This window comes from Streptomyces sp. NRRL WC-3742, assembly GCF_000720635.1.
In the GTDB taxonomy this organism is placed as follows: Bacteria; Actinomycetota; Actinomycetes; order Streptomycetales; family Streptomycetaceae; genus Kitasatospora.
In genome coordinates, this window is the sequence record NZ_JOCF01000061.1 from 1 (window position 1) to 108030 (window position 108030).

At 73.7% G+C, this 108030-nt stretch carries 61 protein-coding genes and 5 pseudogenes; 40 read left to right on the plus strand and 26 right to left on the minus strand.

All coding sequences use genetic code 11. From position 1 onward, the window contains the following. Window positions 1-18: 18 nt before the first annotated feature. From IH61_RS0129050 to IH61_RS0129080, 7 genes are read right to left on the minus strand one after another with little or no spacing between them, the layout of a single operon-like run. Window positions 19-1332: an MFS transporter gene (locus IH61_RS0129050; RefSeq protein WP_031075171.1), complete on the minus strand. Its 1314-nt coding sequence runs from the start codon at window positions 1330-1332 to the stop codon at window positions 19-21. Further along, window positions 1332-2405: an SAM-dependent methyltransferase gene (locus IH61_RS0129055; protein ID WP_051838280.1), complete on the minus strand. Its 1074-nt coding sequence runs from the start codon at window positions 2403-2405 to the stop codon at window positions 1332-1334. The genes IH61_RS0129050 and IH61_RS0129055 overlap by 1 nt, the downstream gene beginning before the upstream one ends. Window positions 2406-2438: 33 nt before the next feature. Beyond that, on the minus strand, window positions 2439-3653 hold the full coding sequence (locus IH61_RS0129060) for a hypothetical protein (protein ID WP_031075181.1): 1215 nt from the start codon (window positions 3651-3653) through the stop codon (window positions 2439-2441). 7 nt (window positions 3654-3660) lie between these two features. Then, complete coding sequence (locus IH61_RS41625) at window positions 3661-8025, minus strand: non-ribosomal peptide synthetase (protein WP_037973509.1); 4365 nt, start codon at window positions 8023-8025, stop codon at window positions 3661-3663. Next, window positions 8022-8321: an acyl carrier protein gene (locus IH61_RS0129070; protein WP_031075184.1), complete on the minus strand. Its 300-nt coding sequence runs from the start codon at window positions 8319-8321 to the stop codon at window positions 8022-8024. The genes IH61_RS41625 and IH61_RS0129070 overlap by 4 nt, the downstream gene beginning before the upstream one ends. Before the next feature lie 56 nt (window positions 8322-8377). Next, complete coding sequence (locus IH61_RS0129075) at window positions 8378-9229, minus strand: hypothetical protein (protein ID WP_158845388.1); 852 nt, start codon at window positions 9227-9229, stop codon at window positions 8378-8380. A gap of 58 nt (window positions 9230-9287) precedes the next feature. Next, window positions 9288-10559 carry a hypothetical protein gene (locus tag IH61_RS0129080; protein ID WP_051838283.1) on the minus strand — a complete coding sequence of 424 codons (1272 nt, stop codon included), beginning with the start codon at window positions 10557-10559 and terminating at the stop codon, window positions 9288-9290. A gap of 512 nt (window positions 10560-11071) precedes the next feature. On the opposite strand from IH61_RS0129080, the gene IH61_RS0129085 reads away from it, so the two are divergent. From IH61_RS0129085 to IH61_RS0129100, 4 genes are all read left to right on the plus strand, one after another. Next, window positions 11072-14215, plus strand: a complete 3144-nt coding sequence (locus tag IH61_RS0129085; RefSeq protein ID WP_051838286.1) for an AfsR/SARP family transcriptional regulator — start codon at window positions 11072-11074, stop codon at window positions 14213-14215. A gap of 91 nt (window positions 14216-14306) precedes the next feature. After that, window positions 14307-15146 carry an RNA methyltransferase gene (locus IH61_RS0129090; RefSeq protein WP_031075193.1) on the plus strand — a complete coding sequence of 280 codons (840 nt, stop codon included), beginning with the start codon at window positions 14307-14309 and terminating at the stop codon, window positions 15144-15146. Between the two features lie 372 nt (window positions 15147-15518). Continuing rightward, window positions 15519-15659 carry a hypothetical protein gene (locus IH61_RS47260; protein ID WP_158845391.1) on the plus strand — a complete coding sequence of 47 codons (141 nt, stop codon included), beginning with the start codon at window positions 15519-15521 and terminating at the stop codon, window positions 15657-15659. Between the two features lie 10 nt (window positions 15660-15669). Continuing rightward, entirely contained in the window at window positions 15670-16512 is an 843-nt protein-coding gene (locus tag IH61_RS0129100) for a phytanoyl-CoA dioxygenase family protein (RefSeq protein WP_107057259.1), read from the plus strand. Here IH61_RS0129100 and IH61_RS0129105 read toward each other — a convergent pair. Then, the gene (locus tag IH61_RS0129105; RefSeq protein ID WP_031075197.1) at window positions 16509-17117 is read right to left on the minus strand and encodes a TetR/AcrR family transcriptional regulator; all 609 of its coding nucleotides are present in this window, start codon (window positions 17115-17117) and stop codon (window positions 16509-16511) included. The two genes, IH61_RS0129100 and IH61_RS0129105, sit on opposite strands and share 4 nt — an antisense overlap. 127 nt (window positions 17118-17244) lie before the next feature. Here IH61_RS0129105 and IH61_RS0129110 point away from each other — a divergent pair, with 127 nt between their 5' ends. From IH61_RS0129110 to IH61_RS0129230, 26 genes and pseudogenes are all read left to right on the plus strand, one after another. Next, window positions 17245-17748: a hypothetical protein gene (locus tag IH61_RS0129110; protein ID WP_031075199.1), complete on the plus strand. Its 504-nt coding sequence runs from the start codon at window positions 17245-17247 to the stop codon at window positions 17746-17748. 443 nt (window positions 17749-18191) lie between these two features. Next, entirely contained in the window at window positions 18192-19106 is a 915-nt protein-coding gene (locus IH61_RS0129120) for a hypothetical protein (protein WP_031075201.1), read from the plus strand. Continuing rightward, the gene (locus IH61_RS47265) at window positions 19091-19750 is read left to right on the plus strand and encodes a hypothetical protein (protein ID WP_158845394.1); all 660 of its coding nucleotides are present in this window, start codon (window positions 19091-19093) and stop codon (window positions 19748-19750) included. The genes IH61_RS0129120 and IH61_RS47265 overlap by 16 nt, the downstream gene beginning before the upstream one ends. After that, on the plus strand, window positions 19747-19872 hold the full coding sequence (locus IH61_RS49740; protein WP_267884074.1) for a hypothetical protein: 126 nt from the start codon (window positions 19747-19749) through the stop codon (window positions 19870-19872). The genes IH61_RS47265 and IH61_RS49740 overlap by 4 nt, the downstream gene beginning before the upstream one ends. Window positions 19873-20112: 240 nt before the next feature. Then, complete coding sequence (locus IH61_RS43295) at window positions 20113-22230, plus strand: FkbM family methyltransferase (RefSeq protein ID WP_051838291.1); 2118 nt, start codon at window positions 20113-20115, stop codon at window positions 22228-22230. Between the two features lie 11 nt (window positions 22231-22241). After that, entirely contained in the window at window positions 22242-23093 is an 852-nt protein-coding gene (locus IH61_RS0129140) for a 3-hydroxyacyl-CoA dehydrogenase family protein (RefSeq protein WP_031075207.1), read from the plus strand. Between the two features lie 47 nt (window positions 23094-23140). Continuing rightward, the gene (locus IH61_RS0129145; protein ID WP_031075209.1) at window positions 23141-23398 is read left to right on the plus strand and encodes an acyl carrier protein; all 258 of its coding nucleotides are present in this window, start codon (window positions 23141-23143) and stop codon (window positions 23396-23398) included. Continuing rightward, the gene (locus IH61_RS0129150) at window positions 23395-24564 is read left to right on the plus strand and encodes an acyl-CoA dehydrogenase family protein (RefSeq protein ID WP_234327381.1); all 1170 of its coding nucleotides are present in this window, start codon (window positions 23395-23397) and stop codon (window positions 24562-24564) included. The genes IH61_RS0129145 and IH61_RS0129150 overlap by 4 nt, the downstream gene beginning before the upstream one ends. Window positions 24565-24602: 38 nt before the next feature. After that, a complete protein-coding gene (locus IH61_RS0129155; RefSeq protein ID WP_037973511.1) occupies window positions 24603-25634 on the plus strand; it encodes an HAD-IIIC family phosphatase in 1032 nt (343 codons plus the stop codon). 73 nt (window positions 25635-25707) lie between these two features. Beyond that, the gene (locus IH61_RS0129160) at window positions 25708-37344 is read left to right on the plus strand and encodes a hybrid non-ribosomal peptide synthetase/type I polyketide synthase (RefSeq protein WP_031075213.1); all 11637 of its coding nucleotides are present in this window, start codon (window positions 25708-25710) and stop codon (window positions 37342-37344) included. Between the two features lie 16 nt (window positions 37345-37360). Beyond that, on the plus strand, window positions 37361-38197 hold the full coding sequence (locus tag IH61_RS0129165; protein WP_031075214.1) for an alpha/beta hydrolase: 837 nt from the start codon (window positions 37361-37363) through the stop codon (window positions 38195-38197). A 16-nt stretch (window positions 38198-38213) separates the two neighbouring features. Beyond that, window positions 38214-39533: a cytochrome P450 gene (locus IH61_RS0129170; protein WP_051838293.1), complete on the plus strand. Its 1320-nt coding sequence runs from the start codon at window positions 38214-38216 to the stop codon at window positions 39531-39533. 33 nt (window positions 39534-39566) lie between these two features. Beyond that, the gene (locus IH61_RS0129175) at window positions 39567-40076 is read left to right on the plus strand and encodes an antibiotic biosynthesis monooxygenase family protein (RefSeq protein WP_031075219.1); all 510 of its coding nucleotides are present in this window, start codon (window positions 39567-39569) and stop codon (window positions 40074-40076) included. Between the two features lie 33 nt (window positions 40077-40109). Next, on the plus strand, window positions 40110-40622 hold the full coding sequence (locus tag IH61_RS0129180; protein ID WP_031075221.1) for a DinB family protein: 513 nt from the start codon (window positions 40110-40112) through the stop codon (window positions 40620-40622). Window positions 40623-40654: 32 nt separating this feature from the next. Further along, window positions 40655-41839: a macrolide family glycosyltransferase gene (locus IH61_RS0129185; protein WP_031075223.1), complete on the plus strand. Its 1185-nt coding sequence runs from the start codon at window positions 40655-40657 to the stop codon at window positions 41837-41839. Window positions 41840-41917: 78 nt separating this feature from the next. Next, window positions 41918-43609 carry a glycoside hydrolase family 1 protein gene (locus IH61_RS0129190; RefSeq protein ID WP_078911478.1) on the plus strand — a complete coding sequence of 564 codons (1692 nt, stop codon included), beginning with the start codon at window positions 41918-41920 and terminating at the stop codon, window positions 43607-43609. 115 nt (window positions 43610-43724) lie between these two features. Further along, entirely contained in the window at window positions 43725-47612 is a 3888-nt protein-coding gene (locus IH61_RS0129195; protein WP_051838295.1) for a type I polyketide synthase, read from the plus strand. 56 nt (window positions 47613-47668) lie between these two features. Further along, window positions 47669-55066: a type I polyketide synthase gene (locus IH61_RS0129200; protein WP_267884076.1), complete on the plus strand. Its 7398-nt coding sequence runs from the start codon at window positions 47669-47671 to the stop codon at window positions 55064-55066. A gap of 141 nt (window positions 55067-55207) precedes the next feature. Continuing rightward, window positions 55208-65494, plus strand: a pseudogene (locus IH61_RS46330) (beta-ketoacyl synthase N-terminal-like domain-containing protein); the annotation flags it as partial. Window positions 65495-65550: 56 nt separating this feature from the next. Then, window positions 65551-66959, plus strand: a pseudogene (locus tag IH61_RS45065) (type I polyketide synthase); the annotation flags it as partial. Window positions 66960-67106: 147 nt separating this feature from the next. After that, window positions 67107-69977 (plus strand): annotated as a pseudogene (locus tag IH61_RS50405) (SDR family NAD(P)-dependent oxidoreductase); the annotation flags it as partial. Window positions 69978-70412: 435 nt separating this feature from the next. Then, window positions 70413-72629 (plus strand): annotated as a pseudogene (locus tag IH61_RS50410) (type I polyketide synthase); the annotation flags it as partial. Then, the gene (locus tag IH61_RS43310) at window positions 72625-76614 is read left to right on the plus strand and encodes an SDR family NAD(P)-dependent oxidoreductase (protein WP_078911481.1); all 3990 of its coding nucleotides are present in this window, start codon (window positions 72625-72627) and stop codon (window positions 76612-76614) included. The pseudogene IH61_RS50410 and the gene IH61_RS43310, both read left to right, overlap by 5 nt. A gap of 145 nt (window positions 76615-76759) precedes the next feature. Further along, window positions 76760-78370: an MFS transporter gene (locus IH61_RS0129220; protein WP_199823405.1), complete on the plus strand. Its 1611-nt coding sequence runs from the start codon at window positions 76760-76762 to the stop codon at window positions 78368-78370. Then, window positions 78367-78654, plus strand: coding sequence for a DUF5302 domain-containing protein (locus tag IH61_RS0129225; RefSeq protein WP_031075238.1), 288 nt, complete (start codon window positions 78367-78369; stop codon window positions 78652-78654). Before IH61_RS0129220 ends, IH61_RS0129225 begins: the two co-directional genes overlap by 4 nt. Window positions 78655-78793: 139 nt before the next feature. After that, complete coding sequence (locus tag IH61_RS0129230; protein WP_063763294.1) at window positions 78794-79558, plus strand: 4'-phosphopantetheinyl transferase family protein; 765 nt, start codon at window positions 78794-78796, stop codon at window positions 79556-79558. On the opposite strand, the gene IH61_RS0129235 is transcribed toward IH61_RS0129230, so the two are convergent. From IH61_RS0129235 to IH61_RS0129245, 3 genes are all read right to left on the minus strand, one after another. Continuing rightward, window positions 79540-80325 (minus strand): thioesterase II family protein, encoded by a 786-nt coding sequence (locus IH61_RS0129235; RefSeq protein ID WP_031075244.1) that lies wholly within the window; start codon window positions 80323-80325, stop codon window positions 79540-79542. The two genes, IH61_RS0129230 and IH61_RS0129235, sit on opposite strands and share 19 nt — an antisense overlap. A 69-nt stretch (window positions 80326-80394) precedes the next feature. After that, window positions 80395-81744 (minus strand): crotonyl-CoA carboxylase/reductase, encoded by a 1350-nt coding sequence (gene ccrA / locus IH61_RS0129240; RefSeq protein ID WP_031075247.1) that lies wholly within the window; start codon window positions 81742-81744, stop codon window positions 80395-80397. Window positions 81745-81791: 47 nt separating this feature from the next. Next, window positions 81792-81995: a hypothetical protein gene (locus IH61_RS0129245; RefSeq protein ID WP_031075249.1), complete on the minus strand. Its 204-nt coding sequence runs from the start codon at window positions 81993-81995 to the stop codon at window positions 81792-81794. Window positions 81996-82269: 274 nt separating this feature from the next. Between IH61_RS0129245 and IH61_RS0129250 the strand changes: the two genes are divergently transcribed. Next, window positions 82270-83343 (plus strand): Gfo/Idh/MocA family protein, encoded by a 1074-nt coding sequence (locus IH61_RS0129250; protein WP_031075253.1) that lies wholly within the window; start codon window positions 82270-82272, stop codon window positions 83341-83343. Between the two features lie 31 nt (window positions 83344-83374). Here the strand turns inward: IH61_RS0129250 and IH61_RS0129255 are convergent, their stop codons facing one another. Beyond that, window positions 83375-84202, minus strand: a complete 828-nt coding sequence (locus IH61_RS0129255; RefSeq protein ID WP_031075255.1) for a class I SAM-dependent methyltransferase — start codon at window positions 84200-84202, stop codon at window positions 83375-83377. Window positions 84203-84315: 113 nt separating this feature from the next. Between IH61_RS0129255 and IH61_RS49745 the strand changes: the two genes are divergently transcribed. Further along, complete coding sequence (locus IH61_RS49745) at window positions 84316-84861, plus strand: TetR/AcrR family transcriptional regulator (protein WP_267884075.1); 546 nt, start codon at window positions 84316-84318, stop codon at window positions 84859-84861. A gap of 58 nt (window positions 84862-84919) precedes the next feature. On the opposite strand, the gene IH61_RS0129265 is transcribed toward IH61_RS49745, so the two are convergent. Both IH61_RS0129265 and IH61_RS0129270 read right to left on the minus strand, forming a co-directional pair. After that, a complete protein-coding gene (locus tag IH61_RS0129265; RefSeq protein WP_031075259.1) occupies window positions 84920-85807 on the minus strand; it encodes an LLM class flavin-dependent oxidoreductase in 888 nt (295 codons plus the stop codon). 10 nt (window positions 85808-85817) lie between these two features. Then, entirely contained in the window at window positions 85818-87149 is a 1332-nt protein-coding gene (locus tag IH61_RS0129270; protein ID WP_078911484.1) for an alpha/beta hydrolase fold domain-containing protein, read from the minus strand. Window positions 87150-87374: 225 nt separating this feature from the next. On the opposite strand from IH61_RS0129270, the gene IH61_RS0129275 reads away from it, so the two are divergent. The 6 genes and pseudogenes from IH61_RS0129275 to IH61_RS0129300 all read left to right on the plus strand — a co-directional run bounded on the left by IH61_RS0129275 (window position 87375) and on the right by IH61_RS0129300 (window position 93357). Beyond that, the gene (locus tag IH61_RS0129275; protein ID WP_051838306.1) at window positions 87375-88367 is read left to right on the plus strand and encodes an SMP-30/gluconolactonase/LRE family protein; all 993 of its coding nucleotides are present in this window, start codon (window positions 87375-87377) and stop codon (window positions 88365-88367) included. Window positions 88368-88481: 114 nt separating this feature from the next. Next, window positions 88482-89537, plus strand: coding sequence for an aldo/keto reductase (locus tag IH61_RS0129280; RefSeq protein WP_031075265.1), 1056 nt, complete (start codon window positions 88482-88484; stop codon window positions 89535-89537). Window positions 89538-89767: 230 nt separating this feature from the next. After that, a complete protein-coding gene (locus tag IH61_RS0129285; RefSeq protein WP_051838308.1) occupies window positions 89768-90766 on the plus strand; it encodes an ABC transporter ATP-binding protein in 999 nt (332 codons plus the stop codon). Beyond that, window positions 90750-91646, plus strand: coding sequence for an ABC transporter permease (locus IH61_RS0129290; RefSeq protein ID WP_031075270.1), 897 nt, complete (start codon window positions 90750-90752; stop codon window positions 91644-91646). The genes IH61_RS0129285 and IH61_RS0129290 overlap by 17 nt, the downstream gene beginning before the upstream one ends. 75 nt (window positions 91647-91721) lie before the next feature. Then, a pseudogene (locus IH61_RS0129295) lies at window positions 91722-92573 on the plus strand (ABC transporter ATP-binding protein); the annotation flags it as partial. A 61-nt stretch (window positions 92574-92634) separates the two neighbouring features. Further along, window positions 92635-93357 (plus strand): ABC transporter permease, encoded by a 723-nt coding sequence (locus IH61_RS0129300; RefSeq protein ID WP_031075274.1) that lies wholly within the window; start codon window positions 92635-92637, stop codon window positions 93355-93357. A 62-nt stretch (window positions 93358-93419) separates the two neighbouring features. Here the strand turns inward: IH61_RS0129300 and IH61_RS0129305 are convergent, their stop codons facing one another. The 3 genes from IH61_RS0129305 to IH61_RS0129315 all read right to left on the minus strand — a co-directional run bounded on the left by IH61_RS0129305 (window position 93420) and on the right by IH61_RS0129315 (window position 96103). Beyond that, the gene (locus IH61_RS0129305; RefSeq protein WP_031075276.1) at window positions 93420-94667 is read right to left on the minus strand and encodes a CynX/NimT family MFS transporter; all 1248 of its coding nucleotides are present in this window, start codon (window positions 94665-94667) and stop codon (window positions 93420-93422) included. Between the two features lie 66 nt (window positions 94668-94733). After that, window positions 94734-95459 (minus strand): FadR/GntR family transcriptional regulator, encoded by a 726-nt coding sequence (locus IH61_RS0129310; RefSeq protein WP_031075279.1) that lies wholly within the window; start codon window positions 95457-95459, stop codon window positions 94734-94736. 92 nt (window positions 95460-95551) lie between these two features. Beyond that, a complete protein-coding gene (locus IH61_RS0129315) occupies window positions 95552-96103 on the minus strand; it encodes a nuclear transport factor 2 family protein (protein ID WP_234327382.1) in 552 nt (183 codons plus the stop codon). A gap of 98 nt (window positions 96104-96201) precedes the next feature. On the opposite strand from IH61_RS0129315, the gene IH61_RS0129320 reads away from it, so the two are divergent. After that, window positions 96202-97113, plus strand: coding sequence for a LysR family transcriptional regulator (locus IH61_RS0129320; RefSeq protein WP_031075282.1), 912 nt, complete (start codon window positions 96202-96204; stop codon window positions 97111-97113). 36 nt (window positions 97114-97149) lie between these two features. On the opposite strand, the gene IH61_RS0129325 is transcribed toward IH61_RS0129320, so the two are convergent. The 9 genes from IH61_RS0129325 to IH61_RS0129365 all read right to left on the minus strand — a co-directional run bounded on the left by IH61_RS0129325 (window position 97150) and on the right by IH61_RS0129365 (window position 107450). After that, a complete protein-coding gene (locus IH61_RS0129325; protein WP_031075285.1) occupies window positions 97150-98004 on the minus strand; it encodes an HAD family hydrolase in 855 nt (284 codons plus the stop codon). 67 nt (window positions 98005-98071) lie between these two features. After that, window positions 98072-99346, minus strand: coding sequence for a serine--tRNA ligase (gene serS, locus IH61_RS0129330; RefSeq protein ID WP_078911482.1), 1275 nt, complete (start codon window positions 99344-99346; stop codon window positions 98072-98074). 578 nt (window positions 99347-99924) lie between these two features. Further along, a complete protein-coding gene (pheA, locus tag IH61_RS0129335) occupies window positions 99925-100866 on the minus strand; it encodes a prephenate dehydratase (RefSeq protein WP_031075289.1) in 942 nt (313 codons plus the stop codon). A gap of 230 nt (window positions 100867-101096) precedes the next feature. Continuing rightward, window positions 101097-102365 carry an iron uptake transporter deferrochelatase/peroxidase subunit gene (gene efeB, locus IH61_RS0129340; protein WP_031075291.1) on the minus strand — a complete coding sequence of 423 codons (1269 nt, stop codon included), beginning with the start codon at window positions 102363-102365 and terminating at the stop codon, window positions 101097-101099. 5 nt (window positions 102366-102370) lie between these two features. Further along, a complete protein-coding gene (locus tag IH61_RS0129345; protein ID WP_031075294.1) occupies window positions 102371-104413 on the minus strand; it encodes a copper resistance protein CopC in 2043 nt (680 codons plus the stop codon). Between the two features lie 47 nt (window positions 104414-104460). Further along, window positions 104461-104967: a copper chaperone PCu(A)C gene (locus tag IH61_RS0129350; protein WP_037973513.1), complete on the minus strand. Its 507-nt coding sequence runs from the start codon at window positions 104965-104967 to the stop codon at window positions 104461-104463. Continuing rightward, window positions 104964-105635: an SCO family protein gene (locus IH61_RS0129355; RefSeq protein ID WP_031075303.1), complete on the minus strand. Its 672-nt coding sequence runs from the start codon at window positions 105633-105635 to the stop codon at window positions 104964-104966. The genes IH61_RS0129350 and IH61_RS0129355 overlap by 4 nt, the downstream gene beginning before the upstream one ends. Window positions 105636-105707: 72 nt before the next feature. Next, window positions 105708-106472: a YcnI family protein gene (locus IH61_RS0129360; protein WP_037973514.1), complete on the minus strand. Its 765-nt coding sequence runs from the start codon at window positions 106470-106472 to the stop codon at window positions 105708-105710. A gap of 147 nt (window positions 106473-106619) precedes the next feature. After that, window positions 106620-107450: a hypothetical protein gene (locus tag IH61_RS0129365; protein WP_051838309.1), complete on the minus strand. Its 831-nt coding sequence runs from the start codon at window positions 107448-107450 to the stop codon at window positions 106620-106622. Between the two features lie 229 nt (window positions 107451-107679). Here IH61_RS0129365 and IH61_RS0129370 point away from each other — a divergent pair. Continuing rightward, window positions 107680-108030, plus strand: a 351-nt coding sequence (locus tag IH61_RS0129370; protein ID WP_031075311.1) for an ATP-binding protein, incomplete at its 3' end; no start/stop codon positions are given.

The following is a 108030-nucleotide window of genomic DNA, read 5'->3' on the forward strand; positions in this document are numbered from 1 at the left end:
GTCGTGGGGTGTCGGGGGTCAGCTCGCGGTCGCGAGGAGGGCGGGGTCGGCGGCGGACTCCTCGGCGGCGGGCTCCTCGGCGGCGGGCCGGTCGAGGGCCGGGCTCAGGGTGGCGCGCAGCCGTACGGAGACCACCGCGACGGCCAGGCAGCCCACGATCAGCACGGCCATCAGCGGCAGCCCCCGGGCCCAGGGCAGGGTGGCGCCGGCCAGGGCCGGGCCCGCCACCGAGCCGGTGGAGACGGCGACGGACAGCAGGGCGTTGACCCGGCCGCGGACCTCGTCGGCGGCGAGGTCGTTGAGCAGGGCGGTCAGCACCGGGAAGACCAGCGCCTCGCCGAGGGAGAGCATGACCACCCCGGCCAGTGCGGCGGTCAGCGCGCCGCCGCCGTGCCCGATCCCGGCCACCGCGACCAGCGCCCAGGCGACGGCCCAGCAGGCGCCGCTGAGGGCCACCACGGTGCTGCGCCGCAGCCGCTGGACCTGCTCGCCGAGCAGCACCTGGGCGAGCACGGCGACGACGATGTTCAGCGCGAAGGCGCCGGAGAGGCCCTCGGGCCCGATCGCGCCGTGCCCGGTGAGGTAGCCGGGCAGGCCCGAGCGGAACTGGCCGTAGCTGACCAGCGAGCACATCGTCAGGGTGGCCAGCAGCACGCCGAGGTGGCGGGCGCGGAACACCGCGCGGTAGCCGCCGGAGGGCTTGGCCTCCCCGTCACCGCCCTCCTCGGAGCCCGCCCTGGGCAGCAGCAGCCGCAGGGCTCCGGCGGCGACGAGGAAGGTCAGGCCGTCGAGCAGGTACAGGGCGGTGAAGCGCCCGGCGCCGCCGCCGGCCGCGACCAGGCCGCCGACCAGCACGCCGAGGCCCGTCATCGCGTTGAAGACGGCGTAGTCGGCGGAGAAGGCCAGCCCGCGCTCGCGGGCCGAGGCCGCGCCGGCGTACAGGAAGCGCAGCACGGTGCCGACGCCGCTGATGCCGAGGCCGTAGACCACGGCGGCGGCCAGCGCGCTCACGGCGCCGGTGGCGAAGGCGTACAGGGCGGTGCCCAGGCCCGCGATCACCATCACCAGGAAGACCACGGTGCGCTGGACGAGCCGGTCCAGCAGCGCACCCCAGGCCAGGCCACCGACCACGGCGGTGGCGGCCTGGACGGCGAGGGTGACGGCCGGGACCCAGGCGGGCAGGCCGCGGACCTGCTGGAGGTAGATCCACAGGAAGGGCAGGACCAGCCCGCCGCCGAAGGAGTTCACGGCGTTGACGGCGAGCACGGCCCGGGTGCGGGGGGAGAACTCCCGGTAGAGGGCGAGGGGGTTGGAGATCCCGGCGTTGGACATCACACCGCCTCCAGCACGTACAGCCACGAGTGGGGGGTGCCGAACGGGACGATCTTGCGCGGGCGCAGGTCGGCCGCGGCGAACAGCTCCTCGTACGTCTCCTTGGTGTGCAGCGGGACGCCCATCAGGGCGTGCGCCAGCTCGAAGCCCAGGGAGAAGACCGGCAGCGTGGTGGAGTGCTCGGCGTCCGGGCGCAGCATGGTGTCGCCGAGGACGAAGGTGCGGGCGGAGGGGAACGCCTCGCGCAGGCGGGTGAAGATCTGCGGGCGGGTGGTCTCGTCGGCCAGCAGGTCGTGCAGCAGGAAGAAGCTCATCACGGTGTCGACCTCGGCGAGGGCCTCGCGGTGGGCCTCGCGGTGGCAGACGTCCAGCACGTCGGTGCGGACGGCCTGGACGCGGTCGGTCAGGCCCGCGTCGGCGATGGTGCGCTGGGCGAGGTCGGTGGCCGGGCCGCTGATGTCCAGGCCCAGGCCCCGGGTGCCCGGGCGCTGGCCGACGACGCGGCTGACGCGGGCGGAGATGCCCGAGCCCAGGTCGGCGATGGTGCCGAAGTCGACCTCGGCGAGGACGTCGTCGAGGGTGCCGGCCATGAAGTTGCGGTCGTTCTGGCCGGAGCCGAGGGCGACCATCGCCTCGTCGCGCAGCACGTCGACGCCGAAGGTGCCCTCGCCGTTGGCCAGCAGGTGGGCGCGGCCGATGATGTCGTGGTAGCCGCCGACGCCCCAGGTGAAGTAGCCGCGCATCCGCGCGATCTCCTCACCGGCCGGGGTGAGGACGACGGTGTCGCCGCCGTTCAGCAGCCGCACCCAGCCGCAGGTGGCGGCGGCGCGCAGCACCTCGCGGATGACCCGCTCGCGGGCGCCCGGCCCGGCGGCGCGGACGAAGGCGGGGACGTCCAGGGCGGTGTCGGCGAGCAGCCGGTCGAAGGCGCCGAGGCGGTCGAGGGCGTTGACGATGCCCGCGGCGACGAAGCCGTTGAACGCCTGGTCGACGCCGATCGGGGCGGGGGCGGCGCCGTGCCAGTCGGCCGGGATCTCGGCGGCCGTGGTCAGGTGGTCCTGGATGGCGGTCATGTCTCGTGTCCTCTCGGTGGGTTCAGGCGGGTTTCAGGCGGCGACGGGGGTGGGTGCGCCGCACAGGTCGAGCAGTTCGGTGAGCAGCGCCTCGACGGCCTCCGGGCCGGCGACCGGCTCGTACGCGGCGAGCGCGAGCGTCCAGGAGCCGTCGGGGGCGGGGTCGAGCACGCAGCGCACCAACGGGGCGTCGCGCAGCTCGAACGGCGCGGCGGCCACCGCCTCGGCGGTGCGGGACGGGTCCGGCGCGGTGACGGCCGCCGGGGTCGGGGCGGTGCGGGCGAACCAGCGGCCGCCCTGCTGGGTGAAGGCGGTGCGCAGCTCCGGGTGGCGCTGCTGGAGGGTGCTGAACGCCTCGGCGACGGTGGAGGGTCGGGGCGCCGGGCCCGGGCGTACGGCGCTGGCGCGGGTGTTGTGCTCGGCGGAGCTGGAGGAGCGCACCAGGTCGTGGAAGAGCCAGCGCTGCTCGTGCGGGGTGAGCGGGCGCAGGCCCCGGGCGGCGGAGCTCGTGGGCCCGTCGGCGGAGCGGCGGAACGGGTAGCCGGGCAGGCGCACCCGGCGGCCGGGGCGGCCGAGGGTGGTGTCGACGTCCAGTCCGCTGCGCCACAGGTGGGCGAGCAGGTGGGCGCCGTCGCCGAGGGGCAGCCGTTCGGTGGCTCCGGTGACGGGGTCGGTGAGTTCGACGGTCAGGGGGGTGCGGTCCGGGGCTTCGACGGCCGGGGGCTGGGCGCGCAGGGCGTCGGCGAGGGCGGTGCGGCCGAGCAGGGCGTCGGCGGCGAGCGCTCCCGTACCGGTGCCGTGGATCTCGCGGGGCACCACGCCCCGGGCGATCAGCCAGGCGGCCAGGCCGTACTGGAGGGCGACGGCCCGTCCGGCGGGGCCCGCGCCGAGGCTGTCGGCGAGGGCCAACGCCTCGGTGACCTGCGGGAGTTCTGGCGCTGCGGCCTCGGCCAGTGCCCCGAGGTGCAGCTCGACGGCCGGTGCCGTCCCGGGCGTGGCCGACGGGGTCTCGGCCGGGGTCTCGGCGCGCAGGGCGGCGGCGAGTTCGGCGGTGGTGCGCCCGACGGCGGCGTGCCGGGCGGCGAAGCGCTCCCGGCCCAGGTGCAGGGTGGCGGCCACGTCGTCCGGGTCGAGGGCGCCTTCGCGCTCCAGGTGGTCGGCGAGGCGGTGGCGGGCCTCGGCGAGGGCGCGGCCGTCGCGGGCGGAGAGGGCGAGCACGCGGGGTGCGTCGGTCATGGGGGTGGTCATGGGGGTGTCACACCCTTTCCGGTGCGGGCTGGTGGCGGCTGACCACCACGTGGGCGTTGGTGCCGCCGACGCCGAAGGAGCTGACCCCGGCGGTGCGCGGCAGGCCCTCGGGCCAGGGGCGGCCCTCGGTGAGCAGGGAGAAGCGGTCGCCGTGCCGGGTGAGCTCCTCGATCGGCTCGGTGACGCCCGGGGTCGCGGGCAGGTAGCCGTGGTGGACGGCGAGGACGGCCTTGATCAGGCCGGCGATCCCGGCGGCGGTGTTGCAGTGCCCGATGGACGCCTTGACGGAGCCGATCGCGACCTGCGGCCCGGTGGTGCCGAGGGCCTCGCCGAGGGCGGTGGCCTCGATGGCGTCGCCCAGGCGGGTGCCGGTGCCGTGCGCCTCCAGGTACCCGAGGTCGGTTCCGGTGAGCCCGGCGGCGGCGAGGGCCTCGCGGATCACCCGGGCCTGGCCCTCCACCCCGGGGGCGGAGTAACCGACCCTGGCCACACCGTCGTTGTTGACGGCGCTGCCGGGGATCACCGCGTACACCGGGTCCCCGTCGCGCTCGGCGTCGGCGAGGCGGCGCAGCAGGACGGCGCCGGCGCCGAAGCCGCCGACGGTGCCGGTGGCCCGGCGGTCGAAGGGCCGGCAGTGGCCGTCCTCGGCGTACAGGAAGCCGGGGCGGTAGCGGTAGGTGCCGTCCGACTCGGCGAGGGAGACGGCCCCGGCCAGGGCGTAGTCGCTCTCGCCGCGCAGCAGGGAGCGGGCGGCGAGGTGGACGGCGTACAGGCCCGTGGAGCAGGCGGTGTCCAGCAGGAGGGCCTCGCCCCACAGGTCGTGCAGGTAGGCGAAGCGGGAGGCGACGAACGTCGGGTCGGAGTTGACCACGTCGTCGACGCGGGCCTCGCCGTCGTTCTGGACGAAGCGCGGGCAGCCGACGTACAGGCTGGTGCCGTGGGCGATGTCGCTCAGCCGCAGCGAGGCGTCCTCGACGGCGGACCAGAGCACCTCGTGCAGGACGCCCTGCTGGGGGTCGCCGTGGGCGACGTCCTCGGGGGCGAAGCCGAGCAGGTCGGCGTCGAAGCCGAGGCCGTCCGCCATCAGGCCCAGCCGGGCCACCGTGCGGGTGCCGTCGGGGAGTTCGGTGACGACGGGGCCCTCGCCCTGGGTGAAGCAGTCGCGGCCGGCGCGCAGGTTCTCCCAGTAGGCGGCGAGGTCGGGGGCTCCGGCGAACCGGGCGCCCATGCCGATGACGGCGATGGCGTCCTCGTCCGTCGCCCTGCGGCGTGCCCGGGTGGGGGCCGACTGCGTGGTGGTCTCGCCGCCGAGGAGGCGGGCCTGGGCGCGGGGGGTGGTGTGGCGCAGCAGGTCGGCGACGCCGGGCTTGACGCCGGTGGCGCGGTGGAGGCCGTCGCGGAGCTTGACCAGGATCAGCGAGTGGCCGCCGACGTCGAAGAAGTTGCTGTCGGGGCCGAACGGGCGGCCGTCCAGCAGCTCCTGCCAGACGCGGGTGACGGCGGCGAGGGCGTCGCCGTCCTGCGCCGCCTCCTGGTTCGCGCGGGCGACGGGGGCAGGTGCGGCGGCCGGGGCGGTGGTGCCCGGGGCGGTGGTGCCCGGGACGGGCAGCCTGCGGCGGTCGATCTTGCCGTTCGGGGTGAGCGGCAGCTCGTCCAGCAGCAGCAGGTGGGAGGGGACGGCGAAGCGGGGCAGCACGGAGGCGAGGCGTCCGAGCAACTCCTCGACGGTGGCGGGGCGTTCGAGCACCGCGTAGCCGACGATCTCCTTCTCGCCGCGCCCGTTGATCCGGGCCGTGACGAACCCGGCGCGCACCTCGGGCTGGGCGCGCAGCGCGGCCTCGACCTCGCCCAGCTCGACCCGCTGGCTGCGGATCTTCACCTGGTTGTCGGCGCGGCCGATGAACTCCAGCTGGCCGTCGGCCGCCCAGCGCACCCGGTCGCCGGTGCGGTACAGGCGGCCGCCCGGCTCGCCGCCGAACGGGTCCGGGACGAAGCGCTCGGCGGTGCGCAGCGGGTCGCCCAGGTAGCCGCGGGCCACCCCGGCGCCGCCGAGCAGCAGCTCGCCCGGCACGTACGGCGGGGCGGGGGTGAGGGTGCCCTCCAGCACCACGTGCAGCCGGGTGTGCGGCACCGGGCCGCCGATGGGCAGGGTGCGGGCGCCCTCGGGGACCTCCTCGATCGGGTACCAGGAGGAGGTGAAGGAGTTCTCGGTGGGCCCGTAGCTGTGCAGCAGGGTGCCGGGGCGGCACCAGCGCAGCGCCTTGCGGATGTGGGGGACGGAGATCAGCTCGCCGCCGAAGTACACCCGGCGCAGGGACTGCAGCAGGTCCGGCGCGTCCTCGATGACGCGGTTGAGCAGCGGGGTGGTGACCAGCAGCGTGGTGACGGAGAACTCCCGTACGGCCGCGCGCAGTTCGGTCGGGGCGAGGACGAGTTCCTTGTCCAGGACGACGAGCCGGGCGCCGTGGGTGAGCGCGCCCCAGATCTCGTAGGTGGCGCCGTCGAAGTTGAGCGGCGACAGGTGCGAGACGGTGTCGTCCGGGCCCATCGGCACGAACTCGGGCCGGTGCATCATCCGCAGCACACCGCCGTGGTGCAGCAGCACGCCCTTGGGCTTGCCGGTGGAGCCGGAGGTGTACAGGACGTTGAACAGGGTGTCCGGTCCGGCCGAGGTGACGGGCGGCGCGGCGGGCAGGCAGCGGGCGGCGCGGACGGCCTCCGGCAGGGCGTGCACGGGGCGTCCGGCGGCGCGCACCCGCTCCTGCTCGCCGTCCTCGGTGAGCACCAGCGCCGGGCGGGCGTCGTCGAGGACGAGGGCGAGCTGGGCGTCCGGGTAGGCCGGGTCCAGCGGCAGGTAGGCGGCGCCGGCCATGGCGACGGCGAGCATCGCGGTGACGGTGGGGATGCCGGGGCGCAGCAGCAGGGCGACGAGGTCGTCGGTGCGCACGCCCTGGACACGCAGCCAGTGCGCCAACCGGGCGGCGTTCTCGGTGAGTTGGCGGTAGGTGAGCTGTTCGCCGTTGTGCAGGACGGCGATCGCCTCGGGGGCGCGCTCGGCCTGCGCGAGGACGAGGGCGGGGACGGTGGTTCCGGCCTTCTCGAGGGCCCGGGTCTCCGCCGGCGCCGGGGCCAGGCCCGCGAGCAGGTCGAGGCAGGGCGCGTCGGCGCGGCAGGCGGCGGCGAGCAGCGCGTCCAGCTGGTCGAGCATCAGGGCGGCGGTGGCCGGGGTGTACAGCCCGCAGTCGTGGTCGATGCGCAGCAGCAGCTCCTCGCCCGCGCCCTCGTCCAGCTCGACGGCGGCGAGGCCGAGGTCGTACTTGGCGGAGCCGCCCTCCAGGTCGAACTGACGGACCGTCACACCGGCGACGCGCCACTCGCGGCGGCCCGCCGGGTGGTGCAGGAAGACGGTGGCGTAGCCGGGCCCGCCGGCGGGGGCGCCGTGGTCCGCCAGGGCTTCCATCGAGCCGAGCACCTGCTCGCGCAGCAGCGCCGCCTGGGCGTCGAAACCGCGCTCGGGCCGGTAGTCGCTGCGCACGGGAAGGACGCGGGTGAACAGGCCCACGGCGTGCTCGGCGCCGTGCTCGTCGCGCCCGGCGAAGGGCATGCCGAGGACGCCCTCGGACTCGCCGGACCAGGCGTGCAGCAGCAGGCTCCACGCGGTGAGCAGCACCGTCGCGCTGGAGGTGCCGGTGCGTACGGCGAGTTCGCGTACGGCGGCGAGGCGCTCGGCGGGCAGCCTGCGCTCGATCCAGCCGGGCGCGCCGGCCGTGCCGCCGTCCGGGCGGACGAGGTCGGGCAGCGGCGCGAGGACGACCGGGTCGTCGCCGATCAGGGCGTCCCAGTGCGGGCAGGGCCCGTCGGCGGGGGCGGTCGGGGCGGCGAGGGCCGGCTCGGGCGGCAGGGCGGTGCCGGCCAGGTGGGCGCGGTAGGAGGCGAGCAGGTCCTCGGTGAGGACGCCGATCGAGTCGCCGTCCGCGACGATGTGGTGGACCGTCAGCACCAGCAGGGCGCCGTCCGGGTGGGCGAGCAGGTCGGCGCGCAGCAGCGGGGCGGTGCCCGGGTCGAGCGGACGGGCGGCCGAGGCGGCGCCCTCCCGTAGCGCCGCCTCGCGCTCGTACGGACCGGGGCGGGCGATGACGCCCAGCGGCACGGCGGCGCCCGGCTCGGGCACCTGGCACAGCTCGCCGCCGAGGGCCTCGAAGCGGGTGGCCAGGGCGGGGTGGCGGCGCAGCAGGTCGGTCAGCGCGCCGCGCAGGGCGGCGGCGTCGACCGGGCCGTCGAACTCCAGGGCCAGGGGGATGTTGTACCGGCCGGAGTCCGGCTCGACCTGATCGGCGAGCCAGATCTCCAGCTGGGCGACGGAGGCGGTCATGCCCGGGCCGTCTCGATGGTCGGGGCGGTCCCGGTCGCCGGGGCGGTCTCGGTGGTCTGCGGCGCCTCGGTCCCGGCGATCGCCTTGGCCTGGCCGCGGACGGTCGGGTGGGCGAAGAGCAGCTTGATCGGGACGGGCCGGCCCAGCTCGGTGCGCAGGATCTTGCTGATCCGCAGCGCGGCGCCGGAGTGGCCGCCGACGCGGTTGAAGTTCTCGTCGTCGCCGAAGTCCCGGTGGCCGAGGACGGTGGCCCAGGCGTCGCGGACGGCGCCGAGCGGGGCGGTGGTCGGGGTCATGAGCGGGTGGGTTCCTTCCGCACGGGTCAGGTCGAGGGGGAGCGGTCGCCAGGGGTTCACCAGGAGGTCCCTCCCACCGGCACGGCCCTGCGGTACGTGGCGTCGACGGAGTCCCACAGCGAGGGGAAGAGCGTGCGCTCGGCCATGGCGCGCAGGGCGGTGATGGACTGGCCGCGCAGGCTGGTCGGCATGCCGGGGCACTCGGCCTCGTCGATGCCGTGGCGGGACTCGGGGTGGCCGCCGAGCTGGCTCCACACCATCCGCAGATGGCGCTGCTTCCAGTAGACGACGGCGCCGTCCAGGCGGAGCATCGCCTTGCGGACCAGGGCGAGTTCGGCCGCCGGGCGCTCCTTCTCGGAGGGGGTGTCGAGACGGCCCTGGGACTCGACGAGGTCCTCGGCGGTGAGGCCGAGCCGGTGCAGGGCGTCCATGAACTCCTGCCACAGCGGCACGGCGGCGCGGCGCAGGTTGCGGGCGCCGGGGGAGTCCAGGCCCGTGGTGTTCTCCGGGAAGGTCGCCCGCATCATCAGCAGGCTGCGCTGCGGGAGGTGCTCGACCAGCACGGTGAGCACGGTCAGCGGGATGTCGCCGACGTCGGCGGCCCGCTCCAGCACCTGGGCGGCCATCAGGTGGTCGCCGGCGCGCAGCAGGTCGATGGCGCGGCGCATCTCGAAGTGCATCTCGCACCAGGCGTACTCGGTGATCAGGTGCACGGTCTGGAAGAGCCGCTGGTCCGGGTGGACGAGCTGGTCCTCGGGCAGCAGGGCGGACAGGGCGGTGGTGAGGCGGGTGTCCTCCTCGTAGTTGCTGCCGCGGTCGTACTCGTAGACGAGCAGCCGCTCGTCCTCCTCCGGGTTCATGGACTGCCGGGCGGCTCCGGGCCGTCCCGTCGCTGATCGCTTGCTCATCGGTTCGGGGTCTCCGTCGTGGTGGGTTGGGCCTGCCGCGCGCTCGGGCGGCGCGCGTTCAGGCGGCGGTGGTCTCGCGGACCAGCGAGGGGAACAGCCGGTTGGCGATGACCGCCTCCAGGTACGGCACGCCGTCCGTGGAGCCCGTACCGGTGCGCTCGCCGATCATGCGGACGGCCAGCCGGTAGTGGGTCTGCTTCCAGCGCTGGTGCACCGACTCCAGCTGGGTGGCGGCCGCCCGTACGGCGGTGGCGTCGGCCTCCTTGAGCCAGCCGGAGGCGGCCACGTCGTGCCAGGTGCCCTGCACCGTCTCCCGTCCCTCCAGTACGGCGGCGCGCACCCGGGGCACGGAGGTGAAGGCGGCGGAGTCCAGGCGGGCCCGCAGCGGGGTGGAGCAGAGCGACTCGAAGGTCTTGTAGCCCTCGGACTGGATGGCGCTGGCGCCGTCCGTGAACTGGCGGAAGATCCGGAAGGACTCCGGCTGCATCGTGGCCAGCAGCGAGAACAGCGGCAGCGACTCCTTGAGCACGTCCGCCACCGCCGCGACGGCCGGGGCCGCCTCGCCGGGCTCCTCGCCGTGCAACTGCCGTACGGCGAAGGCGAGCGCGCCGGACATGAAGGTGAACGTCGCCTCGAAGGACTGCAGCACCCGCAGGAACAGGTACTCGTCGTGCAGCACGTACACCGGCTGGAGGCTGGCGCTCAGCAGCAGCCGCTCGTCCCCGGTCAGCGTGGACCGGACGGCGTCGGCGAGCGCGCCCGGGCAGGTGCGCCCGGGGGTGGCGGCCACGGCGCCGGGGTCGACGGTGCCCGGGGCGAGCACCCGCAGGGCCGGCGGCTCCATGACGCGGACGGCCAGGCGGCGGCGCTTGTCCAGCACCCTGGCGTCCGGGAGCATCTCGGCCGGGTCCTCGGGGTGGCCCTCCAGGGCCTTGCGCTCGAAGTCGACCAGGTCGGCGAGGAGCAGCAGGACGAGTCGGTCGCGGCGGTGGCGCAGCTTGCGCCAGTCGCCGCTGGGCGGGCGGCGCAGCAGTTCCAGGGCGGTGTAGCTGGGGTAGTCGTAGCGGTCGTCGTACTTGTCGAGCACGACGTCCAGGAAGCGGCTCAGGAAGCCGCTCATGCCGTCCGTGCCGTTCGTGCCGTCCTCGGCCGGGAGGCGACGGGTGCGGCAGGCGGCGAGGCGCTCCAGCAGGGCGGGTTCGAGGAAGTGCTTGCCCACGGTGCGCAGGTGGGCGAGCAGGGCGGGGTACGGGAAGGTCCGCTCGGTGCCGGTGAGGCACCACTGCGCGAGTTCGTCGTCGAGCGTGGCCTCCCGTGTGAGGGTGCTCACTGCCAGCCGGTGTCGCCGGACACCACGGGACGGGTCGGGCAGCTGGGGTTCGGGGCGATCGGTCGGGCTGCGATGGGCATGGGCAACTCGGCTTTCGGGTTCGGGGCATGGCGACATACCGGCGGTCGCGGGGGTGGGTGCCGATCGGCTGATGCCTGGAACTCTGCTGGTCCGGACGAACCCGGGGCCATCGGTGGCCGTTGTCAGCAAACTGCACGGCAGCAAGTGCGCGTCGGGTGGCGCGTCGGGCGCGTGCCGGGCGCGGGTCGGGTGCGCGCCGGTTCGCCGGTCCGTCCGGCCCCGTGGCCTGGCGGTCTCGCGCAGTGTCACCGGTCGCTCACGGTCCGGACGGCCGGTGCCGGAAGTCGGGGAGTTCGTAAACCCCCCACCCGTACTGGCCAGTTGTGAGCCAGATCACAAATGCACGACGCCTTACCGGAGAGTGACGAGGTCATGCGGATAATGGCCGTCGGGTTGTTGCGGCGCAACTTTCGACGTGACGGGGGAATAGCATGGAAATTCGGCTGCTCGGGCCGCTGGAGATCGTCGACGGCGATCAGCAGCTGTCCATCGGTGGGCCGCGCCAGCAGGTGGTTCTCGCGATGCTGGCGCTGAATGCCAACCGGGTCACGCCGAATGACCAACTCGTCGACGCCGTCTGGGGCGAGCTGCCGCCCGCCACCGCCCGCTCCCAGATCCAGATCTGCATCTCCGCGCTGCGCCGGGTCCTCGCCGACGCCGGCCGCGCCGACCTCATCGTCACCCGACCCTCCGGCTACCTGCTGGCCGCCGCCGCGGGTGAGCTGGACCTCGACCGCTTCGCCAGGCTCGGCGAAGCCGCCCGGATGCACGCCGACCAGGGCCGTACCACCGAGGCCGCCCGGGGCTTCGCCGAGGCGCTCGACCTGTGGCGCGGCCCCGCCCTCATGGGCATCCCCAGCGACCTCGCCCAGCGCGCGGCCACCGTGCTCAACGAGCAGCGGCTCGCGCTCACCGAGGAGTCCTACCGGCTCGAGCTGGAACTCGGCCGGCACGACAAGATCATCGGCCCGCTGTTCGAACTGGTCGCCCAGGAGCCGCTGCGCGAGCGGCTGTACGGCTCGCTGATGCTCGCCCTCTACCGCGCGGGCCGGCAGGCGGACGCCCTGGACGTCTTCCGCCGCATGCGATCCGTCCTGGTCAGCGAGCTGGGCATCGAGCCCGGCCGTGAACTCCAGGAACTCGAAATGGCGATTCTCAACGGCGATCCCCGGCTGGAGGCGCCCGCCGCCGCGCCTTCCGCCGCGGTGGCCGTACGGCCCTCGGAGGACCGGTCCGCGGGCGAGGAGACCGAACTGCCGCCCGCCGAGGCGGCGGTTCCGCCGCCTCACCAATTGCCCACCGACACAGCTGATTTCACGGGTCGTGAGGAACACGTCGAGGAGATCCGCGACTACCTCCAGACGCCCGTCCAGGAGAACTCCGGCGCCTGCCCGGTGCGCGTCGTCGGCATTACCGGCAAGGGGGGGATCGGAAAGTCCAGCCTGGCGATTCGTGCTGCCCACGAATTGCACGCGGTATTTCCCGACGGGCAGCTCTACGCCGACCTCCACGGCGCCGGCGGCGACGGCGCCGCCCACGTCCTCGCCCGCTTCCTGCGGGCCCTCGGCGTCGCCAGCCACTCCGTCCCCGACGACCTCGAGGAGCGCAAGGCCCTCTACCGCAGCCGGCTCGCCGGACAGCGGGTGCTCGTCGTGCTCGACGACGTCCCGGACGAGCCGCTGCTGCGCGACCTCATGCCCGGCAGCGGCAGCTGCGCGGTGATCGTCACCAGCCGCTCCAGACTCAGCGGCCTGCCCGGCATCCGCCGCGTCAACCTGGACCTCTTCACCGAGGAACTGTCCGTCGAACTGCTCTCGCGCATCGCCGGGCGCGAACGCGTCGCCAAGGAACTGCCCGCCGCCGTCGAACTCGCCAACTTCTGCGCGGGCCTGCCCCTCGCCCTGCGCATCGCCGGCGCCCGCCTCGCCTGCCGCCCCCACTGGCGGATCAACCGGCTCGTCCAGCGGCTGCGCTCCGAAGCCGGCCGCCTCGACGAACTCGCCCACGGCGGCCTGGAGTTGCGCTCCAACATCGCCCTCGCCTACGGCGCCCTCGGCCCCGACGCCCAACGCCTCTTCCGGCTCTTCGCCCTGCCCCGCGCCAGCGACTTCGCCGGCTGGACCGCCGCCGCCCTCCTCGACGTCGACCTTCCCGCCGCCGAGGACATCGTCGAGGAACTCGTCGACGCCCAACTCCTCGACGTGCTCACCTTCCCCGGCGAGGACGCCCCGCGCTACCGCTTCCACGACCTCATCAAGATCTACGCCCGCGAACGCCTCGCCGAGGCCGACCACGACTTCGACCCCGGTTCCGCGGACTCCGGCGACGCCGCGCTCCGCCGGGTCCTCGCCGCCTGGATGACCCTCGCCGAGGAGTGCCACCGGCGCGAGTACGGCGGCGACTACACCGTCCTGCACGGCACCGGCGAACGCTGGCACCTGCCCGAGGACGAACTCGCCGAACTGCTCAGGAACCCCATGTCCTGGTGGGAGACCGAACGCCGCGCCCTCGTCGCCGCCGTCCACCAGGCCGCCGACCTCGGCCTCGACGACCTCTGCTGGGACCTCGCGCTCACCTCCGTCACCCTCTTCGAGACCAAGGGCTACTTCGACGACTGGCGCGAGACCTCCGAGACCGCCCTCGCCCTCGTCGAACGCACCGGCAACATCCGCGGCCAGGCCGCCATGCGCTACTCCCTCGGCACCCTGCACATGTTCCAGAAGCGCCTCGCCGAAGCCGACGGCTGCTTCCTGCCCGCCCTCGACGCCTTCACCCGGGACGGCGAACGCCACGGCGCCGCCCTCGTCCTGCGCAACATGGCCTTCGTCGACCGGCTGCGCGGCGACCACGAGGCCATGATGGACAAGTACACCGCCGTCCTCGCCGACCTGCGCGAACTCGGCGACAAGATCGGCGAGGCACACGTCCTGTGCAGCATCGCCAAGATCCGCATGGACGCCGCCGAGTACGACACCGCCCGCGAGATGCTCAACTCCGCCCTCGCCATCTGCCGCGAGACCGGCTGCCTGCGCGTCGAGGCCCAGGTCATCTACCGCCTCGGCGAGCTCTACCTCAAGACCGACACCCTCGAACTCGCCAACCAGGCGTTCAACTGGGTCCTGCGCCTCGTCCGCAAGTCCAACGACCGCATCGGCGAATCCCACGCCCTCTACGGCCTCGGCCTCGTCCACTGGGGCGAAGGCCGCACCACCCAGGCCGAAGCCGTCTTCCTCCAGGCCGTCACCCTCGCCAAGCAGGTCGGCGAACGCACCGTCGAAGCCCAGTCCCTCTACTCCCTCGGCTCCATCGCCCTCGCCGCCGGCACCCACTCCGCCGCCCGCACCCAACTCGAGGCCGCCGCCGCCATCTTCTCCGACCTCGGCTCCGCCCTCTGGCACGGCAAGACCCGCTTCGCCCTCGCCGACGTCCACGGCGCCACCGGCGACCCCACCGCCGCCCTCGCCGAACTCGCCGTCGCCCAACACCTCCTGGCCGACATCGCCGCCCCCGAGGCCGACCGCCTCAAGGACGAACTCTTCGGCCGCCGCATCATGCTCCACGGCGAACCCGCCTGATCCTGTGGGGTGTAGTGTCTCGAGACGGGCAAGTGCGGACCTCGTCGGGGACGGGACGCACGGCAGAGGGCGGTCGACTTCGGGGGGTCAGGTGCCGGCGGTTCGGCGGATCATGTCGCGCAACGCGCGTTTCCAGCAGTGGGAATCGCTGCTCGGCAACCGCAACAAGCGGACGCGGGCGGCCGAGTTCCTGGTGCAGGGAGTACGTCCGATCTCGTTGGCGGTCCAACACGGCTGGCCCGTACGGGCGTTGATATTCGACGCCGAGCGGAAGCTGTCGCGGTGGGCGCAGGAACTGCTGCGGACGGTCGACGCCGAGCAGATCGCCATGGCACCCGAGATGCTGGCGGATCTGGGGGAGAAGAACGAGAGCGCGCCGGAGATGGTCGCCGTGGTGGGGATGCCGGCCGACGATCTGGGCCGGCTGCAAGGGGCCGGGAGCAACTTCCTGGGCGTCCTGTTCGACCGGCCGACCAGCCCCGGCAACATCGGCAGCATCATCAGGTCCGCGGACGCCTTCGGCGCGCACGGGCTGATCGTCTCGGGCCATGCCGCCGACGTGTACGACCCCAGGTCCGTGAGGGCCAGTACGGGTTCCCTGTTCGCGCTGCCCGCCGTGCGCGTGCCGTCGCCCGACGACGTGATGGCCTGGGTCGGAAGGCAGCGGGCGGCCGGGCAGCCGATCGCCTTGGTCGGCACCGACGAGAAGGGTGACTGCGACGTCTTCGACTTCGACTTCACCCGGCCGGTGCTGCTGCTGATCGGCAACGAGACGTCAGGACTGAGCAACGCCTGGCGGGAGTTGTGCGACCACACGGTCAGCATCCCGATGAGCGGCTCGGCCAGCTCTCTGAACGCGGCGAACGCCGCGACCGCCGTGCTGTACGAGGCTTCGCGCCAGCGGCTCGCCGCCGTGAGGCGCCCGGCCTGACCTACACCCGTCCCGTCCCCTTCGACCCGACCGAAGCTCGCCCCGAAAGGTCGGGCTGACCCACAGTCACTCCTTCTAGCGTCGGTCCTACGACCTGTGCCGCCCCGGTGTGTCCGAGGCGCGGGTTCGGTCGAACCAGCCGCCTGAGGAGGAGGAGATGACAGTGGGCGACCCTGGCACCAGAGGGGCCGACACCGGCCTGCCGCCGCCCGACAGCGCGTTGGCCGACTTCGTCGAGGCCACCACGACCGGGCTCGGGCTCCCCGGTGTCGGCGTGGGGGTGTGGGCGAACGGCCGGGAGACCTTCGCCTGCCACGGTGTGACGAGCGTCGAGAACCCCCTTCCGGTCACCCGGTACACGACTTCGCCGTCGTGTCCGCCGCCAACGCCGGGCCGCACGGCACCCCCGGCGACCGTGCCGTCGTCCGGTTCGCGCTCGAGCACCACCTGGGCCTGGTCGACCGGTCGGACAGCCACCCGGCCCCCGGGCTCGACTCCATTGATGGCGATTGAAGGTAGCGACATGCGAGATGTTCTGACGCCGGATCAGATCGACCGGTTCGTTTCCGACGGCTTCGTCCACCTCGAAGAGGCGTTCCCCCGGTCGCTGGCCGATGAGTGCCGGGCGTTCCTGTGGCGTGAGACCGGTTGCGATCCGGACGATCCCGCCACCTGGACCGAGCCGGTGGTCAGGCTGTGGGGATACGCGGAGGCTCCGTTCCAGCGCGCCGCCACCACCGAGCGGCTGCACGGCGCGTTCGACCAACTGGTCGGCCCGGGGCGCTGGTTGCCGCGTCTCGGCCTGGGAACGTTTCCCATTCGCTTTCCGCACGCCGACGACCCCGGCGACACCGGATGGCACATGGATGCCAGCTACACACCGGAGGGGGAGACCGGCTACTGGCTCAACCTCCGCTCCCGTGAGCGGGCGTTGCTGATGCTCTTCCTGTTCTCGGACGTCGACGCCGACCACGGGCCGACCCGGATCAAGGTCGGCTCGCACCTGGACGTCCCCGCCTTCCTCGAGCCGGTGGGCGAACGCGGCATCGACGGCATGGAACTCTGCCGGGCCATGGACACCGCAGGCAGGCTCGATGCCCCTGAGCGTCCGCTGGCGCTGGCCACCGGGCGGGCCGGAGACGTCTACCTCTGCCACCCGTTCCTGATCCACGCCGCCCAGCCCAACCACGGCACCCGGCCCAGGTTCCTCGCCCAGCCCCCGCTGCACTCGGCCGCCCCCCTCGACCTCGACCGCCCCGACGGCACCTACACCCCGGTCGAGCGCGCCGTCCGCCTCGGCCTGAGCCACGCCGGCCGGGTGAGCCAGTACTCCAGCAGGACGTCTCCAAACCCGCGGGAGTTCTAGGCTGTGGCCTGGTCCGGTTGCACGGATCGCCAGATCCGGTCGGGCAGGATCCGTGCGGCCTGGGCGAGGTCCATGTCGTAGGTGCTGGCCAGCCAGCGGTGTGCGGCCTCGGCAACCGGCCCCATGACCAGCACCTCGATCAGGGGCCCGGGCAGGGGTGCGATCTCGCCCGCTTCGACCCTCGGCAGCAGCCAGTCCGCGATCACGGTCAGCTTGGCGGCCTTGGCCGCGCGGATCCGGTCCGCATGCGCCGAGAGGTAGCCGGAGTAGGCGGAGCCGTGGAGGAACAGGGCCGCGTCCCGACGCTGTTCGGTGAAGCGGAGGTAGGCCGTGACGAGTGCGCGCACGCCGGTCCGGGCGGTCCGGGCCCGGCTCAGGGCGGCGATCATCTCGTCGAACAGCTGCTCCATGCAGCGGGTGTACAGGGCGGCGGCGAGGCCGTCGAAGCTGCCGAAGTGGTGGTAGAGGCTGCCCAGGCTGACACCGCTGGCCGTGGTGACGGCGTTGACCGTGAATCCCGATTGGCCGGACGAGGCATACACCTGAAGCGCGGCGGTCAGGAGTCGGTCGACGGTGTCCTCGCCGCGCTGCTGCTTAGGAGACATGGTCCGTGATGCTGTTTGCCATGGTAGACAGCTTACTGCGGCCAGGACTAGAACGATTTTCTAGAAAAATGCTTCACATCGATGATGCGGCGAACCATACTTGGCACGACAACGTCAGGAGTGGAACATGGACATCGCCCTTGATCCGTCGAGGCTCGGCCTCGGGCACGTCATCGGTGTGAGCACCGAGTCGAAGCACTCCACCGTGAAAGTCACCACCAGCTTCGTTCTCTCTCCGCTGGAGTCGTACCGGCCGGAGTCCGGCGTCGAGACCGTCGGGGTGGTCTGCGGTCGCTGTGGAACGAAGGTCGAGGTCAGCGTCGCCAGCCCGGAAGTCGCCTTCGGCAGGCGGCGACGGAGAATCATGGCTTTGCGGGCGGGTCTCATGGCGACGGTTGGGGGGTTCGTGCTCGCGGCTGCCATCGGCGGCACAGGCGACAGCCCCGTCGCAGGCTGGATCGGCACCTTCAGCCTGTTGTCCCTGCTCCACACGTTTGTGCACCTCGTACCCATGGTCAAGTACGAGTTCGGAGTCTGGTTGTCCGGCAGCCAGCCTGTTGCCGTGCGGGAAGCTCACCTGATCAGCGTCCTGCCGGCGAACCACCCCTCATTTTCGGGCCGACGCGAGTAAAGGCTCTACCTGAGCAACCTTCCCTCGAGCCAGCTGACATCGGCCGCTCTCCGGGCCCGCCGCGAACCTTCGCGGCGGGCCCGTTTGTTCACGTGGTCAGGTGGTCGAACTCGTCTGCCTCGGCACCGCACAGGAGGCCGCGAAGCATGTCGGGCGTGGTGGTGATGCATTGACGGGCGGATGCGGATGACCCTCGCGTCGCCCGAGCGCGTACTTCGGCTCTTCGCAGGGCAGCCCGGGCTCACTGCGCGGCTGGTCTGGCTCGCGCAGCCGGGTGCTGCCGTGCTGGGCCAGGCGGAAGCCGCGTAATACAGCTCTCTCTCGGGGCGCCATCGTTTCGCTATCGGTCCCTTCTCCTCCTGTCCGATAGGCCCCGGATAGGTCGCCCGGCCATCGTGTGTCCTGCGGAGGGAACCGGCACATGGCGAGGGAGGGCACGTCCGATGGGCTACGCGACGGTGGAGATCGACGAGCGCGACTGTCTCGTCGCATTCGGCGACGCGGATCTGGTGGCACTCGCTTCGGAGGCGCTGCGGCGCAGCGTCCTCGGGGCTGAGAGTCCGGATCTGCGGCGGGGGAGCACGTTGACTCCAGCGGATCGGCCGGATCGGGTGATGTTGCAGGACGAGCGGGTCGGCGGGGTTTGTGTGATGCCTCGCACGGTGCTTCGCTCGTTGGCGGTGGCGGCCCTGACGGCGCTGGCGGCGCGGGAGTTGCTGGCGGCGCGGGTGGCTACGGCGACGATCATTGGATCCGGGGCTCCGGTGGCCGGGGTGCTGACCGCACTCGTGAACCACGTGGTCAACCTCGGTGAGGTGGCCCTCTGGCCCGGGGAGGGCGAGCAGGGCTGGCCGACGCCGAAGTTGGCGGCGCACGCGGCTGAGCGGGGGCTGATGCTCTCCCGGCCGGTCGAGTTGGACCGGGCGTTGCTCGGGACGGATCTGGTGGTGCTGGCCCCGGGGGTCGAGGCCGTGCACCGGCAGGTTGATCTGGGGATGCTCGCGCGCGGCGCGGTGGTGGTGAATGCCAGTGGCGAGGCGCCGACCGAGGAGCTGACGCGGGCGGTCGGCCACGTGATCACGGACGTTCCGCGTCCGGTCGCTGTCGCCGAGCCCGTGCGGGCCGGCCGGGCCTCGCGGCCCGCGCCGGGGCCGGTGGCGCTCGGCGAGTTGCTGCGGCGCCCGCGTGCCGGGTGGGAGTTCGCGGGGGAGAGCGTGCTGGTCGACCTCCAGGGTGTGCCCGGGCTGGAGGTGGCGCTCGCCAGCCGACTGTACGAGATCGCGTTGGTCCGGGGCCTCGGTGTCGTCCGGCACGGGCTGCTCGGCTCGGAAAGGGGACAGCTGTGCGCACCGAAGTAACCACCTGTGTGGCGGTCGGCTGCGGTCGCGACCCGGAGGGCGGCGAGGCGCAGCCCCGCCCGGCCGACCCGGGCTCGCTGCTCTGCCGCCCCTGCCGGAACGGGGTGCACCATCGCCTCGGCCGGCTGCCCCAGCTGTACCGGGCCAGCGACGGCCTGCTGAACGCACAGGCGAAGCAGGTGGAGCGCGTTTCCGGCGGGCGGAACATCGGAATTCCGCTGAATAGCAGCGCCGTCGAGGCGCGGGCCAATGTCCGGGGATTCCTGGCGGCCTGGTCGCAATTGGTCGTCGACGAGCGCGACGTTTCTGCGCCGGACCGCACGGTGCCCGCGATGGCCGAATTCCTGCTGCGTCACCGGAACTGGCTCGACCGGCATCCGGCGGTCGGTGAATTCGCGAATGAACTGTTCCGGGCGTTCTCCCGGATGCAGCGACTGGAAACCGCCGTGCCGACCCGTCGCATCACCGTCTCGCGTTGTCCGGAGGACGACTGTCCGGGTGAGCTCGAAGCCGTCCTGCGTCCGGAGGACGCCCGCGCCGGCTCGCTGATCCGCTGCACTCACACCAAGGAGCACACATGGCCCACGGAACGCTGGAGCAGCTTGCGCCCGCAGAGGAGGGCTTCCGCGTCTCTGACATCGTGACGCTCTGGAAGGTCCCCAGCGGCACCGTCTACTGGCTCGCGAACAAGCACTCCTGGCGCCGCTACAAGGTCTGCGGACGCGTCCACTACCACCCGCAGGATGTTCTCGACACTCTCGGGTGAATTCAACAAGAACCTCTGGCCGATCGTTTCCGAAGGAATTCGGAGATGGTCGGCTAGAGGTGTTTCCGAAATGGCGGGAGAACGTCCGAGAAATCCGGGCTTGACAAATTCCCGCTGAGCCAAGAAGCTGTTTCCAGGGTTGGTGAACTGTGCCCAACCGGGGCTCCGGAACTTCTTTTCGAGCCGAGCGATCCGCTTCCGCGTCGATCGCACTTCTAGCTTCCTTGTCCAAGGAGTGGCATGACCGTCTTCATGTTCCCCGGCCTCGGTGACCATTACCTCGACATGGGCCGGGACCTCTACCGCGACCACCCGGTGTTCCGCGCCGAGCTGGACCGCTGTGCCGACCTGCTGGAGCCCGAGCTCGGGCTCGACCTGCGGACTGTCCTCTTCAGCGAGGAACAGCAGGAGAACGCCCCCGAGCTGGACCTGCGCCGCATGCTCGGCCGCGACACGCAGCCCGAGGAGAGCGAGCAGGAGCGCCGGCTGAACCGTACGGAGGTGGCGCAGCCCGCGCTGTTCGCCGTCGAGTACGCGCTGGCGAAGCTGTGGGCCTCCTGGGGTGTCGAGCCCGAGGCGATGATCGGGTACAGCCTCGGCGAGTACGTGGCCGCCTGTCTGGCCGGGGTGCTGTCCCTGGAGGACTCGCTGACGCTGGTCGCCCGCCGCGCGAAGCTGATCGAGGCCGCGCCGACGGGCCGGATGCTCGCCGTGATGCTGTCGGAGGAGAAGCTGAGCGGCCTGCTCGGCGAGAGCCTGTCGCTGTCGGCCGTCAACGGCCCGGAGTTCTGCGTCGTCGCAGGGCCCGCCGAGGACATCCAGGAGCTGCAGGAGCGCCTGCGCGCCGAGGGCGTCGTCGTACGCCCCGTCCGCTCGACCCACGCCTTCCACTCGGCGATGATGCGCCCGCTGGTCGAGCAGGTCACCGCGCTCGCCGCCGGGCTGACGCTCAACGCGCCGAAGATCCCGTACGTCTCCAACGTGACCGGCACCTGGATCACCGACGCCCAGGCCACCGACCCCGGCTACTTCGCCCAGCACCTGGTCAGCCCGGTCCGTTTCTCGGACGGGCTGCGCGAGCTCGGCACGGAGAGGACCCTGCTGGAGGCCGGCCCGGGCCAGACGCTGAGCAGCCTGGCCACCGGCGCCCGGGGCACCGGCGCCGGGGTGGTCGCGTCCATGCGGCACCCGCTGGAGCGCCGGGACGACACCGAGGTGCTGCGCGAGGCGCTGGCGAAGCTGAACGGTGAGAAGAGCGACAGCAGCGACGCCGAGCTCAGCGACACCGAGCGCGCGCTGGCCGAGCTGTGGGTGAAGCTGCTGCCCGTCGACGAGATCCCCGTCGACGTGAGCTTCTTCGAGATCGGCGGCAACTCGCTGCTCGCCACCCGCCTGATGCTGCGCGTCTCCCGCGCGTTCGGGGTGGATCTGACGCTGCGGCAGGTGTACGAGACCCCGACCGTCGCCAAGATGGCCGCCGTCATCGACGCGCTGCGCAGCGGCCAGGAGGTGGTCAAGGAGGCGGCGACGTCCGAGACGGGCAGCGCCGAGCGCCCGCGCTTCCAGCTGCCGAACGGACTCTGGGTCACCCACCAGAACGAGGCGGAGACGAAGCACTTCTACGAGGACATCTTCGACCACCGCACCTACGCCAAGCACGGCATCACCATCGAGGACGGCGCGACGGTCGTCGACGTCGGTGGCAACATCGGCCTGTTCACGCTGTTCGCGCACTACGAGGCCAAGGACGTGAAGGTCTTCACCTTCGAGCCGGCCCCGCCGATGTTCGAGCTGCTCAGCCGCAACGTCGCCGACCACGGGGTGAACGCCACCCTGATCCACGCGGGCGCCTCCGACGCCGAGGGGACGGCGGAGTTCACGTTCTACCCGCGCTCCTCGGGGATGTCCTCCTTCCACCCGGACGAGGCGGAGGAGAAGCACAACCTGCGCACGATCATCGCCAACCAGCGCGAGGCGGGCGACGAGTCGGACGCCGAGGAGTTCGAGGAGCTGGCCGCGCACGCCGAGGAGTTGATGGACGTCCGCTTCGAGGCGATCCCGTTCACGGCGACGCTGCGCCCGCTGAGCGCGGTGATCCGGGAGCAGGGGATCGAGCGGATCGACCTGATCAAGATCGACGTGCAGAAGAGCGAACAGCAGGTCATCGACGGCATCGCCGACGAGGACTGGCCGAAGATCCGGCAGATGGTGCTGGAGGCGCACGACGGCGACGGCCGGGTGGCGCACCTGACCGAGCTGCTGCGCGGCCACGGCTTCACGGTGCTGGCGGAGCAGGACGAGCTGTACCGCGGCACGGACATCTTCAACATCTACGCCACGCGTAACGAAGCCAAGTAGGGGGAGCGGGCATGGAATTCGCAACGATCGGCGTGGTCGGCGCCGGAGTCATGGGCGTCGGCGTCGCGCAGAACCTCGCGCAGACCGGTCACCGGGTGATCCTGGTGGACGTCTCCGAGGACGTCCTGACCCAGGCGCAGCGCGAACTGCGCACCAGCCTGCGGGCGTTCCGCCTGCTGAACCCGGGCAGTGACGTGGACCCGGCCGAGGTGATGGGCCGGATCGAGTTCACGCTGGACTACGAGCGGCTCGTGGACGCGGACTTCGTGGTGGAGAACACCACCGAGGACTGGGGGATCAAGGAGGAGGTCTACCGCCGCCTGGACGCGATCTGCCGCTCGGAGGTGGTGTTCGCGGTGAACACCTCGGCGATCTCCATCACCCGGGTCGGCTCCGTCACGGGCCGTCCGCAGCAGGTCGTGGGCATGCACTTCATGAACCCGGTGCCGATGAAGCCGATGGTCGAGGTGATCCGCGGCTACCACACCACGCCGGAGACCATCGACGCCGCGCGCCGGTTCCTGGCCGGTATGGGCAAGGAGTGCATCGTCGTCGAGGACGTACCGGGCTTCGTCTCCAACCGCGTGCTGATGCTGACGATCAACGAGGCCGTCTTCCTCGTCCAGGACGGCGTGGCGAACGCCGAGGACATCGACCGGATCTTCCGCACCTGCTTCGACCACAGGATGGGCCCGCTGGCCACGGCGGACCTGATCGGCCTGGACACGATCCTCAAGTCCGTCGAGGTGCTCTACGAGAGCTTCAACGACGACAAGTACCGGCCCGCGCCGCTGCTCAAGAAGATGGTCGCCGCGGGCCTTCTCGGCCGTAAGAGCGGCCAGGGCTTCCACAGCTACCACTGAACAGCACTGACCCCTCCACGAAGACGAAAAGGACAGGACCCGCAACCATGGCCAACGACCCCAAGGCCCGGATCGCCCACTACCTCTCCGGCTTCTTCCCGGTGACGGACCTCAAGGACGACGACGACCTCTTCAAGCTGGGCTTCGTCAGCTCGATGTTCGCGATGCAGCTGGTCACCTTCGTCGAGCACGAGTTCGGCGTGACCGTCGAGAACGAGGACCTGGAGCTGGACAACTTCCGTTCGATCGGCGCCCTGGAGGCGTTCGTCGGCCGCAAGCTGGCCGCCGCACCCGCCGCCTCGTGAACAGCGCGGGATATCTGACGGGGAGCCAGGAAAGAGCCCTGGAGCAGTTCCGGGCCTTCGCCGATGCCGAAGTCGCCCCGTACGCCGACGGGTTCCACCGCGAGCAGTACACCCCGCCCGCGGTGGTCAAGGCGCTGGCCGACACCGGCTGGATGGGCCTGGCGATCCCCGTCGAGTACGGGGGCCTGGGCCGCGACGCCGTCCAACTCGGCCTGCTGGCGGGCGAACTGGGCCGCGCCTGCTCCTCCGTGCGCAGCCTGCTCACCGTCCACACCATGGTGGCCCACGCCATCGGGCGCTGGGGCAGCCGGGAGCAGCGCGAGCGCTGGCTGCCCCGGCTGGCCACCGGCGAGGTGACGGCCGCGCTGGCGGTCTCCGAGCCGGGGGCGGGCAGCGACGCCGCCGCCGTCACCACCGCGCTGACCCGTACGGAGAGCGGCCTGCGACTGGACGGGCACAAGCGCTGGATCACGTACGGCGAGACGGCCGACCTCTTCCTGGTGGTCGGCCGCACCGCCGAGGGCCCCACCGCCGTGCTCGTCGAGCGCGGCACCCCGGGGCTGCGGACGGGCCTGATCACCGGGCTGATCGGCATCCGCGCCTCGATGACCGCCGACGTGTGGTTCGACGGCTGCGAGGTGCCCGAGGAGAACCTGCTGGGCCGCCCGGGCCTGGGCGTCTCGCACGTGGCCGGCGCCGCCTTGGACCTCGGCCGCTACACCGTCGCCTGGGGCTCGGTCGGCATCCTGGACGCCGCGCTCGCCGCGAGCGTGGACTACGCCGGGCAGCGGGAGACCTTCGGGGCGCCGATCCGGGACCACCAGCTGGTGCGCCGCATGATCAGCGCGATGTACGCGGACCGGCAGGCGGCCAGGCTGCTCTGCCTGGAGGCCGGACGGCTGCGCGACGCCCGCGACCCGGGGGCGCTGGCGGCCGCCTCCACGGCCAAGTACTTCGCCGCCACCGCCGCCGTGCGGGCCGCCTCCGACGCGGTGCAGATCCACGGCGCCAACGGCTGCGGCCCGGACTACCCGGTTCAGCGGCTGCTCGGCGACGCCAGGGTCATGGAGGTCATCGAGGGCAGCACCCAGCTCCACCAGGTGGGCCTGGCCGAGTACGCGTTCCAGGAGTCCGCCCGGGCCCGCCGCCCGGTGCGGGCCGCCTGACGAGCGACCAGCGACGAGTGACGAGTGAGGAGAGACCGATGACGGTGAAATGCGTGGTGTGGGACCTCGACGACACCCTGTGGGACGGGGTGCTGCTGGAGGACGGCGAGGTCGGGCTGCGCCCGGCCGTGCTGGACGCGATCCGCACCCTCGACGAGCGCGGCATCCTGCACTCGGTCGCCAGCCGCAACGACCACGACACCGCGATGGCCAAACTGGCCGAACTCGGCGTCGCCGAGTACTTCCTGCACCCGCAGATCGGCTGGGGCCGCAAGTCCGAGGCGGTGGCGGAGATCGCCCGCCGCCTCAACATCGGCATCGACACCCTGGCCTTCGTCGACGACCAGCCCTTCGAGCGGGACGAGGTCGCCTTCGCCCACCCGCAGGTGCTCTGCGTGGACGCCGCCGAGGCCGCGTCGATCACCGAACTGCCCCGGATGAACCCGCGGTTCGTGACCACCGACTCCCGCGCCCGGCGCGAGCTGTACCGGGCCGACGAGCAGCGCAAGCAGGCCGAGGAGGGCCACCAGGGCACCTCGGAGGAGTTCCTCGCCCAGCTCGCCATGCGCTTCACCATCGCGCCGGCCCGGGAGGAGGACCTCCAGCGGGCCGAGGAGCTGACGGTTCGCACCAACCAGCTCAACGCCACCGGATACACCTACTCCTACGAGGAGTTGGACGCCTTCCGCACCTCGGACGACCACGAGCTCCTGGTCGCCGAGCTGGAGGACGTCTACGGCGGCTACGGCACCATCGGCCTCGCCCTGGTGGAGCGCGGCGAAACGGTCTGGACGGTCAAGCTGCTGCTGATGTCCTGCCGGGTGATGGCCCGCGGCGTCGGGTCCGTACTGCTCAACCACCTGATCCGGAAGGCCAGTTCGGCCGGGGTTCGGCTGCGCGCCGAGTTCGTCCCGACCGACCGCAACCGGACGATGTACATCACCTACAAGTTCTCCGGATTCCGCGAGGTCGAGCGGGCGGAGCAGCGCGACGGCGTGTCCGTGCTGGAGAACGACTTCTCGCGGGTCCAGGACGACCCGCCGTACATGACGGTCCAGGTCCTGGACTGACGCCGCCCCGGAACGACGAGACGGGGGACCGGCGCACGCGCTCGGCTTGGGAGACGAGACGGATGGCTCAGAGATGAACGAGAACGCGAACGAGGACCGGCTCCGCCGCGCCATGGCGGCCGTCCTGCAACTTCAGCAGCGCAACCAGGAGTTGGAGCACAGCCGGACCGAGCCGATCGCGATCGTCTCGATGGCCTGCCGGCTCCCCGGCGGCGCCGCCACCCCCGAGCGGTACTGGGAGGTGCTGGCCGCCGGGGAGGACCTGATCGGCCCGCTGCCCGAGCGCTGGGCGCACCTCGACCTGTTCGACCCGGACCCGGAGGCGGCCGGCAAGAGCTACGCCGACCAGGGCGGATTCCTCGACGGCATCGAGGAGTTCGACGCCGAGCTGTTCGGCGTCTCCCCGCGCGAGGCCCTCGCGATGGAACCGCAGCAGCGCCTCGCCCTGGAGACGGCCTGGGAGGCCCTGGAGCGGGCCGGGCAGCGCCCCGGCCCGCTGGGCACCAGCCGCACCGGCGTCTACCTGGGCGCGATGCGCTCGGACTACGCCACCACCCAGGCCACCCTGGAGAGCCTCGACGGATACCAGGGCACCGGCATCTCCAGCAGCGTCATCTCCGGGCGCGTCTCGTACACCCTGGGCCTCCAGGGCCCGGCCGTCACCGTCGACACCGCCTGCTCCTCCTCGCTGGTGGCCATCCACCTGGCCTGCGCCGCGCTGCGCAGCGGCGAGTGCGACCAGGCGCTGGCCGGCGGCGTCACCGTGATGAACACCCCCGTGCTGTTCGTCGAGTCCAGCCGGCTGCGCGCCATGTCCCCGGACGGGCGCAGCAAGAGCTTCTCCGCCGACGCGGACGGCGGCGGCTGGGCCGAGGGCTGCGGCATGGTGCTGCTCAAGACCCTCTCCGCCGCCCGCCGCGACGGCGACCGCGTGCTCGCCGTCATCCGCGGCTCCGCCACCAACCAGGACGGCCGCAGCCAGGGCCTCACCGCCCCCAACGGGCCCGCCCAGCAGCGCGTCATCCGCGAGGCGCTGGCCGCCGCCCGGCTCACCCCCGCCGACATCGACGCCATCGAGGCGCACGGTACCGGCACCCGCCTGGGCGACCCGATCGAGGCTGGTGCGCTGGCCGAGGTGTTCGGCCCCGGCCGGGCCGCCGGGCAGCCGCTGCGCCTGGGCTCGGGCAAGTCCAACATCGGCCACTCCCAGGCCGCGGCCGGTGTGCTCGGCGTGATCAAGATGGTGCTCGCGCTCCAGCACGAGCGACTGCCGCAGACCCTGCACGTCGAGCAGCCCAGCCCGCACATCGCCTGGGACGGCAGCGGCATCGAGCTGCTCGCCGAGGCCGCCGACTGGCCGCGCGGCGAGCGTCCGCGCCGGGCCGGGGTCTCCTCCTTCGGGATCAGCGGCACCAACGCCCACCTGGTGCTGGAGGAGGCGCCCCAGGCGGAGGAGGTGCCCGTCCTCGAGGAGGGCACCGAGCAGCCGCAGGCCGTCCCCTCGGACGGCTACCCGGTGCTGCTCTCCGCCCAGACCCCGCAGGCCCTGCGCGCCCAGGCCGCCCGCTGGGCCGACTGGCTGGACGCCCACCCCGGCACGGGCCTGCTCGACCTGGCCCGCACCGCCGCCCTGCACCGCACCCACCTGGAGCACCGCGCCGCCGTCACCGCCGCCTCCACCGCCGAGGCGGCGCTGGGCCTGCGCGCCCTCGCCGAGGGCGCCGCCCCGCGCGAGCTCGTCCAGGGCCGCTCGGCCCCGCGCGGCCAGGCCGTGTTCGTCTTCCCCGGCCAGGGCAGCCAGTGGCCCGAGATGGGCCGCGCCCTGCTCGCCGAGTCCGCCGTCTTCCGGGCCGCGATCGAGGAGTGCGACGCCGCGCTTCTCCCGCACACCGGCTGGTCGGTGCGCGCGCTGCTGGCGGGAGAGGGCGACGACCTGCCCGACTTCGAGCGCATCGACGTCCTGCAGCCCGCCCTGTTCGCCGTGATGATCGGCCTGGCCGCCGTCTGGCGCTCCCTCGGCGTGGAGCCCGCCGCCGTCGTCGGCAGCAGCCAGGGCGAGGTGCCCGCCGCCGTCGTCGCCGGGGCGCTGTCGCTGCGGGACGGCGCCAAGCTGGTCGCCCTGCGCAGCCGGGCGCTGCTGCGCGAGTGCAGCGGCAAGGGCGGCATGGCGCTGGTCGAGCTGCCCGCCGAGCAGGCGGCCGCGCTGATCGCGCCGTACGAGGGCGCGCTGTCCGTCGCCGTCATCAACACCGAAACCTCCACCGTGGTCTCCGGCGACGCCGAGGCGATCGAGGACCTGCTCGCCGCGATGGCCGACGGCGAGGTGTACTGCCGCCGCATCCCCTCCGACGCGGCCGGCCACAGCCGCCACATGGACCCGATCCTGCCGGGCCTGGCCGCTTCGCTCGCCGACCTGGCCCCGCGCGCCGCCGAGGTGCCGTTCCACTCGACCGTCACCGGCACGGTGCTGCCCGGGGAGAGCCTGGACGCCGCGTACTGGTGCCGCAACCTGCGCGAGACCGTCCGCCTGGACCTCGCCCTGCGCTCGCTGACGGCCGCCGGCTTCGGCGTGTTCGTCGAGGTCAGCCCGCACCCGGTGCTCGGCATCCCGCTGACCGGCGCCACCGCCGCCAACAACGGCGTGGTCGTCGGCACCCTCCAGCGCGGGCGCGGCGGCACGGCCCAGCTGCTCCAGCAGCTCGCCGCCCTGCACGGCCACGGCCACCCGGTGGACTGGGCCCGGGTGCTCGGCCACCGCCCGGCCGGCCAGGCCCTCGAGCTGCCCACCTACGCCTTCCAGCGCCGCCGCTACTGGGTGGACGCCCAGGCCCCGGCCGGCGTCCTGAACAGCTCGGCCCCCGCCGTGGAGCAGGTGCCGGTGGACGGGCTGCGCGCCCGGCTGGCCGCGCTGCCCGCCGAGGAGCGGGCCCACCTGCTGGAGGAGACGGTGCGCCGCGAGGTGGCCGCCCTCCTCGGCACCGACGAGCCCGTGGACGCCGACCGCCGCTTCCGCGACCTCGGCATGGACTCGCTGATGGCGCTGCGGATGCGCAACCGCCTGACCGAGCTCACCGGCGCCACCCTGCCCGCCAACCTGACCCTGCACCACCCCACCGCCCGGGCCGTCACCGGCTACCTGCTGGAGCACGCCCTCGGCGAGCTGCCCGCCGCCCCGGCCGGCGCCCGGCTGGAGCGAAGCGCCCGGCGCGAGGTCCACCCGGCCACCGAGGGCCAGCGCCGCCTCTGGTTCCTGGAGCAGCTGCGCCCCGGCACCGCCCAGTACCACGTAGCGCTGAAGCTCTCGGTCGAAGGCGGGCTGGACCGGACGGCCTTCGGCCGGGCCCTCGCCCACCTGGCCGCGCGGCACGAGGCGCTGCGCACCGGCCTGGCCCTGCGCGGGGGCGAACTCGTGCAGGTGGTGGGGGAGTCGGCCACGATCCCGCTGGAGTGGGCCGAGACCGAGGACCTGGACGCCGCCGCCCGGGCCGAGGAACTGACCCCCTTCGACCTCGGCGGCCCCTCGCTCGCCCGCTGCACGGTGCTCACCGCGCCCGGCGGCGAGCAGCTGATCTGCCTCACCCTGCACCACGCCGTCGTCGACGGCTGGTCGCTGACCCTGCTGCTGCACGAACTCCACGCCTCCTACCGGGCGTTCGCCACCGGCGCTGAGCCCGAGGCGGCTCCCGTCGAGCACCACCTGGGCGACCTCGCCGCCTGGGAGCGCGCCGCCGCCCTGGAGGGCCGCTTCGAGGAGGGGCTGCGCCACTTCACCGCCGAACTGGCCGGTGCGCCCCGGCTGGAGTTCCCGCCCGGCCCCCCGCAGGCGGAGGGGAACGGTGGGGACACGCAGAACGGTGGGGACACCCACTACTTCACCCTCCCGGCCGCCCTGCGCGCCGAGGTCGAGGCGCTGGCCGCCCGCACCTCCGTCACCCCGTACACCGTGCTGGTCAGCGCCTTCGCCGCGCTGCTCGCCCGCACCTGCGACCAGGCCGACTTCACCCTCGGAACCGTCTGGGCCAACCGCCAACTGCCGGGCTCCGAAGGTGTGGTGGGCTTCCTGGTCAACACCCTGCCGCTGCGCTGCGACCTGACCGGCGAGCCCACCGTGAGCGGCCTGCTGGCCGCCATGGGCGAGAAGGTCAACGCCGTCGCCGAGCACCAGGGCGTGCCGCTGAGCCGGCTCGTCCAGGCCGCCGGAGTCGAGCGCAACGGCGAGGAGAACCCGCTGTTCCGCGCGGTGTTCAACTACGGCAGCGCCGAACTGCCCACCGTGGGCGAGGGAGCGGACGCCTGGCGGCTGCCGGTCACCGGCAGCCCGGCGGGCAATGTGCGCGGGGCCTCCAAGTTCGAGCTGGGCCTGACCCTCGCGCCCAGCGGGGACGCCCTGCGCGCCGAACTGGAGTACCTGCCGCAGGTGCTGGACGCGGAGGGCGCCGAGCGCCTCGCGGCCGGCTTCGAGCGGCTGCTCACCGAGTTCGTCCGCCGCCCCGAGGCGGCGCTCACGGACCTGGACGTGCTGGGGGCGGCCGAGCTGGCCTGGCTGGAGGAGCGGGCCGGCAGCGTCGAGCCCAGCGACGTCGACCGGCCGACCGCGTACGAGCTGATCCTGGCGCAGGCTTCCCGCACCCCGGAGGCCGTCGCGGTCACCGACGGCGACGTGGAGCTGAGCTACGCCGAACTGCTCGGCAGGGCAGGAGGGTTGGCCTCGAAGCTGCGCGCCGCGGGCATCGGCCCGGGCACCCCGGTCGGGGTGCACCTGCCGCGCGGCACCGACCTGGTCGTCGCCGTCCTGGCCGTCTGGACGGCCGGCGGGGCGTACCTGTCGCTCGACCCCAACTACCCCGCCGCGCACCTGGACCACATGGTGCAGGACAGCGGCCTGACCGTCGTGATCTCCGGCACCGCCGTGGAGCGCTGGGGCCACCTGGCCGTCATCGCGCCCGAAACCACCGAGGAGACGGGCGAGTTCGACGCCCCGGCGCCCGAGGACCTCGCCTACCTGATCTACACCTCAGGCTCCACCGGCCGCCCCAAGGGCGTACGGATCGAGCACTCCCAGTTCGCCAACTTCTGCCGCGCCATGGACGCCCGGATCGGCGGCGGCCCCGGCGACACGTGGCTGGCCGTCACCAGCCTCTCCTTCGACATCTCCACCCTCGAACTGCTGTGGACCCTCACCCGGGGCTACCGCGTCGTGGTCGCCGCCGGCAGCACCGCCGACTGGGCCGCCCACCGCCGCCTCGGCCCCACCCACCTGCAGTGCACCCCCTCCTACGCCCGGATGCTGCTCGCCGACGCCGAGGGCCGCGCCCTCATCGGCGGGCTGCGCCGGATGCTCGTCGGCGGCGAGGCCCTCGACCGGGGCCTGGCCCGCAAACTGGCCGCGCTCTGCCCGGGCGAGGTCCTCAACATGTACGGCCCGACCGAGACCACCGTCTGGTCCGCGACCTGGACGCTGGAGGCCGGCGCCCTGGAACGCGGCGAGGTCTCGCTGGGCACGCCCGTCCTCAACACCCTCTTCCACGTGCTCGACCGGCACGGCCGCCGGGTGCCGCGCGGCACCCGGGGCGAGCTGTGGATCGGGGGCCTCGGCGTCGCCCGCGGCTACCACGAGCGGCCCGAGCTGACCGCCGAGCGCTTCACCGAGGACCCGTACGCCGGCCACGAGGGCGCTCGGATGTACCGCACCGGCGACCTGGTGCGTCACCGCGCCGACGGCAGCCTGGAGTTCTGCGGCCGCATCGACGCCCAGGTCAAGCTGCGCGGCCACCGGATCGAGCTCGGCGAGGTCGACACCGTCGCCGGTGAGCACCCGGCCGTGGTCGAGTGCAGCGCCGTGGTGCGCGAGGACACCGAGAACGACCCGAGGCTCACCCTCTACTGGGTGCCCGCCCCGCAGGCCGACGAGGCGGCGCTCGCCGCGCACCTGGCCGAGCGGCTGCCCGCCCACGCGGTGCCCGGCCGGCTCGTCCGGATGCCCGAGCTGCCGCACACCCCCAACGGCAAGGTGGACCGGGGCGCCCTGCTGCGCCTGCCGGCTCCCACGGCCGCCGCCCCCGCCCCCGCGCGGGAGGAGACCGGTCAGGACGTCCAGGCGCTGGTCGCCGCGGCCTGGGCCCGGGCGCTGAACGTCGTCGAGGTCGACCCCGACCGGGGCTTCTTCGAGCTCGGCGGCACCTCCATGACCGCCCTCCAGGCCCACCGCGAGCTGTGCGCGGAGCTCGGCCGGGAGTTCCCGCTGTCCACCGTCTTCCACCACCCGACGGTGCGCCGCCTCGCCGCCCACCTGAGCGGCGAGACCACCGCCACGGCCCCCACGGCCCGTGCCACCGTCCGCCCGGAGGAGGACGCGATCGCCGTGGTCGGCCTGTCCTGCCGACTGCCCGGCGCCCCCGACCTGGCCGCCTTCTGGGCCAACCTGCGCGGCGGCGTCGAGTCGATCAGCCACTTCACCGAGCAGGAGCTGCGCGAGGCCGGCGTCCCCGAGGCGTTGCTCGCCCGCCCCGACTACGTCCGCGCCAAGGGCCACGTCGAGGACGCCGACCTGTTCGACGCCGGGTTCTTCGACTGCTCCCCGGCCGAGGCCGAGGCGATGGACCCCCAGCACCGGCTGTTCCTGGAGTGCGCCTGGGAGGCGCTGGAGCACGCGGGCCTGGTGCCGCGCGGCTTCGACGGCCGCATCGCCGTCTTCGGCGGCTCCGGCTACGGCGGGTACCAGGGCGCAGACCCGGAGGACATGTCCGCCTTCTACCGGGCGATGATCGGCGGCAAGAACGACTACCTGGCCACCCGCGTCGCCCACAAGCTGGACCTGCGCGGCCCGGCCCTGACCGTGCAGACCGCCTGCTCCACGGGCCTGGTCGCCGCCCACCTGGCACGCGAGAGCCTGCTGCGCGGCGAGTCCGACGCCGCCCTGGTCGGCGCCGCCTCGCTGACCTTCCCGCTGAAGTCCGGCTACCTCTACCAGCCGGGCCTGGTCGCCTCCCCGGACGGCGCCTGCCGCGCCTTCGACGCCGAGGGCGGCGGCACCGTCCCCGGCAACGGCGTCGGCGTGCTGGTGCTGCGCCGCCTCTCCGACGCCGTCGCCGACGGCGACACCGTGTACGCGGTGATCCGCGGCAGCGCCGTCAACAACGACGGCGCCGACAAGGTCGGCTTCACCGCCCCCAGCGTCGCCGGCCAGGCTTCCGTCATCGCCGAGGCCCAGGCGGCCGCCGGAGTCACCCCGGACACCATCGGCTACGTCGAGGCGCACGGCACCGCCACCGCCCTCGGCGACCCGATCGAGGTGCAGGCGCTCCAGCAGGTCTTCGGCGCGGCCGGGCGCACCGCGCCCTGCGCACTCGGCTCGGTCAAGAGCAACATCGGCCACGCCGACGCCACCGCGGGCATCGCGGGCCTCATCAAGGCCGTGCTGATGCTCCACCACGGCGAGTTCGTGCCGAGCCTGCACTACACCCGGCCCAACCCCGAACTCGGCCTGGACACGGGCCTGTTCGAGGTCGCCACCGAGCTGCGGCCGTGGACGGGCGAGGGCCCGCGCCGCGCCGGGGTCTCCTCCTTCGGCATCGGCGGCACCAACGCCCACCTGGTGCTGGAGCAGGGCCCCGCCGGGCCCGCCGCCCCCGCCGAGGGCGTACGCCCCGTCGTCCTCTCGGCACGGGACGAGACCGCGCTGCGCGCCCAGGCCCGCCGCTGGGCCGCCCACCTGGCCGAGCGCCCGCAGCTCACCCCCGCCGCCGTGGCCGGCCCCGCCGCCACCCGCCGTACCCACTTCGCCGCCCGGGCCGCCGTCCTGGCCGGTACGAACGCCGAACTCGTCGACGGGCTCACGGCGCTGGCCGAAGGCCGTCCGCACCGGCTGCTCAGCCAGGGCGAGGCGCGCCGGCTCGGCAAGGCCGTGTTCGTCTTCCCCGGCCAGGGCAGCCAGTGGCCCGCCATGGGCCGCGACCTGCTCGACGAGAGCCCGGCCTTCCGGGCCGCCGTCGCCGACTGCGACCGGGCGTTCGCGCCGTACCTGGACTGGACGGTCTCCGAGCTGCTCGCGGGCTCCGGCTCCACGGCCGACCTGCCGCTGGACCGGCTCGACGTGGTGCAGCCCGCGATGTTCGCGATGTACCTGGGCCTGGCCGCCGCCTGGCGCGAGCGCGGGCTGGAGCCGGCCGCCGTGGTCGGCCACAGCCAGGGCGAGGTCGCCGCGGCCGTGGTCGCCGGGGCGCTCACCGTCGAGGAGGGCGCCAGGATCGTCGCGCTGCGCAGCCGGGCCCTGCTGGGCTGCGCCGGGCGCGGGGAGATGGCCGTCGTCGAACTGCCCGTGGACGAGGTGCTCGTCCACCTCGCCCGCCACGGGGGCCGGATCTCGCTGGCCGCCGTCAACACCGCCGGTTCGACGGCCGTCTCGGGCGACGTCGACGCGATCAACGACCTGCTCTTCGACCTCGACGACCAGGACGTGATCTGCGGCAAGCTCAACGCCGCCGTCGCCTCGCACAGCGCCCAGATGGACGCCATCCTGCCGGGCCTCGCCGCCGAACTGGCCGACCTGGACCCGAGGCCCGCCGCCGTGCCGTTCTACTCCACCGTCACCGGCGCACTGCTGGACGGCCGGGAGCTGAACGCCGCGTACTGGTGCCGCAACCTGCGCGAGCCCGTCCGGCTGGACCTCGCCCAGCGCGAACTGCTGCGCACCGGGCACCAGGTGTTCGTCGAGGTCAGCCCGCACCCGGTGCTGGCCGGTCCGCTCACCGACAACGGGCTCGCCGAGGGCGCCGTCGTCGTCGACACCCTGCGCCGCCGCCACGGGGGCCTCGACCAGCTGCACCGCACCCTTGGCGCGCTGCACGTCCAGGGCCACCCGGTGGACTGGGCGGCCGCGTTCGGCGGCACCGGGCCGCAGGTCGAACTGCCCGGGTACGCCTTCCAGCGCTCCCGGCACTGGGCCGAGCCCAAGGCTTCCCAGCCCGCACCGAGCGCGGTGGACGGCGAGTTCTGGCAGGCCGTCACCGGCGGCGAGGCCGGAAGGATCGCCGAACTCCTCGACGCACCCGAGCAGTTGAAGGAGGGCCTGGAGGAGCTGCTGCCCCTGCTCGCCGCCTGGCACGAGGGCCGGCAGGCCGACGCGAACACGGCCGACTGGCTGTACACCGAGCGCCGCGAGCCGGTCGGGACGCCCACCCCGGCGGCCCTGACGGGCCACTGGGCACTGGTCGGGCCGGACGAGGGCCTCACCGAAGCGCTCACCGAGGCGCTCACCGTCGCCGGGGCCACCGTCCACCGGCTGCCGGCCTCCGAGGACCGCACCGCGCTCGCGGCCGCCCTCGGCGCCCTGCCGCCGCTCACGGGCCTGCTCGCCACCCCCGGCGAGGGCGCCGACGAGCGCGGTTTCCACCGGCTGCTCGCCCTCGTCCAGGCGGTCGGCGACACCGGCCGCCCGGTCCCCGTCCGGGCCGTCACCCGGGGCGCCACCGCCCTCGACGGGGAGAACGGCGGGAACGGCGAGAACGGCGAGGACGTCCCGAACCACCCGCAGGCGCTGGTCACGGGCCTCGGCCGGGTCCTCACCCTGGAGGCCCCCGACCGCTGGGGCGGCACGATCGACCTGCCCGCCGAGCCGTACGAGGGCTGGCAGAAGGCCCTCGTCGAGGCGCTGGCGGCCGGGGACGGCGAGGACGAGGTGACACTGCGGCCCCAGGGCCGGTACGTGCGCCGACTCCACCGCGCCCGCCTCACCGCGGGCGCCGCCTGGCGGACCACCGGCACCGCGCTGATCACCGGCGGCACCGGCGCGCTCGGCCGCCACCTCGCCCGCTGGCTGGCCGCCCGCGGCACCCGCCGCGTCGTCCTCGCCACCCGCACCGCCCGCCCCGCCCCCGAGCTGGACGCCCTGCGCGAGGACCTCGCCGCCCTGGGCGCGAGCCTCGACCTCGCGGTCTGCGACCTCGCCGACCGCGCGGCCGCAGGGCGGCTGCTCGCCGCGCTCGACACCCACGCCGAGCCGCTGCGCGTCGTCGCCCACCTCGCCGGCGTCTCCCGGATGACCGCCGTCGACGACCTCACCCCCGAGGCCGCCGACGAGGAACTCGCCGCAAAGGCCCACGGCGCCCGCCACCTGCACGACCTGCTCGCCGACCGCCCCCTGGACGCCTTCCTGCTGTACGGCAGCGGGGCGAGCCTGTGGGGCGGAGCGGGCCAGGCCGCGTACGGCGCCGCCAACACCGCCCTGGACGCCCTCGCCCGCCACCGGCACGCCCGGGGTCTGGCCGCCACGGTGGTGCACTGGGGCGGCTGGGCCGGCGGCGGCATGATGAGCGCCGAGGCCGAGCGGACGTACCGTTCGCGCGGCCACCGGCCCATCGCCGCGGACCGCGCCCTGCACGCCCTCGGCCAGGTGCTGGCCGCGGGCCTGCCCTCGGCGGGCGTCGCGGACATCGACTGGGCGGTCTTCGCCCCGCTCTACGCCGCCGCCCGCCCCCGCCCGCTGGTCGACACCGTCCCGCAGGCCCGCGCGGCCCTCGCACCCGCCGAGCCCGCCGCCGACGACACCGCCGGACGCGACCTGCGCCGACGGCTCGCGGACGGCGACCGGGACCAGGCACTGGCCCTGCTCACCGAACTGGTCACCGCCGAGACGGCCCCCGTCCTCGGCCTCGCACCGCAGGCCGTCCCGGCCGAGCAGCCGCTCCAGCAGCTCGGCCTGGACTCCCTGATGGCCGTCACCCTGCGCGGCCAGCTCGCCCGCCGCACCGGCGTCGCGTTCACCACCGACACCATCGTGCGGGCCGGCGACTGCGCGGGCCTGGCCCGGTTCCTGCTGGAGAAGCTGCTGCCCTCCGACGGCGAAGCGGCCGCGCGGACACCGCTGACACCGCGGACAGCGCAGACACCGGAGAACGGCTGGCTGCGGGTGCTCAAGCCCGCCGCGAACCCGCGCGCCCGGGTCTTCGCCATGGCGGGCATGGGCGGCACCACCGCCGGACACATCCCGCTGGCCCGGCACCTGCCCGACGACGTCGAACTCGTCGCCGTCCAGCTGCCCGGCCGCGACGGCCGCGCCGACGAGCAGCCCGTCACCGACATGATGGTGCTCGCCGACCACGTCGCCGCCGCCGTCAGCGCCCGCCTGGACGCCCCCGCCGTGCTCTACGGGCACAGCCAGGGCTCCTGGCTCGCCTGGGAGCTGGCCCACCGGCTCGCCGGGCAGCCCGCCACCCCGCCGCTCGCCCTCGTCGCCGCCTGCGGCATCCCGCCGCAGGCCGAACCCACCGAGGGCCTGCGCCGGCTCACCGACTCGGCCGCCGTCCTGGACACGCTGCCGACCGGCGAGGCGGCCGCCCTGTTCGCCGGGCTGCTGCCCGAACAGGTCCTGGGCAGCGAGGAGTTGCTCGCCGAGTACCTCGTGAGGCTGCGTACCGACGTCACCCTGGCGGAGAACCACCGGGCCGCGCTGCGCCACCTCGACCGCGCCCCGCTGCGCATCCCGGTCCGCGCCGTGGCCGGCACCGACGACCCGGTGCTTCCCGAGCAGGCCCTGGACGCCTGGCGGGCGCTCACCGAAGGCCCGTACACCCGCAGCGGCGTGCTCGGCACCCACGCCGCCCCGATCGAGAACCCCGCGGCCCTGGCCGCCGAACTCACCGAGACGATCGCGGCCCTGACCGCGCCGGCTCTGTCCCACACGCAGGCCCGGCCCGCCGCCGTCGCCCACTGACCCGTAGGAGAGACCGATGCCCGAGATCCTGCGCCCGGACGGGGCGCGCATCCACTACCAGGTGCACGGCGAGGGATTCCCCGTGCTGCTGCTCGCCCCCGGCGGGGTCAGCAGCGAGGCTTCCTCCTGGGACACCCACCCGTACCACCCGGTCCGCGAACTCGCCCCGCACTTCCGGGTGATCGTGATGGACCAGCGCCACGCGGGCGCCAGCCACGCCCCCGCGCTGCCCTTCGACTACGCCCAGACCTCGGCCGACCAGCTCGCCGTCCTGGACGAGCTGGGCATCGAGCAGGCCCACCTGGTCGCCGCCGGCAGCGGCTGCGTCCACGCCTGGCGCCTGGCCCACGACGCACCGGAGCGGGTGCGCTCGGTGGTCGCCGAGCGTCCCGTCGGCCGCGACGGGTCCAACACCCTGGGCACCTACTTCCACCCGTTCGACGAGGCCATGCGCCACCCCCGCGCCGAGGGCGTCGCCGGCGTCCTCGCCGCGGCCGAGGAGAACGGCCGCTTCGCCGACAACCCGGCCGCCGGGCCGTTCGCCCAACGCCTGCACGACGACGAGGAGTTCCGCGCCGAGATCGGCGCCGTCCGCCGCGAGAACTACATCACCCTGCTCGTCCGCTTCCGCGACGGCCTCTGGCCGGACGGCTCCGCGTACTTCTCCGTCCCCGAGCCGTGGATGGCCGAGTTCCCCGCCCCGCTGCTGGTCCTGCCCGGCGACGACGCCGAGCACCCCGAGGGCCTCGCCAAGCGGATCGTCCACGAGGCCCCGCAGGCCGTCCTGCCGGAGGCTGCCGAGCCCCGGACCGACTCGATCCTGGCCTTCCTGCGCCAGCACACCCCCCGATAGAGCGGAGGAAGCCACCGTGCTCTCCCTGGACACCCCCACCCCGGACACCCTCTCCCTGGACACCCTCGACATCACCAGTGAGAAGGCGTACGCCGAACGCGGCTACCCCTACGAGGAGTTCGACCTGCTGCGCCGCGAGGCGCCGGTCTTCTGGTACCAGCGCCCCGGCTTCGAGCCGTTCTGGGTCCTGACCCGCCACGAGGACATCGCCTGGGTCTCGCGCAACCCGCAGATCTTCTCCAGCGCCCAGCGCGTCACCGTCGACACCCCCGACGCCGTCGACATGTTCGAGCGCCAACTCGAGGAGCGGGCCGCGATGTTCGGCCACAGCCCGGACGACCCGCCGGCGCTCAGCTGGATGGACCCGCCGCGCCACCGCCAGTTCCGCCAGATCATGACGCCCTGCTTCACCCCCAAGGCGATGGCCGCCCTGGAGGCCCGCTTCGACGAGCTGGCCACCGGCTACGTCAAGCAGTTCATGGACCGCCTCGACGGCTTCGGCGAGGCCGACGTCGCCAAGCACCTGTCCGCCCGGCTGCCCGTCGCCGCGATCTGCGAGATGGTCGGCGCCCCGCACGACGACTGGGACGACGTCTTCAACTGGACGGAGGGCACGGTCGGTTCGGCCGACCCGGACTACCAGCTGGAGGGCGAGGACGCCGAGGCCGCGTTCGTCCGCAACATCTCCGCGCTCAACCAGTACGTCGCCACCCTCGTCCAGGAGCGCATGGCCGCCTCCGACGGCACCGGCACCGACGTGCTCAGCCGCCTGGTCGCCGCCCGCATCAACGGCGAGCCGCTGAAGTTCCACGAGATCCTCTACACCGTCTTCAACCTGCTCGTCGCCGGCAACGGCACCACCCGCAACGCCACCGCCGGCGGCATCCAGGCCCTCCTGGAGCACCCGGAGGAGCTCGCCAAGCTGCGGGCCAACCCGGCGCTGGTGGACAGCGCGGTGGAGGAGATCCTGCGCTGGACCTCCATCGCCATCCACTTCGCCCGCACCTGCACCCAGGACACCGAGATCCGCGGCCAGGTCATCCGCAAGGGCGAGACCGTGGTCATGTGGTACCCGGCGGCCAACCGCGACGGCGACGCCTTCCCCGACCCGTACCGCTTCGACATCACCCGCACCGCCAACCCGCACTTCTCCTTCGGCGGTTACGGCGAGCACATCTGCCTGGGCGCCAACCTCGCCCGGCTGCAGCTGCGGGCCATCCTGCGCGCGGTGCTGCCCGTCCTCGGCGACCTCGAACTGATCGGCACCCCCGAGATGGCGGCCCAGCACCTCCAGGTCGCCGAGATCAAGAAGCTGATCGTCCGCCGCAAGGGCTGAACTCCGCTATTCAGAAAGGACGGTGAGCCCGCGATGACCGAGCGGCGCCCCCTCCCCACCTCGCTGCACGGCTTCGCCGCCGGCGACGAGTCCGACATGAACGTGGTGGCCCCCTGGGCCGGCCCGGTCATCGACGAGACCACCGGACTCCTCAAGGAGCCCATCCGGGGCAAGCACCTGATCGCGACCTCCGTCGGCTGGCCCAAGCCCGGCCACGAGCCGGCCGCGATCGAGCTGAACCAGGCGATCCTCGCCGAACTCTACGTCCGGCCCGGCCTGTTGGCCGTGACCCTGGCGATCTCCGAGGAGTCCTGGAACAGCACCCGCTCCCTCTCCATCTGGCAGGACGAGGAGGCCCTGCTGGGCTTCCTCACCTCCACCCCGCACCTCGCGGCGGCCCGCCGGGTGAAGGAGCTGATGTACGACTGGGAGGGCACCAACTGGGAGGTCGAGGAGACCTCGGTGCTCCCCACCTTCGACGAGGCCAGGGCCCGCCTGGACGCCGTCCGCGGCCCGGTCAGCCCGTACGAATCCCTCGACTGAGCACCAGCCGACGGACAGAGCCAAGGAGCACAGATGACCATCGCCACCGCGACCAGATCCACCTCGCTGACCGACCACCTCCTCCACCACTACGACCTGGCGCACGAGATGGTGCTCCAGCTCGCCGAGGACTTCGACGACGAGACCGCCCGTCTCGCCCCCGCCCCGCACAAGCCGCTGGTCTGGTTCCTCGGCCACCTCACCTGCGCCACCGACTACTTCTCCACCCTCCACCAGGGCACCGAGTCCCTGGTGACGGAGGAGTTCTCGCTGTTCTTCGCCGGCAACGACAACCAGGACTGGTCGCTGAGCCCGTCCCTGGACGAGATGGTCGCCAAGTACAAGGCCGTGCACGCCCGCATGCGCGACTTCGTCGAGACCCTCACCGACGCCGACCTCGACCGCGAGTCCCCGCTGGAGCCGGTCGGCGACGACCGCCTCAAGAACCTCGGCAAGGCGCTCTCGATCATCCAGATGCACGACGCGTACCACTGCGGCCAGATCGGCTGCCTGCGCGTGGCCCTCGGCAAGCACGTGCCGTTCTAGGCACACCCCACGTTCCACGGAAGGACAGTCACTTGTCTTCTCACATCGCCGTCTTCAACATCCCCGCCGTCGGACACATCAACCCGACCCTGTCCGTGGTCGAGGAGCTCGTCCGCCGCGGCAACCGCGTCACGTACACCGTCACCGAGCACTTCCGTGCCTCGGTCGAGGCGTCCGGCGCCGAACCGGTCGTCTACACCTCGGTGTTCGGCGACTACTACACCCACCCGTACACCCCGGAGGCGCTGCCCGCCGAGGGCCTGCGCTTCTTCAACGAGGCCGTCGAGACCCTCAAGCACTTCGAGGCGGTCTACGAGAACGACCGCCCCGACGTCATCCTGTACGACCAGATGGCCTGGGCCGCCCGCTTCCTCGGCGCCAAGTGGAACATCCCCACCGTGCGCCTGCACCCCTCGTACGGCTCCAACGAGGTCTTCTCGATCCAGTCCCGCTTCCCGCTGGCCTCCGAGGTCGCCCCCGAGGTCATCGAGATGATGGGCCAGCTGGCGGCCTTCCTGCCCAGCGTCGGCCTGGAGGGCGTCGGCCCGGTCGAGTTCTTCACCAAGATCGAGGACCTGGCGCTGATCTTCCTGCCGCGCGAGTTCCACTACGACGGCGACACCTTCGACGAGCGCTTCGTCTTCACCGGCCCCTGCCTCGGCGACCGCTCCGCCTTCCAGGGCAGCTGGACCAACCCGGGCGGCAAGCCCGTGCTGTTCATCTCCCTGGGCACCGCCTTCACCGGCTCCGCCGAGTTCTTCCCGGCCGCCATCGAGGCGTTCGCCGACAGCGAGTACCGCGTCGTCCTCGCCATCGGCAACCACGCCGACCCGGCGGCCCTGGGCGAGCTGCCCGCCAACATCGAGGTGCACCAGCACGTCAACCAGCTCGACGTGCTCTCCCAGGCCGCCCTGTTCGTCACCCACGGCGGCATGAACAGCGCCATGGAGGCCCTCGCCCACGGCGTGCCGATGGTCGTCGTCCCGCAGATGAGCGAGCAGCAGGCCACCGCCGAGCGCGTCGAGGAGCTCGGTCTCGGCGCGTACCTGCCGAGCGAGAAGGCCACCGCCGCGAGCCTGCGCGAGGCCGTCGAGACCGTCCTCGGCAACCCGGCCACCGCGGAGAAGCTCGGCGCCCTGCGCGACGCCATCCGCGGCACCGACGGCCCGGTCGTCGCCGCCGACGCCGTCGAGGGCTACCTCAAGCGCCTCGGCTGACGCCTTCACCGTAGCCGCGAGGCCCGTACCCCTTCGGCGGGTGCGGGCCTCGCGGCCGTCCGTCCTCCGCAACTCCCCATGGAAGAGACCGTGATCCGCCCCAAGAGACTCACGATCGCCGCCCTCACCGCCGCCCTGCTCGCCCCCGCCATGGTGGCGGAGGCCGACAGCGCCGAGGCCCGGTCGCCCCACTCGATCAGGTTCGCGCACTTCGGACCCGCCTCCGGCCCCGACGGCCGGCACTCCTTCCGCTTCGGCGTCTCCAGCTCGGCCACCCAGATCGAGGACCAGGACACCAACACCGACTGGTACCACTGGACCCGGCCGAAGACCGACGGGGGCCTCGGCCGCGGCCAGTTCGTCGGCGACGCCGTCGGCGGCTACACCAAGGCCCTCGAGGACGTCGACCTCATCAAGGACATGAACCTCGACTCGTACCGGCTCAACATCGAGTGGGCCCGGGTCGAGCCCAAGCGGGGCCAGTTCGACGAGGCCGCCCTCCAGCACTACAGCGACCTCCTCGACAAGCTGCGCGCCCAGGGCATCCACCCGATGGTGACGCTGCACCACTTCGCCAACCCCGTCTGGGTCGACAACCCCGACGACCCCGGCTGCGCCAACGGCCCGAGCGACACCAACCTGTGCGGCCTCGACAGCCCGACCGGCGGCCCGCTCGTCGTCCAGGCCATGGCCGAGTACGCCAAGGTGCTCGCCCAGCGCTTCGGCGACCGCGTCGACGACTGGGCCACGCTCAACGAGCCCATGGTCTACATGCTGTTCTCGCACGCCTTCGGCGCCGGCCCGCCCGGCAAGGCCGAACTCGCCGGCCACTACCAGGACAGGTTCCAGGTCTCGCTGCGCACCTACATCAGCGCGCACGCCGCGATGTACAAGGCGATCAAGCAGTACGACACCGTCTCCGCCGACGCCACCGGCCCGGCCGCCAACGTCGGCCTGACCATCAGCGCCAAGCAGTACGTCCCGGTGCGTAACGGCAAGGTCAGCACCGACCCCGCCGACATCGCCGCCGCCGACCGCTTCCGCCGGTTCTTCGAGCTCAACTTCGTCGACGCCATCCGCCAGGGCGGCTTCTCCACCAAGGACGACGGCGTCTACGACGAGCCGCACCCCGAGTGGAAGAACACCATGGACTGGCTCGGCGTCCAGCTCTACGACCGCACCGGCGTCTCCGACCCCGGCGCCACCCCCGGCCCGACCACCCTGCCGGTCGTCAACGTCGACGTCTGCGGCCTCGCCCCCTGCCTGCCGCCGCTCGACCCGTCGTACGTCATCCCCACCATGGGCTACGCGACCGACCCGACGGGCCTCTACCCGGTGCTCAAGGACTTCTCCGGCCGCTACCCGGGTCTGCCGCTGATCGTCACCGAGAACGGCATCGCCACCGACTCCGGTGACCGCCGCTCCCAGATCATCGTCCGCGCCCTCGAGTCCATCGACAAGGCCAGGGCCGAGGGCGTCGACGTCCGCGGCTACTACCACTGGAGCCTGATGGACAACTTCGAGTGGCTCCAGGGCTACGGCCCCCACTTCGGCCTCTACTCCGTCGACCGCACCACCATGGCGCGCACCCCCACCGCCGCCGCCGCCGTCTACGGCGACATCGCCGCCCACCGCGGCCTCACCCCCGCCCTGCGCCGCACCTACGGCGGCAACGGGCCGCTCAGCCCCGAACCCACCCCCGGCCAGACGCCGACCGGCACCCCCAGGCTCGCCGCCGGCGTCCCGGCCGCCTCGGGGCGCCGGGACTGAGCCCCCGCCCACCCGCTCACCCGTCGAGGGGCGCCCACCGCGGCGTCCCTCGGTGGGTGTCCCCCCACCGCGCGAACAGCAAGGCAGCCGGCCCGACAACCGCCAAGGATGAATGATGAGCATCGCCAAGGGACAGCACGACGCACAGGGCGTCGGGCCCCTCACCGACCTGCTGCGCACCACCCTGGCCGAGGAGCTGGCCGTCCCGGCTTCGGCGGTGGCCGACGGGCTCACCTTCCACGACCTCGGGCTCCGGTCCGTCCAGGCGCTGGCGCTGGTCACCCGGCTCGGCAAGCTGCTCGGGCGGACGGTCCCGGTGTACGCGCTGTGGCAGCACCCGACGGTGCCGGCGTTCGCGCGGTACCTGGCGGGGGAGGCGGTCGCTCCTGTCGCTTCCGTTCCTGCTTCTGTTTCCGGTGATGTTTCCGCTGAGCCCATCGCCATCGTCGGGCTCGGCTGCCGGCTGCCCGGCGGGGTCGAGGACGGCGACGCGCTCTGGCAGGCCCTCCTCGACGGCCTCGACGCCGTCCGCGAGGTCCCCGCCAACCGCTGGGACGCCGACGCCTGGCTCGACGCCGACCCCGCCGCCCCCGGCACCATGACCACCCGCTGGGGCGGCTTCCTCGACGACGTCCACGGCTTCGACGCCGACCTCTTCCGCATCTCGCCCGCCGAAGCCGCCCACCTCGACCCGCAGCAGCGGCTCGCCCTCGAAGTCGCCTGGTCGGCCCTCGAGGACGCCCGGATCGTGCCCGGCGCGCTCGCCGGAACCCGTACCGGCGTCTTCCTCGGCACCATGGCGCAGGAGTACCACCTCGCCACCGGCGCCGACGCCGACACCATCAGCGCCCACTCCGCCACCGGCTGGGACAGCTCCGTCACCGCCGCCCGCATCGCCTACGCCCTCGGCCTCCAGGGCCCCGCCATGGCCGTCGCCACCGCGTGCAGCTCCTCCCTCACCGCCACCCACCTCGCCGTCCAGAGCCTGCGCAGCGGCGAATCCGACCTCGCCCTCGCCGGCGGCGTCAACGTGATGCTGCACCCGCACACCACCGTCGCCATGACCAAGCTCGGCGCGATGAGCCCCGACGGCCACTGCCGCGCCTTCTCCGCCGACGCCAACGGCTACGTGCGCGGCGAGGGCTGCGGCCTCGTCGTCCTGCGCCGCCTCTCCGACGCCCTGCGCGACGGCGACCGCGTCTACGCCGTCATCCGCGGCACCGCCGTCAACAACGACGGCGCCTCCAACGGCCTCACCGCCCCCAACCCCCAGGCCCAGGTCGACGTCGTCCGCGAAGCCTGGCACAACGCGGGCGTACGCACGCAGGACGTCGACTACATCGAGGCCCACGGCACGGGGACCCCCCTCGGCGACCCGATCGAGGCCGAATCGCTCGGCGCCGTCTTCGCCGAGGGGCGCGAGGAGCCGCTGCGGATCGGCTCCGCCAAGACCAACTTCGGCCACCTGGAGCCCGCTGCGGGCGTGCTGGGCCTGCTGAAGGCCGCCCTCGCCCTCCACCACGGCGAGCTGCCGGGCAACCTGCACTACACCGCGCCCAACCCGCACATCGACTTCGACCGGAACCGGCTGTCGGTCGTCACCGAGCGCTCGCCCTGGCCCGCCGGTTCGGCGGCGCGCCGCCGCCACGCGGGCGTCAGCGCCTTCGGCTTCGGCGGGACGAACGCCCACGTGGCGCTGGAGGAGGCGCCGGGCGGGCGCGGCCGGCTCTCGGTGGCGCTGGCGGCGGAGGGGGAGACCGAACTCGCCCAGGTCGCAGGAGTGCTGGCCGAGCGGCTCGTGGCGGGTGAGCTCGCACCGGTCGTGATCGAGGGTGAGGGCGAGCACCGCCTGTTCGTCGCCGCTGAGCACCAGCGCGAGCTCGTCGCCGCCCTGCGCGAGGCGGCTGCCCAGCAGCCCGCCTCCACCTCGACGTCCTCCGGCGGGCGGCCGCGTGTCGTCCTCGCGTTCTCCGGGCACGGGGCGCAGTGGCTCGGGATGGGGCGTGACCTCCTCGCCGAGCCGGAGTTCCGGGCCGGGGTCGAGGCGGCCGACCGGGCGTTGCGTCCTGTCACGGGGTGGTCGTTGCTGGAGGAGCTGACCGCCGATCCGGCCGTCAGCCGACTGGGCCGTACCGAGGTTCTCCAGCCGGTGCTGTTCGGGCTGCAGACCGCGCTGGTGCGGCTGCTGCGCGCCCGGGGTGTGCGCCCGGACGCCGTGGTCGGGCAGAGCATCGGGGAGGTGGCCGCCGCCGTCACCGCCGGGGCGCTGAGCCTCGACGAGGGTGCACGCGTCATCGGCGCCTGGTCCGGGCTGGTCGCCGCGCAGGCGTCCGGCCGGGGCGCCATGGTGGTCTGCGAGCTGGACCTCGCCGCCGCCGGGCAGCTGCTCGCCGGGCGGGAGGGCCTGAGCCTGGCCGGGCACCTGGCGCCCGGGCAGGTGTCGGTGTCCGGGACGGTCGAGGCCGTGGCCGCGCTGGAGCGGGAACTGTCGGAGGCCGGGGTGCGGGTGCACCGGGTGGCCATCGACTACGCCGCGCACAGCACCGAACTCACGCCGCTCGTCCCGGAGCTGCTGCGCAGCCTGGACGGCCTGCGGGGCCGCGCCGGGCAGCTGCCGCTGTGGTCCACGGTGACCGCCGGCCTGCTGGACGGCACCGAACTGGACGCCGCGTACTGGGCCCGCAACATGTGCGAACCGATGCGGCTGGCCGAGACCGTGGCCGCGCTGGCGGCCGACGGGGAGCCGCTGTGCGTGGTCGAGGTCGGCCCGCACCCGGTGATCGGGCACTCGCTGCGCCGCGCGCTCCCGGACGGCGCCGTGGTCGCCCCGACCTGCCGCCGTGACCGCCCCGCCCTGGACACCCTCACCGACCTCACCGGCGTTCTCTGGACCGCCGGTTACCGGCTCGTCCAGCCGGTCGAGGTGCGGCCGATGCCGGTCGCGCTGCCCGTCTCCGGCCGGACCGAGGCCGCCCTCGCGGGGAACGCCGCCCGCCTCGCCGACCACCTGGAGGCCCGGCCCACCGCTCTCGCGGGCGCGGCGCTGACGGCCGCCCGGTACCGGACCCGGTTCGAGCACCGTGCCGTGGTCGTCGCCGGGACGGCGGCCGAGGCGGTCGAGGGCCTGCGGGCCGTCGCCGAGGGGCGTGCGGGTGCGGGCGTGGTGTCGGGCCGTCCGGTCGAGGGCGGCCTCGCGGTGCTGTTCACCGGGCAGGGGAGCCAGCGCCTGGGGATGGGGCGTGGGTTGTACGAGTCCAGCGCCGCGTTCCGCGTGGCGTTCGACGAGGTCGTGGAGGCGCTCGACCGTTACGCGGCACGGCCGTTGAAGGAGGTCGTGTTCGGGGCGGACGCGGCGGTGCTGGACCGCACGGAGTTCACCCAGTCGGCGCTGTTCGCCGTCGAGGTGGCGTTGTTCCGTCTGTGGGAGTCCTGGGGTGTCGTTCCGGCGGCTGTGGCCGGGCATTCGGTGGGTGAGCTCGCTGCCGCCCATGTCGCGGGGGTCCTGTCCCTGGACGATGCGGCGCGTCTGGTCGTGGCGCGCGGGAGGCTGATGCAGTCCTGCGAGAGCGGCGGCGCGATGGCGTCGATCGAGGCGGGAGAGGAGGAGGTCCTCGCCGCTCTCGAGGGCCGTGTCGCGGTCGCGGGTGTCAACTCCCCGACGCAGACCGTGGTCAGTGGTGACGCGGATGCGGTCGAGTATCCCGCTGGTCAGCACCCTCGACGGCACCCGCATGACCACCGACCTCGCCCCCGGCGAGGGCATGCGCAACCCCGCCTACTGGGCCAGCCAGGCCCGCCAGGCCGTCCGCTTCCTCGACGCGGTGCGGGAGTTGAGGTCCTCCGGCATCCACCGCTTCCTGGAGTGCGGCCCCTCCGGCGTCCTCTCCGCCATGGGCGCCGCCTGCCTGGACGACGCGGTCTTCGCCGCCTCCCTGCGCGCCACCGAGGACGAGCCGACCGCCCTGCTCACCGCCGCCCTTCCAGCGCGAGCCCCACCGCCTGACCGCCGCCCCGGCCGCCGCCCGTCCGAAGGCGGCGCAGGGTGTCGGCGAGCAGCGGCTGTGGCAGGCCGTGGAGCGCGGCGAGGCCGACCAGGTGGCCGAACTGATCGGCGTGTCTGAGCAGTTGCGCCCGACCGTGGCCCCGCTGCTGCCGTACCTGAAGACCTGGCGGGCCCGCAGCGAGGAGAGCGCGGAGATCGCCGACTGGCTGTACCGGGAGGACTGGCAGCCCCTGGACACCCCGAAGGGCGGGCACGAGCCCGCCAAGGGGCACTGGCTGCTGGTCGACGCGCCGGAAGCCTTCGCCGCCGCCCTGGAAGCTGCCGGCGGCACCGTTCACCTGGTCCCGTCCGGCACCGAACTGCCCGACAGCATCGCCGAGTTCGCCGCGCGGGCATCGGACGGTGCGGTGCGCGGCATCCTCGCGTTCACCGCCGAGGACGTCACCGCCGACCCCGAGCACCCGTCCGTCACCCGGGGCGCCGTCCGCACCCTGGCGCTGATCCAGGCCCTGGTCACCGCGTACGGCGGGGGCACTCTCCGCGCCCCGCTGTGGATCGTCACCTCCGGCGCCGTCCGCGCCGACGCGCGCGACGCCGCGCCCGAGCCGCGCCGGGCCTCCGCCTGGGGCCTCGGCCGGGTCGTCGCGCTCGAACACCCGCTGCTGTGGGGCGGGTTGATCGACCTGCCCGCCCAGGACCCGAACGCCGTCGCCGCCCAGCTGATCGCCACCCTGACCGCCACCGACGGCGAGCAGGAGGTCGCCCTGCGCCCGGCCGGCCGCCGCGCCCGCCGCCTGGTGCGCCACACCCCCGAGCCGGGCCTGCCCACCTGGCGGGCGCGGGGCACCGCCCTGGTCACCGGCGGCAGCGGCGCCCTGGCCGCGCACGTCGCCCGCCGGCTGGCCGCGCACGGGGTGGAGCACCTGGTGCTCGCCTCCCGTCGCGGGGACGGGGCCGAGGGTGCGGCGCAGCTGCGGGCCGAACTGGAGGCCCTGGGCGTCCGGGTCGACCAGCCCGCCTGTGACGTCACCGACCGCGCCCAACTCGCCGGACTGATCGGCACGTTCGGAGCGGAGCTGCGCGTCGTCGTGCACACCGCCGGAGTCCTCGACGACCGCCTGATCGACCACCTCGACCCGGCCGCCCTGGCCGCCGTCGCCGCGCCCAAGGCGCAGGCCGCGTTCCACCTGGACGAGCTGACGCGCGAACTGGACCTCGACGCGTTCGTGCTGTTCTCCTCCGTCGTCGGCACCCTCGGCAACGTCGGCCAGGCCAACTACGCCATGGCCAACGCCACGCTCGACGCCCTCGCCGAGCGCCGCCGCGCCGCCGGACTGCCCGCCACCGCCGTCGCCTGGGGCCCCTGGGCCACCGCGGGCATGGCGGACGGCCGGATCGGTGCCCACCTGGAGGGCCTGGGCCTCGTCCCGATGCCCGCCGAGCGCGCCCTCGCCTGCCTGGACACCGCCCTGGCCGGCGGCCGCTCCCTGGTCGCCGCCCGGATCGACTGGGAGCGCGCCGCCGCCACGTACGAGGGCCCGGCGCTGCGCGGCGTCCCGGAGGCGTCGGCCGTGCGGGCCTCGGGCAGTACGGCCGAGGCCGGATCGTACGAGCTGCCCGGGCAGGACCCGCTGGGCCACCTGCGCGAGCTGCTGGCCGAGGAGGCCGCGGCCGTCCTGGGCATCAAGAACGCCCGCTCACTGGACGCCGACCGGGGGTTCAAGGACCTCGGCTTCGACTCGATGATGGCGATCGACCTGAGCCGCCGGATCGAGCGGCGCACGGGCGTCAGCACGCCGAAGACCCTGGTCTACGACCAGCCGAACCTCAACGCGGCGGCGTCCTGGCTGCTCGGACGTCTCGCCCCGGCCTCGCAGGCCCCGGGCGTTCAGACCCTGGGCGCTCAGGCCCCGGGTGTTCAGGCCCCGGTGGCGGGTGGCCGCTCGGAGGAGCCGATCGCCATCGTCGGCGTCGGCCTGCGGATGCCCGGCGACGCCCACGACCTCGACAGCCTGTGGACCGTCCTCGCCGAGGGCCGGGACACCCTGCGGACCGTCCCCGCCGACCGCTTCGACATCGACGCCGCCTACGACCCCGACCCCGAGGCCGAGGGCCGCACCTACGTGCGCCAGGCGTCCCTCCTCGGCGACGTCGCCTCCTTCGACGCCGCCTTCTTCGGCATCAGCCCGCGCGAGGCCGAACCGATGGACCCGCAGCACCGGCTGCTGCTGGAGACCGCCTGGAACGCCCTGGAGAACGCCGGCATCCGCCCCAGGGACCTGCGCGACTCGGCGACCGGCGTCTTCATCGGCGCCGGCGCCAGCGAGTACGGCGACCACCGGCTCGGCGCCGACCGCGACACCTACGCCCTCACCGGCCGGCTCCAGAGCTTCCACGCCGGCCGGATCGCCTACCACCTCGGCCTCCAGGGCCCCGCCCTGGCCGTCGACACCGCCTGCTCCTCCTCCCTGGTCGCCCTGCACCTCGCCTGCGAAGCCCTGCGCGCGGGCAGCTGCGAACTCGCCCTCGCCGGCGGCGTCCAGGTCCTCGCCGACCCCGGCGCCTTCGTCGCCCTCAGCCGCTCCCGCGCCCTCGCGCCCGACGGCCGCAGCAAGACCTTCTCCGCAGCGGCGGACGGCTACGGGCGCGGCGAGGGCGTCGGCGTGGTCGCCGTGATGCGGCTCTCGGACGCCCTCGCCCAGGGCCGCGAGGTCCTCGGCGTCGTCCGTGCCACCGCCGTCAACCACGACGGCGCCAGCAGCGGCATCACCGCCCCCAACGGCTCCTCCCAGCAGAAGGTGCTGCGCGCCGCCCTCACCGCCGCCGGGCTCGCCCCGGCCGACGTCGACTACGTCGAGTGCCACGGCACCGGCACCTCGCTCGGCGACCCGATCGAGGTCCAGGCCCTCGCCGCCGTCTACGGCGAAGGCCGCGACGGCGACCGGCCGCTCGGACTCGGCTCGGCCAAGGCCGTCATCGGCCACCTGGAGTCGGCCGCCGGCATCGCGGGCGTCTGCAAGGTGCTCGCCTCCCTCCGGCACCGGAAGCTGCCCGCCGCCGTCCACAGCACGCCGCGCAACCCGAACATCGCGTGGGACGAGCTGCCGGTGCGGGTCGTCGACGAGGCGACGCCGTGGGAGCGGGGCGACCGCGTCCGCCGGGCGGGCGTCTCCGCCTTCGGGCTGAGCGGGACGAACGCGCACGTGATCCTGGAGGAGGCGCCGGTGGCGGCCGCTCCGGTACTGGTCCCCGGTCGGGACGAGGCCCTGACCGTCGCTCCCGCCCCGCAGCGGCCGCAGCCGAGTGCTGTCCCGCTGCTGGTCTCCGGCCGCGACGAGGCCGCCGTCCGTGAGCAGGCTGCCCGCTGGGCCGACTGGCTGGAGGCCCACCCGGCCGCCCTGCTCGCCGGTGTGGCCGCCACCGCCGCCCGCCACCGGACCCACTTCGACCACCGTGCCGCCGTCGTCGCCACCTCGGTCGTCGAGGCCGTCGCGGGGCTGCGTGGGGTGGCTACCGGTGAGCCGGTGGGTGTCGCTGGGGCTCCTGGTGAGGTCGTGTTCGTGTACCCGGGGCAGGGGAGTCAGTGGCTCGGTATGGGCGCGGCGCTGCTGGAGCAGTCGCCGGTGTTCCGGGATGCGGTCGTCGCCTGTGACGAGGCGCTGCGCCCGCTGACCGGCTGGTCCGTGCGGGAGGTTCTGGCCGGTGGCGGTGGGGACCACCCCCCGGTGGACCGGGTGGATGTGGTCCAGCCGGCGCTGTTCGCGATGGGCATCGCCCTCTCCGCCCTGTGGCGTTCGTGGGGTGTGGAGCCCACGGCGGTGGTCGGCCACAGTCAGGGTGAGGTCGTTGCGGCTGTCGTCTCGGGCGCGTTGTCGCTGGAGCAGGGGGCGAAGGTCGTCGCGGTGCGGTCGGCTGCCGTCCGGGCGGTGACGGGCTTCGGCGGCATGGCGCTGGTCGAACGCCCGGTGGCCGCCGTCGAGGAGCTGATCGCCGCGTACGACGGCAGGCTCTCCATCGCCGCCGTCAACACGCCCGGTTCGACCGTGGTCAGCGGTGAGAGCGCCGCGATCGACGCGCTGGTGGCCGAGCTTCAGCAGCAGGACGTGTTCTGCCGCCGGGTGAACGTCGACTACGCCTCCCACAGCGCCCAGATGGACCAGCTCCTGCCCGAACTAGCCGAGGCGTTCGCTGACTTGAAGCCATCGAAGGCCGTCGTCCCGTTCTACTCGACGGTCCTCGGCCGTGTCCTGGACGGTCCGGAGCTGGACGGCGCGTACTGGTGCCGGAACCTGCGCGAGCCCGTCCGCTTCGATCAGGCGCTTGAGCAGCTCCTCGCCGACGGCCGGAACGTGTTCGTTGAGGTCAGCGCCCACCCCGTGCTCTCCATGCCACTGACGGACGGCAGCGCCGAGCACAATGGCGTCGTCGTCGGCTCCCTCGCCCGAGGCGAGGGCGGCACCGGCCAACTCCTCCGCTCCCTCGGGCAGTTGCACGTCCAGGGCGTCCCCGTGGACTGGTCGAAGCTCCTCGAGGGCGAGTTCGTCGCCGACCTGCCGACCTACGCCTTCCAGCGCGAGCACTACTGGGCCGAGGCCGCCACCACCGCCGACGCAGGCGCCATGGGCCTGGAGCCGAACACCCACCCCTGGCTCGGCGCCGCCACCGCCCTCGCCGAGGGCGAAGGGCACCTGTTCACGGGCCGCCTGACCCCCAACGCCCAGCCGTGGCTGCGTGATCACGCCGCCTTCGGCACGGTCCTCGTCCCCGGCACGGGCCTGCTCGAGCTCGCCTGGGCCGCCGCCGACTCCCTCGGCGCCGCCCGCGTCGCCGAGCTGACCCTGTCGGAGCCGCTGGTCCTCGAGGGCCCGGTCCGGCTGCAGATCACGGTCGGCGCCCCGGCCGCCGACGGCCGCCGTCCGATCGCGATCCACGGCCGTCCCGAGGACGGCACCGACGCCTGGACCCTCCACGCCAGCGGCCAACTGGCCGACGACCAGGGCGAGTCGGACGACTTCCCGGCTCTCCGCCGCTGGCCGGTGGCGGGCGCCGAACAGGTCGACCTGGACGGCTTCTACGACCGCTTCGCCGCCCGTGGCCTCGACTACGGCCCGGCCTTCCGGGGCCTGACCGAACTGTGGCGCGACGGCGACACCGCGTACGGCACCGTCCGCCTTCCCGAGGGGCTGGAGGCCGGCGGCTACGGCGTGCACCCGGCTCTCCTGGACGCCGCGCTGCACGTGCTGCAGGCGGTGGTCGCCGACCGGACCCCGGCCGGGACGGCCCTGCTCCCCTTCGAGTGGAGCGACGCCGAGCTCCAGCTGACCGGCTGCACCGAACTCCGGGTCCGGATCGACGCGGTGGAGGTGACGGGCGGTCTCCAGATCGAGTTCTGGGCCGCCGACCCCACCGGCCGACCGGTAGCCCACATCGGCGGCCTCAACCTGCGGGAGGCGACGGCCGAGCAACTGGCCGCCGTCAGGGGTGGCGGGGACCTGTACCGGGTGGAGTTCCAGCCGGTCACCCTGCCCTCCGCACCTTCGGCGGTCGGCGGGGCCGTCGTCCTCGGCGGTGACGGCGCGCTCGCCGCCCGCCTCGGCGCCGAGCACCTGGCCGACCTCGCGGCGCTGGCCGACCGCCTCGGCGGCGCGAAGCCCGTCCCGTCCACCGTGGTCGTCGACGCGACCGCGGACGCCGGACCCGACCGGGCCGACCCGCTGACGGCGGCCGCACTGCGGACCCTCCAACAGCTGCTCGCCGAGCCCGGGTTGGGCACCGCCGAGCTGGTGTGGGTGACCTCCGGCAGCACGGCGGCCGCCGAGGGCGATGCCCTGCCGGGCCTGGCCCACGCCCCGCTGTGGGGCCTGCTGCGCACCGCCCGCACCGAGCACCCGGAGCGGACGATCCGCCTGCTGGACCTCGACGGGCGGACGGAGACGGTGCCCGCCGAGGCGCCGGCCGCAGCCCTTGCCGCCGCCCTTGTCGCCGCCCTGGCCGTCGCCGACGAACCGGAGCTGGCCCTGCGCGGCGGACGCGCGCTGGCGCCGCGCCTGGTGCGCGTCCCGGCTGCGACCGCCGAGCCGGTGATCCGCCCGGACGGAACCGTCCTGATCACCGGCGGCACCGGCGAGTTGGGCCGCCAGGTCGCCGCCGAACTGGTCCGCCGGCACGGCGTGCGGCGACTGGTACTGACCTCCCGGCAGGGCCTCGACGCCCCCGGGGCGACCGATACGGCGCAGGCCCTGCTGACGGCCGGCGCGGAGAGTGTGCAGGTGGTGGCGTGTGATGTCGCTCGGCGGGATGACGTGGAGAAGGTTCTCGCTCTGGCGGGTCCGGATGCTCCGTGGACTGCGGTCCTCCACCTGGCAGGTGTCCTGGACGACGGCCTGCTGGTGGGCCAGGACGAGGAGCGACTGGCTCGGGTGATGGCCCCCAAGGCCACCGGCGCACTCCACCTGGACGAGCTGACAAGGGAGTTGAACCTCGACGCCTTTGTTCTCTTCGCCTCGGCCGCCGGCGTCCTGGGCACCGCGGGCCAGGGCGTCTACGCCGCCGCCAACTCCTTCCTCGACGCGCTCGCCGCCCGCCGCCGCGCCGAGGGCCTTCCCGGCAGCAGCCTGGCCTGGGGCCTGTGGGAACAGGCGGGCGTCGGCATGACCTCCCACCTGGGCGGCGCCGAACTCGCCCGCATGCGGCGCCAGGGCATCGCGCCCCTGCCCGTCGACCAGGGCTTGCGCCTGCTCGGCGCCGCGCTCGGCCGCCCGGCGGAGAACCTGGTGCCCGTCCGCCTCGACCTGGCCTCCGCCCGCCGGGCCGCCGCCGAGGGCGGCCGCCTCGCCGCGGTGCTCAAGGCCCTCGCGCCCGCACCCCGGCGCCGCGCCGCCGCCTCCGCCCGTACGGCCGCCGAGCCGGCCGGGCTGCGGGAACGCCTGACCGCCCTGCCCGAGGCGGAACGGCGCGAGGCGCTGCTCGGGACGGTCCTGCGCGAGATCGCAGCCGTCCTCGGCGGCAAGGGCGGCGGGACCCTGTCCCCTCGGCAGGTGCTCAAGGAACTCGGCCTCGACTCGCTCATGGCCGTCGAACTGCGCCGCCGCCTCGCCGCCGAAACCGGGCTCACCCTGCCCGCCACGCTCGCCTTCGACTACCCGACGCCCGAGGCCATCGCCTCACTGCTGCTCGACCGTCTCGGCCTCACGGGCCCGGCGGCCGTCACCGCCACCGAGGACGAGCAGCCCCCGGCGGAGGCGCTCGCCTGGGCGCTGGAACGGCTCTCCGCCGACCAGATCCAGCGAGCCGGGCTCCTCGACCGGCTCCTCGACCTGGTGCGACAGGAGGAGGCCGCCGGCCCGTCCGTCGCCCTGTCCGTCGCCCCGGCCCCGGCCGGCGAACGGTCGGTCGACGACCTCAACGCCGAACTGGACGCCCTCCTCGGCGGCGTCGGGCTCGACCTGCTCTGACCCCGCACCACTTCCCACTCTCCCGCTCACCCCCGGAAAGGACGTCCGATGACGACCTCAGCCCAGGACCGCATGGAACAGGCGCTGCCCGCCATCCGGGCCCTGCAGAAGCGCGCGGCCGAGCTGGAGGCCCAGCGCTCCGAGCCGATCGCCGTGGTCTCGATGGCCTGCCGCCTGCCCGGCGGGATCGACACCCCGGAGGGTTTCTGGGAGCTGCTGGCCTCGGGCGGCGATGCGATCGGCGGCTTCCCGGAGCGCTGGCAGGGCCTGGACCTGTTCGACCCGGACCCGGAGGCCGTCGGCAAGAGCTACGCCCGGGAGGGTGGGTTCCTCGACGGTGTCGAGCGCTTCGACGCCGCGTTCTTCGGCATCAGCCCGCGCGAGGCGCTGTCGATGGACCCGCAGCAGCGGCTCGTCCTGGAGACGGCCTGGGAGGCCCTGGAGCGTGCGGGCGTTCGCCCGGAGGCGCTGGAGGGCAGCCGGACGGGCGTCTACCTCGGCACCATGAGCACCGACTACGGCAGCCTCGGCCAGGACCTCGACGCGCTCGACGGGTACGTGAGCACCGGCAAGGCGAGCAGCGTGGTTTCGGGTCGCGTCTCGTACGCGCTGGGGCTGCAGGGCCCGGCCGTGACGGTCGACACCGCGTGCTCGTCCTCGCTGGTCGCGACGCACCTCGCGGTGTCGGCGCTGCGGCAGGGCGAGTGCGAGATGGCGCTCGTGGGCGGTGTGACGGTGATGAGCAACCCGTCGCTGTTCGTCGAGTTCAGCCGGCTGCGGGGGATGGCGGCGGACGGGCGCTGCAAGAGCTTCTCGGCGGATGCGGACGGCGCCGGGTGGGCGGAGGGTTGCGGCGTTCTTGTCCTGAAGCGGCTGTCCGCCGCTGAGCGGGACGGGGACCGCGTCCTCGCCGTCATTCGTGGCAGTGCCATCAACCAGGACGGCCGCAGCCAGGGGCTGACCGCGCCGAACGGGCCGTCGCAGCAGCGCGTCATCCAGGACGCCCTGGCCGCTGCCCGGCTGGCCCCGGCGGACATCGACGCGATCGAGGCGCACGGGACGGGGACGTCGCTGGGCGACCCGATCGAGGCGGGCGCGCTGGCCGAGGTCTTCGGGCCGGACCGCCCCACCGATCGCCCGCTCCTGCTGGGCTCGTCGAAGTCGAACATCGGGCACGCCCAGGCCGCCGCCGGTGTCATCGGCGTGATCAAGATGGTGCTGGCGCTGGAGCACGGGATGCTGCCGCGCACCCTGCACGCGGAGGCGCCCAGCCCGCACGTCGAGTGGGACGGCAGCGGGCTCGCGCTGGTGCAGGACGCCACGCCGTGGGAGCGGGGCGAGCGTGCCCGGCGGGCGGGTGTGTCCTCGTTCGGGCTGAGCGGGACGAACGCGCACGTGATCGTCGAGGAGGCCCCGGCGGTTGCCGCCTCCCCGCAGGGGGCGCGGCCGGTGGCCGTTCCGGTGGCCGTTCCGGTGGTCGTGTCGGGGCGGGACGAGGCGTCGGTGCGGGAGCAGGCCGGACGGTGGGCCGAGTGGCTGGACGGTCACGGGGCTGCTGTTCCGCTGGCGGACGTCGCGGTGACCGTTGCCCGGTACCGGACGCAGTTCGAGCACCGGGCCGTTGTGGTGGCGGGCTCGGTGGCGGAGGCGGCTGAGCGGCTGCGTGCCGTCGCTGCGGGTGACTCGGTGGGCGACTCGGTGGGTGTCGCCGGGGCTCCTGGTGAGGTCGTGTTCGTGTACCCGGGGCAGGGGAGTCAGTGGCTCGGTATGGGGGCTGCTCTGCTGGAGCAGTCGCCGGTGTTCCGGGATGCGGTGGTGGCCTGTGATGAGGTGCTGCGGCCGTTGACGGGCTGGTCCGTGCGGGAGGTTCTGGCCGGTGGCGGTGGGGACCACCCCCCGGTGGACCGGGTGGATGTCGTGCAGCCGGCGCTGTTCGCGATGGGTGTCGCGCTCTCGGCGCTGTGGCGTTCGTGGGGCATCGAGCCCACGGCGGTGGTCGGCCACAGTCAGGGCGAGGTCGTTGCGGCTGTTGTCTCGGGCGCGCTGTCGCTGGAGCAGGGTGCCCGTGTGGTGGCTCTGCGCTCCGCCGCTGTCCGGGCTGTGACGGGTTTCGGCGGGATGGCGCTGGTCGAGCGGCCGGTGGCCGTCGTCGAGGAGCTGATCGCCGCGTACGACGGCCGACTCTCCGTCGCCGCCGTCAACACGCCCGGTTCGACCGTGGTCAGCGGTGAGAGCGAGGCCATCGACGCGCTGGTGGCCGAGCTTCAGCAGCAGGACGTGTTCTGCCGCCGGGTGAACGTGGACTACGCCTCGCACAGTGCGCAGATGGACTCGCTGCTGCCGGGTCTGGCCGAGGCGTTCGCTGACTTGATGCCTTCGAAGGCCGTCGTCCCGTTCTACTCGACGGTCCTCGGGCGTGTCCTGGACGGTCCGGAGCTGGACGGTGCGTACTGGTGCCGCAACCTGCGCGAGCCCGTTCGCTTCGACCGGGCGCTTGAGCAGCTTCTCGGTGACGGCCGGAACGTGTTCGTCGAGGTCAGCGCCCACCCGGTGCTCTCCATGCCGCTCACCGACGGCAGCGCCGAGCACAACGGCGTGGTCGTCGGTTCCCTCGCCCGAGGCGAGGGCGGCACCGCCCAACTCCTGCGCTCCCTCGGGCAGTTGCACGTCCAGGGCGTTCCCGTGGACTGGTCGAAGCTCCTCGACGGCGAGTTCGTTGCCGACCTGCCGACCTACGCGTTCCAGCGCGAGTACTTCTGGACGGAGGTCGGTTCGGGCTCGGCGGATGCGGGTTCGATGGGCCTGGAGGCGTCCGCCCATCCGTGGCTGGGTGCCGGAACGGCTCTCGCGGACGGCGAAGGGCACCTGTTCACCGGCCGTCTGGCCCCCAACTCCCAGCCGTGGCTGCGCGACCACGCCGCCTTTGGCACGGTCCTCGTCCCCGGGACGGGCGTCCTTGACCTGGTTCTGGCGGCCGGTCGTGAGGTCGGTGCGGGCCGGGTCGAGGAACTCGCCCTGGTCGAGCCGCTGGTCCTCGAAGGCCCGGTCCGTCTCCAGGTCGTCGTCGGTGGTTCGGAGAACGGTCGCCGTCAGGTGTCCCTCTACAGCCGTCCCGAGGATGCCGAGGACTCCTGGACCCTGAACGCCAGCGGCGAACTCGCCGAAGAGACCGGCGAGTCCGACGGCTTCGACGCTCTCCGCAACTGGCCGGTGGCGACCGCCGGGCCCGTCGACCTGGAGGGCTTCTACGACCGCTTCGCCGCCCGTGGCCTCGACTACGGTCCGGCCTTCCAGGGCCTGACCGAACTGTGGCGCGACGGCAGCACCGCCTACGGCACCGTCCGCCTGCCCGAGGGTGTGAAGGCCGATGAGTTCGGCATCCACCCGGCCCTGCTGGACGCCGCCCTGCACACCCTGGTCGCCGCTCAGCCGCAGGCCGGGGACGCCGAGCGGGTCCTCCTGCCGTTCGAGTGGACGGGCGTCGAGCTGTTCGCCGCCGGTAACACCGAGCTGCGCGTCCGCGTCGAACTGAGCGACGACCAGCTCGCCCTCTGGGTGGCCGACGCCTCCGGCCGGCCGGTCCTGCAAGCCCAGGGACTCCAGCTGCGCGAGGCTTCGGCGGAGCAGGTCCGCGCGGGTGCGACGGTGGACCACCTCTACCGCGTGGAGTTCTCGGAGCTGCGCCGCCTCGAGGAGCGGGCTCCCGTGCGCTCGCTCGTGCTCGGCGCCGCCGGTGGCCTCGCGGGCCTGGCCGACATCGAGAGCGTGTCGCTGGACCAGCTGGAAACCGGAGCTGCCGAGGTTCCGCAGCTGCTTGCCGTGGATCTGACCGAGGTCGCAGGACCGGTGCAGGAGGCGCTGGCCGAGACCCTGCCGGTGGCGCAGCGACTGCTGGCCGAACCCTCGCTCGATCCGGTCGAGTTGGTGTTCGTGACGCGCGGCGCGATGAGCGCTGATCCGGTGCAGGCCGCCCTGTGGGGCCTGGTGCGGACGGTTCGAGCGGAGTACGCCGACCGGCCCGTGCGCCTGCTCGACCTTGACGACAGCGCATCCGTCGACACGATCGCCCAGGCCCTGTTCAGCACGGGCGAGCCGGAGTTGGCGATCGCCGACGGCCGTATCCGCGCCCCGCGCCTGGTGCGCGTCACCGCCGCCGACACCACCGTGACCACCGCCCTCAACCCGGAGCAGGTACTCCAGGACGCGGGCGCTGAGAGCGTCCGTATCGCCGCCTGCGACGCCGCCGACCGCGAGCAGCTCGCCGCCGTCGTCAACGACCTTGGCAGCAGCCTCGGTTCGGTCTTCCACCTCGCCGCCGTCCTCGATGACGGCCTCCTGACCGGCCAGACCCCGGAACGCTTCGCCCACGTCCTCGCCCCCAAGGTGAACGGCGCCCTGCACCTGGACGAGCTGACGCGCGAACTGAACCTCGACGCCTTCGTCCTCTTCTCCTCGGCGGCAGGTGTCCTCGGCAGCGCAGGCCAGAGCGGCTACGCGGCGGCGAACGCTTTCGTTGACGCTCTGGCCGCTCAGCGCCGCGCCGCCGACCTCCCTGCCCTCAGCCTCGCCTGGGGCCTGTGGCAGCAGGCCGGCACCGGCCTCACCGCAGGGCTCGGCCAGGCGGAGATCACGCGGCTGCGCCGCCAGGGGGTGGGCGCGCTCACGGCTGCCCAGGGCCTGCGCGCCCTTGATGCGGCGCTGGCCTCGAACTTCGCTCACGTCGTCCCTGTCCGCCTCGAACTCGGCTCGGTCCGACGCGAGTTGGAGCGCGGCGGCGAGGTCCCGTCCCTGCTCCGCGCCCTGGTGCGCGCCCGCCTGCGCCGCGCCGGCTCGACGGCAGCGGCGCCTTCCGCCCTGCACGAGCGCCTCGCCGCCCTCTCCGCCACCGAGCGTCAGTCCGTTCTCCTCGACCTGGTCCGCCGCGAGGCCGCCGCCGTCCTCGGCGTCGGCGGTCCCGAAGGCGTCGGTGCGCAGCAGGTGTTCAAGGAGCTGGGCCTCGACTCGCTCATGGCCGTCGAGGTCCGCCGTCGCCTCGCCGCCGAGACGGGCCTCACGCTGCCCTCGACCCTGGCGTTCGACTACCCGACCCCCACCGCCATCGCCGGTCTGATCCTCGATCGCCTCGACCTGGGCGCCAAGCCCGACCGGGCCCCCGTCCGCGTCACCCCGGGTACGCAGGCCGACGACCCCATCGCCGTCGTCTCCATGGCCTGCCGCCTGCCCGGTGGGATCGACACCCCGGAGGGTTTCTGGGAGCTGCTGGCCTCGGGCGGCGACGCCGTCGGCGGCTTCCCGAAGCGTTGGCAGGGCCTGGACCTGTTCGACCCGGACCCGGAGGCCACGGGCAAGAGCTACGCCCGAGAAGGCGGCTTCCTCGAGGACATCGACCGGTTCGACGCGGCCTTCTTCGGCATCTCGCCGCGCGAGGCGCAGTCCATGGACCCGCAGCAGCGCCTCGTCCTGGAGACGGCCTGGGAGGCCCTGGAGCGCGCGGGCGTCCGCCCGGGCAGCCTCGAAGGCACCCGTACCGGCGTCTACCTGGGCACGATGACCTCCGACTACGGGCACCAGGGCCGCGACCTCGGCGCGCTCGACGGCTACACCAGCACGGGCTACGCGAGCAGTGTGGTTTCGGGCCGCGTGTCGTACGCGCTGGGGCTTCAGGGCCCGGCGGTGTCGGTCGACACCGCGTGCTCGTCCTCGCTGGTCGCGACCCACCTCGCCGTGTCCGCGCTGCGGCAGGGCGAGTGCGAGATGGCACTCGTCGGTGGCGTCACCGTGATGAACACCCCGGCGCTGTTCGTCGAGTTCAGCCGCCTGCGGGGGATGGCGGCCGATGGTCGCTGCAAGAGCTTCGGCGCCGACGCGGACGGCGCTGGGTGGGCCGAGGGCTGTGGCGTGCTCGTCCTGAAGCGGCTGTCCGCCGCTGAGCGGGACGGGGACCGCGTCCTCGCCGTCATCCGGGGGACCGCCATCAACCAGGACGGCCGCAGCCAGGGGCTGACCGCGCCGAACGGGCCGTCGCAGCAGCGTGTGATCCAGGACGCGCTGGCGGCATCTCGCCTGGCCCCGGCGGACATCGACGCGATCGAGGCCCACGGCACCGGCACCTCCCTCGGTGACCCGATCGAGGCGGGCGCGCTGGCCGAGGTCTTCGGCCCGAACCGGCCCACCGACCGGCCCCTCCTCCTCGGCTCCTCCAAGTCGAACATCGGGCACGCCCAGGCCGCCGCCGGTGTCATCGGCGTGATCAAGATGGTGCTGGCACTGCAGAACGGGGTTCTGCCCCGCACCCTCCACGCCGACGAGCCGAGCCCCCACATCGAGTGGGACGGCAGCGGGCTGTCCCTGCTCCAGGAGTCCACGCCGTGGGGGCGGGGCGAGCGCGCCCGCCGCGCGGGCGTTTCCTCCTTCGGGCTGAGCGGCACCAACGCGCACCTGATCCTCGAAGAGGCCCCGACCGTCGCCCCCGCCCCGCCGCAGCCGCAGCCGCAGCCGAGTGCTGTGCCGCTGCTGGTCTCCGGCCGCGACGAGGCCGCCGTCCGTGAGCAGGCTGCCCGCTGGGCCGACTGGCTCGACGCGAACCCGGCCGCCCCGCTCGCCGGTGTGGCCGCCACCGCCGCCCACCACCGCACCCACTTCGACCACCGCGCCGCCGTGATCGCCACCTCGGTCGTCGAGGCCGTCGCGGGGCTGCGTGGGGTGGCCGCAGGAGGGTCGGCGGGTGTCGGAATGGCCGGCGACCCGGGTGGCGTGGTGTTCGTGTACCCGGGGCAGGGGAGTCAGTGGCTCGGTATGGGCGCGGCTCTGCTGGAGCAGTCGCCCGTCTTCCGTGAGGCCGTCGTCGCCTGTGACGAGGCGCTGCGCCCGCTGACCGGCTGGTCCGTCCTCGAGGTCCTCGACGGCGGCGGCGGGGATCACCCGCCGGTGGACCGGGTGGATGTCGTGCAGCCGGCGCTGTTCGCGATGGGTGTCGCGCTCTCGGCGCTGTGGCGTTCGTGGGGTGTGGAGCCCAGCGCGGTCGTGGGGCACAGTCAGGGCGAGGTGGTCGCGGCCGTCGTCTCGGGCGCGCTGTCGCTGGAGCAGGGGGCGAAGGTCGTCGCGGTGCGGTCGGCTGCCGTCCGGGCGATGACGGGCTTCGGCGGCATGGCGCTGGTCGAACGCCCGGTGGCCGCCGTCGAGGAGCTGATTGCCGCGTACGACGGCAGGCTCTCCGTCGCCGCCGTCAACACGTCCGGTTCCACGGTCGTGTCGGGCGAGGTGGAGGCGCTGGACCGCCTGGTCGCGGACCTCCAGCAGCAGAACGTCTTCTCCCGCCGGGTGAACGTCGACTACGCCTCCCACAGTGCGCAGATGGACTCGCTGCTGCCGGGTCTGGCCGAGGCGTTCGCTGACTTGAAGCCTTCGAAGGCCGTCGTCCCGTTCTACTCGACGGTCCTCGGCCGTGTCCTGGACGGTCCGGAGCTGGACGGCGCGTACTGGTGCCGCAACCTGCGCGAGCCCGTCCGCTTCGACCAGGCGCTTGAGCAGCTCCTCTCCGACGGCCGGAACGTGTTCGTCGAGGTCAGCGCCCACCCGGTTCTTTCCATGCCGCTCACCGACGGCAGTGCCGAGCACAACGGCGTGGTCGTCGGCTCCCTCGCCCGAGGCGAGGGCGGCGTCGACCAACTCCTCCGCTCCCTCGGTCAGTTGCACGTTCAGGGCGTCGAGATCGACTGGCAGAAGGTTCTGGAAGGTGGCGAGTTCGTCGCCGACCTGCCCACCTACGCCTTCCAGCGCGAGCACTACTGGGCCGAGACCACCGCCACCAGCATCGACGCGGGCTCGATGGGCCTGGAGACGTTCACCCACCCCTGGCTCGGCGCCGCCACCGCCCTCGCCGAGGGCGAAGGCCACCTGTTCACCGGCCGTCTGGCCCCCAACGCCCAGCCGTGGCTGCGTGATCACGCCGCCTTCGGCACGGTCCTCGTCCCCGGCGCGGGCATCCTCGACCTGGTTCTGGCGGCCGGTCGTGAGGTCGGTGCAGGCCGGGTCGAGGAACTCGCCCTGGTCGAGCCGCTGGTCCTCGAATCCCCGATCCGGCTGCAGATCACGGTCAGTGCCCCGGACGCCAACGGCCACCGTCAGGTCGCTCTCCACGGTCGTCCGGAGGAGGCCGAGGACGGCTGGACTCTGCACGCCAGTGGCGAACTCGCGGAGGAGCAGGGCGCACAGGACGGCTTCGAGACGCTGCGCCACTGGCCGGTGGCGAACGCCGAGTCCGTCGACCTGGAGGGCTTCTACGACCGCTTCGCGGCCCGTGGCCTGGCGTACGGCCCGGCCTTCCAGGGCCTGACCGAGCTGTGGCGCGACGGCAGCACCGCGTACGGGCTGGTCCGCCTGCCCGAGGGCGTGAAGGCCGACGAGTTCGGCATCCACCCGGCCCTTCTGGACGCCGCCCTGCACACCCTCGTGGCCGTGCGTGACGGCGGTGACCAGCGGGTGTTCCTGCCGTTCGAGTGGACGGGCGTCGAGCTGTTCGCCGCCGGGAGCACCGAGCTGCGCGTCCGCGTGGACCTCGACGAGAGTGGTACCAGTGCCCGTATCTGGGTGTCGGACCCGGCGGGTGGCCCGGTGGCGTTCGTCGACGGTCTGCAGATCCGCGAGGCGTCGTCCGAGCAGGTCCGGGCCGGTGCGTCCGTCGACCACCTCTACCGCCTGGACCACCAGGAGCCGCGCACCCTGGAGGAGCGTTCACTCGCCGACCTCTGGGTGATCGGCACCGGGCACGTCTCCGAACTCCCCATCGCCAGCCAGGTGGAGGGACCGGAGGGGCTCATCGAGCGCCTTGCTTCGGAGTCCCACCCTCAGGCCGTCGTCGCGGACCTGTCCGGGGCCGTCGGCTCGGTGCAGGAGGTTCTGGCGGACGCGCTCACGCTGATCCAGCGACTCACCGCCGAACCCTCCCTCGAGCCGGTCGAGTTGGTGTTCGTGACGCGCGGCGCAACCGGCACCGATCCGGTGCAGGCCGCGCTGCTGGGCCTGTTGCGGACGGTCCGCGCGGAGTACGCCGACCGGCCGATCCGCCTGCTCGACCTCGATGGCAGCGCTTCTGTCGACGTGATCGAGCGCGCCCTTTCGACTGTCGGTGAGCCGGAGTTGGCGATCGCCGACGGCCGTATCCGCGCCCCGCGCCTGGTGCGCGTCACCGCCGCCGACACCACCGTGACCACCGCCCTCAACCCGGAGCAGGTACTCCAGGACGCGGGTGCCGAAACCGTCCGTATCGCCGCCTGCGACGCCGCCGACCGCGAGCAGCTCACCGCCATCGTCAACGACCTAGGCAGCAGCCTCGGTTCGGTCTTCCACCTCGCTGCCGTCCTCGACGACGGCCTCCTGACCGGCCAGACCCCGGAACGCTTCGCCCGCGTCCTCGCGCCCAAGGTGAACGGCGCCCTGTACCTGGACGAGCTGACGCGCGAGTCGAACCTCGACGCCTTCGTCCTCTTCTCCTCGGCGGCAGGTGTCCTCGGCAGCGCAGGCCAGGGCGCCTACGCGGCGGCGAACGCTTTCGTTGACGCTCTGGCCGCTCAGCGCCGCTCCGCCGACCTCCCCGCCCTCAGCCTCTCCTGGGGCCTGTGGCAGCAGGCCGGTACCGGCCTGACCGCTCACCTCGGCGACGCCGAGCTGAGCCGCATGCGCCGCCAGGGCGTCGCCGCCCTCACCCCCGCCCAGGGCCTGCGCGCCCTCGACGCCGCACTCACCACCGACCTCGCCCACGTCGTCCCCGTCCGCCTCGAACTGTCAGCCATACGCCGCGAGTTGGAAAGGAGTGGCGACGTGCCACCGCTGTTGCGATCCCTCGTCCGGGCCCGCCTGCGCCGCGCCGGTGCGACGGCGGCCGCGCCCTCCGCCCTGCGCGAGCGCCTCGCCGCGCTCGCGCCGACCGAGCGGCAGCCCGCCGTCCTCGATCTGGTCCGCCGCGAGGCCGCCGCCGTCCTCGGCGTCGGCGGAGGGCCCGAAGCCCTCGGCGCCCACCAGGTCTTCAAGGAACTCGGCCTCGACTCCCTCATGGCCGTCGAACTGCGCCGCCGCCTCGCCGCCGAGACCGGACTGACCCTCCCCTCCACCCTCGCCTTCGACTACCCCACCCCCACCGCCATCACCGAACTCGTCCTGAACCGCCTGGACGTGGCCGGCAACGGCGCGGCGCCGACCTCGTCGGGCGTCCGGCTGACCAGGGAGCTGATGGACAACCTCGTGGAGCTGCTGCGCTCCGCGACCCCCCTGCAACTCGAATCGGAGGGACTGGCGGGCCAGTTCCTCACCCTCAAGAACGGCCTCGCGAAGGCCGTCGTCCCGGAAGCGCCAGCGGTCGAGCTGGAGACCGGAAGCAGCACCGAAGACCTTCTGCAGTTCTTGGACCGCAAGCTGGGAGTCACGGCATGAGCAGCACATCCGAAGTCGAGAAGCTCGAGGCGTACCTGCGGCGCACCGCGACCGCGCTGGTCGAGGCGGAGAAGCAGCTCGACTCCGAGCGGGCCGCCCGTACCGAGCCGATCGCCGTCGTCTCGATGGCTTGCCGCCTGCCGGGCGGGATCGACACCCCGGAGGGTTTCTGGGAGTTGCTGGCCTCGGGCGGCGATGCGATCGGCGGTTTCCCGGAGCGTTGGCAGGGCCTGGACCTGTTCGACCCGGACCCGGAGGCCGTCGGCAAGAGCTACGCCACCGAGGGCGGCTTCATGACGAACGTGGAGCGCTTCGACGCCGCGTTCTTCGGCATCTCGCCGCGCGAGGCGCAGTCCATGGATCCGCAGCAGCGTTTGGTCCTGGAGACGGCCTGGGAGGCGCTGGAGCGTGCGGGCGTTCGCCCGGAGGCGCTGGAGGGCAGCCGGACGGGCGTCTACCTCGGTACGATGAGCTCGGACTACGGCAACCAGCAGGGTCACGACCTGGACGCGCTCGACGGGTACGTCAGCACGGGCAATGCGAGCAGTGTGGTTTCGGGCCGCGTCTCGTACGCGCTCGGGCTCCAGGGCCCGGCGGTCACCGTGGACACGGCCTGCTCCTCCTCCCTCGTCGCGACGCACCTGGCGGTGTCGGCGCTGCGGCAGGGCGAGTGCGAGATGGCACTCGTCGGTGGCGTCACCGTGATGAACACCCCGGCGCTGTTCGTCGAGTTCAGCCGTCTGCGGGGGATGGCCGCGGACGGCCGGTGCAAGAGCTTCGGCGCCGACGCGGACGGTGCCGGCTGGGCCGAGGGCTGTGGCGTGCTCGTCCTGAAGCGGCTGTCCGCTGCTGAGCGGGACGGGGACCGCGTTCTCGCCGTCATCCGTGGCAGTGCCATCAACCAGGACGGCCGCAGCCAGGGGCTGACCGCGCCCAACGGGCCGTCGCAGCAGCGTGTGATCCAGGACGCGCTGGCGGCATCTCGCCTGACCCCGGCCGACATCGACGCCATCGAGGCCCACGGCACCGGCACCTCCCTCGGTGACCCGATCGAGGCGGGCGCCCTCGCCGAGGTCTTCGGCCCGGACCGCCCGATCGACCGTCCGCTCCTGCTGGGCTCGTCGAAGTCGAACATCGGGCACGCCCAGGCCGCCGCCGGCGTGATCGGCGTGATCAAGATGGTCCTCGCCCTCGAACACGGCACCCTCCCGCGCACGCTCCACGCCGACGAGCCCAGCCCGCACATCGAGTGGGACGGCAGCCCCCGGAGACCACGCCGGTTCCGGTTCAGCCCCGGCCGACCGCCGTCCCGGTGGTCGTGTCGGGCCGGGACGAGGCGGCGGTGCGGGAGCAGTCCGCCCGCTGGGCCGACTGGCTGGACGCCCACGACAACGTCCCGCTGGCCGACGTCGCCGTGACCGCCGCCCGGCACCGCACCCGGTTCGAGCACCGCGCCGTCGCCGTCGCCGGTTCCACGGCGGACGCGGCCGCGCAGCTGCGGGCCATCGCGGCCGGTGGGCCGGTGGGTGTCGCCGGGACCCCTGGTGAGGTCGTGTTCGTGTACCCGGGGCAGGGGAGCCAGTGGCTCGGCATGGGTGCTGCGCTGCTGGAGCAGTCGCCCGTCTTCCGTGAGGCCGTCGTCGCCTGTGACGAGGCGTTGCGCCCGCTGACGGGCTGGTCGGTCCTCGAGGTCCTCGACGGCGGCGGCGGGGATCACCCGCCCGTCGACCGCGTGGATGTGGTCCAGCCGGCGCTGTTCGCGATGGGCGTCGCGCTCTCGGCCCTGTGGCGTTCGTGGGGCGTCGAGCCCAGCGCGGTCGTGGGGCACAGCCAGGGCGAGGTGGTCGCGGCCGTCGTCTCGGGCGCGCTCTCGCTGGAGCAGGGCGCGAAGGTCGTCGCCCTGCGCTCCGCAGCCGTTCGGGCTGTGACGGGCTTCGGTGGGATGGCGCTGGTCGAGCGCCCGGTCGCCGAGGTCGAGGAGATCCTCGCGGCCTACGACGGCAGGCTCTCGGTCGCGGCGGTGAACACCCCGGGCTCGACGGTCGTCAGCGGTGAGAGCGAGGCCATCGACACGCTGGTCGCGGACCTCCAGCAGCAGGACGTGTTCTGCCGCCGGGTGAACGTGGACTACGCCTCGCACAGTGCGCAGATGGACCCGCTGCTGCCCGGACTGCTGGACGCCTTCGCCGACCTCACCCCGGGGCGCGCCTCGGTGCCGTTCTACTCGACGGTCCTCGGTCGCGTCCTGGACGGTCCGGAGCTGGACGGCGCGTACTGGTGCCGCAACCTGCGCGAGCCCGTCCGCTTCGACCGGGCGCTGGAGCAGCTCCTCGGCGACGGCCGGAACGTGTTCGTCGAGGTCAGCGCCCACCCCGTGCTCGCCATGCCGCTCACCGACGGCAGTGCCGAGCACAACGGCGTCGTCGTCGGTTCCCTCGCCCGAGGCGAGGGTGGTACTGCTCAGCTCCTGCGCTCCCTCGGTCAGCTGCACGTCCAGGGTGTCGAGATCGACTGGCAGAAGGTCCTGGGGGGCGGCGAGTTCGTCGCTGACCTGCCCACCTACGCCTTCCAGCGCGAGTACTTCTGGACGGAGGTCGGTTCGGGCTCGGCGGATGCGGGTTCGATGGGCCTGGAGGCGTCCGCCCACCCGTGGCTCGGCGCCGGAACGGCTCTCGCGGACGGCGAAGGTCATTTGTTCACCGGCCGTCTGGCCCCCAACTCCCAGCCGTGGCTGCGTGATCACGCCGCCTTCGGCACGGTCCTCGTCCCCGGGACGGGCATCCTTGACCTGGTGCTGGCGGCCGGTCGTGAGGTCGGTGCGGGCCGGGTGGAGGAACTCGCCCTGGTCGAGCCGCTGGTCCTCGAAGGCCCGGTTCGTCTCCAGGTTGTCGTCGGTGGTTCGGAGAACGGTCGCCGTCAGGTGTCCCTCTACAGCCGTCCCGAGGATGTCGAGGACTCCTGGACCCTGAGCGCCAGTGGCGAACTCACCGAGGAGCAGGCCGCACAGGACGGCTTTGAAGCGTTGCGCCACTGGCCGGTCTCCACCGCGGAATCGGTGAGCCTGGACGGTTTCTACGACGCCTTCGCAGCCCGTGGCCTGGCGTACGGTCCGGCCTTCCAGGGCCTGACCGAACTGTGGCGCGACGGCAGCACCGCGTACGGGCTGGTCCGCCTGCCCGAGGGCGTGAAGGCCGACGAGTTCGGCATCCACCCGGCGCTCCTGGACGCCGCCCTGCACACCCTCGTGGCGGTTCGCGACGGCGGTGACCAGCGGGTGTTCCTGCCGTTCGAGTGGACGGGCGTCGAGCTGTTCGCCGCCGGGAGTACCGAGCTGCGCGTCCGCGTGGACCTCGATGCGAGCGGTACCAGCGCCCGTATCTGGGTGTCGGACCCGGCCGGTGGGCCGGTGGCGTTCGTCGACGGTCTGCAGATCCGCGAGGCGTCGGCCGAGCAGGTCCGGGCCGGTGCGTCCGTCGACCACCTCTACCGCCTGGACTACCAGGAGGTGCAGGCCCCGACGCCGACCACCGCGCCCAGCAGCATCGTCCTCGGTGGGACCGGCGAGCTGACCCGTCTGCTGAACGCCGACCACGCCCACACCATCGACGCCCTCGGCGAGGCGCGTCCGGAGCGGGCCATCGTGGACCTGTCCGGGGCCGTCGGCTCGGTGCAGGAGGTTCTGGCGGACGCGCTCACGCTGATTCAGCGGCTCACCGCCGAACCTTCCCTCGAGCCGGTCGAGTTGGTGTTCGTGACGCGTGGCGCAACCGGCGGCGACCCGGTGCAGGCCGCGCTGCTGGGCCTGCTGCGGACGGTCCGCGCGGAGTACGCCGACCGGCCGATCCGCCTGCTCGACCTCGATGGCAGCGCTTCTGTCGACGTGATCGAGCGCGCCCTTTCCGCCGCCTCCGAGCCGGAGTTGGCAATCATCGAGGGCCGTATCCGCGCCCCGCGCCTGGTGCGCGTCACCGCCGCCGACACCACCACGACGATCACCCTCAACCCGGAGCGGACCGCTCTGATCACGGGTGGCACCGGGGAGTTGGGCCGCGAGCTGGCAGAGCACCTGGTTCGCAACCACAACGTGCGCCACCTGGTCCTCACCTCCCGCCAGGGCGAGGCGGCCCCCGGCGCGGTCGAGATCCGCCAGGCACTCCAGGACGCGGGCGCCGAGAGCGTCCGCATCGCCGCCTGCGACGCCGCCGACCGCGAGCAGCTCGCCGCCGTCGTCAACGACCTCGGCGAGACGCTCGGTTCGGTGTTCCACCTGGCCGCCGTCCTCGACGACGGCCTCCTGACCGGCCAGACCCCGGAGCGCTTCGCCCGCGTCCTCGCGCCGAAGGTGAACGGCGCTCTCCACCTGGACGAGCTGACGCGCGAACTGAACCTCGACGCCTTCGTCCTCTTCTCCTCCGCAGCCGGCGTCCTCGGCAGCGCCGGCCAGAGCGGCTACGCGGCGGCGAACGCCTTCGTCGACGCCCTGGCCGCTCAGCGCCGCTCCGCCGACCTCCCCGCCCTCAGCCTCTCCTGGGGCCTGTGGCAGCAAGCCGGCACCGGCCTGACCGCCCACCTCGGCGACGCCGAGCTGAGCCGCATGCGCCGCCAGGGCATCGCCGCCCTCACCCCCGCCCAGGGCCTGCGCGCCATCGACGCCGCACTCACCACCGACCTCGCCCACGTCGTCCCCGTCCGCCTCGAACTCGGCTCGGTTCGACGCGAGTTGGAGCGCGGCGGCGAGGTCCCGTCCCTGCTCCGCGCCCTGGTGCGCGCCCGCCTGCGCCGCGCCGGTGCGACGGCGGCGGCGCCTTCCGCCCTGCACGAGCGTCTCGCCGCCCTCTCCGCCACCGACCGCCAGTCCACCCTCCTCGATCTGGTCCGCCGCGAGGCCGCCGCCGTCCTCGGCGTCGGCGGAGGGCCCGAAGCCCTCGGCGCTCACCAGGTCTTCAAGGAACTCGGCCTCGACTCCCTCATGGCCGTCGAACTGCGCCGCCGCCTCGCCGCCGAGACCGGCCTGACCCTCCCCTCCACCCTCGCCTTCGACTACCCGACCCCCACCGCCATCGCCGGCCTGATCCTCGACCGTCTCGACCTGGGCACCAAGGCCGACCGGGCCCCCGTCCGCGTCACCCCGGGCGCGCAGGCCGACGACCCCATCGCCGTTGTCTCCATGGCTTGCCGCCTGCCCGGCGGGATCGACACCCCGGAAGGCTTCTGGGACCTCATCCTCGCCGGTGGCGACGCCATCGGCGGCTTCCCCCAGCGCTGGCAGGGCCTGGACCTGTTCGACCCCGACCCGGACGCGGTCGGCAAGAGCTACGCCCGCGAGGGCGGATTCCTGGAGAACGTCGACCAGTTCGACGCCGCGTTCTTCGGCATCAGCCCGCGCGAGGCTCAGTCCATGGACCCTCAGCAGCGGCTCGTCCTGGAGGCCAGCTGGGAGGCCCTGGAGCGCGCGGGCGTCCGCCCGGGCAGCCTGGAGGGCACCCGCACCGGCGTCTACCTGGGAGCCATGAGCTCGGACTACGGCAGCCACGAGGGACGTCAACTCGAAGTCCTGGACGGCTACATGAGCACGGGCAACGCGAGCAGCGTCGTCTCCGGCCGCGTCTCGTACGCGCTCGGGCTCCAGGGCCCGGCGGTCACCGTGGACACGGCCTGCTCCTCCTCCCTCGTCGCGACCCACCTCGCCGTGTCGGCGCTCCGCCAGGGCGAGTGCGACCTCGCCCTCGTCGGTGGCGTCACCGTCATGAACACCCCGGCGCTGTTCGTCGAGTTCAGCCGCCTCAAGGGCATGGCCTCGGACGGGCGTTGCAAGAGCTTCGGCGCCGACGCGGACGGCGCGGGGTGGGCCGAGGGCTGTGGCGTGCTCGTCCTGAAGCGGCTGTCCGCCGCCGAGCGGGACGGAGATCGCGTCCTCGCCGTCATTCGTGGCAGTGCCATCAACCAGGACGGCCGCAGCCAGGGCCTCACCGCCCCCAACGGCCCCTCCCAGCAGCGCGTCATCCAGGACGCCCTGGCCGCCGCCCGCCTCACCCCGGCGGACATCGACGCGGTCGAGGCCCACGGCACCGGCACCTCCCTCGGTGACCCGATCGAAGCGGGCGCGCTGGCCGAGGTCTTCGGCCCGAACCGCCCCACCGACCGGCCCCTCCTCCTGGGCTCCTCCAAGTCCAACATCGGGCACGCCCAGGCCGCCGCCGGTGTCATCGGCGTGATCAAGATGGTCCTCGCCCTCGAACACGGCACCCTCCCGCGCACGCTCCACGCCGACGAGCCCAGCCCGCACATCGAGTGGGACGGCAGCCACCTGATCCTCGAGGAGGCCCCGACCGCCACCCGCCCGACCGAGCCGACCGAGTCGACCGAACCGACGACCCCTCTCCCCGTCCTCCTCTCCGGCCGCGACGAGACCGCCCTGCGCGAGCAGGCTGCCCGCTGGGCCGACTGGCTCGACGCGAACCCGGCCACCCCGCTAGCCGCCGTGGCCGCTACCGCCGCCCATCACCGCACCCACTTCGACCACCGCGCCGCCGTCCTCGCCGCCACCACGGCCGACACGGTGGTGGCCCTGCGCAGCCTGGCCGAAGGCCGTCCGGCCGCCGGTACGGTCGCGAACGCCCCGAGCGGGCAGGGCCTTGCGGTGCTGTTCACCGGGCAGGGGAGCCAGCGCCTGGGGATGGGGCGTGGGTTGTACGAGTCCTCGCCCGCGTTCCGCGTGGCGTTCGACGAGGTTCTGACCGCCCTGGACCGCTACACCGCCCGCCCCCTCCAGGAGGTGATCTTCGGGGAGGACGCGGCGGTGCTGGACCGGACGGAGTTCACTCAGCCGGCGCTGTTCGCCGTCGAGGTGGCGTTGTTCCGTCTGTGGGAGTCCTGGGGTGTTGTTCCGGCTGCTGTGGCCGGGCACTCGGTGGGTGAGCTCGCTGCCGCCCATGTCGCGGGGGTCCTGTCCCTGGACGACGCTGCGCGTCTGGTCGTGGCGCGCGGGCGGCTGATGCAGTCCTGCGAGAGCGGCGGCGCGATGGCGTCGATCGAGGCGAGCGAGGAGGAGGTCCTCGCCGCTCTCGAGGGCCGTGTCGCGGTCGCGGGTGTCAACTCCCCGACGCAGACCGTGGTCAGTGGTGACGCGGATGCGGTCGAGTTCCTGGAGTGCGGCCCCTCCGGAGTCCTCTCCGCCATGGGCGCCGCCTGCCTGGACGACGCGGTCTTCGCCGCCTCCCTGCGCGCCACCGAGGACGAGCCGACCGCCCTGCTCACCGCCGCCGCGCCGCCCGTACTGGCTCGACGCCCCGAAGGCGGGCCGGGACGCCCGTTCCTCGGGGCTGGTCGCGGCCGCGCACCCGTGGCTGGCGGCGGTGACGGCGCTGGCGGGCGGCGAGGGGTACCTGCTCAGTGGGCGGGTGTCGCTCGCCGACCAGCCGTGGCTGGGGGACCACGCCGTCTTCGGCGCGGTGCTCGTGCCGGGTGCCGGTCTGCTGGACCTGGCGCTGTCCGCCGCCCACCAGGTGGGGGCGCGCCGGGTGGCCGAGCTGACGCTCGCCCAGCCGATGGTGCTGCCGTCGGCCGAGGGGCTGCGGCTCCAGGTGAAGGTCGGCCCGGCGGGGGAGGACGGCGGCCGTACGGTCGAGATCCACAGCCAGCCGGAGTCGGCGGCCGCCGACGCGCCGTGGACCCTGCACGCCGAGGGCCGCCTGGTCGAGGACGCCGCCGAGCCCATCACCGAGGACCGGCCCACCTGGCCCGCCCCCGGCACCGAGCCCGTCCCGCTGGACGCCCTCTACAGCGGCCTGGCGGGGCAGGGCCTCGGCTACGGCCCGGCGTTCCGCGGCCTCACCGAGCTGCACCGCAGCCCGGGCGGGCGCGTGGCGTACGGCCGGGTGGTGCTGCCCGAGGGGTTGAGCGTGGACGGGCACGCCGTCCACCCGGCGCTGCTGGACGCGGCCCTGCACACCCTCGCGGGAGTGGAGGCAGACGGCGCGGACACCGGCAGCGCGGACGCCGAGGAGGGCACCGTCCTGCTGCCCTTCGCCTGGTCGGACGTCACCCTCCACGCGACGGACAGCACCGAGCTGCTCGTGCGCGTCGAGCTGACCGAGGGCCTGGCCGCCCGCGTCGAGGTGACGGACGCGGCGGGCGAGCCGGTGCTCGTCGCGGGCACGCTGGAGGTCCAGCGGGCCCGGGCGGAGCAGCTGCGCGGCGGCGCCGCGTCGGCCGGTGCGGAGCACCTGTACCGGGTCGAGTTCCAGCCGCTTCCGCAGCGGGACGCCGAGCGTGCGGCCCCCGACACCGTCGTGATCGGCGCCGCCCTCGCCTCCTCGCTCGGCCTGCCCGCCGTGCCCGGCCTGGAGGCCGTGCTCACCCGCCCGGCTGTCCCCGCCCGCCTGCTCGTCGACGCCACGCGGGAGTCGGTGGTCACCGCCCTGGAGCAGGTCAAGCTCCTGGTCGGCGACGTCCGCTTCGCCGCCACCGAGGTCGTCTGGCTGACCCGGGGCGCCGTCCCGGCCCGGCCCGAGGACGAGGTGGCCCGGCCGGAGCAGGCCGCGCTGTGGGGCCTGCTGCGGTCCGTCCGGGCCGAGCACCCGGAGCGGCGCCTGCGCCTGCTCGACCTCGACCCCGACGGCGACAACGGGCCGGGCGAGGCCGCCCTCACCGACGCCCTCGCCCAGGCCCTCGCCGTCGAGGACGAGCCCGAGCTGGCCGTACGCGGCACCGCCGTCCTGACCCCGCGCCTGCGCCCGGTCCGTACGGCGCCGGCCGCGCAGAGCGCCGACTCGGTCCTCCTCCCGCCGCCCGGCGTGGACGCCTGGCACCTGGACATCCGGGAGAAGGGCCGCCTGGACACCTTCGCCCTCGTCCCGGTCGGGGACGACGGCCCGCTCGGCGAGCACGAGATCCGCCTGCGGGTGCACGCCTCCGGCCTGAACTTCCGGGACGTCCTCAACGCGCTCGACATGGTCCACGCCCCCCAGCTGGGCCTGGAGTGCGCGGGCGTGGTCCTGGAGACCGGGCCGGGCGTCGCCCACCTGAACCCCGGCGACCGGGTGATGGGCCTGACCGTCGGCACCTTCGGCACCGAGGCCCGGGCCGACGGCCGGATGATGGTGCGGATCCCGGACGGGATCGGCTTCGCCGAGGCCGCGACCGTCCCGCTGGCCTTCCTGACCGCCTACCACGGGCTCCTCGAGCTCGGCGGTCTCACCGCCGGCGAGCGGGTGCTGGTGCACGCGGCGGCCGGCGGCGTCGGCATGGCGGCCGTCCAGCTGGCCCGGCACTTCGGCGCCGAGGTCTGGGGCACGGCCAGCGCGGGCAAGTGGCCGACGCTGCGCCGGCTCGGCCTGCCGCAGGAGCGGATCGCCTCCTCCCGCGACACCGGGTTCGAAACCGCCTTCCACCAGGACGGCAGCGGCTTCGACCTCGTCCTGAACTCCCTCACCGGCGAGTTCGTCGACGCCTCGCTCAGGCTCCTCGAGCCGCGCGCGGGCCGCTTCCTGGAGATGGGCAAGACGGACATCCGGCAGGCGGAGCAGGTCGCCGCCGCGCACCCGGGCGTCCTCTACCGGGCGTTCGACCTGATGGACGCCGGCCCGGAGCGCATCCTCCAGATGCTCACCGAGGTCGCCGACCTGCTCGCCCGCCGGGTCATCGCCCCGCTGCCGTACGCGTCGTACGACGTGCGCCGCGCGGCGGACGCCTTCCGCTTCATGGCGCAGGGCCGGCACATCGGCAAGCTGGTGCTGACCTCGCCGCGCCCCCTCGCCCCGACCGGCACCGTCCTGGTGACCGGCGGCACCGGCGAGCTGGGCCGGCTGGTCGCCCGACGCCTGGTGACCGGGCACGGCGTCCGCCACCTCCTGCTGACCTCGCGGCGCGGTCCGGCCGCCGAGGGGACGCGGGAGCTGGTGGACGAGCTGCGCGCGGCAGGCGCCGAGTCCGTCCGGGTGCTGGCCTGCGATGTCGCGGACCGCGCCCAGGTCGCGGCGGCCCTGGCGGCCGTCGACCCCGGCCACCCGCTGACCGGGGTGGTCCACCTGGCCGCCGTCATCGACGACGGCGTGGTGGTGAACCAGACGGCCGAGCGGTTCGGCCGCGTCCTCGCCCCGAAGGTCGACGGCGCCCGCCACCTGCACGAGCTGACCGGCGGCCTGGACCTCGCCGCGTTCGTGCTGTTCTCCTCCGTCGCCGGCACGCTCGGCTCCCCGGGGCAGAGCAACTACGCGGCGGCCAACGCCTACCTGGACGCCCTGGCCGCCCACCGCACCCGCCGTGGCCTGCCGGGCACCAGCCTGGCCTGGGGCCTGTGGGAGCAGGGCGGCACGGGCCTGACCGCCCACCTCGGCGACGCCGAACTGGGCCGGATGCGCCGCCAGGGCGCCCAGGCGCTCAGCGTCGAGCAGGGGCTCGCCCTGTTCGACGCGGCGCTCGGACGGCCGGAGCCGCATCTCGTCCCGCTGCGCCTCGACCTGGACCGGCTGCAGCGCGGCGCCGGCATGGAGGGACCCGAACTCCCGCCGCTGCTGCGGGCGTTGCTTCGCACCCCGCTGCGCCGGGCCGGCCGCTCCGAGGCGGCCGCGGCGGACGGGCTGCGCGAGCGGCTGGCGGGCCTCGACGGCCCGGAGCGGATCGCGGCGCTCACCCTGCTCGTCCAGCAGGAGGTGGCGGCGGTCCTCGGCCTGTCCGGCATCGAGACCGTCCGGGCCGAGCAGCCGCTGCGCGACCACGGCTGGGACTCGCTGATGGCCGTCGAGCTGCGCAACCGGCTCTCGGCCCACGCGCAGGTGCCGCTGCCCAGCACCCTGGCCTTCGACTACCCGACGCCGCAGGCCATCGCGGACTTCCTCAACGTCCGGCTGGACTTCGGCGCCGCCCGCCCCGAGGAGCCTCAGCCCCAGCAGTACGGCGCCCCGCCGCAGGAGCCGGAGCAGGCCGCCCGCTGGGCGCTGTCGCGGATCCCGGCGGACGAACTGAGCCGCAGCGGACTGCTCGCCCAGCTGCTCGAACTCGCCGGCGTTCCGCAGACCGCCCCGGCGGGAGGGCAGCCGGACGCGCTGCGGCTGGCGGAGGAACTGACCATCGACGAGATGGACCAGGCCCTGGACGCCGTCCTCGGGCGCGCGCTCTGACCTGCGACCTCTGACCTGCGACCTCTGACCTGCGACCTCTGACGTGTGACCCCTGACAACCACCCCCGACCCGCGGCGGCCGGGCGCTCCCCGAGGAGGGAGCGCCCGGCCGCCGCCGTACCGACCGACCCGGGAGGTCCCCACCGTGTCCACCACCGTGCAGGAGGCCGTGCGGCCCGCCGCCGCACCGCCTCCCGCCACCAGCCCGACCGACGAAGCCCTGGCCGAGGAAGCCCTGGCCGAGGAAGCCCCGACCGACGAAGCCCCGACCGACGAAGCCCCGGCCGGCGCCCCCCTGCGCCTGCGCTGGCTGCTCCTCGCCGTCGTTACCGGCGCCTCCTTCCTGGACAGCCTCGACGTCAACATCGTCACCGTCGTCCTGCCCGCCGTGCAGCGCGACCTGGGCGCCGAGTTCGCCACCGCCCAGTGGACGCTGGCCGGTTACGCCCTCGCCTTCTCGCTCTTCCTGATCACCGGCGGCCGCCTCGGCGACATCCACGGCCGCAAGCGGGTGTTCCTCGCCGGGGTGGTCGGCTTCACCCTCGCCTCGGCCGTCTGCGGCTTCGCGCCGAACGCCGAACTCCTCATCGCCGCCCGGCTGTTGCAGGGCCTGACGGCCGCGCTGATGGTTCCGCAGGTGATGTCGGTGATCGTCACGCTGTTCCGGCCCAAGGAGTGGCCGGTCGCCTTCGCCGTCCTCGGCGCGGCGCTGACCCTCGGCAGTGTCGGCGGCCCGCTGCTCGGCGGGCTGCTCACCGGGCTGGACCTCTTCGGCCTCGGCTGGCGGGTGATCTTCCTGGTCAACGTGCCGCTGGGGCTGCTGATCACGGCGCTCGCCGCCCGCCTGCTGCCGGAGAACCGGCAGGAGGGTCCGGCCCGGCTCGACCTGCCCGGCGTCGCGCTGCTCACCGCGGCCGCGTTCGCCCTGATGTACCCGCTGGTGCAGGGCCGCGAGCAGGGCTGGCCCGCCTGGATGCTGCTGAGCGTTCTCGCGGCGCCCGTCCTGCTGGTCCTCTTCGCCCGCCACCAGCGCCGTCGGCACGCCCGGGACGGCAGCGCGCTGGTGCCGCCGCCGCTGTTCGCCCGGCGCAGCTTCGCGGTCGGGCTGGCGGTGACGCTGCTGGCCTTCACCGGCATCGGTTCGCTGGCGCTGATCCTCACGTACCACCTGCAGTACGGCCTGGGCTGGTCGGTGCTGCGGACGGCCCTGGCGACGGCGGCCTGGCCGGTGGGCATCGCGGTGACCTTCCAGATCGCCTGGCGGCACGGGATGCGGCGCGGCCGGCTGTTCGTCGGCGCGGGCGCGGCGGTGATGGCGGCCGGGTCGCTGCTGCTGATGGCGGCGGTCCGTACGGCCGGGGCCGACCTGTCCTGGTGGCAGGTGGCCGGCGCGGAGCTGGTGGTCGGCTTCGGGATGGGCCTCTGCTCGCCGGTGCTGGCCTCGACGGTGCTCAGCGAGGTGCCGCCGCAGGACTCGGGCGCGGGCTCGGGGGTCGTCAACGCCGTCACCCAGTTCGGCTCGGCGGCCGGGGTCGCGGTGGTCGGCGCGATCTTCCTCGCGGCCACCGGGGACGTCGCGACCGACGTCCTCGACCCGGCCCGGATCGACCGCTTCTGCTCCGCCACCGGCGCGACGCTCTGGTACAACGCCGGCGCCTTCGCGCTCACCGCCCTCCTGAGCCGCCTCCTCCCGGCCCCCGCTACCGATTCCTCCTCCGATTCCGCCACCAAACCCGCAGAAGGAGCCCCCGCATGACCGGGTCCAGAACCACCGTCGCCCCGCTGTCCGCCTTCCACCCGCTGTTCCGTCCACTCACCACGGAGGTCCGTATGTCCGCCACCAACCAGTCCGCGTCCGCCAAGCTCACCGCTGCCGCCGCCGCTCCGCAGGACGACCTGCGCGCCCGCTTCCGGGAGGCGCTGGGCCAGAAGGGCTCCGCCGGCCAGGCCCGCGAGGCGCAGCAGGCCGGCCGCAGCAAGGTCGGCGACCTGCACGGCCCGGCCGCCCGCAAGCGCAGCTTCCGCCGCAAGACCGGCTGAGCCGCGAGCAGTTGACCGAAGTAGCGCGTGAGTACGGCGCGGCTCCGGTACGGGCGGCGGGAGAGGGGGCCCGGACGAGGGCTCCCCTCCGCCGCCCGTCCGACTCGATTCCTCGAACTGTGAAGGTGTGTGAGGTGCCGTGATTGAAGACATCCTGCCTGCCGAGGTGGCCTCGGCCGAGGCGTTCAACGACAGCCTGGAGGGCCCGCTCTACCCGGAGGAGGCGGCGCAGATCGCCCGGGCGGTGGAGTCCCGGCGGCGCGAGTTCACCACGGCGCGGCTGTGCGCCCGCCGGGCGCTGGCCCGGCTGGGGCTGCCGCCGGTGGCGGTGCCGCCGGGGCCGCTGGGGGAGCCGCGCTGGCCGGCGGGGGTGCTGGGCAGCATCACCCATTCGACGCACTACCGGGCGGCGGCGGTGGCCAGGTCGGCGGACGTGCTGGCGCTGGGCATCGACGTGGAGCCCGATCTGCCGTTGCCCGAGGACCTGTTGGAGTCGATCGCCTCCCCGGCGGAGCACGCCCGGCTGCTGGACCTGGAGCAGGCCGCCGCCGAGCCGGTGAACTGGGGGCGGCTGCTGTTCAGCGCGAAGGAGAGCGTCTACAAGGCGTGGTTCCCGCAGGGCCGGCGCATCCTGGACTTCTTCGACGCGGACGTCACCTTCGGCGCTCCGCTCGGCGGCGGGGAGGGCTCGTTCCGCGCGCACCTCCTCCTCACCCCGCTGGAGCGGGAGTTGGGGCTGCGCGCGGACTACTCGGGCCGCTGGCTGGTGCGCGGCGGGCTGCTGCTGACCACGGTGGTCACGCTCGCGCCCGCCCGCACGGCCCGGCCGCAGGTGGCAATAGGGGCGCCCCAGGGGGCATCGATCGGGGCGCCCCGGCTGGGGGGTTACGGTGCCGTGCTCTGAACCACAGGGCTCGTGGCCCGGCCCGTCAGGTGGCGGCGCAGGACGTCCGTCACCACGGCGGCCTGCTCGACGAGGTAGAAGTGCCCACCCGGGAAGTCCCGCGTCGCGAAGCCCCCGGTGGTGTGCCGGCCCCACAGCAGCACCTCCTCGTACGGCGCCTTGGGGTCGGCGTCGCCGTTGAGCGCGGTGATCGGGCAGCGCAGGGTGGCGTCGGCGGCGCAGCGGTACGTCTCCACGGCGGTGTAGTCCGCGCGCAGGGCCGGCATGACCATCCGCAGGAAGTCCTCGTCGGCGAGCAGCGTGGCGTCCGTCCCGGCGAGGCCCTGGAGTTCGGCGACGATGCCCGCGTCGTCGCGCAGGTGGACGGTGCCGGTGCGCGGCACGGACGGGCCGCCGCGGCCGGAGGCGAACAGGTGCACCGGCTCCAGCCCGTCCGCCTCCATCCGGCGGGCGACCTCGAAGGCGACGACGGAGCCCATGCTGTGGCCGAACAGGGTGGTGGGCCGGGCGGCCAGCCGGGGCCGCAGCGCCCGGTAGACGAGGTCGGCGAGGACGCCGATGTCGCTGGGCGCGGTCTCGTCGTGGCGGTCCTGGCGGCCGGGGTACTGCACGGCCACGACCTCGGTGACGGCGGCGAGGTCGGCCGAGAGCGGGTAGAAGAAGCTGGCCGAGCCGCCGGCGTGCGGGAAGCAGACCAGCTGGCTGCGCCCGTCCGGCGCGGGGTGGTAGGTCCGGGCCCAGAGGGAGTCCTCGGTGGCGGTGGTCATGCGCGGCTCCTCCTCGGAACGGGCCTACGGGCGTTGGGACGTGGACCGACCGGCAGATGGGGGTCGGTGCTACTTCGGGGTGGTGTCGCCGCGGAAGCGGTCGATGGCCGGCAGGTGCCGGGCGCGCAGCTCGTGGTCACGCACGCCCAGCCCGGTGCGCGGGGCGAGGCCGAGCACGCCGACCTTTCCGCTGTGCAGGTTGCGGTGCACGGCGCGGGCGGCCTCGCCGACCTCGTCGAGCGGGTGGGTGACGGACAGGGTGGGGTGCACCATGCCGCGGGCGATCAGGCGGTTGGCCTCCCAGGCTTCGCGGTAGTTGGCGAAGTGGGTGCCGACGACGCGCTTGAGCGAGGTCCACAGGTAGCGGTTGTCGAACTGGTGCTGGAAGCCGGAGGTGGAGGCGCAGGTGACGATGGTGCCGCCGCGCCGGGCGACGTAGACGCTGGCGCCGAAGGTCTCCCGGCCGGGGTGCTCGAAGACGACGTCCGGGTCGTCCCCGCCGGTGAGTTCGCGGATGCGGGCGCCCAGGCGCTTCCACTCGCGGGGGTCGGGGGTGTGCTCGTCCTTCCAGAACCGGTAGCCCTCCCGGGCCCGGTCGATGACCAGCTCGGCGCCCATCGACCGGACGAGCCGCGCCTTGTGCTCGTCGGAGACGACGCAGACCGGGATCGCCCCGCCGTTGAGGGCGAGTTGGGTGGCGTAGGAGCCGAGGCCCCCGCCCGCGCCCCAGATCAGCACCACGTCGCCCTGCTTCATGCCGGCGCCGTTGCGGGAGACGAGCTGCCGGTAGGCGGTGGAGTTCACCAGCCCGGAGCAGGCCGCCTCCTCCCAGGTGAGGTGCTCGGGCTTGGGCATCAGCTGGTTGGCCTTGACCAGGGCGAGTTCGGCGAGGCCGCCGTAGTTGGTCTCGTAGCCCCAGATCCGCTGTTCGGGGTCGAGCATGGTGTCGCCGTGGCCGTCCGCGGACTCGAGCTCGACGGAGAGGCAGTGCGCCACCACCCGGTCGCCGGGCTGCCAGCGGGTCACCCCGGGGCCGGTGCGCAGCACCACGCCGGACAGGTCGGAGCCGACGACGTGGTACGGGCGGTCGTGGTGCGCGGCGCCGGGCCGGGTGCGGCCGTAGCGCTCCAGGAACCCGAAGGTGGGCACCGGTTCGAAGACGGCGCTCCAGACGGTGTTGTAGTTCACCGCGCTGGCCATCACGGCGACGATCGCCTCGCCGGGGCCGAGCGGGGGAGTGGGGACGTCCTGGACGCGCAGGGACTTGCCCGGGTCCTTGTCCCGCGAGGCCATCCCCTCGAACATCCCGGCCTCGTCCTTGAGCACCACCGCGCCCCGGTAGGACTCGGGAAGCCTCAGCGCCGCGAAGTCCGCGGCGGTGGCGGTGTCGGCCTGGATGGTGCTGATGATCTCTTCCATCGGTCCCCCTCGTGATCGGCCGCTGCCAGCGTGGTGGTGACGGAGGCTCAGCCCCAGTGGGTGTCGGCCGGCTTGACGGGGCCGCCGGCGGCACCCGAGGTGGTGGTGACGACGGTGTCGGTGGCGCCGGCGCCCCAGTGGGTGTCGTCGGTGAGGGTGGGGTTGACGACGCCGAGACCGACCAGACCGGCGAGGGCGGTGCCCGCGACGGCGCCGGCGACCTTGCGGAGCTTCTTGGTGGTGTCGAACATCTCGGTTCCTCCGTGCTGTGGTGTGGTGGTTCGTCCCCGAGGACCGGCTGCTGTTCCGTCCTCGTGGTGAACAGACAACCGGGAACCGCCATCGACCCCCTTTCGAGCGGTCCTCCACCGCCGAAGCCCGGGCGACTGCCCGTCGATAGCGAACGGATAGCCCCATCGGTCACAGCGGCATCATCGGTATCTCCTGACGGGCGGTGAGGAGTTGGCATACAGTCTTTCCGGGAACCGGACAATTCCTGTCCGGGTGGCTTCCGGGGGGCTCGTCATGGAACGGCAGCAGATCCGCGTGGGTGTCATCGGCGCGAGCCCCGACCGGGGTTGGGCCGCCCGGGCCCACGTCCCGGCGCTGGCCGCCCTGCCCGACTACCGGCTCACCGCGGTCGGCACCAGCCGCCCCGAGAGCGCCCGCGCCGCGGCCGAACTCTTCGGCGCCGACCACGCGTTCACCGATGCCCGGCAGCTGGCCGAGCACCCCGAGGTGGACCTGGTCGCCGTCACGGTGAAGGTCCCCGCGCACCTCGAACTCGTCGGCGCCGCCCTCGCCGCCGGAAAGCACGTCTACTGCGAATGGCCGCTCAGCGTCACCACCGAGGAGGCCCTCGCCCTCGCCGCCGAGGCCCGCGCCGCCGGCGTCCACCACGCCATCGGCCTCCAGGGCCGCTACGCCCCGGCCGTCGTCCGGGCCCGCGAACTGATAGCGGCCGGCCGCCTCGGCCGCATCACCTCCGTCACCGTCCACGCCAGCCGCCCCAAGGGCGCCCGCGGCCGGATCCCGGCCTGGGCCGCCTACACCGTCGACGCGTCCACCGGCGCCGGCACCGTCGAGGTCGCCGGAGGCCACACCCTCGACGCCGTGAAGCACCTGCTCGGTGCCGACCTCGAGGCCCTCTCGGCCGCCCTCTCCCTCCAGGAGTCCGTGCTGACCGTCGTCGAGACCGGCGAGGTGGTCGAGGCCACCGGCCCCGACCACCTGCTGCTCAACGCCACCCTCACCGGCGGAGGCGTCCTGTCCGCCCACATCCACGACGGACGGGCCACGGACGCGGGCACCCGCGTCGAGATCTCCGGCACCGAGGGGGACCTCGCCCTCCTCTCCACCGGCCCCGAGGCCCCGGCCGGCCTCCAGATCGGCGATCTGCGCCTCCTCCTCGGCGAGGACGGCGCCTTCCAGGAGGTCCCCCTGCCCGCCTCCCCGCCGCACGCCGAGTCCTCCAACGTCGGCCGCCTCTACGCGGCCCTCGCCGAGGACATCCGCACCGGCAGCCGCACCGTCCCCTCCTTCGACGAGGCCGTGAGCCTGCACCGCCTCCTCGACGCCGTGCGCCGCTCCGCTTCCTAGCCCCTGTCCGGCGGGGCCGGGCCCGGACGCCCTAACCCCGCCGGACGCCCGTCACGAGCCAGGCCGAGGTCCTCAACTCCACGCCGCCCGCGCCCTCGTACGCCCGCAGCCGCTCCGTCAGCGCCTCCCGCGCCTGCTCGGCCGCCCCGCCCAGGAGGTGCTGCGCCGGCCCGGTGCTGAGCAGGAACGAGGCCGCGTCCCGCGCATCGCGACCCCAGACACCCGCCTTCTCCACCGGCTCGACCGCGACCTCCTCGAAGCCCGCGCCCCCGAGCAGCCCCCGCACGTACCCCGGATCGGCGAGCGAGAACATCCCCGGCCCCTCGCCGCCGGTGGGCGGCGTGAAGTCGCCCAGCGCGGCGAACAGGTGCACCCAGTCCGTGCGCGCGGGATCGGCCATGCAGACGAAGGCGATCCGCCCGCCGGGCCGCAGCGCCGCCGCGACGTTGGCGAAGGCCGCGGCGGGGTCCTGGTAGAACATGACCCCGAACCGGCTCATCGCCACGTCGAACCCGCCCTCCGGCAGCTCCGCGACCTGCACGTCCGCCTGCCGGAACTCGAGGTTCGCCAGCCCCTCCCGCGCCGCCGATTCCCGTGCCCGCTCCAGCATCGGCCCGGACAGGTCGAGCCCGAGCACCGTCCCGCCGCCGGCCGTCCGCGCCGCGAGTCGGCTGGTCTGTCCGGTGCCGCAGCCGAGGTCGAGCACCCGGTCCCGGGGGCCCACGGCCGCCGCCTCCAGCAGCGGCGCGTTGAAGCCTCCGTTGACGGCGTTCCAGCGGTCGGCGTGGTCGCTCCAGTGCCGGCCTTCGTATCCGTTCCAGGCTTGGGACTGCTCGCTGTTGACGAGGTGACGCGTCATCGCTCGGCTCCTGCCGCTCTAGTATGGGCGTGCGCTCATTCAAAGGTATGGGCGCGCGCCCATACTTTCAACCCCCTTAAGGGAGACCGACCTTGTCCCCTCGCGGAGTGCCCGTGCCCAACGTCAAGGAGCGGCTCTTCGAAGCCGCCGAACGCGTCCTGGAACGCGAGGGCCCGGCCGGCCTGACCAACCGCGCCGTCACCGAGGAGGCCGGCTGCGCCAAGGGCCTGCTCTACAGCCACTTCACCGACCTCGACGACTTCGTCGCCCAACTCGTCCTGACCCGCTTCCACCGCGTCGCCGAGGAACTCGCCCCCCTCCCCGCCCGGGCCGGTACCGGCGAGGTCGCCGCCAACCTCACCCGGGCCGCCCAGACCCTCCTCGGCACCAACGGCCCCGCCCTCACCGTCGCCGCCCTCTCCCGCCCCGCCGTCGCCACCCGCATCAGGGCCCACTGGTCCGACGACAACCCCGCCGAAGGCCTCATCGCCGACTACCTCGCCGCCGAACAGCGCCTCGGCCGCCTCCCCGCCACCACCGACTGCCCCGTGCTCGCCCTCGCCGTCGTCGCCACCACCCACCACCTCCTCATGACCGCCACCACCCCCACCGCCACCCAGCACGCCCTCCTCGCCCGCCTCGTCGCCGCCCTCCTGTGACCGGACACGCCACCGGCCCGCCGACAGGCAGTCGGCGGGCCGGAAACGGTGCGGCGGATCAGCCCAGCTGGGCGAGGCCCTCCGTGGCGATGCGCTCGAAGACGGCCGCATCGTTGGCGAAGATGGAGTCCGGGACGGGCCAGTGGATCACCAGCTCGGTGATGCCCAGCTCCTTGTACGTCCCGGCCCAGTCCACGAAGGCGTCCAGCGACCCCAGCGGCTTCTCCGCCGTCGAGCCCTGCAGCAACACCTTCTCCAGCTCACGGACGTCCCGGCCCGCCTTCTCACAGGCCGCGGCCAGCTTCCCGATCTGCTGCGCGATCACCGCGGGCGCCTGCTCCACCGGCACGTCCGCCGGGCCCTTCGGGTCGCCGTACGTCACCCACCCCTGCCCGTACTCGGCCGCCAGCCGCAGCCCGCGCGGCCCGGTCGCGGCCACGTAGAACGGCAGCCGCGGCGTCTGCACACAGCCCGGGATGTTCCGCGCCTCCACCGCCGAGTAGTACACCCCCTCCCGCGTCGTGGAGTCGCTCCTCAGCAACTCGTCCAGCAACGGCAGGAACTCCCCGAACCGGTCCGCCCGCTCCTTCGGCGACCACGACTCCTGCCCCATCGCCGTGGCGTCGAACCCCGTCCCCCCGGCCCCGACCCCCAGCGTCACCCGCCCGTCGGACACGTCGTCCAGCGTGATCAGCTCCTTCGCCAAGGTCACCGGATGCCGGAAGTTCGGCGAGGTCACCAACGTCCCCAGCCTGATCCGCTCGGTGGCGCAGGCCGCCGCCGTCAACGTCGGCACCGACCCGAACCAGGGCTCCTCGCGGAAGGACCGCCAGCTCAGGTGGTCATACGTGTACGCCGCATGGAACCCCAGCTCCTCGGCCCGCCGCCAGACCTTCTGCCCCTCGCTCCACCGGTGGATGGGGAGGATCACCGTACTCAGTCGCATACCGCCGACCCTAGCCGGACGCACCGGTGGTGTGTCCGGGGCGTGCGTCTCCGGCGGGCGGCGCGTCGGTCCCGTTCCAGCTGCCGGGAGTGGTTCCGGCCGCTGCCGGGGTGGAGAGCCCGTGGGCTGCCTTCCGGACGAAGCGGCCCGCGTGACGGAGGGCGTCGGCGGCTTCGGGCAGGAAGGACCAGAAGAGGTGGAAGTTGTGGGTGGCCACCGGATAGAGCTCCAGACGGACGTCGACGCCGCTTTCGCGCGCACGGTCCACCAGTTGGCGCGCGTCCGCGAGAAGGGCATCACCGGTACCCGCTTGGACGAGCATCGGCGGCAGGCCGCCCAGGTCGGCCGTCAACGGGCGGACGAGGGGATCGTCCGTCGAGTGACCGGCAAGATAGTCGGTGATGAATCGTCGGCGCAGCGCCTCGGCCGTCATGGCCGCGGGTCGGGGTTCGTGCGGTTCGTGCGGTTCGTCGTCCAGGGATCGGCAGGCGAGGTCGACCCCCGGGCAGAGCAGCACCACCCGGCCGGGCATGGGCAACTGGCGGTGTTTGAGGGTGAGTAGGGCGGACAGCGTCAGGTGCGCGCCCGCGGAGTCCCCGGCAACGGTGATCTCCCCCGGAGCGGTCCCGTTGTCCACGAGCCAGAGATAGGCGGACAGGGCGTCCTCGACCGCTGCCGGATACGGATGCTCCGGCGCCAGTCGGTAGTCCGGCAGCAGGACGCCGGCCCGGCACTCGGTGGCGAGGGCACCGACCAACGGCCGGTAGCCGAAGGCGGATCCGCTGATGTACGCGCCACCGTGCAGGAACAGGACCGTGGCGCTCGCCTCGTTCGGCGGCGTGAGCAGGAGGGACGGGACGCCGTCGGCGTTGACGGGCCGCACGGTCACCTCGGGCGGCGGCGCGAACTGTGCGTGCAGCGCCTCGTACGCGGTTCGCAGCGCCAGGAGCTCCCGGTCCGTCGCGTCACCGACCGGCTCCCAGTACCGGGCCATGCGGGCGGCGAGTTCACCGCCGAGCGACCTCGTCGCCGAGACCGCCTCGTCGACCTCGTCGATGATCCGGCGAGCGCGGTCGAGCAGCACGGCTCCGGCCGGAGTGAGCTCCACCTGATGGGTGGAGCGGCGCAGCAGGTCGCAGCCGACGAGCCGTTCGAGTGAGCGGATCTGCCGGCTCAGCGCGGGCTGCGACACGTACAGCCGCGCTGCGGCCCGGCCGAAGTGCAGTTCGGCGGCGACGGCGACGAACGCTCTCAGATGACGCAGTTCGATCGCGTCGGGTGCCTGGGGGAGCCGCAGCAGCTTCCCCCGCGGTCGGTCCTCGTCCGCGTCGGCAGTGGTCATGAGGGTGAGTATCTCGCGGGTGCGCGGCACGTGGTGATGCGATCCGTGCATCACCGCTTTGCGCATTCGGCCTTTCCCCTGGCCGGTCCGGGAGTGCGAGCGTAAGCGCACGGCCTCCGCATCGGCCGCTCGGCCACTCGGCCGCACCGCGGCAGCGCACCCCGCCCGGTGGTCGTCCGCACCACTCCAACGAACCGAAGGCACACCATGCGAACCCCTCGGACCATGCTCCGCGCCATCGCCCTCGCGACCGTCATCGGCGCAGCTGCCACGGTGGCCGCACCCCTCGCCGCGGCGGCACCGAACGACCCGCGCCCCACCGCTGCCCATCGGCCGACGGTGTGGGCCGTCCCGGGAACCAAGGCGGGTCCGGAAGGGATCGCCCGGGACCCCTACCAGCCGTACTTCTACACCGGGAGCACCGGTGATGGCGCTGTCTACCGGGGCGACCTGCGCACCGGGGCCGTCGAGACGTTCCTGCCCCCGGGCGTCGACGGGCGTACCACCGCGGTCGGGATGAAGGTCGACGCGCACGGACGTCTGATCATCGCGGGCGGCCTCACCGGGCTGGTCTGGGTGTACGACACGCACACCGGCAAGCTGCTGCACACCTTCGACACCGGCCCGACCGAAGGCTTCCTCAACGATCTGACCGTCGCCGACGACGGCGACGTCTACGTCACCGACTCGGTGCGGCCGCGCCTGTACCGGATCGCCGCCGACCAACTCGGCAGCCACGCCCCGGCCGTCTCCCGGCTGCCGGTGTTCGAGGAGTTCGCCGGCACCCCGATCGTCTTCCGCGACGGTTTCAACCTCAACGGCATCGTCGTCACCCCGGACCAGCGGTACGTCATCGTCGCGCACGACAACGACAGCGCCCTGTACCGCATCGACCGCCGCACCAAGGAGATCCGCAGGATCGACCTCGGTGGCGCGGGCGTCACCGGCGACGGCCTGCTGATCCGCGGGCACACGCTGTACGCCCTCAGCAGCGTCGACCACATCGGCGACAACCACAGCATCGTCGACATCGTCCGGCTCGACCCCGGGTACGCCTCCGGCACCCTCGACCGGCGCGCGACGAACCCCCTGCTCGACCGGCCCTCCACCGGTGCGTTCGACGGCGACGCGATCCTCGCCGTCAACTTCCAGTGGGCCGTCGGCGACCCGCACCTCCCGTACTCCGTCGTCCGCGTCCCGCTGCGCGATCTGAAGTGACATCCGGCCAGGCCCCCTCCCGGTCAGCGTCAGCGGCGCTGCCCGTCAGCGTCAGCGTCAGCGGCGCCGGCCGCGAGCAGAACACCGACTTCAACGACCGAGGAGCACACCGACATGACGCATGACAGCCTGCCCACCCGCCGCCTGGGCAGCACGGACATGGACATCACCCGGCTCGGCTTCGGGTCGTGGGCGGTGTCCGGCTCCGGCTGGGCATTCGGCTGGGGCGCGAGCGACGACACCGAGTCCGTCGCCGCGATCCGCCACGCCCTGAGCCGGGGAGTCAACTGGATCGACACCGCCGCGGTCTACGGCCTCGGGCACTCCGAGGAACTCGTCGGCAAGGCCATCGCAGATCTCCCCGAGGCCGACCGGCCCTTCGTGTTCACCAAGGCCGGCCTGGTCTGGGACCCGGCTGATCCCCACGCGTCCCCGCGCCGGATCATGAAGCCCGCCGGTGTTCGCCGCGAGGTCGAGGACTCCCTGCGACGCCTGGGCGTCGAGCGCATCGACCTGTACCAGGTGCACTACCCCGACACCGGCGAGTCCCTCGAATACACCGGCAACGGCACGGGGGCAGTGTCCCCGAACGCGACGCCGCTGGCCGAGTACTGGCAAACCATGGCCGACCTGAAAGCCGAGGGCAAGGTCCGCGCCATCGGCCTGTCCAACCATGCCGTCGCGGAACTGGACGCCGCCGAGAGCATCGCGCACGTGGATGCCATCCAGCCACCGTTCTCCGCGATCAACCGCACCGCCGCCCCCGACATCGCCTGGGCCGAAGCCCACGGCACCGGCGTCATCGCGTACTCCCCGCTCCAATCCGGGCTCCTGACCGGGGCGTTCACCGCCGAGCGCGCCGCGAACCTGCCCGCCGACGACTGGCGCTCCGCGCACGCGGACTTCACCACCGGACTGACCGCGAACCTCCGGCTCGCCGACGCCCTGCGCCCGATCGCCGAGCGCCACGACGCCACCGTCGCCGAGACCGCCGTTGCCTGGGTACTGGCCTGGCCCGGCATCACCGGCGCCATCGTCGGCGCCCGCACCCCCGCCCAGGTCAACGGCTGGACCGGGGCAGCCGATGTGCACCTCACCCCGGCCGACCTCGACGAGATCGCCGCAGCCATCACGACCACCGGAGCAGGAGCAGGCCCCTCCCGAGCCTGACCGGTCCACGAGCGTTCCCACTCCCCCGAGCCCGGCAGCCGTCCGCACCAGCTCGTCCCGGCGGGACGGCCGCCGGCTCGCCCGGACCGGCCGCGCTCCTGGCGGCCCGGGGAGAACTCCGAGGTCGCGCCCCCTAGGGGAGATCCGCCCGGGAGTCATACCGCAGCAGCAGGAGCCCTCGTCATTCCAGCTCATGCCCGCTGCCGGGCGGGCCCGTTACGTTGTGAGGCGTGTCCACAGCTGTCATCAAGACGGACGGCCTCACCAAGAGGTTCCCCCGTGTCACGGCTCTCGACCAGCTCACCGTCGAGGTGCAGCCGGGGGTGGTCGGGCTGGTCGGGTCCAATGGCGCGGGCAAGTCCACACTCATCAAGATCCTGCTCGGGCTGGCCCCGGCGACGTCGGGCCGGGGTGAGGTCCTCGGCCTGGACATCGCCACGCGCGGCTCCGACATCCGTGAGCTCGTCGGCTACATGCCCGAGCACGACTGCCTTCCGCCGGACGTCTCCGCGACCGAGTTCGTGGTGCACATGGCCCGGATGGCGGGCCTGCCCGCCACCGCCGCCCGCGAGCGCACCGCCGACACCCTGCGCCACGTCGGCCTGTACGAGGAGCGGTACCGTCCGATGGGCGGCTACTCGACGGGCATGAAGCAGCGCGTCAAGCTCGCCCAGGCCCTGGTGCACGACCCGAAGCTGGTGCTGCTGGACGAGCCGACCAACGGCCTCGACCCGGCCGGCCGCGACGAGATGCTCGGCCTGATCCGGCGCGTGCACAGCGACTTCGGCATCTCGGTGCTGGTCACCACCCACCTCCTCGGCGAGCTGGAGCGCACCTGCGACCACCTGGTCGTCATCGACGGCGGCAAGCTGCTGCGCTCCTCCTCCACCGCCTCCTTCACGGAGGCGACGGCCGTCCTCGCGGTCGAGGTGACCGACCACCCGCGGGACCAGGCGCTGGAGCCGGGCCCCGCCGTCCGCGAACGCCTCGCCGCCGAGGGGCTGTCCGTCCAGTCGGAGGGCTCGCACCTGCTGCTGGTCAGGCTCGCCGGCGAGGACACCTACGACACCATCCGCGACACCGTCGCCGAACTCGGCCTCGGCCTGGTCCGGTTGGAGCAGCGCCGCCACCGCGTCGCCGAACTCTTCACCGACGCGGGCGACACCGACGCGGGCGACACCGCCGCGCAGAACCCCAGGGGAGGTACGGACGATGTCGCTGCCTCCTGACACCAGGACCGCCGACACCGGCGTCATCCACGACATCGGCTACCGCGGCTACAACGGCCCCCGCCTCGGCCGCGCCTACGCGACCCGCTCGCTCTTCACCCAGAGCCTGCGCGCCGCGTACGGCCTCGGCCGCTCCGGCAAGTCCAAGGTGCTGCCGATGCTGGTGCTCGGCGCGGTGACGGTGCCCGCCGCGATCGCCGTGGCGATCGCCGTCGCGGCGAAGCAGGAAGTCCTGCCCCTCGAGTACGCGAGCTACCTGTCCGCCGTCGGCATCCTCCTCTGGATCTTCCTCGCCGCCCAGGCGCCCGTCCTGCTCTCCCGGGACCTTCGCTACAACACCGTCCCGCTGTACTTCTCCCGCCCGATCACCCGCACCGACTACGTCCGCGCCAAGTTCGCGGCCATGTTCTGCGCCCAGTTCCTGCTGATGCTGGCCCCGTTGGTGGTGCTGTACGCGGGGGCGCTGCTCGGCGGGATGGACTTCGGCGACAACACCGAGCACTTCCTGTACGGGCTGTTCGCGGCCCTGCTCCACTCCCTGGTGCCGACCTCGATCGCCCTGGTGATCGCGGCGAGCACCCCGCGCCGGGGCTTCGGGGTGGCCGCCATCATGGGCTACCTGGCGGTCAGCGCGACGCTCTCGGCGGTCACGATCGGCATGACCCGGGGGACGGACACCGCGGACGCCGCGCAGTGGACGGCCCTGGTCTCGCCGGACACCCTGGTGGAGAGCCTGGTCAACGAACTGTTCGACCTCGGCAGCGGGCTGGACCGCCGGCACGCGCCGGGCGGGTTCGGCGTGATGGTGTTCGCGCTCGTCGCCGTGGCGATGGTGGCCGGCTCCTACCGGCTGCTGCTGCGCCGCTACAAGACCATCTGAGAGGGCGGCATGGCCACCATCACCATCGACAAGGTCTCCCGCTGGTTCGGGAACGTGGTCGCGGTCAACGACGTCTCCATGACGATCGGCCCGGGCATCACGGGCCTGCTCGGCCCGAACGGCGCCGGGAAGTCGACCCTCATCCACATGATGAGCGGCTTCCTGGCCCCCTCCAGCGGCTCGGTCACCCTGGACGGCGCCCCGATCTGGCGCAACCAGGAGGTGTACCGGCAGGTCGGCCTCGTCCCGGAGCGGGAGTCGATGTACGACTACCTGACGGGCTGGGAGTTCGTCCTCGCCAACGCCGAGCTGCACGGCCTCACCCACCCGGGCGCCGCCGCCCGCAAGGCCCTCGACCTGGTCGAGATGGCCTACGCCAAGGACCGCCGCACCGGCACCTACTCCAAGGGCATGAAGCAGCGCGTCAAGATGGCCTCCGCGCTGGTCCACGAGCCGTCCGTCCTGCTGCTCGACGAGCCCTTCAACGGCATGGACCCGCGCCAGCGCCTCCAGCTGATGGAGCTGCTGCGCCGCTTCGGCGCGGACGGGCGGACGGTGCTGTTTTCCTCGCACATCCTGGAGGAGGTCGAGCAGCTCGCCCGGCACATCGAGGTGATCGTCGCCGGCCGTCACGCCGCCTCCGGCGACTTCCGCAAGATCCGCCGGCTGATGACCGACCGCCCGCACCGCTACCTCGTCCGCTCCAGCGACGACCGCCGCCTCGCCGCCGCCCTGATCGCGGACGGCTCCACCAGCGGCATCGAGGTCGACGAACGGGAACGGGCGCTGCGCATCGAGGCGGTGAACTTCCAGGGCTTCACCACCCTGCTGCCCGCCGTCGCCCGCGAGGCAGGCATCCGGCTGTACACCGTCTCCCCGGCGGACGAGTCGCTGGAGAGCGTCTTCTCCTACCTGGTCTCCGCATGAGCCGGGCCGACCGCGACCCCGAAGACCGCGCCGACAACTGGACCCGGGAAGGGGCCGACCGATCATGAACCCGACCGTCGCCAGGTTGACCGTACGCGGCCTGCTGGGCCGCCGCCGCGGCCTCCTGCTGCTGGTGGTCCCCGCGCTGCTGCTGCTGATCGCCGCCCTGGCCGCGAGCACGGACGGCGACAAGCTGGACCTCACCGTCAAGATCCTCGGCGACCTCGACCTCGGCACCCTGGTGCCGATCCTGGGCCTGGTCGTCGGCACCGGCGTGATCGCCACCGAGATCGACGACGGCTCGATCGTCTACCTGCTCGCGAAGCCGCTGCCGCGCTGGCGGATCATCACCACCAAGCTGGCCGTCGCCGTCGTCACCACCTGGGTGTTCGCCGCCGTCCCGACCCTGATCGCCGGGCTGCTGATGTACGGCACCAAGGACGGGCTGGCGCTCGGCTACACCGTGGCCGTGCTGGTCTCGGGCGCCGCGTACAGCGCACTGTTCCTGATGCTCGGCGTGATCACCCGGCACGCGGTGGTGGCCGGGCTGGCGTACGCGCTGGTCTGGGAGGCGCTGGTCGGCAACTACGTCGAGGGCGCCCGGACGCTCAGCATCCAGCAGTGGGGGCGGGCGGTGGCCGAGGCCGTCGCCGGGGACACCACCAACCTCAACCCCGCGGTCTCGCTGGGCGCGGGCGTGATCCTGCTGGCGGTGGTCACCGTCGGCGCCACGGCCTTCGCCTCGGTGAAGCTGGCCGGGCTGACCCTGGCCGCCGAGGAATAGCCGAGGAGCAGCCCGGCCCGTCGTGCGCGGGGCCACCGGGACTAGGGCCTGTCCGGCAGGCCCTACAGCGTCCGGTCGCGCCCCGCGCCCCAGCCGGCCACGCCGACCACGGCGGCCAGCACGAGCATCACCGTCAGCGGAGCCGTCCAGCCGCCGGTCAGCTGGTGCAGCGCACCGGCTCCGACCGGGCCCGCCGCCGCGACGACGTAGCCGATCGCCTGCGACATGCCGCCCAGCTGGGCGGCCCCGGCCGCGGAGCCGGTTCGCAGCACGATGAACGCCAGGCCCAGGCCCAGCGAGCCGCCCTGGGCGACCCCGAGGATCGCCGCCGCCACCCAGGCGCCGGAGACCGGAGCCGCCAGCAGCACGGCGATGCCCAGCCCGTTCAGCGCCGCCATCGTGACGGCCAGCCCGCGCTGGCGGGTCATCCGGCCGGCCAGCAGCGGCACCAGGAAGGCGCCCACGACCTGCAGCAGGTTGGAGAAGGCGAAGGCCAGCGCGGCCTGGCCGCGCTCCATGCCCTGGTCGGCCAGGATGGTCGGCATCCAGGCGACGACGATGTAGACCAGCAGCGACGAGATGCCCATGAAGAGGCTGATCTGCCAGGCCAGCGGCGTCCTCCACAGCCCCGCGATCGGCTTGCCGGGCTGGACGGCGGCCACCCGCGCCTGCTCCTCGGCCCGCTCCTGCCGCGAGCGCAGCACCTGCGGCAGCCAGGCCACCGCGGCGACGACGGCGAGCAGCGACCAGACGCCCAGCGAGGCTTCCCAGCCGCCGCCGAGCGCGTGCTCCAGCGGGACGGAGAGCCCTGCGGCCAGGGTCGCGCCGACCAGCATGGTCGTCGAGTAGACGCCGGTCATCGTCGCCGCGCGGTCCGGGAACTCCCGCTTGACCAGGCCCGGCATCGACACGTTCAGCACCGCGATCGCCACGCCGATCACCATGCAGCCCAGATAGAGCGCGTACACCGAGGGCAGCACCCGCAGCAGCACGCCCGCGCCCAGCACCAGCACGGCGCCCAGGACGACGCGCTCGGCGCCGAAGCGGCGGGTCAGTCGGGGCGTGAGCGGCGCGCCGACGCCCTGGAACAGCACCGGCACGGTGGTGATCAGCCCGCTGGCGGTGGCCGAGAGGCCGAAGGTGCGCTGGATCTCGGCGACCATCGGCGAGACGGCCGCGAGGCAGGCGCGCATGTTGAGCGCGACCAGCAGGATGCCGGTCAGCAGCAGCGCGGGGTGGGCCAGCCGGGAGCGGACGGGGAGCGCGGCGGAGGTGGTGACCACCGGCTGCTGGGCACGGGTGACGGCCATGGTTGTGCGGTTCTTTCGTGTACGGGGCTTGCTGGCGGACGGCGGAAGGGGGCGGCTCGCGCCGTCCTACTTCCGCGCCGCGATGGCGGCGAGCAGCTGCTCGACGGCTGCGGTGGGCTCGGCGAGCAGCTCGCGACAGGCCGCCTCGGCGCGGTCCGGGTCGCCGCTCTCGATCGCGTCGACCAGCGCCGCGTGGGTGGCCACGTCCACCTCGGGCATCTCGTGGTCGCCGAAGGCGGTGGTCATCGACTCGCGCACGGAGGCGCCGAAGTACCGGTACACCTCGGCCAGCGCCGGGTTGTGCGCGGCGTCGACGACGGCGGTGTGGAACTCCAGGTCGTGCTCGACGGTCGCCTCGCGGTTGGCCCGATCCGGGTTCGCCGCCATGACCTCGGCCTCGCGGGCCAGCGCGGCCCGCATCCGCCGGACGTCCTCGGGGGTGTGCCGCAGCGCGGCCAGCCGGGCGGCCTCCGCCTCCAGCGCGGCGCGGACCTCCAGGACGTCCCGGACGCCGGAGCGCTGGACGCCCCGCAGGACGGCGGCCGGGTCGCTGGTGGAGCGGACGAAGGTGCCCTCGCCCTGGCGCGTGACCAGCATCCCGGCGTGCACCAGCACCCGGATGGCCTCCCGCACGGTGTTGCGGCCGACCCGCAGCTGCTCGGCGAGCTCGTGCTCGGTCGGGATCTGCGACCCGAGGGGCCAGCTCCCGCCGACCACCTGCGCGCGCAGCTGCTCGATCGCGGTGTCCACCAGGGAGCGCCGCCCGGCCGCCTGCAGGCTCTCGCCGCTCATACCGGGGCTCCCTTCGCACACCGTTCATCGGTCGTCGGTCATCCTACAACCGCTTGCCCGGTCATCCTACAACCCCCCTCCATTCGCGGCGATCAGCCGAAGACGGCCTTCGGCTCCCCGGTGAACCAGGTGTTGTCGATGCGCATCCGCCGCACGACCCAGCGGTCGCCGTCGCGGACCAGCTCCACGTCGTAGGGGTTCTTGAGCAGCGCGTGGACGGCCGGGTCGGCGATCAGCAGGTGCTGGGCCTCCACCAGGGCGGTGAGGCGGGCGGTGTCGCCGTCGACGACGATCCGGGGGTTGGTGACCTGGTGGGTGGTGTCGATCCGGCCGGTGAACATCGCCAGGATGGTGTCGACGATGAAGTCCCGGCCGGTCATCAGCGGGGGCTCGCCGCCCCACTTGGCGGCGGCCGGGCGGAAGTCGAGCTCGGCGTCCTCGGAGAAGGCCGAGGCGAACAGCTCCCGGTCCTTGAGGTCCTGGCCGAGGCCGAAGCGGTAGAGCGCGTCGAGGATCTCCGCGCGGTCGCGCAGCTCGGCGACCACGGCGGCGGTGTCCTGGGCCGGGGCGGTCAGGGCCTGGGGTGCGGTGACGTACATGATGGACTCTCCTCGGCGGGGGCGGATCTTCCGGTCTTTCGACACCTGTGATCCTTCCGCTCGCCGGACGGGGCATCAACGCGCTTGTGAGGCACGATCGTTAAGCCCCGGTTGACGATCGGCCGGACGGGGGAGGGGCCGGGATGTTGGAGCGGTACGAGGTGGAGGCGTTCCTGACGCTCGCCGAGGAGCTGCACTTCGGGCGGACGGCGGAGCGGCTGCACGTCTCCACGGCGAGGATCAGCCAGACGATCGCGAAACTGGAGCGCCGGATCGGCGTCCCGCTGTTCCACCGCACCAGCCGCCGGGTCCGACTCTCGCCGGCGGGGCTGGAGTTGTACGGGGAGGTCCGGCCCGCCTGGGAGCGGATCGGCGCCGCCGTCGTGCGGGCGGTGGAGGCCGGGCGGGGCCTGAGCGGGCGGCTGCGGGTCGCCTTCGTCGGCCCGGCGGCGGGCCAGCTGCTGGCGGGCATCGCGCAGGAGTTCCGCGAGCGGCACCCGGACTGCGAGGTGCGGCTGCGGGAGGCCCAACTGCCCGAGGTCATGCCGTGGTTGCGCGAGGGCGCGGTCGAACTCGCGCTGACCTGCCAGCCGGTGCGCGGGGAGGACGTCGCGGCGGGCCCGGTCCTGGTGCGCGAGGCGCGGATGCTCGCCGTGCCGGCCGGGCACCCGTTCGCCCGCCGGGGCGCCGTCTCCCTGGCGGAGTTGGGCGGGGTGACGGTGCTGCGGCTGCCCGGGACGCTCAGCGCGGCCGAGGACCGTACGCCGCTGGGCGGGCTCGGCGGGCTCGGCGGGCTCGGCGGGTTCGGCCCCCTCGGCCCCCTCGGCCCGGAGGCGACGACGTTCAACGAGGCGCTCACCCTGGTGGGCGCGGGGGAGGGCGTCTTCGAGGTGGGCGCCCACGCCCGGCGGTACTTCGCCCGCCCGGACGTCGCGTACGTGCTCCTCACGGACGCCGAGCCGGTCGAGTGGAGCCTGGTGTGGCCCGCCGACGGGGCCACCGCCCGGGTCCGGGCCTTCGGAGAGGCCGCCCTCGCCGTGATCGGTCCGGCCTGAGCGGTGAATGCCGGGCGTGACTGCCGGGCGGCGTGGCTACCGGGCGGGGAAGAGGCGCTCCAGGACGAGGGCGACGCCGTCCTCGTCGTTGCCCGCCGTGACCTCGTCCGCGACGGCCAGCAGCTCCTCGTGCGCCCCCGCCATGGCCACGCCGTGCGCGGCCCAGCCGAACATCGGGACGTCGTTGGGCATGTCGCCGAAGGCGATGGTGTCGGCCGCGCGCACGCCCAGGCGGCGGGCGGCGACGGCGAGGCCCGTGGCCTTGGAGAGCCCGAGCGGCAGCAGTTCCACCACGCCGGCCCCGGCCATCACCACGCCGACCAGCCCGCCGGCCGCGTTGCGGGCGGCCTCCGCGAGGGCGTCGTCGTCGAGGCCCGGGTGCTGGATGTAGAGCTTGCTGACGGGCGAGGCCAGCAGCTCGTCGCGTTCGACGCGCACCACCGGCAGGTCCGAGCCGATGATCAGCTCGTACCCGGGCCCGGCGAGCACCTGCCCGTCCAGGCCGTCCTGGTTGGCGGCGACGGCCAGCGGCCCGACCTCGGCCTCGATCTTCTCGATCGCGTGCGCGGCGAGGCGCCGGTCGAGGGTCAGGGAGGTGAGCAGCTTGTGCGCGCCGGCGTCGTAGACCTGGGCGCCCTGCCCGCAGACCGCTATGCCGGTGTACCCGATCTCGTCGAAGACGGGCCGGGCCCAGACCGCCGAGCGGCCGGTGACGACGATGTGGAGCGCGCCCGCGCCGGTGGCCGAGGCCAGGGCGGCGCGGGTGCGCTCGGAGACGGTCTCGGTGCTGGTGAGCAGCGTGCCGTCGAGGTCGGTGGCGACCAGCCGGTAGGGCAGGTCGCCACCGTTCGCACGCGCGTCGGCCGGGAGGGCGGGGCTGGTGCTGCTCATGGGCCGTACGTCTCCCGGGTTCTGCGGATGGAGCCGGTGGAGCTGGTGGAACAGGTGGAGCCGGGGCTTACTTGACCGGCTCGAGGACGGTCCGCCCGCCGAGGAAGGGCCGCAGCGCCTCCGGCACGACGACCGAGCCGTCGGCCTGCTGGTGGTTCTCCAGGATGGCCACGATGGTGCGCGGGATGGCGACCAGGGTGCCGTTGAGGGTGGCGAGCGGGCGGGTCCTGCCCTCCTCGCGCATCCGGATGGAGAGCCGGCGGGCCTGGTACTCGGTGGTGTTGGAGGTCGAGGTGACCTCGCGGTACTTGCCCTGGGTGGGGATCCACGCCTCGATGTCGAACTTGCGGGCCGCCGAGGCGCCGAGGTCGCCGGAGGCGACGTCGATGACCCGGTAGGGCAGCTCGAGGGCGTTGAGGAAGTCCTTCTCCCACTGGAGCAGGCGGCGGTGCTCGGCCTCCGCCTCCTCCGGAGTGGTGTAGACGAACATCTCCACCTTCTCGAACTGGTGGACGCGGATGATGCCGCGGGTGTCCTTGCCGTACGTGCCGGCCTCGCGGCGGAAGCAGGAGGAGTACCCGGCGTAGCGCAGCGGCAGCTTGTCGGCGTCGAGGATCTCGTCCATGTGGTACGCCGCCAGCGGCACCTCGCTGGTGCCGACGAGGTACCGGTCGTCCTCGGCGAGGTGGTAGACGTTCTCGGCGGCCTGGCCGAGGAACCCGGTGCCGTCCATGGCCGCGGGGCGGACCAGGGTCGGGGTGATCATCGGGATGAAGCCGGCCGCGGTGGCCTGCGCGATGGCCATGTTGACCAGGGCGAGCTCCAACAGCGCGCCGACACCGGTCAGGTAGTAGGAGCGGGCGCCGGCGACCTTGGCACCGCGCTCGGTGTCGATGGCGCCGAGGATCTGGCCGAGCTCGACGTGGTCGCGGGGCTCGAAGCCCTCGGCGGCGAAGTCGCGCGGGGTGCCGATCTCCTCGAGCGTGACGAAGTCCTCCTCGCCACCGATCGGAGCGGCCGGGTCGATGAGGTTCGCCAGGGAGCGCAGCAGGCGGTCCGCTTCCTCCTTGGCGGCGCTCTGCTCGGCGTCGGCGGCCTTGACCTCGGCGGCGAGGTCCTTGGTGCGCTGGAGCAGGGCGGCCTTCTCGTCGCCCTTGGCCTGGGCGACCTGCTTGCCGAGCACCCGCTGCTCGTTGCGCAGTTCGTCGAAGCGACTGCCCGAGGACCGGCGCCGTTCGTCGGCGGAGAGGAGGGCGTCGACGACGTCGACGTCCTCGCCACGGACGCGCTGCGAAGCGCGCACTCGGTCAGGGTCCTCACGGAGCAGGCGAAGGTCAATCACAGGCCCTAGCGTACCGGGCGGAGGGTTCCCCACCGGTACCGGATTTCCCCTGGGGATAACTCGGTCCGTCCTGTGGATAACTTCTGTGGGGAAGTTCGTCGGGGCGGGTTATCCACAGGCTCCGCCCCGAGCCTGTGGAGAGAGGGGGACGGTCACCCTCCGCGAATCCGAACCAGGGAATTGAGGTTTCAAACCTCACCTGACCCACTCGGGCGAGGGAATTGAAGCACTCGGACGGGTGATTTGCAGGCAAGCGGGTGACTCTGGTCGGATTAGTCATCTCTGCGACGCAAACCGATGGTCCGACCGGGTCTGGGCAATGGCTATACCGGTTTGTCGACTCGTCCCCAGACCTGTGGATAACTTCCGGCTGTGGACAGCGCGCGGGCCTGTGGACAGCGGGCCCCGCCCGGGGCGGGCCCTGTGGACGAAGGCGGAACGGACTGCGGGGCCGCGGTGGACTCACGCGACCCCGCTCGATCGCCGCGATCGAAACCGGTCGAAAACGTCGGGAAAAGCAAGGAAAGACGACAGGCGTCCCTTGGGGGGCGTCCTGGGCGTGACCCGAAAGGCACGCCCTAGCTGTCCGCGCGCCCGTCGAGGCAGCGGGAGAGCCAGTCCGTCGCCTCGGTGAAATCGTCGTCCGAGGTTCCGGGCCGGCGAAGGGTCGAGACCTGCTTGTCGGCGCGCGGATAGGAGCCGAGGAAGCGCACCTGCGGACAGATCCGCTTGAGGCCCATCATCGCCTCGCCCACCCGGCGCTCGGACAGGTGCCCCTCGCAGTCGATGAGGAAGCAGTAGCTGCCCAGCCCCTCACCGGTCGGCCGGGACTCGATCCGCATCAGGTTGACCCCGCGCACCGCGAACTCCTGGAGCAGTTCCAGCAGCGCACCGGGGTGGTCGTCCGGCAGCCAGGCCACCAACGAGGTCTTGTCCGCGCCGGTCGCCGAGGAGATCCGCCCGGGCCGGCCGACCAGGACGAACCGGGTGGTCGCCGTCTTGGCGTCGGCGATGTCCTTGACCAGCGGGTCGAGGCCGTAGATCGGCGCCGCGAACTCGCCCGCGAACGCCCCGTCGTAGCGGCCCTCCGCCACCAGCCGCGCGCCGTCCGCGTTGGAGGCGGCCGACTCCCAGACGGCCTCCGGCAGGTTCGAGGCCATCCAGCGCCGCACCTGCGGCTGGGCGACGGGGTGGCTGGTGACCGTCCTGATCTCCGACAGCTCGGTGCCCGGCCGCACCAGCAGTGCGAAGGTGATCGGCAGCAGCACCTCGCGGTAGATCATCAGCGGTGCGCCGGAGGCGAGTTCGTCGTTGGTCGCGGTGACGGCGCCCTCGACGGAGTTCTCGATCGGCACGAACGCCCCGGAGGCGTCCCCGTTGCGCACCGCGTCCAGGGTCAGCGCCACCGAGGACAGCGGCACCAGCTCCCGGGTCGCCGCCTCGGGCAGGGTGTGCAGCGCCGCCTCCGTGAACGTGCCGGCCGGGCCGAGATAGGTGTAGCGCGTGGCCGTGGCCGACATTGGACGCCTCCGGAGGTCTCAGCGATCGGAACGAAGAAACGCAAGAAGATGGAACGGAAGAAGGGGTCCGGCGCCGTGGACCGACCGCCGTCCCCCTCCTGCCACCCTAGCGATTCCGGCCACCCGGAACGGGCCTGTTCCAACGGACGGGACGTGGATGGGACAAGGCAGGAAGCGGAGCCCAGGGCGTCACTTCCGGATCACGCCGGGCGGGCCCCGAAAGTGATGACCTAGCCCTCCAGCAGCTCCTGCCCCAGGTACCCGCCCGCCGCGACCCCCGGCAGCACCGCGTACAGCCCGCTCGCCTCGTGCCGCAGGAAGCGCGACAGCCCGTCGCCCCGGGAGAGCTTGCGCTGCACCGGGGTGAAGCCCCGGCGCGGATCGGACTGGAAGGCGAGGAAGAGCAGCCCGGCGTCCGGGCTGCCGTCCGCCGACAGGCCGTCGTGGTACGAGAACCCGCGCCGCAGCATCGCCGCCCCGCCGTTCGCGGCCGGGGCGGCGACCCGGATGTGGGCGTCGGCCGGGATGGCCAGCGCGTCGTCCTGTCCCCGGGCCGCCAGGTCCACCGGGGCGTGCTCCCCGGCCCCGGCGGGCGTGCCCAGCGGGGCCCCGTCCGACTTGCGCCGCCCGATCACCCGCTCCTGCCGGTCGACGGGCAGCGCCTCCCAGTGGTCCAGCAGCATCCGGATGCGCCGGAACACCAGGTACGAGCCGCCCGCCAGCCAGGCCGGCCGGTCCTCGCCGGCGGTGCAGAACACCTTGTCCGCGAAGCCGTCCTCGGTGGGCTTGGGGTTGTTGGTGCCGTCGATCTGCCCCATCAGGTTGCGCCCGGTGACGGTCTGCGCGGCGGCGCCCGGCGTCCGGGCGAAGCCGGCCGACTGCCAGCGCAGCGCCGCCGTCCCGGCCGCCAGCCGCTGCAGCACCCGCAGGGCGTGCACCGCCACCAGCGCGTCGTCGGCGCCGATCTGGACGAACAGGTCCCCGTCGCCGCGCGCCGGGTCCAGGGCGTCGCCGGGGAAGGCGGGCAGCGGCTCGAGCGCGGCCGGGCGGCGGTCGGTGAGCCCGGCCTTGTCGAGGAGCGAGGCGCCCACGCCCACGGTGAGGGTGAGCGAGCAGGGTCCGGCGTCCAGCGCGACCTGGTCCTCGAACTCCTCGACGGGCTCCCCGGCGGTCAGCCTCTCGGCGGCGCGGGACCAGCGCTGGAACAGGGTGCGCAGCCCGTCCCGGCCGACGCCCTGGGCCAGGTCGAAGGCGGCCAGCTGCACCCGGGCCTGCTGCGGCTCCAGGATGCCCGCCTGATGTTCCCCGTGGAACCTCACCCGTCCGGCGCCCAGCGCCCCGATGCCCGGCGTCCCGGCGGTCGACGCCGCACCCGTGGCGGCGGTCCGGTCCAGGGCGACGGCCCCGGCCGCCCCCGCCCCGGCGCCGGCGAGCAGCCCGGCTCCGGCGGTGCCGATCAGCGCCCGCCTGGTGAAACCGCGGTCGGTGGTCCCGTCCATCGCCGTCACCCGATCCTGAACTGCTGGGTGGGGGTGGTCTGGTCGATGTCGGAGGAGCGGATCTGTGCCGACACCACCCAGGTGCCGGCCAGCGGCAGCTGCGTGGTGCCGCTCCAGCGGCCCGGGCCCTGGGGGGTGAGCACGACGGGCAGCGGGCCGAGGTCGCGGTCCGGCAGGGTGAAGGCGAGCTGCACCTCGGGCACCTCGACCGGCTTGCCGTCCACGCCGTCCAGCGCGAGCTTCACCTCGTTGGGGCCGGTCCGGGCCGGGTTGAGGGTGACGGTCGCGGTGCCCTTGGCGTTGGGGGTGCGGCCCTTGGTGTCGTACGGGAGCTTCAGCTCCACCGTGCGCCCCGGCTCGGTCTGCGGGGCGGCCCCGGCCGCACCACCGGCGGCGGGGGCGGTGTTCCCGGCGGCCTTGACCTCGCCCGCCACCCGCCCGGGCGGCGAGTTGGTCAGCATCGTGGTGACGGCCAGCACCGCCACCGCGACCAGCGCCTCCACCAGCACCGAGCGGCGCAGCCCCGCCCGCGTCGGGGTGAGCCCGCGCTCGCGCCCCGCGCTCTCCCGGGCCGCGCGCTGGCGCTCCAGCTGGGCCTGCCGGGCCGGGTCCTCGCCGTGCGCGGCGACGGCCACCGGCTCCGGCTCGGGCAGCTCGGCCGGTTCGACCTCCGCCGCCTCCTCCGGGGCCGCGCGCAGCCGGGCCAGCCAGGTGCGGGAGATCCAGGCGACGCCGAGCATCACCACGACGCAACCGGTCTTCACCAGCAGCAGCCGCCCGTACTCGGTGTCGCCGAGCGCGCCCCAGCTGCCGAGGCCCCGCCAGGACTGGTAGAGGCCCGTGGCGGCCAGGACGGCGACGCAGCCGAACGCGATCTTCGAGAAGCGGTCCACCACCTCGGCGCCGACGCCCTCGCGCAGTGCCACCAGCAGTGCGGCCAGGCCGCCCAGCCAGAGCGCCATCGCGATCAGGTGCAGCATGCCGAGCGGCAGCGCCAGCCAGACCTGGATGCCGACCGAGGCGTGGTCGGCGCCGACCCAGGTCGCCGAGAGCGCGACGGCCAGCACCAGTCCGGCCACACCCAGGCCCAGCCTGGTCTCCCGCTGCGGCCGCTCGGCGGCCCGGCGCTCCAGCTCGCGCAGCTCCGCCTCCTCGGCGTCCTCGGCGTTCTCGGCATCCGGAGCGTCCTCGGGAGCCTCCGAAGAGGCGGCCGACACCGTACGGGGCGGCTGCCCCAGCTGTCCGACCAGCAGCGACAGGAACACTCCGCCCGCCGCGAGCAGCAGCAGCCGCGCGGCCAGCGCGGTGCCGATCCGCTCGTCCAGGGTGGCGCGCACCAGCGACAGGTCGAACGCCTTGCCGATCCCCGACCCGCGCTCGTACGGGCCGCGCAGCATCAGCACCGCGACGGTGGAGACCAGCAGCGCCGTCCACCCGGTCATCAGCAGCCGCTGCACCGACCGGCGGGCGGTGCCGCCCGGCCAGCAGATCAGTACGAACGCGGCCACCCCGGCCAGCAGCGCGAACGCCGCGTACGCGACGGTGCGCCCGGTGCCGTAGAGGGCGGCGACCAGCCCGTCCGCATCGGCGCCCTGGAGGGCGGAGGCGGAGACGGAGGTGTCCGAGGGCGCGCCGACGGAGAAGGTGAAGGCCCCGCCCACCGGGTGCGAGTCCGCGGAGACGGCCCGCCAGGCCACGGTGTACGTGCCGTTGGCGAGGCCGCTGTTCAGGCCGACGCGGGCGGTGTTGGCCCTGCCGTCCGCGTGCACGGGGTTCCCGGCGTCCACCGCCTTGCCGGCCGGGTCGAGGACCCGGACGGAGTCGCCGGAGAGCGACACCTCCTCGCTGAAGGTCAGGGTGACCGACTGCGGGGCCGTGGCGACGACCGAGTTCTGCTGCGGGTCGGTGGAGTCCAGGGTGGCGTGCGCGGAGGCGGGGCCGGCGGCGGCGAGCATCAGCGCGAGCAGCGCGCCGAGCACCCCGACCAGCCCGGTCAGGCGGCGGTGGACGATCCGGCGGGCGGTCCGGCGGGTGAAGGCCGTTTCCATGCTGGCGGGTCCTCTGGGTCGTGTCTTTCGGCTCACGTCGACACGACCTAGTTCTGGCCGGGGCGGTAGGTGAGCTCCTTGACCGGCACCTTGACCGCGATGGTGCCGGACTTGGCGAAGGTCAGGTCCAGCTCGACCTCGTCGCCGAGGGCCGGGGCCTTCTGCCAGCCCATGATCATCAGGTGGTTGCCGCCGCGCGAGAGCTGCAGCGCGCCGTGCGCGGGCACGTCCATGCTCTCGACCTGCTCCATGCTCGAGGCCGTCGAGCGGTGCATGGTGATCGACTCCGCGCCCGGGCTGCTCACCTTGACCAGCTGGTCCTGACCGCCGTCGTTGCGCACGGTCAGGTACCCGGCCGCCATCCCGCCCGCCGGGGGCAGCGGGATGTAGGAGTCGGCGACGCTCAGCTTCGCCGGGCCGGTCCCCGCGTCGGCCTGGCTGCCCGAGCCGCAGGCCGCGAGGATCGCCCCGGCGCCCAGGGCGGTGGCCAGCACCGCGCCGGTCAGCGCCGAGCGGCGGAAGCGGCGGGAGGTGCCGGTGGCCGCGGCGGTCACGCCGCCACCCCCTTGGCGAGCAGGGGCAGGTCGTGGGTGTAGGTCTTCACGTCGGTGCCGCTCATGTAGAGCACGTGCGCCTTGTCGTCCGAGGGGAGGAAGGCCAGCACCTGGGCGCCGTGGGTGGAGGTGACGGTGCCGTCCGCGTTGACCACCGGGTCCTCGATCATGATGCCCAGTGACTTGGCGGCGGCCTTCACCTTCTCCAGGTCGCCGGTGAGACCTATGAAGTCCTTGCCCATCGAGTCCAGCCAGGTGCGCAGCACCTTGGGGGTGTCGCGCTGCGGGTCGGTGGAGACGAAGACGACGTCGACCTTCTTGCGCTCCTCCTCCGGCAGCGCCTTCATCGCCACGCCGATGTCGCCCATGGTGGTCGGGCAGACGTCCGGGCAGCTGGTGTAGCCGAAGAACAGCAGGGTGCTGTGCCCGTTGGTCTGCTTGCGCAGGTCGAAGGGCTGCCCGCTGGTGTCGGTCAGCTGGAGGTCGGGCTTCTCGAAGTTCTTGGCGAGCTTGGTGCCCTCGTAGGGCGTCTTCTCCTTCTGCTGGACGACGGTGGCGGCATTGCCGCTGCCACCACCGTCGGAACCGCAGGCGGAGAGGGTCAGGGCGGCGGCGAGCGCGAGGGCGGCGGCGCCGGCGAGGCGGGTGGTGCGGGAGGTGCGGGGCATGGGGGGTTTCCGATCGTGCGCGCTGGAGCGCCGGCGGGGGCCGTCGCGGGACGGCCCCCGCCGACGCCTGGATCAGGAGGCGGAGCCGCTGCTCTTGCGGCGCAGGCCCGCGATGCCGACGGCGGTGCCGATCACGCCGACCACGATGCCGACGACGCCCAGGGTGCGGGCGGTGGAGTCGCTGGCCTTCCTGTCGCCGTCGGAGGCGGCGGCGTGGTCCGAGCTGTCGCCGTGCGTCCCGGCGGCCGGGCTGGCGGTGGCGCTCGCGCCCGCACCGTGGTGGTCGTCGCCCGACGCCTTGGTGAGCTTGAGGACGGGCGCCGGGTGGGCCGCCTCGGGCTGGCCCTCCTTGGACTCGTCGATCCAGCGGACGACGTCGCCGTTGTCGTAGGTCTGCAGGGCCTTGAACGCCATGCTGTCGGCGTCGGTCGGCAGCGGGCCGAGGGAGACGCGGAACTCCTGGAACTGGCCGGGGGCGATCTTGGTGGCGGCGTCGGCGGTCCAGGTGATCTTGGAGACGGCCTCGTTGACGTCGCTGCCGTGGACCTTGATCGGCTTGTCGAGCTTGGACTTCTCGACGACGGCGGTCCAGCCCGGCATCGGCAGGGTGCGCACGGAGGCCAGCGGGTGGTCCAGGGGCAGGTTGACCTCCAGCTTCACCGTGCTCGCGGTGTCGCTCTCGTTCGGCACCCGGAAGTCGACGGCCGTGTAGCCGCCCTGCGAGGCCGTGCCGGGGTTCACGGTGACGTGCGCGAACGCGGGGCCGGCCAGCGCCACCACGGAGGCGGCGGCGGTCAGGGCGACGGCGGCGATGCGGCGGGTGGGAAGGGAACGCATGATGCGGGGTCTCCGATCGGAGGAAGGACGTGTGGGGGTCGAGCCTGAGGCCGTCGTTCGTGATCGAAGGACGGTCCGGTCACCGCGCACACCCATGCCCCGGGACGGCCGTACGGGCAGAGCCGTCGAACCGCCGGGAAGGCCGGGTCAGTACGCGAACGCCCCGCGCGGCGGCCCCCGCCGCACCACGCTGTGCCGCAGCGCGGCACCCACCGGGAACGGCGGCTCGCCGCCCCCGCGCCCGAACCGGAGCTCCGGGCCCGCGACGCCGAACAGCCCGCGCAGCAGCGCGGCCGCCAGCAGCAGCGCCGAGCGCAGCGGAGCCGCCCAGTGCTCCCGGGCCGCCGAGGCCGCCACCCGCAGCAGCCGCCACAGCGCGGCCTCGCCTCGCCGCAGCCACCAGCCCGCCACCAGCGCGGCCGCCAGGTGCCCGGCCAGCATCGAGGGCGTCATCCCCAGCACCCCGCCCTGCCACCAGGGCGCGGTGGCGAAGGCGTGCGGGTCCAGACCCGCCGAGGAGACCAGCTGCTCGGCCGTCGGCCCGCCCGGCAGACCTGCCAGCGTGCCCGGCCGGGCCTCGTTGCAGATCAGCCTGGTGGCCACCTCCGGGACGCCCATCGCGCCCCCGGCCCCGCCTCCGCCGTGGTGGTGCATCCCCGCCATCGCGGAGGCACCGAAACCGTGGAAGAGGCAGTGCAGCCCCAGTTGGCCGACGCCCAGCGCCCCGGCGATGCCCGCCAGCGAACGTTCCCGCCCGCCCAGCGCCACCGCGCACACCAGCACCGCCGCGAAGCCCGTCACCAGCGCCACCGGCGCCGCGTTCCCGCCGCCCGCCAGCGCGTGTCCGACGGCCGCTATCAGCGTGCACACCAGCGCGAACGGGACAGCCCGGGCAACCCTCAGGTCCCAGGCGGCGGCCCCCACCGGCCGGGCCGGGGCGGAGGCGCCCGGGAGCGGGGCGGCGGGGAGGGCAGTCATGGCTGCGCCATCATCTCACCGCCTACCGGGCCGACACGGACAGGGTGGGAAATCCCTACGAATGCCCCGTTCGGCGGCGGCGCGAGGGGTGAACAGTGCGCCGCCCGGCACAGACCCCGGCCCGAGTCCATCCGCCGAACGAGCGGTAGCGCCCCCGTGGCACGGTTCACCGCGGAATCACCCGGAGATACCTAGTTGTATGTGGAGCCGCAGCCAGGAGGGACCTCCCGTGGACATCTGGTGGACTCTGCACCTCAAGCGCGACCCGGCCAGCGTCCCGCTCGCCCGGCGCATCCTGCTCGGTGCCATGGCGACGGCGGGCGTGGACCCGCAGATCGCCCACGACCTCGGGGTCGCCCTCACCGAGGCGTGCGCCAACGCCGTCGAGCACGGCGCCTGCGGCCGACCCGAGGACGGCTTCCAGGTCACCGCCTCGATCAGCGGCGACCGGCTGCGCATCGAGGTCACCGACTCCGGCCCGGGCCTGCCCGCCCCCGCCGCCCCGCGCTCCCGCCGCCCCGCCGCCGCCCCCGAGGCCGCCGCCACCCGCCCGGCCCCGTACCCCCGCCCCCGCCGGGGC

What these genes read in the sequence shown, in the direction of transcription:
- IH61_RS0129050 (WP_031075171.1), bottom strand. Translation starts at nt 1,332, where the DNA reads ATGTCCAACGCCGGGATCTCCAACCCCCTCGCCCTCTACCGGGAGTTC.
- IH61_RS0129055 (WP_051838280.1), bottom strand. Translation starts at nt 2,405, where the DNA reads ATGACCGCCATCCAGGACCACCTGACCACGGCCGCCGAGATCCCGGCC.
- IH61_RS0129060 (WP_031075181.1), bottom strand. Translation starts at nt 3,653, where the DNA reads ATGACCACCCCCATGACCGACGCACCCCGCGTGCTCGCCCTCTCCGCC.
- IH61_RS41625 (WP_037973509.1), bottom strand. Translation starts at nt 8,025, where the DNA reads ATGACCGCCTCCGTCGCCCAGCTGGAGATCTGGCTCGCCGATCAGGTC.
- IH61_RS0129070 (WP_031075184.1), bottom strand. Translation starts at nt 8,321, where the DNA reads ATGACCCCGACCACCGCCCCGCTCGGCGCCGTCCGCGACGCCTGGGCC.
- IH61_RS0129075 (WP_158845388.1), bottom strand. Translation starts at nt 9,229, where the DNA reads ATGAGCAAGCGATCAGCGACGGGACGGCCCGGAGCCGCCCGGCAGTCC.
- IH61_RS0129085 (WP_051838286.1), top strand. Translation starts at nt 11,072, where the DNA reads ATGGAAATTCGGCTGCTCGGGCCGCTGGAGATCGTCGACGGCGATCAG.
- IH61_RS0129100 (WP_107057259.1), top strand. Translation starts at nt 15,670, where the DNA reads ATGCGAGATGTTCTGACGCCGGATCAGATCGACCGGTTCGTTTCCGAC.
- IH61_RS0129105 (WP_031075197.1), bottom strand. Translation starts at nt 17,117, where the DNA reads ATGTCTCCTAAGCAGCAGCGCGGCGAGGACACCGTCGACCGACTCCTG.
- IH61_RS0129110 (WP_031075199.1), top strand. Translation starts at nt 17,245, where the DNA reads ATGGACATCGCCCTTGATCCGTCGAGGCTCGGCCTCGGGCACGTCATC.
- IH61_RS0129120 (WP_031075201.1), top strand. Translation starts at nt 18,192, where the DNA reads ATGGGCTACGCGACGGTGGAGATCGACGAGCGCGACTGTCTCGTCGCA.
- IH61_RS43295 (WP_051838291.1), top strand. Translation starts at nt 20,113, where the DNA reads ATGACCGTCTTCATGTTCCCCGGCCTCGGTGACCATTACCTCGACATG.
- IH61_RS0129140 (WP_031075207.1), top strand. Translation starts at nt 22,242, where the DNA reads ATGGAATTCGCAACGATCGGCGTGGTCGGCGCCGGAGTCATGGGCGTC.
- IH61_RS0129145 (WP_031075209.1), top strand. Translation starts at nt 23,141, where the DNA reads ATGGCCAACGACCCCAAGGCCCGGATCGCCCACTACCTCTCCGGCTTC.
- IH61_RS0129155 (WP_037973511.1), top strand. Translation starts at nt 24,603, where the DNA reads ATGACGGTGAAATGCGTGGTGTGGGACCTCGACGACACCCTGTGGGAC.
- IH61_RS0129160 (WP_031075213.1), top strand. Translation starts at nt 25,708, where the DNA reads ATGAACGAGAACGCGAACGAGGACCGGCTCCGCCGCGCCATGGCGGCC.
- IH61_RS0129165 (WP_031075214.1), top strand. Translation starts at nt 37,361, where the DNA reads ATGCCCGAGATCCTGCGCCCGGACGGGGCGCGCATCCACTACCAGGTG.
- IH61_RS0129175 (WP_031075219.1), top strand. Translation starts at nt 39,567, where the DNA reads ATGACCGAGCGGCGCCCCCTCCCCACCTCGCTGCACGGCTTCGCCGCC.
- IH61_RS0129180 (WP_031075221.1), top strand. Translation starts at nt 40,110, where the DNA reads ATGACCATCGCCACCGCGACCAGATCCACCTCGCTGACCGACCACCTC.
- IH61_RS0129190 (WP_078911478.1), top strand. Translation starts at nt 41,918, where the DNA reads ATGGAAGAGACCGTGATCCGCCCCAAGAGACTCACGATCGCCGCCCTC.
- IH61_RS0129195 (WP_051838295.1), top strand. Translation starts at nt 43,725, where the DNA reads ATGAGCATCGCCAAGGGACAGCACGACGCACAGGGCGTCGGGCCCCTC.
- IH61_RS43310 (WP_078911481.1), top strand. Translation starts at nt 72,625, where the DNA reads ATGCGGTCGAGTTCCTGGAGTGCGGCCCCTCCGGAGTCCTCTCCGCCA.
- IH61_RS0129225 (WP_031075238.1), top strand. Translation starts at nt 78,367, where the DNA reads ATGACCGGGTCCAGAACCACCGTCGCCCCGCTGTCCGCCTTCCACCCG.
- IH61_RS0129235 (WP_031075244.1), bottom strand. Translation starts at nt 80,325, where the DNA reads ATGACCACCGCCACCGAGGACTCCCTCTGGGCCCGGACCTACCACCCC.
- ccrA (WP_031075247.1), bottom strand. Translation starts at nt 81,744, where the DNA reads ATGGAAGAGATCATCAGCACCATCCAGGCCGACACCGCCACCGCCGCG.
- IH61_RS0129245 (WP_031075249.1), bottom strand. Translation starts at nt 81,995, where the DNA reads ATGTTCGACACCACCAAGAAGCTCCGCAAGGTCGCCGGCGCCGTCGCG.
- IH61_RS0129250 (WP_031075253.1), top strand. Translation starts at nt 82,270, where the DNA reads ATGGAACGGCAGCAGATCCGCGTGGGTGTCATCGGCGCGAGCCCCGAC.
- IH61_RS0129255 (WP_031075255.1), bottom strand. Translation starts at nt 84,202, where the DNA reads ATGACGCGTCACCTCGTCAACAGCGAGCAGTCCCAAGCCTGGAACGGA.
- IH61_RS0129265 (WP_031075259.1), bottom strand. Translation starts at nt 85,807, where the DNA reads ATGCGACTGAGTACGGTGATCCTCCCCATCCACCGGTGGAGCGAGGGG.
- IH61_RS0129270 (WP_078911484.1), bottom strand. Translation starts at nt 87,149, where the DNA reads ATGACCACTGCCGACGCGGACGAGGACCGACCGCGGGGGAAGCTGCTG.
- IH61_RS0129275 (WP_051838306.1), top strand. Translation starts at nt 87,375, where the DNA reads ATGCTCCGCGCCATCGCCCTCGCGACCGTCATCGGCGCAGCTGCCACG.
- IH61_RS0129280 (WP_031075265.1), top strand. Translation starts at nt 88,482, where the DNA reads ATGACGCATGACAGCCTGCCCACCCGCCGCCTGGGCAGCACGGACATG.
- IH61_RS0129290 (WP_031075270.1), top strand. Translation starts at nt 90,750, where the DNA reads ATGTCGCTGCCTCCTGACACCAGGACCGCCGACACCGGCGTCATCCAC.
- IH61_RS0129305 (WP_031075276.1), bottom strand. Translation starts at nt 94,667, where the DNA reads ATGGCCGTCACCCGTGCCCAGCAGCCGGTGGTCACCACCTCCGCCGCG.
- IH61_RS0129310 (WP_031075279.1), bottom strand. Translation starts at nt 95,459, where the DNA reads ATGAGCGGCGAGAGCCTGCAGGCGGCCGGGCGGCGCTCCCTGGTGGAC.
- IH61_RS0129320 (WP_031075282.1), top strand. Translation starts at nt 96,202, where the DNA reads ATGTTGGAGCGGTACGAGGTGGAGGCGTTCCTGACGCTCGCCGAGGAG.
- IH61_RS0129325 (WP_031075285.1), bottom strand. Translation starts at nt 98,004, where the DNA reads ATGAGCAGCACCAGCCCCGCCCTCCCGGCCGACGCGCGTGCGAACGGT.
- pheA (WP_031075289.1), bottom strand. Translation starts at nt 100,866, where the DNA reads ATGTCGGCCACGGCCACGCGCTACACCTATCTCGGCCCGGCCGGCACG.
- efeB (WP_031075291.1), bottom strand. Translation starts at nt 102,365, where the DNA reads ATGGACGGGACCACCGACCGCGGTTTCACCAGGCGGGCGCTGATCGGC.
- IH61_RS0129345 (WP_031075294.1), bottom strand. Translation starts at nt 104,413, where the DNA reads ATGGAAACGGCCTTCACCCGCCGGACCGCCCGCCGGATCGTCCACCGC.
- IH61_RS0129355 (WP_031075303.1), bottom strand. Translation starts at nt 105,635, where the DNA reads ATGCCCCGCACCTCCCGCACCACCCGCCTCGCCGGCGCCGCCGCCCTC.
- IH61_RS0129360 (WP_037973514.1), bottom strand. Translation starts at nt 106,472, where the DNA reads ATGCGTTCCCTTCCCACCCGCCGCATCGCCGCCGTCGCCCTGACCGCC.
- IH61_RS0129365 (WP_051838309.1), bottom strand. Translation starts at nt 107,450, where the DNA reads ATGACTGCCCTCCCCGCCGCCCCGCTCCCGGGCGCCTCCGCCCCGGCC.